This is a genomic window from Duganella sp. 1224 (genome assembly GCF_013408245.1).
Taxonomy (GTDB): domain Bacteria; phylum Pseudomonadota; class Gammaproteobacteria; order Burkholderiales; family Burkholderiaceae_D; genus Rugamonas.
Genome location: NZ_JACBYS010000004.1, coordinates 1 through 112,068, shown reverse-complemented (window position 1 = coordinate 112,068; position 112,068 = coordinate 1). Strand labels below are relative to the sequence as shown.

112 protein-coding genes, 1 tRNA gene and 2 pseudogenes (1 of these 115 only partly in view) are annotated in these 112,068 nt (G+C 64.1%); 81 read left to right on the top strand and 34 right to left on the bottom strand.

What is annotated here, in order from left to right; all coding sequences use genetic code 11:
- The 3 genes in view from FHW58_RS19095 to FHW58_RS19085 are tightly spaced (at most 10 nt apart) and all read left to right on the top strand, a layout consistent with a single transcriptional unit that may run on beyond the window.
- Positions 1-1,903, top strand: the 3' portion of a protein-coding gene (locus FHW58_RS19095; protein ID WP_179674760.1) for an acetyl/propionyl/methylcrotonyl-CoA carboxylase subunit alpha. Its footprint begins 47 nt before the window's first position; 1,903 of the gene's 1,950 nt are visible here — the last part of the coding sequence; its start codon lies off the left edge, out of view; the stop codon is at positions 1,901-1,903.
- A 10-nt stretch (positions 1,904-1,913) separates the two neighbouring features.
- Positions 1,914-2,846: a glyoxylate/hydroxypyruvate reductase A gene (locus FHW58_RS19090; RefSeq protein ID WP_179674759.1), complete on the top strand. Its 933-nt coding sequence runs from the start codon at positions 1,914-1,916 to the stop codon at positions 2,844-2,846.
- A 1-nt stretch (position 2,847) separates the two neighbouring features.
- Positions 2,848-3,759, top strand: a complete 912-nt coding sequence (locus FHW58_RS19085) for a hydroxymethylglutaryl-CoA lyase (RefSeq protein WP_179674758.1) — start codon at positions 2,848-2,850, stop codon at positions 3,757-3,759.
- A gap of 85 nt (positions 3,760-3,844) precedes the next feature.
- On the opposite strand, the gene FHW58_RS19080 is transcribed toward FHW58_RS19085, so the two are convergent.
- The 3 genes from FHW58_RS19080 to FHW58_RS19070 form a co-directional block, all read right to left on the bottom strand.
- On the bottom strand, positions 3,845-4,573 hold the full coding sequence (locus FHW58_RS19080) for a LytTR family DNA-binding domain-containing protein (RefSeq protein WP_179674757.1): 729 nt from the start codon (positions 4,571-4,573) through the stop codon (positions 3,845-3,847).
- A gap of 2 nt (positions 4,574-4,575) precedes the next feature.
- Positions 4,576-5,859 (bottom strand): sensor histidine kinase, encoded by a 1,284-nt coding sequence (locus FHW58_RS19075; protein ID WP_179674756.1) that lies wholly within the window; start codon positions 5,857-5,859, stop codon positions 4,576-4,578.
- Between the two features lie 119 nt (positions 5,860-5,978).
- Positions 5,979-6,055, bottom strand: a tRNA-Pro gene (locus FHW58_RS19070).
- 75 nt (positions 6,056-6,130) lie between these two features.
- Between FHW58_RS19070 and FHW58_RS19065 the strand changes: the two genes are divergently transcribed.
- Complete coding sequence (locus FHW58_RS19065) at positions 6,131-6,778, top strand: hypothetical protein (protein WP_179674755.1); 648 nt, start codon at positions 6,131-6,133, stop codon at positions 6,776-6,778.
- Between the two features lie 30 nt (positions 6,779-6,808).
- On the opposite strand, the gene rsmI is transcribed toward FHW58_RS19065, so the two are convergent.
- A complete protein-coding gene (gene rsmI, locus FHW58_RS19060) occupies positions 6,809-7,717 on the bottom strand; it encodes a 16S rRNA (cytidine(1402)-2'-O)-methyltransferase (protein WP_179674754.1) in 909 nt (302 codons plus the stop codon).
- 10 nt (positions 7,718-7,727) lie between these two features.
- On the opposite strand from rsmI, the gene FHW58_RS19055 reads away from it, so the two are divergent.
- From FHW58_RS19055 to cynS, 11 genes are all read left to right on the top strand, one after another.
- On the top strand, positions 7,728-9,143 hold the full coding sequence (locus FHW58_RS19055; RefSeq protein ID WP_179674753.1) for a penicillin-binding protein activator: 1,416 nt from the start codon (positions 7,728-7,730) through the stop codon (positions 9,141-9,143).
- A 7-nt stretch (positions 9,144-9,150) separates the two neighbouring features.
- Positions 9,151-9,501 (top strand): YraN family protein, encoded by a 351-nt coding sequence (locus FHW58_RS19050; RefSeq protein WP_179674752.1) that lies wholly within the window; start codon positions 9,151-9,153, stop codon positions 9,499-9,501.
- A gap of 57 nt (positions 9,502-9,558) precedes the next feature.
- The gene (locus FHW58_RS19045) at positions 9,559-10,155 is read left to right on the top strand and encodes a phosphoheptose isomerase (protein ID WP_179674751.1); all 597 of its coding nucleotides are present in this window, start codon (positions 9,559-9,561) and stop codon (positions 10,153-10,155) included.
- A complete protein-coding gene (locus FHW58_RS19040) occupies positions 10,148-10,810 on the top strand; it encodes a BON domain-containing protein (RefSeq protein ID WP_179674750.1) in 663 nt (220 codons plus the stop codon). The genes FHW58_RS19045 and FHW58_RS19040 overlap by 8 nt, the downstream gene beginning before the upstream one ends.
- Positions 10,807-11,319 carry a peroxiredoxin gene (locus tag FHW58_RS19035; RefSeq protein ID WP_179674749.1) on the top strand — a complete coding sequence of 171 codons (513 nt, stop codon included), beginning with the start codon at positions 10,807-10,809 and terminating at the stop codon, positions 11,317-11,319. Before FHW58_RS19040 ends, FHW58_RS19035 begins: the two co-directional genes overlap by 4 nt.
- 6 nt (positions 11,320-11,325) lie before the next feature.
- On the top strand, positions 11,326-12,453 hold the full coding sequence (locus FHW58_RS19030; protein ID WP_179674748.1) for a PAS domain-containing sensor histidine kinase: 1,128 nt from the start codon (positions 11,326-11,328) through the stop codon (positions 12,451-12,453).
- Positions 12,450-13,049 (top strand): response regulator transcription factor, encoded by a 600-nt coding sequence (locus FHW58_RS19025; RefSeq protein ID WP_179674747.1) that lies wholly within the window; start codon positions 12,450-12,452, stop codon positions 13,047-13,049. Before FHW58_RS19030 ends, FHW58_RS19025 begins: the two co-directional genes overlap by 4 nt.
- Positions 13,050-13,131: 82 nt before the next feature.
- Entirely contained in the window at positions 13,132-14,508 is a 1,377-nt protein-coding gene (locus FHW58_RS19020; RefSeq protein ID WP_179674746.1) for a CmpA/NrtA family ABC transporter substrate-binding protein, read from the top strand.
- Complete coding sequence (gene ntrB, locus FHW58_RS19015; protein WP_179674745.1) at positions 14,508-15,362, top strand: nitrate ABC transporter permease; 855 nt, start codon at positions 14,508-14,510, stop codon at positions 15,360-15,362. Before FHW58_RS19020 ends, ntrB begins: the two co-directional genes overlap by 1 nt.
- On the top strand, positions 15,352-16,131 hold the full coding sequence (locus FHW58_RS19010; RefSeq protein WP_179674744.1) for an ABC transporter ATP-binding protein: 780 nt from the start codon (positions 15,352-15,354) through the stop codon (positions 16,129-16,131). The genes ntrB and FHW58_RS19010 overlap by 11 nt, the downstream gene beginning before the upstream one ends.
- Positions 16,132-16,143: 12 nt before the next feature.
- On the top strand, positions 16,144-16,587 hold the full coding sequence (gene cynS / locus FHW58_RS19005; protein WP_179674743.1) for a cyanase: 444 nt from the start codon (positions 16,144-16,146) through the stop codon (positions 16,585-16,587).
- Here the strand turns inward: cynS and FHW58_RS19000 are convergent.
- From FHW58_RS19000 to FHW58_RS18980, 5 genes are all read right to left on the bottom strand, one after another.
- Entirely contained in the window at positions 16,584-17,459 is an 876-nt protein-coding gene (locus FHW58_RS19000) for a DUF3034 family protein (RefSeq protein ID WP_179674742.1), read from the bottom strand. The genes cynS and FHW58_RS19000 overlap by 4 nt on opposite strands.
- Before the next feature lie 18 nt (positions 17,460-17,477).
- Positions 17,478-17,951, bottom strand: a complete 474-nt coding sequence (locus FHW58_RS18995; RefSeq protein ID WP_179674741.1) for a group 1 truncated hemoglobin — start codon at positions 17,949-17,951, stop codon at positions 17,478-17,480.
- A gap of 68 nt (positions 17,952-18,019) precedes the next feature.
- Entirely contained in the window at positions 18,020-18,442 is a 423-nt protein-coding gene (locus tag FHW58_RS18990; RefSeq protein ID WP_179674740.1) for a PaaI family thioesterase, read from the bottom strand.
- A 12-nt stretch (positions 18,443-18,454) separates the two neighbouring features.
- Complete coding sequence (locus tag FHW58_RS18985; RefSeq protein WP_179674739.1) at positions 18,455-19,147, bottom strand: anti-sigma factor domain-containing protein; 693 nt, start codon at positions 19,145-19,147, stop codon at positions 18,455-18,457.
- Positions 19,144-19,731, bottom strand: a complete 588-nt coding sequence (locus FHW58_RS18980) for a sigma-70 family RNA polymerase sigma factor (RefSeq protein ID WP_373996704.1) — start codon at positions 19,729-19,731, stop codon at positions 19,144-19,146. Before FHW58_RS18980 ends, FHW58_RS18985 begins: the two co-directional genes overlap by 4 nt.
- A gap of 139 nt (positions 19,732-19,870) precedes the next feature.
- Here FHW58_RS18980 and FHW58_RS18975 point away from each other — a divergent pair, with 139 nt between their 5' ends.
- The 5 genes from FHW58_RS18975 (at position 19,871) to FHW58_RS18955 (ending at position 26,150) form a co-directional block, all read left to right on the top strand.
- Complete coding sequence (locus tag FHW58_RS18975) at positions 19,871-21,880, top strand: TonB-dependent receptor (RefSeq protein ID WP_179674737.1); 2,010 nt, start codon at positions 19,871-19,873, stop codon at positions 21,878-21,880.
- Between the two features lie 95 nt (positions 21,881-21,975).
- Positions 21,976-23,505, top strand: a complete 1,530-nt coding sequence (locus FHW58_RS18970) for a DUF4331 domain-containing protein (protein ID WP_179674736.1) — start codon at positions 21,976-21,978, stop codon at positions 23,503-23,505.
- Entirely contained in the window at positions 23,502-23,753 is a 252-nt protein-coding gene (locus FHW58_RS18965; RefSeq protein ID WP_179674735.1) for a hypothetical protein, read from the top strand. The genes FHW58_RS18970 and FHW58_RS18965 overlap by 4 nt, the downstream gene beginning before the upstream one ends.
- A gap of 118 nt (positions 23,754-23,871) precedes the next feature.
- Positions 23,872-25,038: a hypothetical protein gene (locus FHW58_RS18960; protein ID WP_179674734.1), complete on the top strand. Its 1,167-nt coding sequence runs from the start codon at positions 23,872-23,874 to the stop codon at positions 25,036-25,038.
- Positions 25,038-26,150: a HupE/UreJ family protein gene (locus tag FHW58_RS18955; RefSeq protein WP_179674733.1), complete on the top strand. Its 1,113-nt coding sequence runs from the start codon at positions 25,038-25,040 to the stop codon at positions 26,148-26,150. Before FHW58_RS18960 ends, FHW58_RS18955 begins: the two co-directional genes overlap by 1 nt.
- Here FHW58_RS18955 and FHW58_RS18950 read toward each other — a convergent pair.
- From FHW58_RS18950 to yfcF, 6 genes are all read right to left on the bottom strand, one after another.
- Positions 26,126-26,788, bottom strand: coding sequence for a uracil-DNA glycosylase (locus FHW58_RS18950; RefSeq protein ID WP_179674732.1), 663 nt, complete (start codon positions 26,786-26,788; stop codon positions 26,126-26,128). The two genes, FHW58_RS18955 and FHW58_RS18950, sit on opposite strands and share 25 nt — an antisense overlap.
- A gap of 79 nt (positions 26,789-26,867) precedes the next feature.
- Entirely contained in the window at positions 26,868-27,245 is a 378-nt protein-coding gene (locus tag FHW58_RS18945) for a type II toxin-antitoxin system VapC family toxin (RefSeq protein WP_179674731.1), read from the bottom strand.
- A complete protein-coding gene (locus FHW58_RS18940) occupies positions 27,245-27,478 on the bottom strand; it encodes a type II toxin-antitoxin system Phd/YefM family antitoxin (protein ID WP_179674730.1) in 234 nt (77 codons plus the stop codon). The genes FHW58_RS18945 and FHW58_RS18940 overlap by 1 nt, the downstream gene beginning before the upstream one ends.
- A gap of 86 nt (positions 27,479-27,564) precedes the next feature.
- Positions 27,565-28,539 (bottom strand): lipoyl synthase, encoded by a 975-nt coding sequence (gene lipA, locus FHW58_RS18935; protein ID WP_179674729.1) that lies wholly within the window; start codon positions 28,537-28,539, stop codon positions 27,565-27,567.
- Between the two features lie 7 nt (positions 28,540-28,546).
- Positions 28,547-29,206 (bottom strand): lipoyl(octanoyl) transferase LipB, encoded by a 660-nt coding sequence (lipB, locus tag FHW58_RS18930; protein WP_179674728.1) that lies wholly within the window; start codon positions 29,204-29,206, stop codon positions 28,547-28,549.
- Positions 29,207-29,315: 109 nt separating this feature from the next.
- Positions 29,316-29,942, bottom strand: a complete 627-nt coding sequence (gene yfcF / locus FHW58_RS18925; protein ID WP_179674727.1) for a glutathione transferase — start codon at positions 29,940-29,942, stop codon at positions 29,316-29,318.
- 111 nt (positions 29,943-30,053) lie between these two features.
- Here yfcF and gcvA point away from each other — a divergent pair, with 111 nt between their 5' ends.
- Entirely contained in the window at positions 30,054-30,947 is an 894-nt protein-coding gene (gene gcvA, locus FHW58_RS18920) for a transcriptional regulator GcvA (RefSeq protein ID WP_179674726.1), read from the top strand.
- Here the strand turns inward: gcvA and FHW58_RS18915 are convergent, their stop codons facing one another.
- The 4 genes from FHW58_RS18915 to FHW58_RS18900 form a co-directional block, all read right to left on the bottom strand.
- A complete protein-coding gene (locus FHW58_RS18915) occupies positions 30,948-31,223 on the bottom strand; it encodes a DUF493 family protein (RefSeq protein ID WP_179674725.1) in 276 nt (91 codons plus the stop codon). It abuts the gene before it with no gap.
- Between the two features lie 68 nt (positions 31,224-31,291).
- Positions 31,292-32,080, bottom strand: coding sequence for a hypothetical protein (locus tag FHW58_RS18910; RefSeq protein WP_179674724.1), 789 nt, complete (start codon positions 32,078-32,080; stop codon positions 31,292-31,294).
- A 30-nt stretch (positions 32,081-32,110) separates the two neighbouring features.
- Entirely contained in the window at positions 32,111-32,887 is a 777-nt protein-coding gene (locus tag FHW58_RS18905; protein WP_179674723.1) for a DUF2491 family protein, read from the bottom strand.
- A gap of 2 nt (positions 32,888-32,889) precedes the next feature.
- Positions 32,890-33,762 carry a hypothetical protein gene (locus FHW58_RS18900; protein ID WP_179674722.1) on the bottom strand — a complete coding sequence of 291 codons (873 nt, stop codon included), beginning with the start codon at positions 33,760-33,762 and terminating at the stop codon, positions 32,890-32,892.
- Positions 33,763-33,847: 85 nt separating this feature from the next.
- Between FHW58_RS18900 and FHW58_RS18895 the strand changes: the two genes are divergently transcribed.
- The gene (locus tag FHW58_RS18895; RefSeq protein WP_179674721.1) at positions 33,848-34,330 is read left to right on the top strand and encodes a phage regulatory CII family protein; all 483 of its coding nucleotides are present in this window, start codon (positions 33,848-33,850) and stop codon (positions 34,328-34,330) included.
- Positions 34,331-34,378: 48 nt separating this feature from the next.
- On the opposite strand, the gene FHW58_RS18890 is transcribed toward FHW58_RS18895, so the two are convergent.
- The gene (locus FHW58_RS18890) at positions 34,379-36,325 is read right to left on the bottom strand and encodes a FecR family protein (RefSeq protein ID WP_179674720.1); all 1,947 of its coding nucleotides are present in this window, start codon (positions 36,323-36,325) and stop codon (positions 34,379-34,381) included.
- Between the two features lie 83 nt (positions 36,326-36,408).
- A complete protein-coding gene (locus FHW58_RS18885) occupies positions 36,409-37,047 on the bottom strand; it encodes a LysE family transporter (RefSeq protein ID WP_179674719.1) in 639 nt (212 codons plus the stop codon).
- A gap of 101 nt (positions 37,048-37,148) precedes the next feature.
- Between FHW58_RS18885 and FHW58_RS18880 the strand changes: the two genes are divergently transcribed.
- From FHW58_RS18880 to FHW58_RS18820, 13 genes and pseudogenes are all read left to right on the top strand, one after another.
- Positions 37,149-38,084, top strand: a complete 936-nt coding sequence (locus tag FHW58_RS18880) for a DUF808 domain-containing protein (protein ID WP_179674718.1) — start codon at positions 37,149-37,151, stop codon at positions 38,082-38,084.
- A gap of 66 nt (positions 38,085-38,150) precedes the next feature.
- Positions 38,151-38,345: pseudogene (locus FHW58_RS18875) on the top strand (YiaA/YiaB family inner membrane protein); the annotation flags it as partial.
- Between the two features lie 151 nt (positions 38,346-38,496).
- A complete protein-coding gene (locus FHW58_RS18870) occupies positions 38,497-40,131 on the top strand; it encodes a PAS domain-containing methyl-accepting chemotaxis protein (RefSeq protein WP_179674717.1) in 1,635 nt (544 codons plus the stop codon).
- A 3-nt stretch (positions 40,132-40,134) separates the two neighbouring features.
- The gene (gene hemN, locus FHW58_RS18865) at positions 40,135-41,532 is read left to right on the top strand and encodes an oxygen-independent coproporphyrinogen III oxidase (RefSeq protein WP_179674716.1); all 1,398 of its coding nucleotides are present in this window, start codon (positions 40,135-40,137) and stop codon (positions 41,530-41,532) included.
- Positions 41,533-41,539: 7 nt separating this feature from the next.
- A complete protein-coding gene (locus tag FHW58_RS18860; protein WP_179674715.1) occupies positions 41,540-42,355 on the top strand; it encodes a sulfite exporter TauE/SafE family protein in 816 nt (271 codons plus the stop codon).
- Positions 42,334-44,796: a heavy metal translocating P-type ATPase gene (locus FHW58_RS18855; RefSeq protein ID WP_179674714.1), complete on the top strand. Its 2,463-nt coding sequence runs from the start codon at positions 42,334-42,336 to the stop codon at positions 44,794-44,796. The genes FHW58_RS18860 and FHW58_RS18855 overlap by 22 nt, the downstream gene beginning before the upstream one ends.
- Entirely contained in the window at positions 44,796-44,957 is a 162-nt protein-coding gene (gene ccoS, locus FHW58_RS18850; RefSeq protein ID WP_179674713.1) for a cbb3-type cytochrome oxidase assembly protein CcoS, read from the top strand. The genes FHW58_RS18855 and ccoS overlap by 1 nt, the downstream gene beginning before the upstream one ends.
- A gap of 187 nt (positions 44,958-45,144) precedes the next feature.
- Positions 45,145-46,566 carry a cytochrome-c oxidase, cbb3-type subunit I gene (gene ccoN / locus FHW58_RS18845; RefSeq protein WP_179674712.1) on the top strand — a complete coding sequence of 474 codons (1,422 nt, stop codon included), beginning with the start codon at positions 45,145-45,147 and terminating at the stop codon, positions 46,564-46,566.
- 14 nt (positions 46,567-46,580) lie between these two features.
- Positions 46,581-47,195, top strand: a complete 615-nt coding sequence (gene ccoO, locus FHW58_RS18840) for a cytochrome-c oxidase, cbb3-type subunit II (protein WP_179674711.1) — start codon at positions 46,581-46,583, stop codon at positions 47,193-47,195.
- 1 nt (position 47,196) lies between these two features.
- Entirely contained in the window at positions 47,197-47,358 is a 162-nt protein-coding gene (locus tag FHW58_RS18835; RefSeq protein ID WP_179674710.1) for a CcoQ/FixQ family Cbb3-type cytochrome c oxidase assembly chaperone, read from the top strand.
- Positions 47,351-48,313 carry a cytochrome-c oxidase, cbb3-type subunit III gene (gene ccoP / locus FHW58_RS18830; protein WP_179674709.1) on the top strand — a complete coding sequence of 321 codons (963 nt, stop codon included), beginning with the start codon at positions 47,351-47,353 and terminating at the stop codon, positions 48,311-48,313. Before FHW58_RS18835 ends, ccoP begins: the two co-directional genes overlap by 8 nt.
- A complete protein-coding gene (gene ccoG, locus FHW58_RS18825) occupies positions 48,310-49,695 on the top strand; it encodes a cytochrome c oxidase accessory protein CcoG (protein ID WP_179674708.1) in 1,386 nt (461 codons plus the stop codon). Before ccoP ends, ccoG begins: the two co-directional genes overlap by 4 nt.
- A gap of 10 nt (positions 49,696-49,705) precedes the next feature.
- Positions 49,706-50,203: a FixH family protein gene (locus FHW58_RS18820; RefSeq protein WP_179674707.1), complete on the top strand. Its 498-nt coding sequence runs from the start codon at positions 49,706-49,708 to the stop codon at positions 50,201-50,203.
- A gap of 76 nt (positions 50,204-50,279) precedes the next feature.
- Here FHW58_RS18820 and fnr read toward each other — a convergent pair whose 3' ends face one another.
- On the bottom strand, positions 50,280-51,038 hold the full coding sequence (fnr, locus tag FHW58_RS18815) for a fumarate/nitrate reduction transcriptional regulator Fnr (protein ID WP_179674706.1): 759 nt from the start codon (positions 51,036-51,038) through the stop codon (positions 50,280-50,282).
- Positions 51,039-51,240: 202 nt separating this feature from the next.
- Here fnr and FHW58_RS18810 point away from each other — a divergent pair, with 202 nt between their 5' ends.
- The 4 genes from FHW58_RS18810 to FHW58_RS18795 all read left to right on the top strand — a co-directional run bounded on the left by FHW58_RS18810 (position 51,241) and on the right by FHW58_RS18795 (position 59,156).
- Positions 51,241-51,987 carry an alpha/beta fold hydrolase gene (locus FHW58_RS18810; RefSeq protein ID WP_179674705.1) on the top strand — a complete coding sequence of 249 codons (747 nt, stop codon included), beginning with the start codon at positions 51,241-51,243 and terminating at the stop codon, positions 51,985-51,987.
- A gap of 120 nt (positions 51,988-52,107) precedes the next feature.
- On the top strand, positions 52,108-55,770 hold the full coding sequence (locus FHW58_RS18805; protein ID WP_179674704.1) for a response regulator: 3,663 nt from the start codon (positions 52,108-52,110) through the stop codon (positions 55,768-55,770).
- A 248-nt stretch (positions 55,771-56,018) separates the two neighbouring features.
- The gene (locus tag FHW58_RS18800) at positions 56,019-58,394 is read left to right on the top strand and encodes a catecholate siderophore receptor Fiu (RefSeq protein ID WP_179674703.1); all 2,376 of its coding nucleotides are present in this window, start codon (positions 56,019-56,021) and stop codon (positions 58,392-58,394) included.
- A gap of 81 nt (positions 58,395-58,475) precedes the next feature.
- Positions 58,476-59,156: a Fe2+-dependent dioxygenase gene (locus FHW58_RS18795; RefSeq protein ID WP_179674702.1), complete on the top strand. Its 681-nt coding sequence runs from the start codon at positions 58,476-58,478 to the stop codon at positions 59,154-59,156.
- A gap of 1 nt (position 59,157) precedes the next feature.
- Here FHW58_RS18795 and FHW58_RS18790 read toward each other — a convergent pair whose 3' ends face one another.
- Both FHW58_RS18790 and FHW58_RS18785 read right to left on the bottom strand, forming a co-directional pair.
- Positions 59,158-59,571, bottom strand: a complete 414-nt coding sequence (locus FHW58_RS18790) for a VOC family protein (protein ID WP_179674701.1) — start codon at positions 59,569-59,571, stop codon at positions 59,158-59,160.
- An 86-nt stretch (positions 59,572-59,657) separates the two neighbouring features.
- Positions 59,658-60,626 carry an SLAC1 anion channel family protein gene (locus FHW58_RS18785; RefSeq protein WP_179674700.1) on the bottom strand — a complete coding sequence of 323 codons (969 nt, stop codon included), beginning with the start codon at positions 60,624-60,626 and terminating at the stop codon, positions 59,658-59,660.
- 224 nt (positions 60,627-60,850) lie between these two features.
- Between FHW58_RS18785 and FHW58_RS18780 the strand changes: the two genes are divergently transcribed.
- The 3 genes from FHW58_RS18780 to map are packed head-to-tail and all read left to right on the top strand — an operon-like array spanning position 60,851 to position 62,318.
- Positions 60,851-61,294, top strand: a complete 444-nt coding sequence (locus FHW58_RS18780) for a nuclear transport factor 2 family protein (RefSeq protein WP_179674699.1) — start codon at positions 60,851-60,853, stop codon at positions 61,292-61,294.
- A 44-nt stretch (positions 61,295-61,338) separates the two neighbouring features.
- Positions 61,339-61,551, top strand: a complete 213-nt coding sequence (locus FHW58_RS18775; RefSeq protein WP_179674698.1) for a ParD-like family protein — start codon at positions 61,339-61,341, stop codon at positions 61,549-61,551.
- Complete coding sequence (gene map / locus FHW58_RS18770) at positions 61,548-62,318, top strand: type I methionyl aminopeptidase (RefSeq protein ID WP_179674697.1); 771 nt, start codon at positions 61,548-61,550, stop codon at positions 62,316-62,318. The genes FHW58_RS18775 and map overlap by 4 nt, the downstream gene beginning before the upstream one ends.
- On the opposite strand, the gene FHW58_RS18765 is transcribed toward map, so the two are convergent.
- Positions 62,319-63,083, bottom strand: coding sequence for an SDR family oxidoreductase (locus FHW58_RS18765; protein ID WP_179674696.1), 765 nt, complete (start codon positions 63,081-63,083; stop codon positions 62,319-62,321). It lies immediately after the preceding gene.
- A 131-nt stretch (positions 63,084-63,214) separates the two neighbouring features.
- Between FHW58_RS18765 and FHW58_RS18760 the strand changes: the two genes are divergently transcribed.
- Both FHW58_RS18760 and FHW58_RS18755 read left to right on the top strand, forming a co-directional pair.
- The gene (locus FHW58_RS18760) at positions 63,215-64,108 is read left to right on the top strand and encodes a LysR family transcriptional regulator (protein WP_179674695.1); all 894 of its coding nucleotides are present in this window, start codon (positions 63,215-63,217) and stop codon (positions 64,106-64,108) included.
- 4 nt (positions 64,109-64,112) lie between these two features.
- A complete protein-coding gene (locus FHW58_RS18755; RefSeq protein ID WP_179674694.1) occupies positions 64,113-64,505 on the top strand; it encodes a thioesterase family protein in 393 nt (130 codons plus the stop codon).
- A gap of 12 nt (positions 64,506-64,517) precedes the next feature.
- Here the strand turns inward: FHW58_RS18755 and FHW58_RS18750 are convergent, their stop codons facing one another.
- Positions 64,518-65,471 carry a LuxR C-terminal-related transcriptional regulator gene (locus FHW58_RS18750; protein ID WP_179674693.1) on the bottom strand — a complete coding sequence of 318 codons (954 nt, stop codon included), beginning with the start codon at positions 65,469-65,471 and terminating at the stop codon, positions 64,518-64,520.
- Between the two features lie 125 nt (positions 65,472-65,596).
- Here FHW58_RS18750 and FHW58_RS18745 point away from each other — a divergent pair, with 125 nt between their 5' ends.
- From FHW58_RS18745 to FHW58_RS18720, 6 genes and pseudogenes are all read left to right on the top strand, one after another.
- Positions 65,597-67,060, top strand: coding sequence for a hypothetical protein (locus FHW58_RS18745; protein ID WP_179674692.1), 1,464 nt, complete (start codon positions 65,597-65,599; stop codon positions 67,058-67,060).
- A gap of 13 nt (positions 67,061-67,073) precedes the next feature.
- Positions 67,074-67,598: a hypothetical protein gene (locus FHW58_RS18740; RefSeq protein WP_179674691.1), complete on the top strand. Its 525-nt coding sequence runs from the start codon at positions 67,074-67,076 to the stop codon at positions 67,596-67,598.
- A 443-nt stretch (positions 67,599-68,041) separates the two neighbouring features.
- Positions 68,042-68,185, top strand: a pseudogene (locus tag FHW58_RS18735) (transposase domain-containing protein); the annotation flags it as partial.
- 424 nt (positions 68,186-68,609) lie between these two features.
- Positions 68,610-69,101: a type VI secretion system tube protein Hcp gene (locus tag FHW58_RS18730; protein ID WP_179674690.1), complete on the top strand. Its 492-nt coding sequence runs from the start codon at positions 68,610-68,612 to the stop codon at positions 69,099-69,101.
- A gap of 15 nt (positions 69,102-69,116) precedes the next feature.
- Entirely contained in the window at positions 69,117-69,533 is a 417-nt protein-coding gene (locus tag FHW58_RS18725; protein ID WP_179674689.1) for a BPSL0067 family protein, read from the top strand.
- Between the two features lie 4 nt (positions 69,534-69,537).
- Positions 69,538-69,996, top strand: coding sequence for an STY0301 family protein (locus FHW58_RS18720; protein ID WP_179674688.1), 459 nt, complete (start codon positions 69,538-69,540; stop codon positions 69,994-69,996).
- A gap of 166 nt (positions 69,997-70,162) precedes the next feature.
- Here the strand turns inward: FHW58_RS18720 and glmS are convergent, their stop codons facing one another.
- Positions 70,163-71,992 carry a glutamine--fructose-6-phosphate transaminase (isomerizing) gene (gene glmS, locus FHW58_RS18715; protein ID WP_179674687.1) on the bottom strand — a complete coding sequence of 610 codons (1,830 nt, stop codon included), beginning with the start codon at positions 71,990-71,992 and terminating at the stop codon, positions 70,163-70,165.
- A gap of 132 nt (positions 71,993-72,124) precedes the next feature.
- Between glmS and FHW58_RS18710 the strand changes: the two genes are divergently transcribed.
- On the top strand, positions 72,125-72,577 hold the full coding sequence (locus FHW58_RS18710; RefSeq protein ID WP_179674686.1) for an Lrp/AsnC family transcriptional regulator: 453 nt from the start codon (positions 72,125-72,127) through the stop codon (positions 72,575-72,577).
- Positions 72,578-73,050: 473 nt separating this feature from the next.
- Here FHW58_RS18710 and glmU read toward each other — a convergent pair whose 3' ends face one another.
- A complete protein-coding gene (gene glmU, locus FHW58_RS18705) occupies positions 73,051-74,415 on the bottom strand; it encodes a bifunctional UDP-N-acetylglucosamine diphosphorylase/glucosamine-1-phosphate N-acetyltransferase GlmU (RefSeq protein ID WP_179674685.1) in 1,365 nt (454 codons plus the stop codon).
- Between the two features lie 42 nt (positions 74,416-74,457).
- On the opposite strand from glmU, the gene FHW58_RS18700 reads away from it, so the two are divergent.
- From FHW58_RS18700 to FHW58_RS18680, 5 genes are all read left to right on the top strand, one after another.
- Positions 74,458-75,339: a DUF6279 family lipoprotein gene (locus FHW58_RS18700; protein ID WP_179674684.1), complete on the top strand. Its 882-nt coding sequence runs from the start codon at positions 74,458-74,460 to the stop codon at positions 75,337-75,339.
- A gap of 52 nt (positions 75,340-75,391) precedes the next feature.
- A complete protein-coding gene (rsmD, locus tag FHW58_RS18695) occupies positions 75,392-76,039 on the top strand; it encodes a 16S rRNA (guanine(966)-N(2))-methyltransferase RsmD (protein WP_179674683.1) in 648 nt (215 codons plus the stop codon).
- A 108-nt stretch (positions 76,040-76,147) separates the two neighbouring features.
- A complete protein-coding gene (coaD, locus tag FHW58_RS18690) occupies positions 76,148-76,648 on the top strand; it encodes a pantetheine-phosphate adenylyltransferase (RefSeq protein WP_179674682.1) in 501 nt (166 codons plus the stop codon).
- Positions 76,649-76,660: 12 nt separating this feature from the next.
- A complete protein-coding gene (locus FHW58_RS18685) occupies positions 76,661-76,915 on the top strand; it encodes a YfhL family 4Fe-4S dicluster ferredoxin (RefSeq protein WP_179674681.1) in 255 nt (84 codons plus the stop codon).
- Between the two features lie 128 nt (positions 76,916-77,043).
- Entirely contained in the window at positions 77,044-77,634 is a 591-nt protein-coding gene (locus FHW58_RS18680; protein ID WP_179674680.1) for a chalcone isomerase family protein, read from the top strand.
- Between the two features lie 15 nt (positions 77,635-77,649).
- Here the strand turns inward: FHW58_RS18680 and FHW58_RS18675 are convergent, their stop codons facing one another.
- A complete protein-coding gene (locus tag FHW58_RS18675) occupies positions 77,650-77,844 on the bottom strand; it encodes a hypothetical protein (RefSeq protein ID WP_179674679.1) in 195 nt (64 codons plus the stop codon).
- Between the two features lie 152 nt (positions 77,845-77,996).
- On the opposite strand from FHW58_RS18675, the gene FHW58_RS18670 reads away from it, so the two are divergent.
- A complete protein-coding gene (locus tag FHW58_RS18670) occupies positions 77,997-78,983 on the top strand; it encodes a LysR family transcriptional regulator (protein WP_179674678.1) in 987 nt (328 codons plus the stop codon).
- A 48-nt stretch (positions 78,984-79,031) separates the two neighbouring features.
- On the opposite strand, the gene FHW58_RS18665 is transcribed toward FHW58_RS18670, so the two are convergent.
- Entirely contained in the window at positions 79,032-80,585 is a 1,554-nt protein-coding gene (locus tag FHW58_RS18665) for a methyl-accepting chemotaxis protein (protein WP_179674677.1), read from the bottom strand.
- Positions 80,586-80,643: 58 nt separating this feature from the next.
- Positions 80,644-81,099: an Lrp/AsnC ligand binding domain-containing protein gene (locus tag FHW58_RS18660; RefSeq protein ID WP_008443393.1), complete on the bottom strand. Its 456-nt coding sequence runs from the start codon at positions 81,097-81,099 to the stop codon at positions 80,644-80,646.
- A 212-nt stretch (positions 81,100-81,311) separates the two neighbouring features.
- Between FHW58_RS18660 and putA the strand changes: the two genes are divergently transcribed.
- The gene (gene putA, locus FHW58_RS18655; protein ID WP_179674676.1) at positions 81,312-84,962 is read left to right on the top strand and encodes a trifunctional transcriptional regulator/proline dehydrogenase/L-glutamate gamma-semialdehyde dehydrogenase; all 3,651 of its coding nucleotides are present in this window, start codon (positions 81,312-81,314) and stop codon (positions 84,960-84,962) included.
- A gap of 190 nt (positions 84,963-85,152) precedes the next feature.
- Here putA and FHW58_RS18650 read toward each other — a convergent pair whose 3' ends face one another.
- Both FHW58_RS18650 and FHW58_RS18645 read right to left on the bottom strand, forming a co-directional pair.
- A complete protein-coding gene (locus FHW58_RS18650) occupies positions 85,153-85,839 on the bottom strand; it encodes a 5'-methylthioadenosine/adenosylhomocysteine nucleosidase (RefSeq protein ID WP_179674675.1) in 687 nt (228 codons plus the stop codon).
- 376 nt (positions 85,840-86,215) lie between these two features.
- Positions 86,216-88,090 (bottom strand): diguanylate cyclase domain-containing protein, encoded by a 1,875-nt coding sequence (locus FHW58_RS18645; protein ID WP_179674674.1) that lies wholly within the window; start codon positions 88,088-88,090, stop codon positions 86,216-86,218.
- On the opposite strand from FHW58_RS18645, the gene FHW58_RS18640 reads away from it, so the two are divergent.
- From FHW58_RS18640 to FHW58_RS18600, 9 genes are all read left to right on the top strand, one after another.
- Positions 88,083-88,469: a hypothetical protein gene (locus FHW58_RS18640; protein ID WP_179674673.1), complete on the top strand. Its 387-nt coding sequence runs from the start codon at positions 88,083-88,085 to the stop codon at positions 88,467-88,469. The two genes, FHW58_RS18645 and FHW58_RS18640, sit on opposite strands and share 8 nt — an antisense overlap.
- Entirely contained in the window at positions 88,469-89,506 is a 1,038-nt protein-coding gene (locus FHW58_RS18635) for a nitronate monooxygenase family protein (RefSeq protein ID WP_179674672.1), read from the top strand. Before FHW58_RS18640 ends, FHW58_RS18635 begins: the two co-directional genes overlap by 1 nt.
- Before the next feature lie 14 nt (positions 89,507-89,520).
- Positions 89,521-91,131, top strand: coding sequence for a GMC family oxidoreductase (locus tag FHW58_RS18630; RefSeq protein ID WP_179674671.1), 1,611 nt, complete (start codon positions 89,521-89,523; stop codon positions 91,129-91,131).
- Between the two features lie 106 nt (positions 91,132-91,237).
- The gene (locus tag FHW58_RS18625) at positions 91,238-92,008 is read left to right on the top strand and encodes an ABC transporter ATP-binding protein (protein WP_179674670.1); all 771 of its coding nucleotides are present in this window, start codon (positions 91,238-91,240) and stop codon (positions 92,006-92,008) included.
- Positions 92,008-92,715 carry an ABC transporter ATP-binding protein gene (locus FHW58_RS18620; RefSeq protein WP_179674669.1) on the top strand — a complete coding sequence of 236 codons (708 nt, stop codon included), beginning with the start codon at positions 92,008-92,010 and terminating at the stop codon, positions 92,713-92,715. Before FHW58_RS18625 ends, FHW58_RS18620 begins: the two co-directional genes overlap by 1 nt.
- A gap of 28 nt (positions 92,716-92,743) precedes the next feature.
- Entirely contained in the window at positions 92,744-93,940 is a 1,197-nt protein-coding gene (locus FHW58_RS18615) for an ABC transporter substrate-binding protein (protein WP_179674668.1), read from the top strand.
- Positions 93,941-94,066: 126 nt separating this feature from the next.
- A complete protein-coding gene (locus tag FHW58_RS18610; protein WP_179674667.1) occupies positions 94,067-94,951 on the top strand; it encodes a branched-chain amino acid ABC transporter permease in 885 nt (294 codons plus the stop codon).
- Complete coding sequence (locus tag FHW58_RS18605) at positions 94,951-95,925, top strand: branched-chain amino acid ABC transporter permease (RefSeq protein WP_179674666.1); 975 nt, start codon at positions 94,951-94,953, stop codon at positions 95,923-95,925. Before FHW58_RS18610 ends, FHW58_RS18605 begins: the two co-directional genes overlap by 1 nt.
- Before the next feature lie 7 nt (positions 95,926-95,932).
- On the top strand, positions 95,933-97,987 hold the full coding sequence (locus tag FHW58_RS18600; protein WP_179674665.1) for a 3-hydroxybutyrate oligomer hydrolase family protein: 2,055 nt from the start codon (positions 95,933-95,935) through the stop codon (positions 97,985-97,987).
- A 79-nt stretch (positions 97,988-98,066) separates the two neighbouring features.
- On the opposite strand, the gene FHW58_RS18595 is transcribed toward FHW58_RS18600, so the two are convergent.
- Positions 98,067-99,233 carry an iron-containing alcohol dehydrogenase gene (locus tag FHW58_RS18595; RefSeq protein WP_179674664.1) on the bottom strand — a complete coding sequence of 389 codons (1,167 nt, stop codon included), beginning with the start codon at positions 99,231-99,233 and terminating at the stop codon, positions 98,067-98,069.
- Between the two features lie 122 nt (positions 99,234-99,355).
- On the opposite strand from FHW58_RS18595, the gene FHW58_RS18590 reads away from it, so the two are divergent.
- From FHW58_RS18590 to FHW58_RS18525, 14 genes are all read left to right on the top strand, one after another.
- Positions 99,356-100,120, top strand: coding sequence for a TSUP family transporter (locus FHW58_RS18590; protein ID WP_179674663.1), 765 nt, complete (start codon positions 99,356-99,358; stop codon positions 100,118-100,120).
- A gap of 191 nt (positions 100,121-100,311) precedes the next feature.
- On the top strand, positions 100,312-102,237 hold the full coding sequence (gene mnmG, locus FHW58_RS18585; protein WP_179674662.1) for a tRNA uridine-5-carboxymethylaminomethyl(34) synthesis enzyme MnmG: 1,926 nt from the start codon (positions 100,312-100,314) through the stop codon (positions 102,235-102,237).
- Positions 102,234-102,884, top strand: a complete 651-nt coding sequence (gene rsmG, locus FHW58_RS18580) for a 16S rRNA (guanine(527)-N(7))-methyltransferase RsmG (protein WP_179674661.1) — start codon at positions 102,234-102,236, stop codon at positions 102,882-102,884. Before mnmG ends, rsmG begins: the two co-directional genes overlap by 4 nt.
- 102 nt (positions 102,885-102,986) lie before the next feature.
- Complete coding sequence (locus tag FHW58_RS18575; RefSeq protein WP_179674660.1) at positions 102,987-103,757, top strand: ParA family protein; 771 nt, start codon at positions 102,987-102,989, stop codon at positions 103,755-103,757.
- 9 nt (positions 103,758-103,766) lie between these two features.
- Positions 103,767-104,636, top strand: a complete 870-nt coding sequence (locus tag FHW58_RS18570; RefSeq protein ID WP_179674659.1) for a ParB/RepB/Spo0J family partition protein — start codon at positions 103,767-103,769, stop codon at positions 104,634-104,636.
- A gap of 258 nt (positions 104,637-104,894) precedes the next feature.
- Positions 104,895-105,260, top strand: coding sequence for an ATP synthase subunit I (locus FHW58_RS18565; RefSeq protein ID WP_373996703.1), 366 nt, complete (start codon positions 104,895-104,897; stop codon positions 105,258-105,260).
- Positions 105,261-105,281: 21 nt separating this feature from the next.
- Complete coding sequence (atpB, locus tag FHW58_RS18560) at positions 105,282-106,076, top strand: F0F1 ATP synthase subunit A (RefSeq protein WP_179674658.1); 795 nt, start codon at positions 105,282-105,284, stop codon at positions 106,074-106,076.
- Between the two features lie 59 nt (positions 106,077-106,135).
- The gene (atpE, locus tag FHW58_RS18555) at positions 106,136-106,414 is read left to right on the top strand and encodes a F0F1 ATP synthase subunit C (RefSeq protein WP_072782978.1); all 279 of its coding nucleotides are present in this window, start codon (positions 106,136-106,138) and stop codon (positions 106,412-106,414) included.
- Between the two features lie 42 nt (positions 106,415-106,456).
- Positions 106,457-106,927, top strand: coding sequence for a F0F1 ATP synthase subunit B (locus FHW58_RS18550; RefSeq protein WP_179674657.1), 471 nt, complete (start codon positions 106,457-106,459; stop codon positions 106,925-106,927).
- Positions 106,928-106,929: 2 nt separating this feature from the next.
- Complete coding sequence (locus tag FHW58_RS18545; protein WP_179674656.1) at positions 106,930-107,475, top strand: F0F1 ATP synthase subunit delta; 546 nt, start codon at positions 106,930-106,932, stop codon at positions 107,473-107,475.
- 77 nt (positions 107,476-107,552) lie between these two features.
- Complete coding sequence (gene atpA / locus FHW58_RS18540) at positions 107,553-109,094, top strand: F0F1 ATP synthase subunit alpha (protein WP_179674655.1); 1,542 nt, start codon at positions 107,553-107,555, stop codon at positions 109,092-109,094.
- Between the two features lie 52 nt (positions 109,095-109,146).
- Positions 109,147-110,022, top strand: a complete 876-nt coding sequence (atpG, locus tag FHW58_RS18535) for a F0F1 ATP synthase subunit gamma (protein ID WP_179674654.1) — start codon at positions 109,147-109,149, stop codon at positions 110,020-110,022.
- 30 nt (positions 110,023-110,052) lie between these two features.
- Positions 110,053-111,453: a F0F1 ATP synthase subunit beta gene (gene atpD, locus FHW58_RS18530; protein WP_179674653.1), complete on the top strand. Its 1,401-nt coding sequence runs from the start codon at positions 110,053-110,055 to the stop codon at positions 111,451-111,453.
- 58 nt (positions 111,454-111,511) lie between these two features.
- Complete coding sequence (locus FHW58_RS18525) at positions 111,512-111,934, top strand: F0F1 ATP synthase subunit epsilon (protein WP_179674652.1); 423 nt, start codon at positions 111,512-111,514, stop codon at positions 111,932-111,934.
- Positions 111,935-112,068: the final 134 nt, after the last annotated feature.

Sequence of the window (112,068 nt, the reverse complement as noted above, 5' to 3'; positions counted from 1 at the left end):
TGTGGCCGCTACCGCGCGCCGCATGGGCATTAAAACGGTCGCCGTGTACTCGGAGGCCGACGCCAACGCCAAGCACGTCGCCGTATGCGACGAGGCGGTGGCCATTGGTCCCGCCGCCGCCAAGGACAGCTACCTGCGCGGCGACAAGATCATCGCGGCCGCCAAGGCCACCGGCGCGCAAGCCATCCATCCGGGCTACGGCTTCCTGTCGGAGAACGCGGAGTTTGCCGAGGCCTGCGCCGAAGCGGGCCTGGTGTTCATTGGCCCGCCGGCATCGGCCATGCGCGCGATGGGCTCCAAGTCGGCCGCCAAGCAGCTGATGGAAAAAGCCAATGTACCGCTGGTGCCGGGTTACCACGGCGAACAGCAGGACGCCGACTTCCTGCACGGCGAAGCCGATCGCATCGGCTACCCGGTGCTGCTGAAGGCGTCGGCCGGCGGTGGCGGCAAGGGCATGCGCGTGGTCGAGAACTCGGCGCAGTTCAAGGACGCGCTGGCCTCGTGCAAGCGCGAGGCGATCAGTTCTTTTGGCGACGACAAGGTGCTGGCGGAGAAATACCTGCAGCGCCCGCGTCACATTGAAATCCAGGTGTTTGCCGATACGCTCGGCAATTGCATCTATCTTTTTGAACGCGACTGCTCGGTGCAGCGCCGCCACCAGAAAGTGCTGGAGGAAGCACCGGCGCCGGGCATGACGGACGAACGCCGCGCCGCCATGGGCGAGGCGGCGGTGGCTGCGGCGCGCGCCGTCGGCTACGTCGGCGCCGGCACGGTGGAGTTCATCGCCAACCAGGACGGCTCGTTCTACTTCATGGAGATGAACACCCGCCTGCAGGTCGAACATCCGGTGACCGAAATGATCACCGGCACCGACCTGGTGGAGTGGCAGCTGCGCGTTGCCGCCGGCGAGCCGCTGCCGAAGCAGCAACATGAGTTGGCGATCAACGGCCACGCCATCGAGGCGCGCATTTACGCCGAGAATCCGGAGAAGGGCTTCCTGCCGTCGATCGGCACGCTACGCCATCTCGGCACGCCGGATGCGGTGACTTTCCAGCTCGGCGGAGCAGCTGCGGGCGGCGCAGAGCCGGCGGCGATCCGCATCGACTCCGGCGTCCGCCAGGGCGACGCCATCTCGCCATTCTACGACCCGATGATCGCGAAACTGATCGTCTGGGGCGCGGACCGCAAGCAGGCGCTGGCCCGCATGGCGCAAGCGCTGGCGCAATACCAGATCGTCGGCTTGTCCACCAACGTCGCCTTCCTCAAGCGCCTGGTGGAAGGCCAGGCCTTCTCCAGCGCGGACCTGGACACCGGTCTGATCGAGCGCAATCACGATACGCTGTTCCCGGCCGCGCAACCCGCGCCGGCCGGCGCACTTGCCCTGGCGGCGCAAGCGCTACTGAAGGCGGAACAAACCCAAGGCACCGATCCATGGAGCCAGACCAACGGCTGGCGCATGAACCAGACCTGCACCCGCAAGCTGTCCTTCACCGACGAGCACGCGGCCTACGACATCAACGTCACCTATGGCCCCGACGGTTGGCAGTTCAGCACCGGCGGCCAGGGCGCGCGCGGCAACGTGCTGCGCGACGGCGACACCTTCCACGTCTTCACCAACGGCGGCCATCACGCGCTGGTGTGGAACGACCCGATGGCCCATGCCGGCGAGGCCGAAGCGGAAGGCGGCCGCCTGACCGCGCCGATGCCGGGCAAGGTGGTCGCCGTCCTCGCCGCCAAGGGCCAGGAAGTGAAGAAGGGCGCCGCGCTGGTCATCATGGAAGCCATGAAAATGGAACACACCATCGCCGCGCCGCACGATGGCGTGGTGGACGACATCCTCTACAACGTCGGCGACCAGGTCGCGGACGGCGCACCGCTGCTGGCCTTCAAGGCGGCGGCATAAAGGAGAACCCATGCGCATCCTGCTACACCGCGCCGACGGCAAGACCGAACCGTGGATCAAGGACTTCGCCAAATACCTGCCGGATGCCGACATCGAGATCTGGCACGCCGGCGAGAAGTGCCAGGCCTGCGACTACGCCGTCGTGTGGTCGCCGCCGGAAGCCATGCTGGCGGAACTGGCCACCGTCAAGGCCATCTTCGTCACCGGCGCCGGCGTCGACGCGCTGCTGAAGTTCGGCGACGCGCTGCCGCGCCACATCCCCATCATCCGCCTGGAAGACGCCGGCATGGCGGTGCAGATGGCGGAATACGTCACGCACGCGGTGCTGCGCTACTTCCGCCGCTTCGACGAATACGAAGCGCAGGCGCGCGCCGGCCAGTGGGCGCCGCTGCCGCAGCATCACAAGGAAGACTTCTCCGTCGGCGTGCTGGGTATGGGCGTGCTGGGCACCCGCGTGCTGGAAGCGCTGGCGCCGTTCGGCTTCCCGCTGCGCGGCTGGAGCCGCACCGGGAAGAGTCTCAACGGCGTGCAGACCTTCCACGGCGCCGATGGCCTGGACACCTTCCTGCGCGGCACGCGCGTGCTGGTCTGCCTGCTGCCGCTGACGCCGGACACCAGCAACATCATGGACCGCGCCAATATGCACAAGCTGCCGGAGGGCGCGTACATCATCAACGTGGCGCGCGGCGCGCACTTCGCGGAACCGGACCTGCTGGCGTTGGTCAAGTCCGGCCACATCGCCGCCGCCACGCTGGACGTGTTCCGCAACGAGCCGTTGCCGGCGCAGCATCCGTTCTGGCAGGAGCAGCGCATCACCATCACGCCGCACATCTCGGCGCTGACCTTGCGCCGAGAAAGCGTGCAGCAGATCGCCGATAACATCCGCAAGACCGAGGCCGGCGAACCCGTCGCCGGCCTGGTCGACCGCACACTGGGGTACTGAAATGAGCAGCTTACCGAAGCAAGTCAACATCGTTGAAGTGGGTCCGCGCGACGGCCTGCAAAATGAAAAGGAAAACGTTCCGGCCGAGGTCAAGATCGAGCTGGTGAACCGTCTCACCAGCGCCGGCTTCCGCAACATTGAGGCGGCGGCCTTCGTGTCGCCGAAGTGGGTGCCGCAGATGGCCACCAGCGCCGAGGTGATGGCGGCCATCACGCGCAAACCGGGCGTGATCTACTCCGCGCTGACGCCGAACATGCAGGGCTTTGAAGCGGCGCGGGCGGCGCGCGCGGACGAAGTGGTGATTTTCGGCTCGGCGTCGGAAGCGTTCTCGCAAAAGAACATCAATTGCTCGATCGCCGAGTCGATCGCGCGCTTCGAGGGTGTGGCCAGGGCGGCCAAGGACAACGGCATTCGTCTGCGCGGCAGCATCAGCTGCGCCTTCGGCTGCCCGTATCAGGGCGAGGTGCCGCTGGACGCGGTGGCGGACGTGGTGGGCCGCATGCGCGACCTGGGCTGCGACGAAATCGACATCGCCGATACCATCGGCGTGGCCACGCCGCGCAAGACGCAGGCGGTGATGGAGCGCGCCATCCGCGAGTTCCGCGTGGATGCTTTGTCCGGCCACTTCCATGACACCTATGGCCAGGCACTGGCCAACATCTACGCCAGCCTGGAGCTGGGCATCGCGATTTACCACTCGTCGGTGTCGGGACTGGGCGGCTGCCCGTACGCCAAGGGCGCGACCGGCAATGTCGCCACCGAGGATGTGCTGTACATGATGCAGGGGCTGGGCATCGAGACCGGCGTCGATCTCGACATCGTGGTGGATGCGGGCCAGTTCATCTCGCAATTCCTCGGCCGCAAAGGCGCCAGCCGCGCCGGCAACGCCATCGCCGCCAAACGCGCCGGCTAGTCGTCCCGGAAAACCGGGGTCAGTGCCGACATTCGGACATTTCGTCAGCGAAATGTCCGAATGTCGGCACTGACCCCGGTTGTTTTTACATCTGGCGGAACTGGCGGGTGTAGGCGTCGCTGACGGCGAGCTTGTCGTTGCGGCCTTTGATGCGGATTTCCATGCCGGTGCCATCGCGCTCGATGCGGTCGATCGCTTCCAGGTTGACGATGGCGCCGCGGTGCACTTGCGTGAACTGCGCCGGGTCCAGCTGTTCGATCAGGGTTTTCAGCGGCAGCCGTATCAGCGCTTCGCCTTCCTGCGTCACCACGCGCGTGTATTTGCCGTCCGACTGGAAGAACTGCACGTCGCGCACCATCACCAGCCGCACCGTGTTGCCGGCCGACGCCTTGATCCACTTCAGATGCTGCACCGGCGCCGGCGCCACTTGCTGCCACACGCCTGGCGGCACCGGCGCCGCGCTGCGCGTTTTCAGCCGCTTCACCGTTTGCAGCAGCCGCGCCGCCGTCACCGGCTTGACGATGTAGTCCACCGCATCCGCCTCGAAGGCCTGCACCGCATGCTCGGCATACGCGGTGACGAACACGATCCGCGTCTGCTCGCTCACGTGGCGCGCGACGTCGATACCGGTCAGGCCGGGGATCTGGATGTCAAGGAAAACCACGTCCGGCTTCAGCGCTTCCAGCAGCGAGACCGCTTCCACGCCGTTTTCCGCATGGCCGGCAATGTCCAGTTCCGGCCACAACGCGGCTAGCTGGTCGCGCAGTTCCGCCATCAGCAGCGGTTCGTCTTCCACGATCAATGCGATCGGCATGCTTACTCCTTGATGATCAGCGTGGCCAGCACGCCGCCTTGTTCCGACGCCGCCACCGACAGCGACGCGCGCTCGCCATACAGCAATTGCAGACGCTCATGGATGTTGGCCAGCCCGAAGCCCTGGCCCATCTGCTCGGTGAGTCCGACGCCATCATCGCACACCTGCACCCGCAGTTCGCCGTCGCGCAGCGCGGCGGTGATGGTGATGTCGCCCGGCCGGCTGGCGCGTTCCAGTCCGTGCTTGACGGCGTTTTCCACCAGCGAGATCAGCATCGCCGGCGGGAAGGTATGGGCGCGCGCGGCGGCGTCGGCATCGATGCGGAAGCGCAGACGCTGGCCCATGCGGATCTGCATGATGGACAGGTAGCTGCGTGCCAGCGCCAGCTCGCGTTCCAGCGTCGACGACACAGAGCGCATGTCGGGTAGCGCGTTTTGCAGGTAGCCGACCAGGTGGTCCAGCATCTGCTGCGCGGTGTCGGCGTCGGTGCGCACCAGGTATTTGAGGTTGGCCAGCGTGTTGAATAAAAAGTGCGGCTCGACCTGGGCCTGCAGAGCGGTCAGGCGCGCTTGCAGCGCGGCGCGTTCCAGTTCCTGTTCGCGCTTGACGGCGCGCAGCGCGCGGTCGCGCTGTTCCAGTTGCGATTGCAGGTGCGTGGCGATGGTGTCCACCGCATGCAGCGCCTCGCCACGCTGCACGCAGAAGAAGTTGACGCCGAAGCGGCGGCGGATGCGCACCTCAACCTGCTGGCCCGGTTCGCCGGCCACCACCACTTCGGTGCTGCGGCCCAGCCACAGCGGACGCCATGGTCCCAGCACGATCTTGCCGCTGAACGGCGAGTGACGGAACACGGCCGGGCCGCCGTAGCCGAGCGCCATGCCGACCGCGAGGCCGGACAGCGTTTCCGCGCACAGGTGGTAGGTGCTGAGCGGATCAAGCGGCGACAGCACCACGCGGCGTGGACGGGAGCTGATCATCTCGGCGGTGAGCGGCGTGCCAGCCTCGGACAGTTCGTTCAGGCGGCGGCGCACGTTGCTGGCGACGCCAATCGAAGGAATCAGCGCCGGCCAGACGACGGTGAACAGCGCCATCCAGTTCCAGCCGAAATGCATGCCCGTGCGCGCGCTCGCCGACGAATACAGCGCCGTCACCAGCGCCATGAAGCACAGGACGAAGATCGCGATGGCGGACCAGATGCGCAGCAGCGACTGCCAGTAATAGCGTCGCACCAGCGCCGGGTCGTGCTCGACGGTTGGAGGATGGCGGTAGAAGGGTGTCGTATTCATCACATCCATTCTAGCGGCGGTGGGGCGGCGCGACGGCCCATGCGACGAAGGGGCCAAAATCGGGCACGAATAGGAAAAAACCCTGTTTGACGTTGCCATCAAACAGGGTTTTTAGATTTTGGTCGGAGTACAAGGATTCGAACCTTGGACCCTCTGGTCCCAAACCAGATGCGCTACCGGGCTGCGCTACACTCCGAAGAAGCAAGATAATACAGGCTGGCGGGGAGGCCGTCAAGTGCCCGCCAAATTTTGGTGCTATGATTTCCCGACCATGAGTGCAACTTTTTCATTTGATCAATCCGACCGGCGCCGGCGCCCGGGCATTGCGGCCGGCGTCGCGGTGTCGCTGGTACTGCACGCGGTGCTGTTGTTCGGTTACCGCTTGTCCAGGCCGCCCGAGCACCAGCAGCCGGCGCGGACGATGACGGTGTGGCTGCAGCCGGCCAAGCCGCCGCAGATCGTTGCCAAAGTGGAACCGCCACCGCCGCAGCGCGAGAAGCCGGACGTCGCCAAGGCAGCCCCGCGCGCGCGCAACGCGCCGGCGCAGACGATGCCAGCCACGCCGCGCGCCGCCGAGCCGCCGCCGGACGCTGTCGCGGTACAGGCCAGGCCGGCGGAAGCGCAGGCGATCACGCTGCCGCCCGCGCCCGATCCGCTCCATCCGGAGCTGCAGCCCAGGCAGTTCGACATGAACGCGGCGCTGAAGACCGCCCGCAAGGTGGCCAGCGAGAAGGATCCGGCGCGCGCCGGCCTGCCGGTGGCGCAGCTCGACGATCATCCGCTGTATCCGGAGGACAACCAGACGCAGCTGCAAAAAGGCATCGCCAGTGCCAAGAAGGGCGATTGCCTGCAAAAGGGCGCCGGCATGGGCTTGCTGGCGCCGCTGGTGTGGGCGTTCGACAAGCACTGCAAGTTTTAGCCACCCCGTCGTTCCGGCGCGGGCGCGGCGTTAATCGTCGTTTTTCAGCGCCAGCGCGCGGTCGTACAGCGCGTTTTTCTTGCGGCCGGTGATCTGTGCGGCCAGTCCCGCTGCCTGTTTGACAGGCAGTTCCGCCAGCAAAATCTGCAGGATGCGGTCCGCCTCGGCGTCGTTTTCGTCATCGGCCGGGGCCGCGCCCTCCAGCAGCACGACGAATTCTCCCTTCTCCCGGTGGCCATCGGCCTTGATCCACGCTTCCGCCTCGGACAGCGGGCAACGGTGGATTTCCTCGAACATCTTGGTCAGCTCGCGCGCAAACACCACCTGCCGGGTCGGCTCAAATACCGACGCCAGCGCGCTGGCGCAGTCGAGAATCCGGTGCGGCGCCTCGTAGAACACCATGGTGGCCGTCACCGCCCGCAGGGTGCCGAGGAAATTCTCGCGCTGCTTGGCCTTGGCCGGCAGAAAGCCGACAAAGTAAAACTGGTCGTTCACCAGCCCGCTGGCCGACAGGGCCGTCACCGCCGCCGACGCCCCCGGCAACGGCAGCACCCGCAGCCCGGCCGCCCGCACCGCGTCGACAATCCGTGCGCCCGGATCGGACACCGCCGGCGTGCCGGCGTCCGACACCAGCGCGATCCGCTCGCCGGCCTGCAGGCGGGCGATCAGCGTCTCGGCCGCCTCGCGCTCGTTGTGCTGATGCGCGGCAATCAGCGGCTTGTGCAGGCCGAAGCGGCCCATCAGCGTGGCGGTGTTGCGCGTGTCCTCGCATGCCACAGCATTGACCAGGCTCAAAACGTGCAGCGCGCGCAGGCTAATATCCGTCACATTCCCTATGGGGGTCGCCACAACGTACAAGGTTGCGCTAGGATAGGTCTGGTGCGCCGTTTCGCCCATGACGGGCAGGCTGGCGATGGAACTGGATACGATGTCGCTCATTGGGGGTAGGATGAATAGTGTGAGGTTGACGCTGCTGTGCATGGCCGCCGCGGCGCTGAGTGCATGCAGCACGCCGTTTTGCGACGCGCCGGGTGGATTGTGCGCGCCCCAGACCGCAAAAACAAGTGCGCCGCCGCCCGTGCCGGTGCCGCCGCCTCCGCTGCCCAAGCCGCCGCCCGAGCCTACCCCGCCGCCGGCCGAGGTCTTTGCCATCAGCCTGCCGGGCGCGGCCGGCGTCACGGACGAGGACCGCGCCCAGTTGCCGCCCAAGGCCGAGCCGCCGGCCGCCGTGCGCGACGTCGACTACAACGCCCTGCCGCCCGACACGCCGGTCCGCATCGGCCTGCTGCTGCCGCTGCGCTCGGAAACGCTGGGCGCCGCCGCCGATTCGGTGCGCGCCGGCTTCATGGCCGCGTGGGAGCGCGACCGCGCCAACATCACCGTCAACGTCATCGACACCGGCGACGTGCCGCAGGACATCCTGTCCGCCTACGCCCACGCGCTGCAAGACCACGACATCGTGGTCGGCCCGCTGTCGCGCGCGGCCGTGGCCACGGTCGCGTCCAGCGCGCTGGTCAGCAAGCCGACCATCGCCCTCAACACGCCGGAGGGCTACGGCCAGCCGGGCGCCGCGCCGCTGCCGCAGAACATGGTGGCAATCGGCCTGTCGATCGAGGAAGAGGCGCGCCAGGCCGCGCAATGGGCCAACGCCGACCAGCCGGACGGCGCCGCGCTGGTGCTGACCACCAACTCCGCCTGGCAGCGCCGGGTGGCGGCTGCCTTCGCCGGCCAGTGGCAGCGGCTGGGCCGCCCGGTCCGCACCATCGAGCTGAGCGCGCCGGACGGCTACCTCAGCGATCCGGAACTGGTGCAGCTGCGCGCCACCTTGCGCCAGAGCCTGCCGGCGCTGCTGTTCTCGGCCATGGGCGCCGACCAGACCCGCCAACTGCGCCTGGCCCTGGCCAGCGCCGCCAGCACCGAGCCGACCAACCCCACCTTCAGCACCGCCGACGCGCTGCCGGCGCCGCCGCCATCGGCGCCCGACGGCCAGTTCGCCAGTCTGCCGATCTACGGCACCTCGGCACTCAATCCGGGCAGCGGCGCCAACTTCCCGGCGCAGGACCTGGATGGCGTGCGCCTGCTGGACCTGCCGTGGCAAGTGCAGCGCGACCATCCGGCGGTGATGGTCTACCCGCGTCCGCTGCAGAGCGGCGTCGGCAGCGCCGACATGACGCGCCTGTACGCGCTCGGCATCGACGCCTTCCGCGTCGCCCGCGAAATCGGCCGCCACCCGGCCGGCCGCTTCCAGCTCGACGGCGTGACCGGCAAGCTGACCGTCGATTTCGGCCAGGGCCCGGCCAGCTTCGAGCGGGTGGAACAGTCGGCCATCTACCAGAACGGCGCGCCGCAGCCGGTGCGTCCATGAGGATGTCATGCCGCGCACCCCACAGCAGCGGCTGGGCCGGCAGGGCGAGGACCGGGCGCTGGCCCACCTCCAGGCCCACGGCCTGACGCTGCTGGAGCGCAATTTCCTCTGCAAATCCGGGGAAATCGACCTGATCATGCAGGACGGGCCGCTGCTGGTGTTCGTGGAAGTGCGCCAGCGCGCCAGCAGCCACTTCGGCGGCGCGGTCTACAGCGTCACCCCGGCCAAGCAGCAGCGCCTGCTGCGCGCCGCGCAATATTATCTGTTGCGCCACAAAATCCCGCCGCCGTGCCGCTTCGACGTGGTCGCCATCGACCAGGAAAAGTTATCCTGGATGCAAAATGCGCTGGAGATGTAAGCATTTTTAACAGCGCTTGTCCGGTCCGCAGGACGACTGCACTATAATCAGCACACTATGACTAATCAACGCATCCTGGCGCACTTCCACGAAAGTGCCGAAACTAAAATCCAGTCCGCGACCGTCCTCGCGCCGCACATTGCGCAAGCGATCGAGATGATGTTCACGGCCCTGTCCAATGGCAACAAGATTCTGGTCTGCGGCAATGGCGGTTCGGCGGCCGACTCGCAGCACTTCGCGGCCGAGCTGGTGGGGCGCTTCGAACGCGAGCGCTTCCCGCTGCCGGCCATCGCGCTGACCACCGACACCTCGATCCTGACGGCGGTGGCCAACGATTACAGCTACCGCGAGATTTTCTCGAAGCAGGTGCAGGCCTACGGCCAGGCCGGCGACATCCTGATGGCGTTCTCCACCTCGGGCAACTCGGCCAACGTCATGGCCGCGATCGAGGCGGCGCTGGAGCGCGAGATGCGCGTGGTGGCGCTGACCGGCAAGGGCGGCGGCGCCATCGGCAAGATGCTGACCGACGCCGACGTCCATATCTGCGTGCCGCACGACCGTACCGCCCGTATCCAGGAAGTCCACCTGGTGTCCATCCATGCTATTTGCGACGGCATCGACGTCGCGCTGTTCGGAGGAGATGTGAATGAGTAAATCCAGCGCTATCTGGAAACAGGTACAACGTCCGCTGGCGATGAGCGTGCTGTGCGGCGCCATGCTGGCCTCGCTGTCGGGCTGCGTCGCGCTGGTCGCGGGCGGAGCGATTTCCGGAACGCTGGCGGCCTCCGACCGCCGCACCTTCGGCGCCCAGACGGAAGACCGCGCGATCGAGGTCAAGGGCGCCATCAAGATCAACAACGTCACCGGCGACGCCGGCCACGTCAACATCAACAGCTTCAACCGCCGCGCCCTGCTGACCGGCGAGGTGCGCGACGAGGCCATGAAGGCCGCCGTCGAGCGCGAAGTACGCGGCATCGAGGGCGTGATCGACGTCATCAACGAACTGGAAATCGCCGGCCCGTCGAGCTACACCTCGCGCTCCAGCGACACGCTGATCACCACCAAGGTCAAGGCCAGCCTGGTCGACGCCAAGGACATTTCCGCCAACTCCTTCCAGGTCGTCACCGAGCGCGGCGTGGTCTACCTGCAGGGCCGCGTGACCCAGCGCGAAGGGCAGCAGGCGGCCGACATCGCGCGCGGCGTCAGCGGCGTGATGAAGGTGGTCAAGGTGTTCGAATACATCACCGAGGAAGAGTGGAAGCAGTACCAGCCCAAACCCGCCAACACCAACACGCAGAGCACACCATGAGTACTTCATCGCGCGCCTGGATCAAGCCGGTGATCGCCGCCGTGGCGATTGCCGCCATCGGCCTGGCCGCCTACACCGCGCTGGGCCAGCGCGAGGTGGCGCCGCAAGTCGCCTTCATCAGTCTCAAGGGCGAGAAGATCACGCCGGAAAGCCTGAAGGGCAAGGTCGTCATGGTCAACTTCTGGGCCACCTCGTGCACCACCTGCGTGGGCGAGATGCCGAAGATGGTCGACACCTACAACAAGTTCAAGGGCCAGGGCCTGGAATTCGTGGCCGTGGCCATGAGCTACGACCCGGCCAACTACGTGGCCAACTACGCCGAAACGCGCCAGCTGCCGTTCAAGGTGGCGCTGGACGTCGACGGCTCGGCCGCCAAGGCCTATGGCAACGTGGCGATGACGCCGACCACCTTCGTCATCGGCAAGGACGGCAAGATCCTCAAGCGCTACCTGGGCGAGCCGGACTTCGCGGCGCTGCACAAGCTGCTGGCGGAATCGCTGAAGAGCTGAGCGGCCATGCAGGCGGCATGGCACGACAAGCTGACGCTGCTGCTTGAATCCACCGGCGACGGCATGTTCGGCGTCGATCTGGACGGCCGCTGCACCTTCATCAACCGCGCCGGCGCCGACATCCTCGGCTACAGCACCGACCAGGTGCTGGGCCGGAACATGCATGACCTGATCCACCACTCCCATCCCGACGGCAGCCACTACGAAGAGACGCAATGTCCGATCTTCCTGGCCTTCCGCACCGGCCGCCCGTGCCGCAACGACCAGGAAGTGTTCTGGCGCGCCGATGGCAGCCGCTTCAACGCCGAATACTCGTCGCACCCGGTGATCGACCAGGGCGCGGTGCGCGGCGCCGTCATCACCTTCACCGACATCACCCAGCGCAAACAGACCGAGGACGCGCTGCAACGCGCCCGCCTGGAGCTGGAACAGCGCGTGGCCGAGCGCACCGCCGAACTGTCGCAGGCGCTGCTGCAACTGCGCCAGCTGTCGGCCCACACCGAGGCGGTGCGCGAGCAGGAACGCAAGCGCATCGCGCGCGAAATCCACGATGAACTGGGCAGCCTGCTGGTGGCGCTGAAGTTCGACGTCAACTGGATCGCCCGCCGCGTCAGCGACCGCGAGCCGGTGGCCGACAAGTGCCAGACCATGAACCGCCTGATCGAACGCGCGGTGGAGGACGTCGGCCGCATCATCACCGACCTGCGTCCCTCCATCCTCGACCACCAGGGCCTGGTGGCGGCGCTGGAATGGCAGTTGCAGGAATTTGCCGACGCCACCGAAATCGTCTGCGACGCCGACATCGTCGCCGCGCCCGACGCGCCGGCGCCGGAGGCGCAGCAGGCCACCGCCGTGTTCCGCATCTTCCAGGAGATGCTGAGCAACGTGGCGCGCCATTCCGGCGCCAGCGCGGCGCGCATCCGCATCCACTTGCTGCCGCACGAGCTGCGGATGGAAGTGGCGGACAACGGCGTGGGCGCGCCCGCCGCCCAGCTGAACGATCACGGCGCCTACGGCGTGATGGGCATGCGCGAGCGCGCGCTGCACTTCGGCGGCGCGCTGGACATCACGCGCGGCGACGACGGCGCCGGCACGCTGGTGCGGTTGACGATGCCGCTGCGGAGCGCGGCATGATCCGCGTGCTGCTGTGCGACGACCACCGCGTGGTGCGCGCGGGCCTGAAGCAGATCATCGCCGACAGCGGCGATATCGAAGTGGCCGGCGAATGCGCCGACGGCCCGGAGGCCTTGCGCCAGGCCGGCATCCTGGCCATCGACATGGTGCTGCTGGATATCGCGCTGCCGGTGCAGGACGGCCTGGAGGTGCTGGCGGAACTGAAGCGCCGCGCGCCGCGCCTGCCGGTGCTGATGCTGTCCACCTATCCGGAAAAGCAGTACGCGCTGCGCTGCTACAAGCTGGGCGCCGCCGGCTACCTGAATAAAAGCGCCGACGCCGACGAGCTGCTGGACGCCATCCGCCGCGTCGCCGACGGCGGCTCGCTGGCGCCGGGCGACAGCCCCAAGCTGCCGCACGAGACGCTGTCGCAGCGCGAATACCAGGTGTTCGAGGCCATCGCCGCCGGCCGCAGCGTCGGCCAGATTGCACTGGAATTGGGCGTCAGCTCCAACACCGTGAGCACTTATCGTGCACGCATCCTGGAAAAGACCGGCACCAGCAACGACGTCGGCATCGCCCTGTACGCCGTGCAGCACCAGCTGATCAAAGTGTAATGTAGGGGAAGCACTACAACCGCCGGCCGGTGGCCCGGCGCTTGCGAGCAGAGATCGACATAACCACTACAGGGAGTAGTCCATGTCGATCTTTCGTTCCTATGACGCCGACCGCCCGGCCCTGGCCTGCGGCTGCGGGCGTCACGCCAGCGCCGCCGAACACGCGGCCGATGAACCAGCCGCCTCCGTCGAACAACTGAGCAACGAGGTGGTCGAGGAATCGCTGCTGCGCGCCATGTTCCCCAGCGCGCGGCAGCGCCGCGACTTCCTGCGCGCGGTCGGCGCCAACACCGCCCGCGCCGCCATCGCCAGCGTGCTGCCGCTGGGCGCCCTGCAGGCCATGGCGCAGGAAACCAGTGGCGCCAATGGCGCGCTGGAGAAAAAGGACCTGAAGATCGGCTTCATCGCCATCACCTGCGCGGCGCCACTGATCATGGCCGATCCGCTGGGCTTCTACCGCAAGCAGGGCCTCAACGTCACGCTCAACAAGACCGCCGGCTGGGCTCTCATCCGCGACAAGATCATCAACAAGGAACATGACGCCTCGCACTTCCTGTCGCCGATGCCGCTGGCGATGTCGCTTGGCCTGGGCGGCGCCACGCCGCAGCCGATGCGCATCGCCACCATCCAGAACATCAACGGCCAGGCCATCACGCTGCACGTGAAGCACAAGGACAAGCGCGATCCGAAGCAGTGGAAGGGCTTCAAACTGGCGATTCCGTTCGAGTACTCGATGCACAACTACCTGCTGCGCTACTACCTGGCGGAGCATGGCCTCGACCCCGACCGCGACGTGCAGCTGCGCGTGACGCCGCCGCCGGAGATGGTGGCCAATCTGCGCGCCGGGAACATCGATGGCTTCCTCGGCCCAGACCCGTTCAACCAGCGCGCCGTGTATGACGAAGTGGGCTTCATCCACATCCTGTCGAAAGAGATCTGGGACGGCCACCCGTGCTGCGCCTTCGGTGCGCCGGACGACTTCGTGCGCCAGAATCCCAACACCTTCGCCGCGCTGTTCCGCGCGGTGCTGACCGCCGCCGCCATGGCCAACGACCCGCAGCACCGCGCGCTGGTGGCCAAGGTGATTTCGCCGGCGGCCTACCTGAACCAGCCGGAGACGGTGGTCACGCAGGTCCTCACCGGCAAATTCGCCGATGGCCTGGGCAACGTGCGCAACGTGCCGGACCGCGCCGGCTTCGACCCGGTGCCATGGCAGTCGATGGGGGTGTGGATACTGACGCAGATGAAGCGCTGGGGCTACATCAAGGACGACGTCGACTACAAGGGCATCACCGAGAAAGTGCTGCTGCTGACCGACGCCAAGAAGCACATGAAGGAACTCGGCCAGCCGGTGCCGCAGGGCGTCAACAAGCCGATCACGGTGATGGGCAAGGTGTTCGATCCGGCCAAGCCGGCGGCCTACGCCGACAGCTTCGCCATCAAGCGGAGCAGCCGTTGATGCGCACCTCCCTCACCCTGCGCGCGGCGCTGGTGTCGCTGCTGCTGTTGCTGCTGATCGTCGGCGCCTGGCATCTGGCCACGCTGCCGGCGGCGCCCGCCGCCACCATCTCAGCCGCCGATGCGGAGTACGCCGCGCTGATGGGCAAAAGCGTCGAGGCGCCGAAGAGCGGCGGCGGCTTCCCCACGCCGCTGGAATTCGCCCGCGCCGCCGCCGGCCACCTCGCCCATCCGTTCTATGACAACGGCCCAAACGACAAGGGCATCGGCATCCAGCTCGGCTACTCGCTGGCGCGGGTCGGCATCGGCTTCCTGTGCGCGGCGCTGGTGGCGATACCGGTCGGCTTTGTGCTCGGCATGTCGCCGCTGATGCAGCGCGCGCTCAATCCCTACGTGCAGATCATCAAGCCGATTTCGCCGCTGGCGTGGATGCCGCTGGCGCTGTACACCATCAAGGACTCGTCGCTATCCGGCATGTTCGTCATCTTCATCTGCGCGCTGTGGCCAATGCTGATGAACACCGCCTTTGGCGTGGCCTCGGTGCGGCGCGACTGGCTCAACGTCGCGCGCACGCTGGAAGTCGGCCCGCTGCGTACCGCGCGCCGCGTGATCCTGCCGGCCGCCGCGCCGACCATCCTCACCGGCATGCGCATCTCGATGGGCATCGCCTGGCTGGTCATCGTGGCCGCTGAAATGCTGGTGGGCGGCACCGGCATTGGCTACTTCGTCTGGAATGAATGGAACAACCTGTCGCTGACCAGCGTGCTGTTCGCCATCGTGCTGATCGGCGTGGTGGGCATGCTGCTGGACCTGGCGCTGGGCCGACTGCAAAAACTGGTGACCTATGTCGAATAACATCCCCTTCCTGCGCGTGCAGGGCCTGGCCAAGCGCTACGTGCCATCGGCGCCGCCGGTGTTTGAAAACGTCTCCTTCGACATCGAGCAGGGCGAATTCGTCTGCGTCATCGGCCATTCCGGCTGCGGCAAATCGACCATCCTGAATGTACTGGCCGGGCTGGAGTCGGCCTCCGAGGGCCACGCCTTCATGAATAACCGCGCCATCAGCGGCCCCGGGCTGGAACGCGGCGTGGTATTCCAGGGGCACGCGCTGATGCCGTGGCTGACGGTGCTGGAGAACGTGCTGTTCGCCGTGCAGTCGCGTTACCCGCAGTGGAGCAAGGCCGAGATGACCGACCATGCGAAACGCTTCATCGCCATGGTCGGCCTGGCGCACGCGGAGCACAAGAAGCCGGCCGAACTCTCGGGCGGCATGAAGCAGCGCGTCGGCATCGCCCGCGCGTTTTCCATCGAGCCGAAAATGCTGTTGCTGGACGAACCCTTTGGCGCGCTGGACGCGCTGACGCGCGGTGTGATCCAGGACGAACTGCTGAAGATCTGCGCCGCCACCCATCAAACCGTGTTCATGATCACGCACGATGTGGACGAAGCGATTCTGCTGTCGGACAAGATCATGCTGATGTCGAACGGTCCGCGCGCGCGCATCGCGGAAGTCGTCGCCAACCCGCTGCCGAAGGACCGCACGCGCGCCGGCATGCACCACGATCCCCAGTTCTACCCCTTACGCAATCACCTGGTGGACTTCCTCGTCCACCGTTCCAACTAAAGGAGAAACCCCATGGACCGCAACCAAGTCACGCAAAAAATAATCTCGGCCAAAGTGGCCAAGGGCCTGCGCTGGGCCGACCTGGCCAAGGAGTTCGGCCAGAGCAAGGAGTGGACCACCGCCGCGCTGCTCGGCCAGATGACCTTCAGCCGCGTGCAGGCCGACAAGGCGCAGGAACTGTTCGACCTCACCGACGAGGAAGCTGCCTGGTTGCAGATCGTGCCGTACAAGGGCTCGCTGCCGAGCGCCGTGCCGACCGACCCGCTGATCTACCGCTGGTACGAAATCGTCAGCGTGTACGGCACCACCATCAAGGAATTGATCCACGAGGAATTCGGCGACGGCATCATGAGCGCGATCGACTTCTCGATGGATATCCAGCGCGAAGCCGATCCGAAAGGCGACCGGGTGCAGGTGGTCCTGAGCGGCAAATTCCTGCCGTACAAAACCTACTAGAAGCCCGCCTGCACCGACAGGTACAAGCCCTTCTGCTTCTTCGGATTGAAGACAGTGATGTCGCCCAGGTTGGCGTAGGCCGCCGTCACCGACACGTTCTTGGTCGGGAACCAGGCGAGGAAGGCGTCGTAATACGCCTTCTCGTTGTCCACGCCGAGATTGTGCGGCTTGCGGCGGTACTCGGCGCCCAGCGCCAGCTTGCGGTTGATGAGGTACGCGGCCGAGAACTCTGGCATCAGCCGCGTATCGTCATTGCGGTCGCCGCCGAAGCCGAGGAGGCCCATCTGGTTGGCGCGCGTGGCGCGCAGCGTGGCGTTCAGCAGCAGGCTGTATTCCAGGTAGATCTTGGTGGCGGAGACGTAGTAGTCATAGCCGTGATCGTCCTTGGCGCCCAGCTGCTTGACGTTGGTGACGCCCAGCGCCTCCAGCCCGCGCACGCCCTTGTTCTTCTTGTACATGACGCCGACCGCCACCTGCGGCACCCAGCTGTCCTGCTCATACACCGCGTCGCCCAGCACTTTGAGCTTGAGGCCGACGATATCCTGCTTGATGTTCAGCTTATCCAGCGGCGCCAGGCTGCCCTTGAATTCCTGGTTGGCGAACGACACCTCCAGCCGGTCCGCCAGGCCGACCGCCACGCCGTAGCTGCCCAGCTTATAGTCCTGCGTATCGATGTAGGTGTAGTGGGCGTTGGCGCCCCAGCTGTCGCGCGTGCCGTAGCTGGTGATCAGCGCCCACGGCGTAATGCCGCCGCCGCCCGCGCCCTCCACCTGCGACACGCCGCCGGTGGCCAGCAGCTTGCCCATGTCCTGCGCCTGCGCCGCGCCCGCGCACACGCATGCCGCCATCAAGGCTGGTATCCATTTTTTCATTGTTATGCTCCCGGCGGATTATTGGGTGACAATATCGCGCTGCATCGGCGCCAGCTTGGCCACCAGCTTGAGCGCCACGTGGCTCGGCACGTTGTGCTGTTCCATCGCCATCTGCAGGTCCTCGGTCAGGGCGTTGAACATGGCGTTGGTGATCTTCAGGTCCTGGTGCACGGTCTTCATGTCGCGCACCGGGCCCACGCCCTCCATCGCCTTGTCATGGTATTTGCCGGTGTACTTGCACGGGCCGCCGGAGAATTCGCAGAACTGCTCCTGCAGGCGCACGTTTAGCTGCGGGATGTCGAAATCGGTGAAGTTATCCTTGATGCGCGGGTCGGCCAGCACCAGCGTCAGGAAGCTATCGACGATCTTCTTGATACCTTCCTTGCCGCCCAGGCCGCGGTAGGTCGAGTCTTCGGTGTAGGGTGTTTGCGCCGTCGCCAGCGCCGAGGCCAGCAGCAGGCCACAGCCAACCAGCTTGATGAATTTTTTCATATCAGTCCTTGAACAAAAAACGATAAAGAGAATTCAGCGGGGGCTAGGCTTTACTGCAATTTATCAGATTATTTTGGGTACAAGATCATTTGCGTGCATCGGAACAACGCTATTGTCTTGCCAGTGGCCTTGTTGACCACTGTTGCATCCCACACCTGCGTGGTGCGGCCCAGATGCACCGCCGTGGCGGTTGCCACCACCGTGCCATCGCGCGCGGTGCCGAGGTGATTGGATTTCAACTCGATGGTGGTGAAGTTCTGCGCGCCCTCCGGCAAATGCGCGAAGCACGCATAGCCGCAGGCCGTGTCGGCCAGCGTGACCACGCTGCCCGCGTGCAGAAAACCGTTCGGCGCCAGATGATAGCCGCTGACGGCAAATTCCGCCACAATCTCGCCCTCCTTGACGGAGGTGATGACGATGCCCAGATGGTCCGGCAAGGTGCCCTTGCCGAAGGTGTTGAAGTACTCGGTGTTGAATTTTTCAGCGTCCATGGTGCTCCTTGTTTACATCACGCGTACCCACGCGCCCTTATACAGTATAGGGCCGGTCGGGCCATTCGGGTCCGGCGAGCCGCCCTTCGGCTCCAGCGACACGGCCAGCAGCGCGACGTCGTCGCCGATGGCGTTGCTGCCCAGCGCCAGCCTGACCTCACCCTTGTCGGCCAGCAGGCCGAGCGAGCGTGGATTGCCCTGCTTGGGTACGGCCCACAACTGCAGCGTCTTGTCGCTGGCCACCGGCGCGTTGCCGACCAGGCGCACGGTCAGCGCCTTGTGCTGGGTATCGCCGGTTAGCACCAGCGCGGTCTGCGCCTTGTCGTCGGTCAGCGTGGCGACGTAATCGAGCTGCGGCTGATCGAGCACGCGGGTGCCGATGACGATCACCAGCAGGGCCGCCACCGCCGTCGAGGCGGCGCCCAGCCAGCGCCAGAAGTTGAGCGACTCCAGCCAGCCGGCACGCGCCGGCCGCAAATTCAGGCGCCGCTCGATGCCGGTCCACACCTGCTTGCGCGGCTGCACGGCGGGCGCGAACTCGCCCATCGGCACCAGCCGATCCTGCCATTCCGTGATCAGGCGGCGTAGCGCGGCGTCATTGTGCAGATAGCCCTCGAAGCGGCGCCGGGCGCCGCCCTTCAGCGTGCCGAGTACGTATTCGGCCGCCAGTTTTTCGCGCAAGGGCGCGTTGTCACGCAGGTTCATGGGCGCGCTCCCTTGGTCAGGCAGGCCTTCAGCTTTTCCAGGCTGCGGCGTATCCAGGTCTTGACGGTGCCGATCGGCAGCGCCATCTGCTGCGCCACTTCGCTGTGCGACAGGTCGTGGAAGAACGCCAGCCCCAGCACCTGGCGCTGCGCGCCTTCCAGCACCGACATGCAATACGCCAGCGCGGTGGCGTCGCGGCTCAGTTCCAGCGCCTCGATTGGCGTGGCGGCGGGGTCGTGCAAGGCATCCATGATTGCGGCGTCAAAAGGGTCTCCATCGATTTCGGCGGCGACATCGCTGCGGCGCAGCAGATCGAAAGCCTTGTTGCGCACGATGGTGGTCATCCACGTCATCGGCGCAGCCAGATGGCTCTGATAGCTGCCGGCGTTGTGCCAGATCGCGACGAAACTCTCCTGCATCACTTCTTCGGCCAGTTCGCGCTTGCCTAATATACGCAGCGCGAAGCCAAACAGTTTCGCCGACGTGGCGTCATACAGGGAGCGGAACGCGGCGGCGTCGCGCTGGGCGGCGCCATTCAGCCAGGCGCGCAGCTGTTGCGGATCGAGGGTAGGAGCGTCGGACACGGCTTGCCTTGAGGGGAAGATGACGAAAATTACCATATTCCCAACCCAATACGAAACAAAATCGTGAATCCAGTTGCAGTCCGCCCGCGTACAAGGCTTACAACATGACGGATTCAACAACGCGGGGCAAGGGGACGAGATGACGATCAGATGCGGGACGACGGCGCTGGCGGCAGCAATCTGGCACGGCGCGGCGCTGGCCACCGATGACAGCGGCGGCGCGCTGGCCAGCGTGACCGTATTGGGTCATTACGACAACGCGCTGGGCAGCGCCGACGCCGCCAGCCAGGGCACGGTCACCGCCAACCTGATCGCCAACCGGCCGGCGCTGCGCACCGGCGAGCTGCTGGAGTTCGTGCCCGGCATGATCGTCACCCAGCACAGCGGCGACGGCAAGGCCAACCAGTACTTCCTGCGCGGCTTCAACCTCGACCACGGCACCGACTTCGCCACCTGGGTCGACGGCGTGCCGGTCAATATGCGCAGCCACGCGCACGGCCAGGGCTATTCCGACCTCAACTTCCTGATTCCCGAACTGGTGCAGCGCATCGACTATAAAAAAGGCAGTTACTTTGCCGACGAGGGCGATTTTTCGTCCGCCGGCGCCGCCCATATCCGCCTCAGCGACCAGCTGAAGCAGGGCATCGCCAGCCTGACGGCGGGCAGCTACGGCTACCAGCGCGGCGTGCTGGCCGACTCGCTGGCCGCCGCCGGCGGCACGCTGCTGTACGGCCTGGAACTGAGCCGCAACAACGGCCCGTGGCAGACGCCGGAACAGGTGCGCAAGCTCAGCGCCACCCTGCGCTACAGCCACGGCGACGCCCAGGACGGCTACAGCGTCACCGCCATGGCCTACCGCAACCGCTGGCACGCCACCGACCAGGTGCCGCTGCGCGCCGTGCAGGAAGGCCTGATCGGCCGCTTCGGCAGCCTCGATCCGAGCGACGGCGGCGACACCACGCGCACCAGCCTGGCGTGGAATCTGCACCGCCGCGACGGCGAGCGCGTCACGCAGGCCTCGGCCTACCTGCTGCATTCCAGCCTCGACCTGTACAGCAACTTCACCTACCTGCTGAACGACCCGGTCAACGGCGACCAGTTCCAGCAAAGCGAGCGCCGCACGCTGGGCGGCGCCAGCCTGAGCCAGGCCTGGCTGAGCACCATCGGCGGCATCGACATGCGCAACCAGCTGGGCGTACAGGCGCGCTACGACCATATCGCGCCGATCGGCCTATATGCGACGAAGGCGCGCCAGCGGCTCGCCACCGTGCGCGAGGACCGCGTGGACGAGGCCAGTATCGGGCTGTACGCGGAAAACACCAGCTACTGGACGCCGACGCTGCGCAGCATCGCCGGCCTGCGCTACGACGCCTACCGCTTCAAGGTCAACGACGCGCGCGCCGGCGCCCACAAGGTCTCGCCCAAGCTGTCGCTGATCTTCGGGCCGTGGGCCAACACCGAATACTTCATCAACTACGGCGCCGGCTTCCACAGCAACGACGCGCGCGGCGTCACCGGTGCCGGGCGCGCGCCGCCGCTGGTGGGCACGCGCGGCGCCGAGCTGGGCCTGCGCGGCGAGTGGCTGCCCGGCCTGCAAAGTTCGCTGGCGTTGTGGGGACTGGATATCGATTCGGAACTGGTCTACGCCGGCGACAGCGGCCAGACCGAGGCCAGCCGCGCCAGCCGCCGCACCGGCGTCGAGTGGAGCAACCACTATATCGTCGCGCCTTGGCTGCTGTTCGACCTCGACCTGGCCGTCTCGCACGCGCGCTACCGCCAGAGCGACCCGGCCGGCAACCACGTGCCGGAGGCGCTCGACAGGGTGGCCTCGTTCGGCGTCACCGTCAAGGACCTGGGCCGCTGGTTCGGCGGCTTCGAGCTGCGCTACTTCGGCCCGCGGCCGCTGGTCGAGGACAACAGCGTGCGCTCGGCCGCCACCACGCTGGCCTACGGCCGCATCGGCTATCAACTGAGCCGCCGCACCCGGCTGACGCTGGACGGCTTCAACCTGTTCAACCGCCGCGCCAGCGACATCGACTATTACTACGCCTCGCGCCTGGCGGGCGAACCGGCCGGCGGTGTCGACGACGTGCATTTCCACCCGGTCGAGCCGCGCACCCTGCGCCTGACGCTGACACACAATTTCTAAAAATTAATCTTACGAAATCTGAATCTGGCGCGCGGCGACCCGCGTATACCAGCCTGCAGTACCCACAGAAGGTTCACTCATTCGGAGGAAGCGAGATGCAAACTATCATCAATCAAGCAGTGCGGCTGGCGGTGATTGGCGCACTGGCCGGTGTCTGCGTGCCGGCGGCGCTGGCGTCCAGCCACCGCGAAGCGCCGTTCATTACGCAAAGCCCCAAGGTCGACGGCACCGACTTTTACATGTTCCGCAGCTACGAAGCCGGCCGCGCCAACTTCATCACCCTGATCGCCGACTACGTGCCGCTGCAGGACCCCGGCGCCGGTCCCAACTACTTCGCGATGGACCCCAACGCGCTGTATGAAATCCACATCGACAACAACGGCGACGCCAAGGAAGACCTGACCTTCCAGTTCCGCTTCAACAACACCAACAAGGACACCAAGCTGACCGTGGGCGGCAAGCAGGTGTCGATACCGCTGGTGATCAACGGCGGCGCCATCGCCGCGCCCAACGCGGCCGGCGCCAACGTGCGCGAAACCTACACCATCAGCGTGGTGCGCGGCGACCGCCGCACCGGCACCCGCGCCAGCGTGACCAACGCCGCCGACGGCAGCACCACCTTCGACAAGCCGCTCGACAACATCGGCAACAAGTCGATCCCGAACTACGCCGCCTACGCGGCAGCGCATGTGTACAACGTCAACATCCCCGGCTGCAGCACGCCGGCGCGGGTGTTCGTCGGCCAGCGCAAGGACCCGTTCGTGGTCAACCTGGGCGAGACCTTCGACCTGGTCAACATCAAGGCGCCGGCCACCGAGTTCGCCGCCAACGCGGAGAGCGCCGCCAAGGATGACCTGGCCGGCAAGAACGTCACCGCCATCGAACTGGAAGTGGCGGCCTCGTGCCTGACCGCGTCCGGCAGCAGCGATCCGGTGATCGGCGGCTGGACCACCGCCAGCGTGCGCCAGGGCCGCCTGCTGAACCCGACGCCAAACACCAGCACGCCGTCCAAGGAGGGCGGCGCCTGGACCCAGGTGTCGCGCCTTGGCATGCCGCTGGTGAACGAGGTGGTGATCGGCCTGAAGGACAAGGACACCTTCAACGCCAGCAAGCCGTCCGGCGACGCGCAGTTTGCCACCTACGTGACCAATCCGACGCTGCCGGCGCTGATTGAAATCCTGTACGGCAGCGCCGGCGCCAAGGCGCCGACCAACTTCCCGCGCAACGACCTGGTGGCCGCCTTCCTGACCGGCGTCAAGGGCCTGAACCAGCCGGCCACGGTGACCGCGTCCGAAATGCTGCGCCTGAACACCAGCACGCCAGCGGTCGCCATGGGCAAGCAGAACCGCCTGGGCGTGATCGGCGGCGACAACGCCGGCTTCCCGAACGGCCGCCGTCCGGGTGACGACGTGGTGGACATCGCGCTGCGCGTGGTGATGGGCAATCTGTGCACGCTGAACCTGGGGTGCGCGCCGGCCGATGCGCCGGCCGGCGGCCTGCACTTCACCGATGGCGCCTATCTGGATGACAGCTTCTTCACCGCCGCCTTCCCGTACCTGAAGAACCCGCTGCCGGGTTCGCCGCAGACCGGGGCGGTGGTGCAAGCTGCACGGAGGGCGCCATGAGGGCGGCCGGCCTGGCGCTGGGCCTGAGCGCCTTGCTGGTGCTGAGCGCGTGCGGCGGCAGCAGCAGCCACTACGAGTCGCCACCGCCGACCACCACGCCGCCGCCACCGGTATCGATGGTGGACAAATTTGTCACCGCGGTGCTGGCGGTCATCGGCGACGGCAGCGAGACGACCACCGAGCCGCAGTCGATCGACAGCGTGGCCGTGACCACGCCGGAAGACAGCGAGCCGGTGGCGGTGAAATAAACCCGCAACCGAAAGGGTCAGACCCCGTACGGGGTCTGACCCTGGCCTCAGCGGTGTGCGGGGTAAACAGTGCCGCAAGCCGCCAAAGCAACCACAACGTCAAACCCGCTACAACATCATGCACAAACTGATACTGGGGTGCATCTGCTGCGCCGCCGCCGCCCAAGCCGCCCCCTACCTCCCCGCCAGCGGCCAGCAGGTGATCGAAACCGTGCCGCGCCGCGGCGATCCGGCGCAGCAGGAATTGCGCCGCCTGCGCAGCCAGCTCAACGCCCATCCGGACGACGCCACGCTGGCCGCCAGCCTGGCGCGCCGCTACATCACGCTGGCCCGCAGCGAAACCGAACCGCGCTACCTCGGCTACGCCCAGGCCGCGCTGCAACCGTGGTGGCGCCAGCCCGCCCCGCCCACCGACATCCGCCTGCTGCGCGCCACGCTGCTGCAAAGCACCCACCAGTTCGCGCCGGCGCTGGCGGACCTGCGCGGCGTGCTGGCGGCCGATCCCGGCAACCCGCAAGCCTGGCTGACCCAGGCCACCGTGCAAACCGTGCAGGGCGACTACGCCGGCGCCACCGCCAGCTGCGCGCGCGTGGCCGCCTTGTCGATCGATCTGGCGGCCATCACCTGTGTGGCCAACGTCGGCGCCGTGACCGGCAAGGCGGCCACCAGCGAACGCCTGCTGGACCTGACGCTGGAGCGCAGCGCCAACGCGCCGGAGGAACTCAAGCTGTGGGCGCTGACGTTATTGGCCGAGATGGCGCAACGGCGCGGCGACACGGCGCTCGCCGAACGACGCTTCCGCCAGGCGCTGACCATGCGTCCGCGCGACAGCTATCTGCAAGGCGCCTACGCCGACCTGCTGCTCGACCAGGGCCGCGCCGACGACGTGCTGGCGCTGCTGCAAGGCGAGGAGCGCATCGACGCGCTGCTGCTGCGGCGCGCGCTGGCGCTGCAGCAGAGCGGCCAGCACAACGCGCTGCAAGCCGACATCCGCGAACTGGCGGCACGCTTCGACGCGGCCGGCCAGCGCGGCGACACCGTGCACCAGCGCGAACAGGCGCGCTTCGAACTGTGGCTGCGGCGCGATGTCCCCGCCGCCCTGGCGCTGGCGCGCAAGAACTGGGCGGTGCAGAAAGAACCGGCCGACATGCGCATCTACCTCGAAGCCGCCGCCCAGGCGCGCGATGCCGCCGCCGCCAAAGCCGTCAGCGACTGGATCGCCACCCACGGTACCGAGGACGTGACCGCCGCGCGCCTGCTGCGCCAGTTGAAAGCGGGGTCGTGATGAAACGGCTGCTCCTGCTATTGCTGCTGTGCTGCGCGCTGACGCCAGCCGCCGCGCACAAGCCGAGCGACAGCTACCTGTCGCTGACGGTGCAAGGCGACCGCGTCATTGGCCAGTGGGACATCGCCTTGCGCGATCTCGACTACGCCATCGGCCTGGATGCGGACGACGACGGCCGGCTGACCTGGGACGAGATCCGCGCGCGCCACGCCGCCATGGCCGCTTACGCGCTGGAACGCCTGCACCTGACCACCGACGACGGCGTCTGCCGCATCGTGCCGGGCGAGCAATTGATCGACGACCATACCGACGGCGCCTACAGCGTGCTGCGCTTCCAGGCCAGTTGCGCCGGGCCGGTGAACACGCTGACGATTGATTACCGCCTGTTCGCCGATCTCGATCCGCAACACAAAGGCCTGCTGCGGCTGACGCGCGATGGTGCCACCACTACCGCAATATTCGACCCGGCGCATGCGCAACAGCGCCTGTCGCTGTCGGCGCCGGACACGCTGCGGCAGTTCAGCGCCTACGTGCGCGACGGCGTGTGGCACATCTGGATCGGCTATGACCACATCCTGTTCCTGCTGTCGCTGCTGCTGCCAGCGGTGCTGCTGGCGGCACCGGCCGACAACCTGCGCGGCGCCTTCATCGACGTGCTGAAAGTGGTCACCGCCTTCACGCTGGCGCACTCGCTGACGCTGACGCTGGCCAGCCTGTCGCTGATCTCGCTGCCATCGCGGCTGGTGGAGTCGGCCATCGCCGCGTCGGTCATTTTGGCGGCGCTGAACAATGTCTATCCGCTGTTTCGCGGACGGCGGCCGGTGGCGGCGTTTGGCTTTGGCCTGATCCACGGCTTTGGTTTCGCCAGCGTGCTGGTCGACCTTGGGCTGCCGAAAGGCGCGCTGCTGGCCAGCCTGTTCGGTTTCAACCTCGGCGTCGAGATCGGCCAGCTATGCATCGTCGCCGCGTTTTTGCCGCTGGCGTTTCTGCTGCGGCATACGTGGCTCTACCGGCGCCTGCTTAGTGGCGGCTCGGTGCTGATCGCGCTGGTGGCGCTGGTGTGGTTCATCGAGCGCGCCTTCGATGTTCAAGCCCAGTGGATCGGCGGCTGACCGTTGGCCACCAGGTAATCGTTGGCGCGCGAGAACGGCTTGCTGCCGAAGAAGCCCTTGTGCGCCGAGAACGGCGACGGGTGCGGCGAAGTGATCACCAGATGCTTGCGGCTGTCGATCAACGCGCGCTTGGCGATGGCATAGCTGCCCCACAAGATGAAGACGATGTGTTCGCGCTGCTGCGACAGCGCGCGGATGGCGCTGTCGGTGAACATCTCCCAGCCCTGGTTGGCATGGGAGCCGGCCTCCCTCGCGCGCACCGTCAGCACGCTGTTCAGCAGGAACACGCCTTGCTGGGCCCAGTCGGTGAGATCGGTCTGGCGGCGCTCCACGCCAAGATCGTTATGCAGTTCCTGGAAGATGTTTTGCAGGCTGGGCTGCGGACGATTGCCGTCCGGGACCGAGAAGCAGAAGCCCATGGCGGCGCCGGGCGTGTGATATGGGTCTTGCCCGAGGATGACGACCTTGACGTCGTCGAACGGCGTCAGGTCGAAGGCGCGGAAGATGTTCTTGCCGGCCGGGCAGCACTGCGTGGCCGCATATTCCGCGCGCACAAAGGAGGTCAGGGCTTCCCAGTAGGGCTGTTCAAATTCTCCCTGCAGGCGCTGCTTCCATGACGCCTCTATGCGTACACTCATTCTCGATCCCGGATGATGCCAACCAAACGATTATACGGCTGTCCCGTCATGCGCGGGCACGGCTTGATGATGTGTAACATCAAATCAGTACGACCAGAGGCGAATAGGCAAGCAAAAGCCGATCAGCCGTCAACAGGGTCATCGATTCACAGGTGGCTTGCGCGATCAACATCCTGTCAAACGGATCAAGATGAATACGCGGTAGATTTTTTACCTGAACAGCGTGGGGATATGAAATACTGAGTTCCAGCATGCCGATATCTGCGATCTGTAATATCAGCTCACTCAAATCGAGCTGCAGCTTGCCGGCGTTGATTTTGATCGCCAGTTCCCAGATCGATGCGCTACTAATATAGAGCGCCGATGCCGAAAGAAGCTTGCTACGCGCTGCCTTCGATAATCTACGATTACCTTGCAAGCACCAAAGAAGTACGTGAGTGTCCAGCAGCAGACGCACTATTTGCCCTCAAAGGCTGCTTGTATTTCGTCAGGTAAAGGTGCGTCAAAATCTTCGGCAATCCAGATTTTGCCTTTCATGGTGCCAAATTTAAGCGGCCTGTGAGCGGGCATGGCTGTCAGTCTGGCGACCGGCATGCCATTTTGGGACAACATGACTTCCTCCCCCCGGCGTGCCACTTCAAGCAGGCTAAGGAATTCATGTTGGGCTGCGGAGATGTCGAAAGTGGGCATAGGTTTATTCTAGCCCGGACATCTGCCAGCACAAGCTGGCTGTGCTGATACAGATCAAAAAGGCTCCTTGCGGAGCCCTTTGTTTATCAGCCGGCGGCCAGCACGTTGTGGGCCTGCTCGTCCGCGTGGTACGAGGAGCGCACCATGGCGCCGACGGCGGCGTGCTTGAAGCCCATCTTGTAGGCTTCTTCTTCGAACATCTTGAACACGTCCGGGTGCACGTAGCGGCGCACCGGCAGGTGGCTGTTGGACGGCGCCAGGTATTGGCCGATGGTCAGCATGTCGATATCGTGCTCGCGCATGTCGCGCATCACTTGCAGGATTTCCTCGTCGGTCTCGCCCAGGCCGACCATGATGCCCGACTTGGTTTTGACGTTCGGGTACATGGCCTTGAAGTCCTTCAGCAGCTTCAGCGAGTGCAGGTAGTCCGAACCCGGACGCGCTTCCTTGTACAGGCGCGGCACGGTTTCCAGGTTGTGGTTCATCACGTCTGGCAGGCCGTCGGCGAAGATGGCCAGCGCTTTTTCCAGGCGGCCGCGGAAGTCCGGCACCAGCACTTCGATCTGCGTCTTCGGCGACAGCGCGCGGGTGTTGGAGATGCACTCGACGAAGTGGGCGGCGCCGCCGTCGCGCAGGTCGTCGCGGTCCACCGAGGTGATGACCACGTAGCTCAGGCGCAGCTTGGCGATGGTGTGCGACAGGTTGGTCGGCTCATCCTTGTCCAGCGGGTCGGGGCGGCCGTGGCCGACGTCGCAGAACGGGCAGCGGCGGGTGCACTTGTCGCCCATGATCATGAAGGTGGCCGTGCCCTTGCCGAAGCATTCGCCGATGTTCGGGCAGCTGGCTTCCTCGCACACGGTGACCAGCTTGTTCTCGCGCAGCGTTTCCTTGATTTCGTAGAAGCGCGTGTTTGGCGAACCGGCCTTGACGCGGATCCAGTCCGGCTTCTTCAGGCGCTCGACCTGTTCGACCGGCACGATCTTGATCGGGATGCGCGAGGTCTTGCTGGCGCCTTTTTGCTTTTCGCTCGGGTTGTAAGCTAGGGTGGTTTCAGTGGTCATAATGGTTTCATTCGTTTGCCGCCAGGACGCGGACTAATTCCTCGGCCAGCTGCTGTTGCACATCCGACAGCATTGCCTGCGCGCCAACGGTGCGCATATCGGTCGTTTCCAACCCGGCATAGCCGCAAGGATTAATCCAGGAAAACGGGGCCAGGTCCATCGCCACATTCAGCGACAGCCCGTGGTAGGTGCAGCCATTGCCGCGTACCTTCAAGCCCAGCGCGGCGATCTTGGCGCCTTGGTGGTCGCCGCCGGCCATGTAGATGCCCGGGGCGCCTGCAACGCGCTCACCGTCGAGATTATACGCCTGCAAGACATTGATGATCGCCTGCTCGATTTTATGCACGAACTGGCGCGCGTACAGCTTGCCGCCCGGCTTGTTGCGGCGCAGGTCCATCAGCAGGTAAATCACCACCTGGCCGGGGCCGTGGTAGGTGACTTCGCCGCCGCGGTCGGTCTGTACCACCGGGATCGACGACGCCCCCGCCAGCAGGTGGCCGCGATCGGCGCCCAGGCCCAGCGTGTAGACCGGCGGATGCTCGACGATCCACAGTTCATCGCGCGTGTCCGGCGTGCGGGCGTCGGTAAAGGCCCGCATGGCGGCGAAGGTGCTGTCGTAATCGGCTAGTCCGAGATGCTTGATCTCGGGGGAAGTTGGAGACGTCATGCCGACATTATAAAGCACACCACCAAGTCATTCCGGCGCAGGCCGGAATCCATGCTGCGCAGGCTTTCACGCGGCCTATGGATCCCGGCCCGCGCCGGAATGACGTTGGTCAGCCGGGCTGGTGGCGGGCCAGCCAGGCTTGCACCGACGGGCGCTGCCACTGGAAATCGACGTAGTCGCGCAGCCTGGCCGGCACCGGGTCACCATTGCGCACCAGCCGGCTCAGCATGATGGCGAGGTCGGTGTCGGCAATCGACCAGTCGCCGAACAGGTGTTGCGGCCCCTGCACGAAGCGCTCGGCCACATGGACCAGCCTGGCGGCGGCATCCTGCGCGCGCTCGGTCAACGGCGCGCATGGCTTCCTGAAAAACACCGTTTCGGTATCGCGCTCGGTGCGCACCGGCACCAGGTCGCTGCGCACCCAGGCCTGGATCTGCCGCGCCTGCGCGCGCTGGCGGCGGTCGCGCGGATACAGCGCGATGTATGCCGGCGGCGGGAAGCTCTCGTCCAGGTATTCGGTGATGGCGCTGGACTCGGTCAGCACGAAATCGCCCTCCACCAGCGCCGGCACGCGCGCGGTGAGCGCCCTGTCCGCGTAGGGTGAACGTTTCTGCGCGCCGCTGCCCAGATCCACGGTCTGCACGCTGAAGGGCAGGCCCTTCTCGGTCAGCGCCACAAAGGCGGACAGGGCATAAGGACTGGTGAACAGGCTGTCGACGTACAGTTGAAACGGCATGGCGGCTCCGGCTTGGGTAAATTTATTCACATGGTAAACCTTGTGTAAGTGCCTGTATAACGGTATATTTTCGCAATTCTTGTTAGTTTTACTCACATAGTTATCCACAGGATGGCGCGTCGCCTGCCCAATTTTTCCGCCTTGCGCGCCTTCGAGGCGGCGGCCCGCCACGAGAATTTCTCGCGCGCGGCGGAGGAGTTGCACCTGACGCATGGCGCCATCAGCCACCAGGTGCGCGGCCTGGAAGAGGAACTGGGCCGGGCCTTGTTCGTGCGCCACGGCCGACAGGTGAAAATAACTCACGACGGCCTGAAGTTCGCCCAGTTCCTCGGCAAGGCCTTCGCCGACATCGCCGCCGCCACCGACGCCATGCGCGCGGCCAGCATCAATCAGCGGCTGACCATCACCTCGATACCGTCGTTTGCCGCGCGCTGGCTGGCGCCGCGGCTGGGGCGTTTCATCGAGCTGCATCCGGATATCGAGGTGGTGCTGCAATCGAGCGGCCACATGCAGGATCTGGCGCGCGAGGGGGTGGACGTGGGCATCCGCTTCGGGCGCGGCCACTATCCGGGCATGGTGGTGCTGAGGCTGATGGGGGATGTGTATTACCCGGTAGTGAGTCCACACTATCGCGGTGGGCAGCTGCCGGCCACGCCGGCTGATCTGGCGCGGCATACGCTGCTGCGCTCGGTGGAGCACTGGACGCCGTGGCTGCGGGCGGCCGGCGTCAACCTGCCGGAACCGTCCGGCGGGCTGCTGTTCGAGGATTTATCGATGCTGATCCGTTCCGCCGCCGACGGCAACGGGGTGGCGCTGGTGCGCCATGTGGTGGCGATGCAGGAGATCGCCTCCGGGCAACTGCTGCGGCTGTTCAACATCGCCACGCCCAGTCCGGACGAGTACTACTTCGTCACGCCGCCCGGCGCGGCCGGCAAGCCGCAGGTGCTGGCGTTCCGCCGCTGGCTGCTGGAAGAGATCGAAGCCTTCCAGCGCCAGCACACGTGATTACATGACGATTTTCACCATCGGGTGGCCCGACAGCTCGGTGTACAGCGCGTCCAGCTGCGCGCGGCTGGTGGCGCGCACGGTGCAGGTCAGGCCGGTGTAGTTGCCCTTGGCCGAAGGACGGACTTCCATTTTGCCTTCGTGAAAATCGGCGTCATGCTTTTGCACGACCAGAATAATGGTCGGGGCGAAATCTTCGTGAGTCGGCCCCATGACCTTGATCGGGAAGTCGCTCGGGTATTCGATGAGGGACTCTGATGGTGGGATGGCGCGCATATTCTTTCCAATCTAATAATAGGTGACTGCCGCCACGATGGCGGCAATCCCCCTATATTGTAGCCGGATCAGGACTTTGCAAGCGCCAGCGGCTCCTGCGCCGGCTGGCCCGACAGGCGTTGCAGGCGGGCCAGCGCCGACTCGCCGCCCAGCGCCGGCTGGCTCACCGATTTGCGGATCGCCTCCAGTTCGGCGGCCTGGTCCAGCGGCTTCTGGCCGATGTCGGTGACGATGCGCAGGCCCTCGGCGTCGTTGCGGATGGCCTCGGCGCGGCGGGTCAGGGCGCTCAGCGCGCTCGACTGGCCGCGCATGCCCTGCAGGCCGTTGAGCTGGGCCTGGCGCTCGGCGCGCAGCTGTTGCAAATCCTGCTGGGCGCGCGCCGAGGCCAGCGCCTGCATCGCCTTCTTCGCCTGCGCGTCGAACTCGGCCAGCTGCTTCGACAGCGCGTCGACGATGGTTTGCAGCTCGTTCATGTACTGTCTGGCGTCGGCTTCCTCCTGCAGTTCCTGCGGCAGGCGCGCCTTGTTGCTTTCCAGTTCGTCGCAGAACAGCGTGATGGTGGACTCGGAAATCTTGCCGCTGGCCAGGCGCTCGGCCAGCGTGCCGGCGGCCTGCTCGTCGGTGGCGATCAGCTGGCGCAGCTGGACCACGTCGGCCGCTTCCTTGTCGAAGGCGGCGCGGGCGGCGGCCAGCTTCTGGGCGGCGCTGCGCAGGTTGTCGGCCAGACGGTCGCGGTCGGCCTCGGTGGCGGTTTCCGGATCAAAATTGGCGATCGCTTCGGACACGCGATTGCCCAGCGCACCGAAATGTTTGGAAATCAGGCGCGCGGTCAAACCCCAGCCATTCAAGTTGCTCATGTCAGTCTTCCTTCGTTTCAAAGTTGCGCATCATTGGATAACGATGCGTTGCTGCTCCACCGGGATGCCGATCACAAAGTCCACATGGATCCCGCGTTTGCTTGCATCGCCGTTCACGCTGTGGATGATTTCCGTCGTGATCAGCAGATATTCGTGGCCGCCGCCGCGCAGTTCGCGCACGTAGGGCATGAAATACAGGTCCTGGCGCAGGCCGGTGCCGCCGCTGGCGTCGTCCAGCCGCACCTCGGTGCCGGTGAATGGCGGCATGAACGGCGTTTCCGGGTCACCGGCATCGCGCCAGTAGTCGACGCCGTCGCTGTCGCCGAAAATCAGGTCCAGGTCGAGATCCAGCCCGGTCAGCTGCTCGCGCCACAACGTATAGCTGCGGTCGCCCAGGCCGGCGCCCGACTGGCCGGTATAGGCGTCCTGGTCGGCGGCGGTCTCCGGGATCACGCGCGCCAGCTGGGTGCAGTACAGGATCTCGCTGACCTCGCCACGGGCATTCTGGTAGACCTGCAGGAACTTTTCCTTGTCGTCGTTGTCGCCGGTGTCCAGGTAGTAGCGGTACAGGCCGCCCGATTGCTTGAGGCGCAACTGCGACACGGCCACGACGCGGGTGTCGTTGGCGTCCGGCAGCGTGATCAGCGAACCGGCGCCAGCGGCGCGCAGCAGCGGCGACTGCTGTAGGCCGACCACGCTGCCGATGCGCGCGCCCAGCGGCAGATCGCCATCGGTGCGCGGCGCCTCGTTGCCGGCCAGCCTGGCCGCGCCATTGCGCAGATAGTTGTATCCATCCGACCAGCCCATCTTCAATTCCTTTCAAACGAATAATTCGGCGCGGCGCGCAGGCGGCGGAACTTGCGTACCGAATACACGGCCGTCCACGCCAGCAAACTCAGCAAGCACAGCCAGGCAAACCAGCGCAGCACGCTCATGAAGAACGAGGGCTGCGGCGCGACCGCCGGCACTGCGGCGGACGGCGCGACCGCTGGCGACGGCGCGGCCAGGCCGGGCATGCCAGTCACCACGGCCCCATCGGCTGGCGCCGCGTTGCCAGCCGCGCCGGCGGTGGACGGCATGGTCGGCCCGGCCGGTGTGGTGGCGGCCGCTGCCGGCTGCGGCGAGGGTTGCTGGCCGCTGGTGGTCGGGTAGGCCACCGGCTGATGGCTCTGGCTCATCGCGCGGCCCAGCATGAAGCCCATCACGCCCGCCATCAGGCCGTTACCGCCGCCGGACGACTGCTGCTGGTAGCCCGGCCCCGGCGCCGGATAGGCCGGCGCGCGGTACACGGGAGACGGTGGCTGCGCCGACGACGGCTGGCGCAGGGTATCGTTCAACGGCGGCAGCGGCTGGTTGTTGGCGGCGGCGCGGCGCTGGTCCAGCGTCTTCAGCGCGTTGGCGCGGGCGGCGCTCTGGTCGACATCGCGCGACAGGGCCGAGGTATTGCGCGGCGGCTGCGCCGGCGAACCCGCCTGCTGGCCAAACGCGCCGGGGCCGCTCTGGCGGTTGGCGGGCGGCGCCGATGGCTTGCTGTGCCGCGCCGAGTTGCTCTTTTGTGAAGAAAATCCACTTTTAAACGACGACGATGTGCCAGAATGTGCAGTTGAGCGCGCATACGCGGGCACATTGCCGGCCAAGGCCAGGCAAACCGCCAACAGCAGCGCAGATGGAAATGGCTTCATGATGTCTTTTCACAAAGAGTTGAATGAAAAACAGCATAGCGCCGCGCGTCGGCGGTTGCATCGGTAATAAAAGGCACGCTTCACCATGACACGCAAATACCTGGACATGAATCAGCACGACGCGCTCTACAAGGTGGCGCGCGCCTATCCCGGCGGCATCGACGCCCTGGCGCAGGCCATGGGGATCTCGGTCAACGTCTTGCGCAACAAGCTGGCGCCGACGATCGCGTCGCACTACCCGTCGTTCGAGGAGGTGTCGACGGTGGTGGACTTGTGCCACAAGGCGGGCGTGGCGGACGCCCACCTGCCGCTGCACGCGCTGCTGGTGCGGCACGGCATGGCGGCTTTCGTGGTGCCGACGCCGCACAGCATCGGCGACGACGATTTGTCGCAGACCGTATGCAAGGTGATGAGCCAGGTGGGCGCGGTGGCGGAAGCCGTCTCCAGCGCGCTGATGGACGGCAAGGTGACGACGGCCGAGGCCGATCTGATCGAGCGCGAATTCCAGGGCGCGCTATCGGCCTTGGGCGAGTGGCGCGCGCGCCTGCGCCTGAAAGCCCAGCAATAGTTCCAAAAACGTGGTCTGTCCCCCAGTTTGGGGACAGACCACGTTTTTTTATTGCCGGTTGTCGCGGCGGTCGCGATTGGGGTCGCGTTTTTCTTCGCGCGGCTTTTCCGGCTCGCGGCGCGGTTCGGCACGCTGTTGCGGTTGTTGTTGCTGTTGCGGCGGCTGTTGCGGCGGCGGCGTGAACTGGCGTGGCGGCTGCGGCGCCGGTTGCGCTTGTTGCGGTTGAGGTTGCGGTTGCGCCGGCTGTGGGCGCTGTTCGTCACGCGGACGGAAACGGCGCTGGTCGTCGCCACGGTCAAACCGTTCGCGGTCGGCGCGATCGCGGTCGCGCGGCGGCTGCCACTGCGGTGGCTGCTGCGCCGGCTGCTGCGGCTGTTGCAGCTGCGGCGGTGCGACTGGCGCTTGCCAGTGCGGCGGCTGTCCCTGTCCGGGCAGGTTCGGCTGCCCCGGCTGGTTGAAGCGTGGCCGCAATTCGATCCGCACATCATTCGGATTGATCGTCTGCGGCGGCGAGTCGGGATGGCCGAACTGGTTCGGCGCCAGCGTGCTGATCTGACCGCGCGGCTGCTGCGCCGGCACCGGCACCGGCTGCGACGGCGCCGTGATCACCCGGCCCGGACGGTCGTTGCGGCCGTCGTTGCGGCCCTCGTTACGTCCGTCGTTACGTCCGTCGTTACGTCCATCGTTGCGGTCGAAGCGGTCAGGAATGCCGTCATGGTCGCGGTCGCCCCAGCCGCCGCGCCGGGTGGTCAGCGACAGGCCGGGCGGCTGCGGCGGCGCCACCGGCGCCACGTTCTTCACCACATTCGCCGGCGGAATCACCTGCTGGCCACGTCCCACCACCACATTGCGGCGGCCCTCGAACTGGTCGCGCGGCAGCATGGTCAGGCCATCGCGGTGGCCATTCCAGTCGTTGCGCGGCGTGAACGGCTTGCCGTTGTGCGTCCACGTCACGCGGCGCTCATAGTCGTTGGACACCCGGTACGTCGGCACAAAGCGGTCGCGCGGCGACAGCGGATACCAGCCCAGCCCCGGTCCCGGACGCAGGCCGCCGTCATGACCGCCGACCCAGCCGACCAGCGCCGGCGCCCACACCGGCCGCCCGGCCGGACGTCCCGGCGCCCAGCACCAGCGGCGCCCCACCATCACCCAGCGCCCGTAGTGCGACGGCGCATACCCCCACGGCGCGTTGTCGACCCAGGTCCAGCCCCATGGCGCCAGCCAGATCCAGCGGCCATCACGGTACGGCGCCCAGTCCAGCGCCACGTTGCGCGGGGTCCACAGCGGGCCGTACTCGACGCTCTCGGTCCAGGTGCCGTTGCGGTCCAGTTCCTCGTAGCCGGTCATGCCGCTCGAGACGAAGCGGGTGGTGACAGTGGCGCTGTTGTCGTAACGGTCGCGCTCCTCGGCCCAGATGTCGAAGCCGTCGCGGCGCGCCACGCTGGTCCGCACGTCCTCGCCGGTCACGTCCACGTGGCGGCCGTTGTAGACCACCACCGACGAGCCGGCACCCTCCACGCGCGCGCTGCCAGCCAGCAGGCTGACCTGGCTGGTGTCCGGCTGGCGATCCACGTCCACCCGCAGCACGCCCAGCTCCAGCATGGTGATGCGGGCTTGCGGCGTGGTCAGTTCAAAGTCGCGCAGCAGATCGGGATTGTGCACACGGATGCTGACGCTGCCGTAGTTGAGGCGCAGGCGCAGCAGGTCGTCGTCCATGCCGGTGATTTGCAGGTCGGAGTCGCCATCCACGCGCACGGCGGTCGAGCCGACGCGGAATTCGGCGCGGGCGCCGTTGGCGGTGTTGATGTGGTTGTCCGCCGTGACCGGCCAGTTCAGCGCGGCGCCGACCGGCTCGCCGCCATCGCCCACCAGCGTGACCTGGCCCTCGACGCTGGAAATACGGCCGACAATCGCCGGCGGGTCTTCCGCCTGCGCCAACGCGGAAAAGCCGGCCAATGCGGCCAGCACGATGGTGTGGATGATCTTGCGGCTCATGGCAGCGTCTCCTGTGGGTTATCCCTGATTTAACGCCGCACGCTGGAATCCGACGACAGCGGTTACAAATCCTTGCAAACTTTTTAAGCCGCAGCCCCGCCGCGCTTGACGAAGAACAGCGCCGCGCCGACCGCCATCAGCAAGCCGCCGAACACGCGGTTCTGCTTCTTGACCGCGCGGGCGTCGCGGAAGAAGCGCTGCATGGACGAGGCCAGGAAGGCGTAGCTGTGCATCACCACCAGGTCAATGCAGCACATGGTCACCGCCAGGATCAGCAGTTGCGGCAGCAGCGGCGCCTTGTGCGTGATGAACTGCGGCAGCACCGCCACCATGAAAATGATCCCTTTCGGATTGGTGGCGTTGGTCAGGAAACCGGTCAGGAAGCGCCTGCGGGCAGGTGGCACCGCCACGGCGGCCTGCTGCGCTTCGCTGATGTGGACCTTGGCGCGCCACTGGCTAAAGCCGAGGTAGATCAGGTACAGCGCGCCCACCGTCTTGACGATGTTGAACGCCACCTCGGACGCCATCAGCAGCGAGCCGACGCCGGCGCCGGCGATGAAGAACACCAGCAGCAAGCCGGTCTGCAGGCCGAAAATGGTGGCGCTGGCGCGCCGCACGCCATACGACAGGCCGTGCGACATCGACAACACCGCGCCCGAGCCGGGCGACACGGCAATGATGCAGGCGGCGACAAAGAAGGCGATCCAGGTGGCGAAGCTCATGGTGGTTCCGTTTAATGTAGGCAATCATCATTGTAGCGGTATCGTGCCGCCGCTGGCTTGGGTTAATATTGCCTGTCCAACCACAGTTAGGAGTACTCTCCATGGCCGGTTCCAGCCTGCTCGCCCTGATCGACGATATCGCCACCATCCTCGACGACGTCGCCCTGATGAGCAAGATGGCGGCCAAGAAAACCGCCGGCGTGCTGGGCGACGACCTGGCGCTGAACGCGCAACAGGTGGCCGGCGTGCGCGCCGAGCGCGAGCTGCCGGTGGTGTGGGCGGTGGGCGTCGGCTCGCTGAAGAACAAGGCCATCCTGGTGCCGGCGGCGCTGGCGATCAGCGCATTCGCGCCGTGGGCCATCACGCCGTTGCTGATGGTGGGCGGCCTGTATTTGTGCTTCGAGGGCTTCGAGAAAATCGCCCACAGCCTGTTCCACGGCGGCGAGGACGAGCACAAGGCCGAGCTGCGCCAGGCGCTCAGCCAGCCGGACGTCGACCTGGTGGCGCTGGAACAGGAAAAGATCAAGGGCGCGGTGCGCACCGACTTCATCCTGTCGGCGGAGATCATCGTCATCGCGCTGGGCACGGTGGCGACGGCGCCGTTCGCGCAGCAGGTGACGGTGGTGATCGGCATCGCGCTGCTGATGACGGTGGGCGTGTATGGCCTGGTGGCCGCCATCGTCAAGATGGATGACGCCGGCCTCTACGTGAGCCAGCGCGGCGGCGCGGCCGTGCGCGCGCTGGGCCGGGTGCTGCTGTCGGCGGCGCCGGTGCTGATGAAGCTGCTGGGCATCGTCGGCACGGTGGCCATGTTCATGGTCGGCGGCGGCATCCTGACCCACGGCCTGCTGTTCGCCCACGACCTGATCCACCACGCCACCGAGGCGGTGGCCGCCACGCCGGCGGTCGGCGGCCTGCTGGCCGTGATCGTCCCCAGCCTGCTGGACGCCGTGGCCGGCGTCATCGCCGGCGGCCTGGCGCTGGTGGTGGTGTCGGCGGTCGGCAAAGTTCTGCGGCTGGTCAAAAAGCAACCCTGAGTCTTCTGGTCTGATACGGGAGCGCGCGCCGTCCGGCCTCGCTTTCCCTATCGACAAGGAGCACCCATGCATTCTCCCTCCAACGCCTTCGTCGGCGCCTCCTGGCTGGCCCTGCTGGCCGGCGCCCTGACCTACATGATCGGCTTGTGGAACGCCGCCATGCAGCTCAACGAGAAAGGCTACTACTTCGTGATCCTGATGTACGGCCTGTTCGCCGCCGTCTCGCTGCAGAAATCGGTGCGCGACCTCGCCAGCGTCCCTCACCGCTGACCAGCAGGGATTTCTCCCCGGTGGCCATGGCACGCTCCAATCCGGGGAAATTTGATCTAAATCAATAAATTTGACCGGCGGACTCCGTAAACTGGCCATATCTATTGCGATAAAGCAATAAAACCGCCCCCGGAGAGCCGCTATGCGCAACAATCAACCCGTGACCAATCGTGAAGTGGACGTGCTGGACGACCAGGCCATTGTGTCGAAGACTGACCTGAACGGCAACATCACCTATGTGAACCCGTATTTCACCCACATCAGCGGCTTCACCGAAGAGGAATTGTTGGGCGCGCCGCAGAACATCGTGCGCCATCCGGACATGCCGTCCGAAGCCTTCGCCGACCTGTGGGCCTCGATCAAGGCCGGCACGCCGTGGACCGGCATCGTCAAGAACCGCTGCAAGAACGGCGACCACTACTGGGTGCGCGCCAACATCACGCCCATCCGCGAACAGGGCAAGACCATCGGCTACATGTCGGTGCGCGTCAAGGCCGAGCGCCACCAGATCGCCCGCGCCGAGCAGGCCTACCGCGCCATCCGCACCGAATCCAACCACGGCATCCGCATCAAGAACGGCCAGGTGATCGAGCCGGGCGTCGGCACGCTGCTGTCGCGCCTGAGCCACACCTCGCTCGGCTTCCGCATCTGGGCCGCCACCAGCGTGGTCAACGTGCTGCAGGTGCTGGTCTGCGCCGCCGCGCTGATGAACGGCCACGGCGCCAACAGCTACGGCATCTTCGCCGCCACCTTCCTCGGCCTGCTGATCAACGTGTTCCTGTGGTACACGCTGCGGGTGTCGGTGCTGCAGCCGCTCGACCGCGCGCTGCAGGGCGCGCGCGCCATCGCCGCCGGCGACCTGTCCGGCTCGTTCGACACCGAGGCCACCGACGAGGTCGGCCAGCTGCTGCGCGCGCTGCAGCAGATGAACAGCAATTTGATCGCCACCATCCGCGACGTCCGCGTCAACGTCGAGACCATGGCGGTGGCCACGCGCCAGATCGCCGCCGGCAACGCCGACCTGTCCGGCCGCACCGAGGCGCAGGCGGCCAGCCTGGAGGAGACCGCATCCAGCGTCGAGCAGTTCTCGTCCACCGTCAAGCAGAACGCCGACAACTCCGCCCAGGCCAACAAGCTGGCGCAGAACGCCTCGGACGTGGCGGTGCAGGGCGGCGAGATCGTCGCCGACGTCATCGCCACCATGGACGAGATCAACAACTCCTCGCGCAAGATCGTCGACATCATCGGCCTGATCGAGGGCATCGCCTTCCAGACCAATATCCTGGCGCTGAACGCCGCCGTCGAGGCGGCGCGCGCCGGCGAACAGGGCCGCGGCTTCGCGGTGGTGGCCGGCGAGGTGCGCAACCTGGCGCAACGCAGCGCCACCGCCGCCAAGGACATCAAGAACCTGATCGACGTCTCGGTCGGCAAGGTCAGCGCCGGCATGGCGCAGGTCGACCGCGCCGGCGCCACCATGAAGGAAGTGGTGGCCTCGGTGCAGCAGGTCACCGCCATCATGAAGGAAATCTCGGTCGCCTCGCACGAGCAAAGCATCGGCGTCGATCAGGTGAATTCGGCCATCGCCCACATGGACCAGGTGACACAGCAGAACGCCCAGCTGGTCGAGGAGGCGGCCGCCGCCACCGCCAGCCTGGCGCAGGAAGCCGGCGGCCTGACGCAGGCGGTCAGCCTGTTCAAGTTTGGTCCGGTACGCAGCGCGCGTGTCGCCCGTGCCGCCGCACAGCAGCCCTCTTCAGTAAAACGCCTCGCCGCATAAATCATGAATACGCCTTTCCCACCCGTTGAATTCGACGCCGAGATCATCGGCAAGCTGAGTCAATCGGGCCCACGCTACACCTCCTATCCCACCGCGGATCGCTTCCAGGGCGACTTTGGCTACGGCCAGTTCCTGGAAGCCGTGGCCGGCCTGCGCATGCGTCGCAGTCGCCGGCCCCTGTCGTTGTATATCCACATCCCGTTCTGCGACACGGTGTGCTACTACTGCGGCTGCAACAAGATCGTCACCAAGGACCACGGCAAGGCCGCCGTCTACCTGGGCTACCTGAAGCAGGAGATCGACATGCAGGGCCGCCTGTTCGACGGCATGGGCCAGATCGAGCAGCTGCACTTCGGCGGCGGCACGCCGACCTACCTGAGCGACAAGCAGATGGGCGACCTGATGACGCACCTGCACGCCAACTTCGACTTCGCCGACGATGCCCACGGCGAGTACTCGATCGAGATCGATCCGCGCACGGTCAGCGTGGAGCGCGTGCACAGCCTGCGCGCGCAGGGCTTCAACCGCATCAGCCTGGGCGTGCAGGACTTCGATCCCGAGGTGCAGAAGGCGGTCAACCGCATCCAGCCCGAAGCCGAGACGCGCGCGGTGATGGACGCCGCGCGCGCCGCCGGCTTCCGCTCGATCAGCATCGACCTGATCTACGGCCTGCCCAAGCAGACCATCGCCAGCATGACGCAAACGCTGGACAAGGTAATCGCCGCCTCGCCCGACCGCATCGCGCTGTACAACTACGCGCACCTGCCGCACATCTTCAAGCCGCAGCGCCGCATTGCGGATGCCGACATGCCGTCGCCGGCGGTCAAGCTGGAGCTGCTGAAGATGAGCATCCAGCGCCTGTGCGACGCCGGCTACATCTACATCGGCATGGACCATTTCGCCAAGCCGGACGACGAGCTGGCGGTGGCGCAGCGCCAGGGGCGGTTGCAGCGCAACTTCCAGGGCTATTCCACGCGCGCGGAGTCGGAGCTGATTTCGTGCGGCGTGTCGGCCATCAGCGCGGTGGGCGCGACCTACAGCCAGAACGAGAAGACGCTGGACGCGTATTACGAAAAACTGGATGGCGGCGTGCTGCCGATCACGCGCGGCATCAAGCTGGATAACGATGACCTGCTGCGCCGTATCGTGATCGCCAAACTGATGTGCAATTTCGAGTTGTCGATGTCGTCGATCGAGCAGGGCTTTCCGATCAAGTTCCGTCAATACTTTGCGACGGAGCTGGAGAAGCTGAAGGCTTTCGAGGAGGACGGCCTGCTGATCGTCGATGACGAATGGATGTCGGTGACGCCGAAAGGGCGTCTGCTGATCCGCAATATCTGCATGGTGTTCGATCGTTATCTCGGCGCGGGGCAGCCACTGCGCTACTCGAAGACGATTTGAGGATGCCATGAACGCCGCACAGTTACTGCCAGTGTTTGTGGTCGGCCTGGCCGGCAGCATCCACTGCGCCGGGATGTGCGGCGGAATCGTCGCGGCGATCTCGACCACCGCCCCCCGCGTCGTCATTCCGGCGAACGACGGACGGTCCGCCGCTGCGGTCCATGCTGAGTATCCGCTCAGGCGTTCTATGGGTTCCGGCTTGCGCCGGAACGACGGCGGGGTGGGGCATGTGCTGGCGTATAACGCCGGCCGTATCTCCAGCTACATGGTGGCCGGCGCATTGGCCGGCGGCCTCGCCGGCGGCGCACGCAACATGGCAGCCGTGGCCGGCCTGCAAATGAACTTTTACTGGCTGGCCAACCTGATGCTGATCGCCCTCGGCCTGTACCTGATGAACGCCTGGCGCGGCCTGGCCGTGCTGGAGCAGGGCGGCCGCGTGCTGTGGCAGCGCGCCCAACCCGCCATCGCCTCCGCCATGAAAACCCTGATGCCAGCCGACACCGCCGCCAAAGCCTATGCCCTCGGCGCCCTGTGGGGCTGGCTCCCTTGCGGCATGGTCTACAGCGCCCTCACCACCGCCCTGCTGAGCGGCTCGGCCGCCAACGGCGCCGCCATGATGCTGGCCTTCGGCCTCGGCACGCTGCCGATGCTGACCACCCTTGGCCTGCTCGGCACGCGCCTGACGCACGCCATGCAACGCCGCCACGTGCGCATCGCCTGCGGCCTGCTGGTGCTGGCGTTCGGCCTCCTCGGGCTTGCCCGCGCAGCGGGTGGCGTCACGCCCGAATGGATGGACATGTTATGCCTCACACCACACCCGTAATCGACACGGCGCCGGCGCCTTGCTACCACTGCGGCCAGCCGCTGCCCGACGCGGTCGACCACGCGGCGTGGACCGTCACCATCGCCGGCCAGGCGCACACCATGTGCTGCCCCGGCTGCGCCGCCGTGGCGCAAACCATCGTCGACCTCGGCCAGGAAAACTACTACCGCGACCGCACCGCCTACGCCGCCAGCGCCGACGGCGCGCAGCAACTGCCGCCGGAACTGCACCTGTACGACAACGCCGATCCGCGCTTCGCGCTCGATGAGGACAGCCGCGAATCGACCTTCACTGTGGAAGGCATCCGCTGCGCCGCCTGCGTGTGGCTGATCGAACACCGGCTGGTGCGCCTGCCCGGCGTCGACTGCGCGCAGCTCAACGTCGCCACCGAACGCCTGTATGTGCGCTGGCGCAGCGCCGCGTGCCAGCCCGGCGACATCCTGGCCGCGCTGCACACCATCGGCTACGCCGCCTATCCCTACGACGCCGGCCGCCACGCCGACCAGCAGCGGCGCGCATCGAAAACACTGGGCCGCCAGCTGTTCGTGGCCGGCCTGTCGATGATGCAGGTGATGATGTACGTCGCGCCATCGTACCTCGCGCGCGGCGACGGCACGCTGGACGACAGCATGGCCTCGCTGATGCGCTGGGCCAGCCTGCTACTGACGCTGCCCGCCATCTGTTACTCGGCCTTGCCGTTCTGGCGCGGCGCCTGGACCAGCCTGCGCGCGCGCTCCCTCGGCATGGACGTGCCGGTGGCACTGGGCATCGCCGCCGCGTTTGGTGCCAGCGTGGCCGCCACCGTCAGCGGCAAGGGCGAGGTGTGGTTCGACTCGGTGACGATGTTCATCTTCCTGCTGCTGTGCAGCCGCTACCTGGAACTGCGCGCGCGCCGCAAGGCCGGTGCCGCGCTGGAACGCTTGCAGCACGCGCTGCCGGCATCGGCCTCGCTGCTGGAAAATTATCCGGCCAGCCGCGCCGCCACCATCGTGCGCGCCGCCGCGCTGGCTGTGGATAACGTCATAGTGATCAAACCCGGCGAAGCGGTGCCCGCCGACAGTGTCATCATCGAAGGCCGCACCTCGCTTGATCTGTCGCTACTGAGCGGCGAAAGCGCGCCGGTGCCGAAGAATACCGGCGACGCCATTCCCGGCGGCGCCATCAACGCCGGTGCCGTGGTGCTGGCGCGCGTAACGCGCAAGGCGCAGGACAGCACCTTGTCCGACCTGGTCAAACTGATTAACCGCGCCGGTGGCGAAAAGCCGCGCATCGCGCTGTGGGCGGACCGCGTGGCCGGGTATTTCGTCGCCGGGCTGCTAATGTTTGCGCTGGCCGCATTCGGCTTCTGGTGCTGGCACGACGGCAACGCCGCGCGCGCGTGGCCGATTGCGATCGCGGTGCTGGTGGTGTCCTGCCCATGCGCGCTGTCGCTGGCCACGCCTACCGCGCTGGCCGCCGCCACCGACAGCCTGCTGCGTCAGGGTGTCCTTGTAACCGGCGCGCAGACGCTGGAAACGCTGCACCGCGCCACCCACATCGTGCTGGACAAAACCGGCACGCTGACCTGGGGCCGTCCGGTGCTGCAAGGGATACAGCAACTGGGCGCGATGCGCGCAGACTTTTGCCTGCAGGTGGCGGCCGCGCTGGAAGCCGGCAGCGCCCATCCGCTGGCGCGCGCCATCACGACGGCCGCCGACGAAGCGGGGTGGCAGCACTGGACCGCCACGGCGCTGAGCGAAACCGCCGGTCGCGGCCTGGAGGGCATGGTGCACAACCGTCGCTACCGGCTGGGCAGCGCGCAGTTTGTGGCCGACATCGCCGGGCTGGCACCGGAGCGCGCGGTGGCGGATGGCGTGACGCCGGTTTACCTTGGCGTGGAAGGTCAGTGGCTGGCGTGCTTCCAGTTGCACGACGGCCTGCGGCCCGATGCGCAGGAGACGGTCAACTACTTCCGCCGACGCGGCAAGACCGTGGTGCTGGTCAGCGGCGATGATGACGTGTTGGCACGGCGCGTCGGCGATCAGCTGGGCATCGAGACCACCGTTGGCGGCTACCTGCCGGCGGACAAGCTCAACTTCGTGCAGCAGATGCAGCGCCGCGGTTGCGTGGTGGCGATGATCGGCGATGGCATCAACGACGCCGCCGTGCTGGGCGCGGCCGATGTGTCGTTTGCCATGGGCGGCGGGGCAGCGCTGGCGCAGGCGCATGCGGATGCGGTGCTGCTCAACGGCCGGCTCAGCGCGGTGGCGGACAGCGCGCGCGTGGCCGAGCGGACCATGCGCATCATTCGGCAGAATCTGGGCTGGGCGACGGTGTATAACGTCACCGCGATTCCGGCCGCCGCGCTGGGCTGGCTCAATCCGTGGCTGTCGGGCGTGGGCATGGCGCTCAGTTCGGCGGTGGTGGTGCTCAACGCGCTGCGGCTCAGGAAGGTGCGCTGATGGAGGCGCTTTACCTGTTGATTCCGCTCAGCGTGCTGCTGGTGTTCGTGGCGTTGTGGATCTTCTTCCGCGCCTCCGACGACGGCCAGTTCGACGACCTGGTCGGCCCGGCCCTGCGCATTCTTCAGGACGACGACAAGCCGCCCGCGCCGCCGGCTTGAACGCCGTCGCGCCCCGTCATTCCGGCGTACGCCGGAATCCATGCTGACTCCGCGCGGACGTTCCATGGATTCCGGCCTGCGCCGGAATGACGGGGATCCGGCGGATTTTGACTTACATCAAAGTTTTTTAAGTCTCCCCTAAGTAACCTTTGACCTACATCATCAAAGTGTTCCGGGGAGAACTCAATTGGATCAACACTACAACTACAAGGTCGTCAAGCAATTCACGATTGCGACCGTAGTCTGGGGCGTCGTCGGCATGCTGGTCGGCGTCATCATCGCCGCCCAGCTGGCCTGGCCGGCGCTGAATCTGGACATTCCATGGCTGACTTATGGCCGTCTGCGTCCGCTGCACACCAACGCGGTGATTTTCGCGTTTGGCATCTGCGGCCTGTTTGCCACCTCCTACTACGTGGTACAGCGTACCTGCCAGGTGCGCCTGTTCTCGGATAAATTGGCCGCCTTCACCTTCTGGGGCTGGCAAGCCGTGATTCTCAGCGCGGTGGTCACGCTGCCGATGGGCCTCACGCGCGGCAAGGAATACGCCGAACTGGAATGGCCGATCTCGATTCTGATCGCGCTGGTGTGGGTGTCCTACGCGGTGGTGTTCTTCGGCACCATCATCAAGCGCAAGGTCAAGCACATCTACGTGGCCAACTGGTTCTTTGCCGCCTACATCATCGCCGTGACCATCCTGCACGTGGTCAACGGCATGTCGATGCCGGCCTCGCTGTTCAAATCGTACTCGGTCTACGCCGGCGTGCAGGACGCGATGATTCAATGGTGGTACGGCCACAATGCGGTCGGCTTCATCCTCACCGCCGGCTACCTCGGCATGGTCTACTACTTCATTCCCAAGCAGGCCGAACGCCCGGTGTACTCGTACCGCCTGTCGATCGTCCACTTCTGGGCGCTGATCTTCACCTACATGTGGGCCGGCCCGCACCACCTGCACTACACCGCGCTGCCGGACTGGACGCAATCGGTCGGCATGGTGTTCTCGCTGGTGCTGCTGGCGCCGAGCTGGGGCGGCATGATCAACGGCATGATGACGCTGTCCGGCGCCTGGCACAAGCTGCGCACCGACCCGATCCTGAAGTTCATGATCGTCTCGCTGTCGTTCTACGGCATCGCCACCTTCGAAGGCCCGATGATGTCGATCAAGACCATCAACTCGCTATCGCACTACACCGACTGGACCATCGCCCACGTGCACGGCGGCGCGCTGGGTTGGGTCGGCTTCATCACGATGGGCTCGATCTACTACATCATCCCGCGCATGGCCGGCCAGCAGAAGATGCACTCGACCCGGCTGATCGACCTGCACTTCTGGGTCGCGACGATTGGCGTGGTGCTGTACATCGCCGCCATGTGGATCGCCGGCGTGATGCAGGGCCTGATGTGGCGCGCGGTCAATCCAGACGGCACCCTGACCTACACCTTCGCCGAAAGCGTCAAGGCCACCTACCCGTACTACGTGGTGCGCTTCACCGGCGGCCTGCTGTACCTGGGCGGCATGCTGATCATGGCCTACAACACCTGGATGACGCTGCGTGACACCAAGACCGCCGTCGCGCCTATCCCGGCCGTCAACGCGGCCCACGCCTGATATCGGAGCACAGTATGAAATTTTCACATGAATGGATCGAGAAAAATCCTTGGCTGCTGATCGCGCTGGTGACGCTGGTGGTCAGCGTCGGCGGCGCCGTCGAGATCGTGCCGCTGTTCTTCCAGAAGTCGACCACCGAGCCGGTGGCGGGCCTCAAGCCGTACTCGCCGTTGCGCCTGACCGGCCGCGACATCTACGTGCGCGAGGGCTGCTACAACTGCCACTCGCAGATGGTGCGTCCACTGCGCGCCGAGACCGAGCGCTACGGCCACTACTCGGTGGCCGGCGAGTTCGTCTATGACCACCCGTTCCAGTGGGGCTCCAAGCGCACCGGTCCCGACCTGGCGCGCGTGGGCGGCCGCTACTCGGACGAATGGCACCGCACCCACCTGAACAATCCGCGCGACGTGGTGCCGGAATCGAACATGCCGAACTACCCGTGGCTGGCCAAAACCACGCTGGTGCCGGCCGACGTGCAGCCGAAGATGCGCGCGCTGCGCCGCATCGGCGTGCCGTACACCGACGCCGAGATCGCCGCCGCGCCGGACGAGCTCAAGGACAAGACCGAAGAAGACGCCCTGATCGCCTACCTGCAAGGCCTGGGCACCCTGATCAAAACGAGGAACTAGCATGGATATCCTGTTTGACCACGCCAGCAGCGTGATGACGGTGGTGTCGTTCATCACCTTCGCCGGCATCCTGTGGTGGACCTATGTGCACCACAAGGACGCCGATTTCGCCGCCGCAGCCGCGCTACCGTTCGACGACGACGAGGAGGCCCGCCATGGCTGATTTCACCAACGGCTTCTGGGACTTGTACATTGCCGCGCTGACGCTGCTGGGCATCATCGGCTGCGGCATCCTGCTGTACTCGCAATCGAAAGTGCGCGTCGTGAAAACCGGCGACGGCAAGGTCGACACCACCGGCCACGTGTGGGACGAAGACCTGACCGAGCTGAACACGCCGATGCCGCGCTGGTGGATGTGGCTGTTCTACATCACCATCGTGTTCGCGCTGGCCTACCTGTTCCTGTACCCCGGCCTGGGCAGCTATGCCGGCAAACTGGGCTGGAAATCCAGCGGCCAGTACCAGGCCGAGCTGGCGAAAGCGGATGCCGAGTTCGGCCCGCTGTTCGCCAGGTACCAGCAGCAGGACCTGAAGGCGGTGGCGGCCGATCCGCAGGCCCACGCCATCGGCGAGCGCCTGTTCCTGACCTACTGCGCGCAATGCCACGGTTCGGACGCGCGCGGCAACAAGGGTTTCCCCAACCTGACCGACAAGGACTGGCTGTTCGGTGGCGCGCCGGAAACCATCAAGGAAACCATCCTGCATGGCCGCACCGGCGTCATGCCGCCGATGGGCGCGGCGCTCGGCGGCGACAAGGACGTGGAGGCGGTCGCCAACTACGTGCTGAGCCTGTCCGGCTCGACCCACGATCCGATCAAGGCGGTGTTTGGCAAGGGCAAGTTTGGCGCCTGCATGGCCTGCCACGGCGCGGATACGAAAGGCAACCAGACGCTGGGCGCGCCGAATCTGACCGACAAGATCTGGCTGTTCGGCGGCAGCGTGGAGACCATCAAGGAAACCATCAACAAGGGCCGTACCACCACCATGCCGGCGTTTGCCGACTTCCTCGGCGACGCCAAGGTGCACGTGCTGGCGGCCTATGTGTGGAGCCTGTCGAACAACCCGGCCGAAGCCGCCGCAGCGGCGCCCGCCGACCCACCCGTGGCAGCTGAAAAATGAACGCACCAAGGGAACAAGTCATCAAGATGTACGCGGCGCGCGAGGAGATCTATCCGCGCGAGATCAACGGCCGCTACGCCCGCCTGCGCTGGCTGTTCGTGTGGCTGACGCAACTGGCCTTCTACTGCACGCCGTGGCTGCAGTGGAACGGTCGCCAGGCGCTGCTGTTCGACCTGGGCGCGCGCAAGTTCTATATCTTCGGCTTGGTCCTTTGGCCGCAGGACTTCATTTACCTCGCGGTGCTGCTGATCATCAGCGCCTACCTGCTGTTTTTGGCGACCGCGATCGCCGGGCGGGTGTGGTGCGGTTTCGCCTGCCCGCAAACGGTGTACACCGAGATTTTTCTCTGGCTGGAACGCAAGATCGAAGGCAAGCGCAGCGCCCGCATCGCGCTGGACCGCCAGCCGCTGTCGGCCCGCAAGCTGGGCAAGAAGACCGCCAAGCACCTGGCCTGGGGCGCGGTGGCGCTGTGGACCGGCTTCACCTTCGTCGGCTACTTCACGCCGATCCGGTCGCTGCTGGGCGAGGTGATGACGCTGAGCTTTGGTCCGTGGGAATGGTTCTGGGTGCTGTTCTACAGCGTCGCCACCTACGGCAACGCCGGCTGGATGCGCGAGCAGGTGTGCAAATACATGTGCCCGTATGCCCGCTTCCAGAGCTCGATGTTCGACCGCGACACCCTGATCATCACCTACGACGCGCGGCGCGGCGAACCGCGCGCGCCGCTGTCGAGGAATGGCAACGGCAACGGCGGCTCGTGCATCGACTGCTCGCTGTGCGTGCAGGTGTGCCCGGCCGGCATCGACATCCGCAATGGCCTGCAGTACGAGTGCATCGGCTGCGCCTCGTGCGTGGACGCCTGCAACACGGTAATGGACAAGACCGGCCAGGCGCGCGGCCTGGTCCGCTATAGCACCGAACGCGCCATGGACGAGCATCTGACGCCGACCGAAATTCGCCGCCGCGCGCTGCGTCCGCGCGTGAAGATTTATACCGCCGTGCTGGGGCTGATCGTGCTGGCGGCCTGTACCTCGCTGTACCTGCGCATGCCGCTCAAGCTGGACGTGATCCGCGATCGTGGCTCGATGGGCCGCGAGGTGGAGGACGGCATGATCGAAAATGTCTACCGTCTGCAGATCATGAACACGTCTGAACAGGCACACGTGTACAAGATCGCCGTCAGCGGCATCGACACGCTGCGCGTGGCGGATGCGGATACGGTGCGGGTGGAGGCCACCGAAACGCGCGCCCATCCGGTGCGGCTGCGCGCGGCACATGGGGCCGGGCATGCCGGCTCGAACAAAATTGCAGTCACCCTGACCGCAGTCGACGATCCGTCGCTGCATGTGCAAGAATCCGCGGTCTTCATCGTGCCGCGTTAAGGAGAAGAAGATGTCCGTTCTCAATCTGCCGGTCACGCCGTGGTGGAAACAGCGCTGGCCGTGGCTGCTGATGCTGGGCCCGGCGACCGTGATGGTGGCCACCAGCTATACCGCCTGGCTGGCGATCAGGACGCCCGATGCGGAGGTGGTCGGCGATTACTACAAGCAGGGCAAGGCCATCAACCAGGACTTGCGGCGCGACCGTGTGGCGGCGCAGATGGGGCTGGCGATGACGCTGGGCTACGACGCGGCCAGCGGCGCGCTGAGCGGGCGTATCAATCGCGCTGATACCGGGCCGTTGATGCTGCATTTGTCGCACGCCACGCAGCCGGAGAAGGACATCAAGCTGCTGCTGGTGCCGGACGCCGAAGGCCATTTCAGCGTGCCGCTGCCGATGCTGGAGCGCAGCCGCTGGGTGGTGTTGGTGGAGGGCGGCAAACGCGAGTGGCGCCTGGCCGGCGCCTGGGTGTGGCCGGCCAACCGCGGCATTACGCTATCGCCTGATTGAACCCCCAAACGAAAGGGTCTGACCCCAAGGGGTCAGACCCTGGCCGCAGCGGTGTGCGGGTTGCGCGGGTGCCGCGCTAGCCGCAGGTTTCCGTGCCGGCCGTGATCGCCTTCAACATGCGCGGATCAAGCAACTCAATTTCGCGATTGCTCACCCGCACCAACCCTTCCTTCTTGAACCTGGACAGCAGCCGCGAGATGCTCTCAATCGTCAGCCCCAGGTAATTGCCTATCTCCTCGCGCGACATGCGCAGCTGGAAAGTAGTCGGCGAATACCCCCGCGCCTCATAGCGCGACGACAAATTCACCAGAAACGCCGCAAAGCGCTGGGTCGCCTGCATATTCCCCAACAACAGCATCACACTCTGCTCGCGCGTGATTTCCTGGCTCATCATGCGGTGGAAATGGCGCAACAGTGTCGGCATCTCGCCCAGCAGCGATTGCAGCGTGTTGAACGGAATCTCGCACACCTCGCTGTCCTCCAGCGCGATGGCGGTGCAATGGTGCTGGTCGGCGCTGATGGCGTCCATGCCCAGCAGCTCGCCGGCCATCTGGAAACCGGTGATCTGCTCCGCGCCCTCGCGATTGACCTGATAGGTCTTGAAGTGCCCCAGCCGGATCGCATACAGATTCTGGAACGTGTCGCCGATGCGGAACAGCGTGGCGCCGCGCGCCACCTTCTTGCGGCGGCCAATGATCTGGTCCAGCCGCTCCATGTCGTTGTTGTCCAGCCCCATGGGCAAGCACAGCTGATGCATGCTGCATGACGCGCAGCTCGCCTTCAGCACCTCTATCGTCGCGCCGGGAATCACCAGCGAAGGAAGTTCTCGTATCATGCGGCTAGTGTAGCCCATCAACCGCCGTTCGGGCGGCAATTCCGCAGTTGGCCGTTCAGGTATTCACGTCGGCGGCGGACCACGCGGGGCGCTGAAAATATTTTTTCAAAAACCACTTGCATGCGATTGAATTGCTCGCTATAGTTCAACCATCAACACATCGCAACCGATCTAATCGCTAACTAATTTAAGGAGATTGACCATGAAACGTACCCTCATCGCTGCCGCCCTGCTGGCCGCCACCGCTTTCGCCCACGCCGCCACGCCCGCCAACGACACCACCATCGTGCTGGTGCACGGCGCCTTCGCCGACGGGTCCAGCTGGAGCAAAGTGATCCCCATCCTGGAAGCCAAAGGCTACAAGGTGGTGGCCGTGCAAAACCCGCTGAGCTCGCTGGCCGACGACGTCGCCGCCACCCAGCGCGTGGTGGACGCGCAAACCGGCAAGGTGGTGCTGGTGGGCCACTCGTGGGGCGGCACCGTGATCACCGAGGCCGGCACCAGCGACAAGATCAAGGCGCTGGTCTACGTGGCCGCGTTCGCCCCGTCGGAAGGCGAGGCCACCGCCAATCTGGGCAAGGACTACGCCGTGCCGCCTGGCATCGCCACGCTGAAGGCCGACGCCGGCGGCTACCTGTGGCTGCCCGCCGACTCGGTGGCACAGAACTTCGCCCAGGACGTGACCGCGGCCGAGAAAAAAATGATTGCCGCCACCCAGGGCCCGATTGCCGCCAAGGCCTTCGGCGACACCACCACCGTGGCCGCCTGGAAAAACAAGGCCAACTACTACATCGTTGCCAGCAAGGACCGCATGATCGCGCCGGAACTGGAGCAGGCCTTCGCCAAGAAGATCAACGCCACCGTCACCACGCTGCCGACCAGCCACGTGCCGATGGTGTCGCAGCCGGCCAAGGTGGCCGAGGTGATCATCGCCGCCGCCCAGCGCTAAGCGCACTTTCAGCTTAAAAGCCAAGCAGGCATGCCCCTGGGCACGCCTGCTTTTTCGTTCTTGCCAACGCCAGTCTTTGATAGGAGAATCAAGCCAGCCCCTGCATACGTCAAGGATGATATGAAGCCACTCGGCATCAAGGCTAAAGTCGCGCTCGTCACCAGCATTACTTCGGTCTTGATGATCGGCCTGGTCACGCTGGTGCAGACCCAGCGCATGAAGGCGGACTACACCCGCGTGCTGTTCACGCAACAGACGACGCTGATCAACCGCACCGCGCAAGAGCTGGACGACAAGCTGACCATGCTGCTGGACATCATCGCGCTGTCGGCCCGCAACCAGCCGCCGGCGCTGGCCAGTTCCGAGGAGCAGTTGCGCGAGTATTACCAGAACCGCGCCGTGCTGGCCCTGTTCGACGACCTGCTGGTGATCAGCCCGCAAGGCAAGGTGATTTCCGACCTGCCGCTGGTGCCGGGCCGGGTTGGCATCGACGCCTCCGACCGCGCCTACTTTAAGGCGGTGATGCGCACCCACAAGCCACTGATCACCGAGCCCATCATCGGCCGCGCCAACAAGCAGCCGGTGGTGCAGATGGTGGCGCCGGTGCTCAACGACAAAGGCGAGGTGGTGTGCGTGCTGGTGGGCGTGCTGCGGCTGTACAAGGACAATGTGCTGGGCCATCTGCGCACCGCCAAGGTCGGCAACCACGGCTATTACTTCGCGCTGACCCGCGGCGAGCAGCCGGTGTACGTGCTGCATCCCGACATCACGCGGCTGCTCAAGCCGCGCGATGCCAACGCCAATCCGGCCACCACGCGCGCGCTGCGCGACGGCTTCGAGGGCACGGCGCTGGGCATGGGCGAGGGCCAGCCCACGCTCAACAGCTACAAGCAGCTGAAGTCGGTCGACTGGCTGCTGGCCACGTCGATGCCGATCGAGGAAGCGTTCGAGCCGTTCGAGGGCGTGATCAAGCGCTTGCTGATCTGGAGCAGCGTGGCGGCGGTGCTGACCGCCGTGATGATCAGCATCCTGACAGTGCGCCTGCTGGCGCCATTGGCGCGCTTGCGCAACGCCATCGTCGGCCTGCGCGCCGAGCCCGGCCGCTTCACGCCGCTGCCGGTGCACGCGCGCGACGAGGTCGGCCAGCTGACCGCCGCCTTCAACGACCTGATGCACGAACGGCTGGCGGCCGACGCCCGCCTGCAAAGCTTGGTGGAATTCGCGCCCAACGCCATCGTGGTGGTGGGCGTGGAGGGCCGCATCGAGACCTTCAACCGCGAGGGCGAGCGCTGCTTCGGCTACCCGCGCGACGAGGTGCTGGGCCAGCCGCTGGAAATCCTGGTGCCGGAGCGCCTGCGCAAGCAGCACGTGGGCCACCGCCACCGCTTCTTCGCCGACCGCCTCAGCGCCGAGCCGGTGCGCATGGGCGACGGCAGCGCCACCTATGGCCGGCGCCGCGACGGCAGCGAGTTTCCGGTCGAGGTCAACCTGAGCGCGGTGCGCACCGACCAGGGCACCAAGGTGCTGGCGGTGATTTCCGACATCACCGAGCGCCACCGCCTGCAACAGGAAATCGAGACGCGCGCGCTGGAGCTGGAGCGCGAGCGCGACCGCGCCCAGGCCGCCAACCGCGCCAAGAGCGATTTCGTTGCCAACATGAGCCACGAGATCCGCACGCCGATGAACGCGGTGCTGGGCATGGTCTACCTGCTCGGCAACACGCAGCTGACGCCGCAGCAGCGCAAGTACCTGAACATGGTGCGCGTGTCCGGCCAGTCGCTGCTGGGCATCCTCAACGACGTGCTGGACTTTTCCAAGATCGAGGCGCGCAAGCTGGAACTGTCACCGGTCGACTTCACGCTGGACGAGACCATGAATTCGCTGGCGACGATGATGACCATGAGCGCCGGCGACAAGGAACTGGAGCTGGCCATCAGCGTCGACGCGGCCATTCCCAACCGCCTGTACGGCGACGCCATGCGGTTGCAGCAGATCCTGGTCAACCTGGCCGGCAACGCCATCAAGTTCACCGAGCAGGGCGAGGTGGTGGTCAGCGTGCAGCTGACCGCGCGCGACGACCAGAGCGCGCTGCTGCGTTTCGAGGTGCGCGATACCGGCATGGGCATGACCGACAGCCAGCTGGGCCAGCTGTTCAACGCTTTTTCGCAGGGCGACCAGAGCATCACGCGACGCTTTGGCGGCACCGGCCTGGGACTGGCCATCACCAAGCGTTTGATCGAGCTGATGGGCGGGCAGATCGCCGTCAACAGCAAGCCGGGGCAGGGCTCGACCTTCTGGTTCAGTCTGCCGTTCGGCATCCAGGCCGACCAGACCGACGAGCGGCGCCGGCCGGCGCTCGGCCAGCGCCGCCTGCTGGTGGCGGACGACAACCGCACCAGCCGCGACCTGGTGGCGCGCCTGATCCGCGCCTGGGGCTGGCAGGCGGACGAGGTGGATTCGGGCGAGGCCGCGCTGCGCCGCTACCGCCAGAGCATCGATCACCAGCAGCCGTATGACGTGGTGCTGGCCGACTGGCACATGCCGGGCATGGACGGGCTGGCGACGGCCAAGGAAATCCGCGCCGCCGCCAACGGCAAGCCGCAACCGATCGTGGTGATGCTGAACGCCTTCGCGCGCGACCGCATCGAGGAGATCTCGCACGCGCCGGAGGCGGATGTGGTGCTGGTCAAGCCGATCACCAGCTCCAACCTGTTCGACGCGCTGCACCAGGCGCTGGCCACGCAGGGCGAGGCCGATCAGCAGGCGGTGCCGGACACCGGCATCGTCGGCACGCTGGCCGATATACACTTCCTGCTGGTGGAGGACAATCTGCTGAACCAGGCGGTGGCGCGCGGCATCCTGGAACACGCCGGCGCCACGCTGGACATCGCCGGTGATGGCCGCCAGGCGGTCGACATCATGCGCGAGCGCGCGGCCGACTACGACCTGGTGCTGATGGACATGCAGATGCCGGTGATGGACGGCTTTACCGCCACCCGCATCCTGCGCCAGGAACTGCAACTGGACTTGCCGATCATCGCGATGACGGCCGGCGTGCTGGAGTCCGAACGCGATCGCAGCCGCGAGGCCGGCATCACCGATTTCATCCCCAAGCCGATCGAGGTGGACGAGATGCTGGCGGTGCTGAAACGCCATCTGCCGAAGCACGCCCCGCCGCCGCCACCATCCGCGCCCGCCCCGGCCCCGGCGCCCGCCGAGGCGGCAGCGCCGCCCGTGCCGCCGATGTCCTCGCCAGCGCCCGCGCCGACGCCGGCCGCCATTGAAGACGAATTGCTAGCCTCCATGGCCGCCGCCGCCCAGGCCCCGGTGTTCGCCCCCTCCGTGGCGGTCCCGCTGGCCGGCGCACCGCAACAGCAACCCGCACCGCCGCCCAAGCTGGTCAGCCCGCCAGCGCCAGCCGGCGATCTCCCCGTCTTCAATATGGACGGCCTGATGCGCGTGATGGGCAAGGACGCCAAGGGCCGCGCCGCCCTGTACAAGATGGTGCGCGGCGCGCTGGACGCCGGCATGGCGCCGGTCGAACAAGCCGGCGAGGCGCTGCGCGAAGGCCGGCTGCGCGACGCCGCCAAGCTGTTCCACGGCCTGCGCGGCGCCGTCGGCGTACTGGGCGCCAAACGGCTGATCCAGGCCACCATCGACGCCGAAGACGCCATCCAGGACCAGCGTGAAGACGCCATCACCGAGCGCTACCAGCAAGTGCGCAGCGAACTGGAACGCGCGCTGGCCGAAGCCCGCGCCTGGCTCGACCGTCAACAACCCTGATTCCACACAGATGTAAGCGTTTGTGCGCCGGGCAACATGCCCGGCTGCACAACTTTTAGGCGTTTACGCAACAGTTTCCCCCCGCCCGCGCACATCCATAAATCATATTGATAATAATTCGCATTTACGTTTCGGTATTTTATTGTTACAATATTTCCCACTAATTTACTAATGAACCGGCAAGCCAGACGCGGCATGAACACTGTTTCACAGCGCAGCCAGCCTTCTCTTTTGGACGAAAGAAGCACATGGCAATGATCAAGAGTCGCAAACATGCGCAGACGCGCTTCCACCAACACATGAGCGCCGCGCTGGCCGCGATGCTGCTGCCGGTGGCCGCCCACGCCGCCGACACCCCCAACGACGCCGCCGACCAGGCCAAGCCGCAGACCATGCAGGAAGTGCAGGTCAACGGCTCGCGCGAGAATGATTTCAAGGCCGAACGCGCGTCGTCCGCCAAGTACACCGAAAAACTGGTCGACACCGCCCAGACCCTGACCGTCATCAAGAAAGAACTGATCGAGCAGCAGGGCGCCACCACGCTGACCGAGGCGCTGCGCAACACCCCGGGCGTGGGCGCCTTCTTCCTCGGCGAAAACGGCTCGACCAACACCGGCGACGCCATCTACATGCGCGGCTTCGACGCCTCCAGCAGCATCTACGTGGACGGTGTGCGCGACATCGGCTCGATCTCGCGCGACACCTTCAACATCGAACAGATCGACGTGCTGAAAGGCCCGGCCGGCACCGACAACGGCCGCTCCTCGCCAACCGGCTCGATCAACCTGGTCAGCAAGCAGCCGCAACTGGAAAACGCCTACCTCGGCTCGGCCACCTACGGCAGCGGCAAGCAGCGCCGCGCCACCGCCGACATCAACACCGTGATCGACGCCGACAGCGGCACCGCCTTCCGCCTCAACCTGCTGGACCAGGACAGCGAGAACCCGGGCCGTGACTTCGTCAAGGCCAAGCGCTGGGGCGTGGCGCCGTCGGTCGCCTTCGGCCTGAACTCGCCGACCCGCGTCTACCTGAACTACTTCCACGTCAAGCAGGACAACATCCCGGACGGCGGCGTGCTGACCATCGGCCTGCCGGGCTGGACCCCGCCGCCGGACATCGCCGCCGTGCCGGCCACCGCCACCTCGCCGGCCAAGCCGGCCAAGAGCTTCGCCTTCATGGCCGGCGCCGCGCCGGTCGATCCAAAGAACTTCTACGGCTCGGTGCTGGACCACGACAACGTCAAGGCCGACATGGCCACCGTCAAGGTCGAGCATGACTTCGCCAATGGCGCCAAGCTGGTCAACACCAGCCGCTGGGGCAAGACCAAGCAGGACTACCTGCTGACCTCGTTCATGGCCACCAACGCCAACCTGGCTGCCAACGTCGCCGGCAGCGATCCGTCGACCTGGACCATGCTGCGCACCAACCTGACCACCAAGGACCAGCAGAACGAGATCCTGACCAACCAGACCACCGTCACCGCCGACTTCGTCACCGGCGCGCTGAAGCACACGGTGGTGGGCGGCGTCGAGCTGACCAACGAAAAGCAGATCAACTACACCTACGCCAACACCGCGCCGGCGGCCACCGCCGGCCTGCCGCCGACCAGCATCTACCACCCGAACCCGAACACGCCGATCAGCAGCGCCCAGGTCAACCTGCAGCGCAACGGCGGCCGCACCGAGGGCACCACCAACACCCAGAGCGTGTACGCGTTCGACACCGTCAAGTTCGGCGAGCAGTGGATCTTCAACGGCGGCGTGCGCGTCGACCACTACAACACCAGCTACAACGCCATCACCGTGCAGGCCGTCACAACGCCGCAGACGATCCCGGTCGGCACGCTGGTGGGCAGCAGCATCGAGGCTGGCGACAACCTGGTCAACGGCAAGCTGTCGGCGCTGTACAAGCCGACCCAGAACAGCAGCGTCTACGCGCTGGTGGCGTCGTCGAAAGCGCCGCCGGGCAGCGCCAACTTCGCGCTGAGCACCGCCGCCAACAGCGCCGCCAATCCGAAATTCGACCCGCAGGAAACCACCAACTATGAAGTGGGCAGCAAGTGGGACCTGCTGGGCCAGAAGCTGTCGTTCGCCGGCGCCTTGTTCCGCACCGAGGTGAAAAACGAGGTGGAGCAAGACCCGGTGGACGCCAAGTACTACCAGACCGGCAAGAAGCGCGTGCAGGGCGTGGAGCTGAGCGTGACCGGCGAGATCCTGCCGAAGTGGCTGATCAGCGCCGGCTATGTGCACCAGTCGACCAGCGTCGAGTCGGGCAAGGTGGTGACCGCCAGCGGCGAGAACCAGCTGAGCTACACGCCGAAGCAGTCGTTCACCGCGTGGACCTCGTACACGCTGCCGTTCGGCCTGCAGATCGGCGGCGGCGCCCGCTTCAGCGACAAGCTGGCGCGCGGCACCGACGGCGCCGTCGGCACCCCGGCCTACGCCGATTCGTACTGGGTGTTCGACGCCATGGCGGCCTACCCGATCAACAAGCACGTCGACCTGCGCCTGAACGTCTACAATCTGGGCGACAAGGATTACGTGCAGGCGATTAACAAGTCGGGCTACCGTTACACCCCGGGCACGCCGCGCTCGGCCAGCCTGACGGCCAACTTCAAGTTCTAAGCGCGCGGTTCCCGCTTCCGTGTTGCTGGCCCCGTCGTTCCTGGTAGCGGCGGGGTTTTTGCTTTGTAGAGGAGCTTCATCATGATGTTGCATATCCCCGGTGTGCTGAGCCGCGAGCAGGTGGCCGCCATGCGCCGCCAGCTGGACGCGTCCGACTGGATCGACGGCCGCGCCACCGTCGGCGAGCAGGGCGCCAAGGTCAAGCAGAACCGCCAGTTGCCGGAGACCGCGCCGCTGGCGCAGCAGCTGGGCCAGACCATCCTGACGGCGCTGGCCAACCACCCGCTGTACTTCTCGGCTGTGCTGCCGCTGCGCACCATCCCACCGCTGTTCAACAGCTACGCCGGCGGCGAGCACTACGGCGCGCACGTGGACGGGTCGATGCGCCGCATTCCCGGCAGCGGCGAATGGGTGCGCACCGACGTCTCGACCACGGTGTTCCTGTGCGACCCGGAGGAGTACGACGGCGGCGAGCTGATCGTCACCGACGCCTACGGCGAGCACGAGGTCAAGCTGCCGGCCGGCGACGCCATCATCTACCCGTCGACCAGCATCCACCGGGTGGAGCCGGTGACGCGCGGCGCCCGTGTCTGCTCATTCTTCTGGACCCAGAGCATGGTGCGCGACGACATGCGCCGCGGCATGCTGCTGGAGCTGGACCAGAACATCCAGAGCCTGCGCGCGCGGCTGGGCGATTGCCCGGAACTGGTCGGCATCACCGGCCACTACCACAACCTGCTGCGCCAGTGGAGCGAGGTCTGAGTCAGGCGACGGCCACGTCCACCACCCAGACCACGCCAAAGCGGTCCTTCAGCATGCCGTACAGCGGCGTCCACGGCGCCGGCGCCAGCGCCTGCAGCGCCGTGCCGCCCTCGCTCAGCTTGCGCCACAGCGCGGCGATCTCGTCGACGTGATCGCCGCGCAGCGACACGTAGTAGGCGTTTTCGCCCGCGCTCCACGGCGTCGCCGACGCCACATCGCAGGCCATGATGCGGAAACCGTTGGCGGCCACCACCTGGCCCCAGATGATGCGCTCGGCATCGGCGGGATGCGCGACCTGGCCCATCTGGGCATAGGTCACCTGCGTCAGCGCGCCATCGAAGACCGCCTGATAAAACGCCAGCGCCGCGCGCGCCTCGCCGCGCAGGTTGATGTGGGTAACGGCAGTAACGGACATAAGAACTCGCTTTCTGAAAGGTGAGCAACATTGCTGGCGCTACTATAGCCAGCCCTCCTGTCACCTTTTGTCAGCAGCGTGCCTCCTCACGCCAGCGCTTTGAGCTGCCCCTTGAACACGCCCGCCAGCGTCTGCAACAGGAACAGCGCGATGGTCACGCTGGCGATGGCCAGCACCAGCAGGGCGATGCCGTCGGTGACCACGCTGTTGGCGTAGCCGGCATAGCGGATTGCCGCGCCGGCCGAGGCCGCCAACGGGAAGCTGGCCGCCCACCACGACACGCGGAACGGCGAGCAGTGCGGCAGGTGGCGCAAGCGGCCCAGCAGCACCGCCAGCACGAACAGCGTCAGCATGTACAGCGCCTGGGCGAACAGGTCGATGCCGCCGGTGGTGGTGACGTAGGCGGTGAAGCCGACCGCGAACGGCGCCACCAGGATCAGCAGCGACGGCTGCAGCGGCGCCGCCAGCGGTTCCTCCAGCACCAGCCGCTGGAAGATCAGCGTGAACAGCGGCAGCGCGAAGAACAGGCCGACCGCCAGGCCAAACACCATCACGCCGTGCAGGCCGTCCCATTGCAGCAGCGGCACGGCCAGCGGCACGTCCAGCATGCCGACCACCGGCACGATCCAGGCCGGCGCCACGTGCGGCGCCTCCAGCCGCACCGTCATCCAGCGCATGACGATGACCCAGGCCAGCGCCGTCATACCGACCGCGCCCAGCAGCCACGACAGGCGCGCCAGCGCCAGGCTGTAGTCGGCCAGCACGAAGGGCAGCAACAGCAGGCTGATCATCGGCGTGCCGAACAGGTTGGAGGCGATCGGATGCGTGAACTCGGCGCGCACCGCGTCCCAACCGGACCAGGCCTTGACGCCGTAAGCGGCCACCAGCGCCGCAAAGGCCGCCAGCGCCGCCAGGCCGATCGCCTGGCTGATCCACAACGGCGCGCCGAAGTGCTGGTGCGCCAGTTTCCAGGCGACCGACAGGCCGGTCAGGCCCATGACGCCGCCAAATATGCCAACCGGCAGATAAGAGAGGGGGGTGGATTCGTTTTGCATGATGGTCAACCGGTGAAATACGATGTTGCCATTTTCCAGCCGTCCGCCGGCACTGGCGATGCTCCGAAGGGCAGATTTTTTGCTCGTTCGTCTCAACCGCTACTTCTGGCAGAGGCAGCCGGTTGTTTATCCACACCGATGGATGATGCTACGCCGTTCGTCCGATGACAGCCGGGCGGCCCCGGCGCAGACTTGCCGCCTTACCCACCACCCGAGGAGCAGGCATGACCGACAACGAAAAAATCATCCGTGAACTGTATCAACGCGCCGAGGTGCAGGACAGCACCGGCTTCGTCGAACTGTTCTCGGCCGACGGCTATTTCCACGACGTCTCGGCCGGCCAGAAATACTACGGCGCCGACATCGGCAAAACCGTCGACATCTACGCCACCGCCTTCCCCGACATGCACCGCGCGCTGGAAGAGGTGATGGTGATGGGCGACGTGGTGGTGGTGCAATTGTCGCTGAACGGCACCCACCAGGGCCCGCTGGTGCTGCCGGCCGGCACCATCGCGCCAACCCGGCAGACCATCCACGCGCCATGCTGCGACGTCTTCCGCCTGAGGGACGGCAAGGTGATCTCGTTCGACTGCTACACCGCCGCCACCATCCTGTTCGCCCAGCTCGGCGTGCTGGCCAATCTGTCGGCCGCCTTGCACAGCGCGTAAAAAGAGATATATACTTCGTATACGTTTCGTATATGGAGTATCGCATGGGCATTGTGAACATCGACGAGGATCTGCACGACCAGATCCGCAAGGCCAGCGCGGTCAGCTGCCGCTCGATCAACGCGCAGGCGGCGTTCTGGATCAAGATCGGCATGCTGGCCGAAACCAATCCCACGCTGTCGTTCAACGAACTGGTGGCGCGCGAGCTGCGCGCCGCCGGCGTCGACGCCCGGCATCTGAAGGCGGTGGCCACATGACCAAGCGGCCGGAAGAACTCGCCCTGATGGCGGAGTCCGGCCGGCTGCTGGCCAGCGTGTTCAGCCACCTGGACCAGCTGGACCTGATCGGCATGTCGACCATGCAGGTCAACGACCTGGTCGAGCGCTTCATCGTCGACGATCTGCAGGCGCGTCCGGCCAGCAAGGGCCAGTACGGCTACGCCTACGCGCTGAACGCCTCGCGCAACAGCGTGGTCTGCCACGGCGTGCCGTCCGCCAGCGACATCCTGCGCGACGGCGACATCGTCAACTTCGACATCACGCTGGAAAAAAACGGCTACATCGCCGATTCCAGCAAAACCTACCTGGTCGGCGCCGTGTCGTCGGCCGCGCGCAAGCTGGTGCAGGTGACCTACGATGCGCTGTGGATGGGCATCAACACCGTCCGCCCCGGCGCGCGGCTGGGCGACATCGGCCACGCCATCGCCCGCCACGCCAGCCGCCACGGCTACAGCGTGGTGCGCGAATACTGCGGCCACGGCATCGGCCGCGAGATGCACGAGGCACCGCAGGTGCTGCACTGGGGCAAGCCACACACCGGCCTGGTGCTGCGCGAAGGCATGTGTTTCACCATCGAACCCATGCTCAACCAGGGCGGCCGCGCCGTCCACACCGAGGACGACGGCTGGACCGTGGTCACCGACGACGGCAAGCTCTCCGCCCAGTTCGAGCACACGGTGGCCGTCACCCGCGGCGGCGTGCGGGTGCTGACGCTGCGCCCCGGCGAAAGGACGCCGCACCACTGATCAGATGCCCTCGCGGGTCGGCATGATCACCATCTGCTGCATGTTGACGCGCTTCGGCAGCGAGACGATGAACTCGACCGCGGTGGCGATGTCCTCCGCCTTCAGGAACTCGATCGACTGCGCGGCGTTTTGCAGCCAGTCGATGGCGCCCTGGAAAGTGAAGTGGCTCTGCAGCTCAGTCTCGGTGATGCCCGGCTCGATGACCGAAACGCGGATGTTCTTCGGTCCCAGCTCCAGCCGCAAATGGCGCGTCAGGTGGCTGACGAAGGCCTTGGTGGCCGAGTACACCGCGAAATAGCCATACACGTACTGGCCGGCGATCGACGAGGTGTTGATCAGGTCGACCGCCTTGCCCTCGGCGGCGGCGGCTTCCAGTTGCGGCACGAAGGCCTGGATCACGCGCATGGCGCCGGTCACGTTGAGGTCGATCTGCGATTCCCATTCGCGCTGCGGCTGGTTGCCGATGGCGCCCGGCAGCATCAACCCGGCGTTGTTAAACACCAGATCGGCATTGCCGTAGTGGGCCAGCACGGCGGCCGCCGCCGCCTGCACCGACGCCTGGTCGGTGACATCGGTGACCAGCGCCAGCGCGTCGCCGCCCCGGGCGTGGATTTCCGCCGCCAGCGCCTCCAGCGCATCCTTGCGGCGCGCCAGCAACGCCACCTTGGCGCCACGGGAAGCCAGCAACAGCGCGGTGGCGCGGCCCATGCCGCTGGACGCGCCGGTGATCACGGCAACACGGCCGCTCAGATTGGTAGTGGTCATCTTGGTTCTCCTTGGGTTGGATATGGTGTCGGTTGACGGGAACCACTTTACGGAGCGGCGGGCAATGCCGGTAGTCAGGGCGCGGCGATATCAATCACAACTAACGGTTGTTAATCGGCTATACTGCCCGCATGGACGAACTGCGCGCGATTTCCACCTTCATACGGGCTGCCGAGCTGGGCAGCTTCAACCGCGCCGCCACCGCCCAGGGCACGACACCGCAGGCCGTCAGCAAGACGGTGCGGCAGCTGGAGCAGCACCTGGGCGTGCGCCTGTTCCACCGCACCACCCGCAAAAGCGCGCTGACCGAGGACGGCCAGTTGCTGCTGGACTCGGTGCGCGCCAGCATGGAAGGCTTTACCAGCGCCCTCAACCGCGTCAAGCACGCCGCCCGCGAGGACGTCGGCCTGATCCGCATCAGCGCCGGCGGCGCGGTCGGGCGCAAGGTGCTGATGCCGCTGGTGGCCGAGTTCAGCCGGCTGCATCCGGGCGTCAGCTTCGACCTGGTACTGGAAGACGGCAGCACCGACACGGTCGGCGAACGGATCGACCTCGGCTTCAAGGCCGGCAACGCGCCGACCGCGCAAGTGGTGTCGCGCCGCCTGTTCCCGATCCGGCTGGTGGTGTGCGCCACGCCAGCCTACCTGGCCCAGCATGGCGCGCCCGACACCATCGACAGCCTGGCCCGCCACCACTGCATCGGTTACCGCCAGCCCGGCACCGGGCGGCCGGTGCCGTGGGAATTCAACGTCAACGGCGAAACGCAGTACCAGACCATGCCCTACGTGGTCTGCTGCAGCGACCCCGAGGCCGAAATGCAGGCGGTGCTGAACGGCATCGGCATCGGCCAGATCGACAGCATCAACGCCACCGCGCCGTTGCAGTCGGGCGAACTGGTGCCGCTGCTGACGCACACCACCAGCGACCGCATGGGCCTGTATCTCTACTATGCGCAGCGCACCGACATGCCCAGCCGCGTGCGCCGCTTCATCGACTTTGCCGTCTCTCATCTCATCAAAGGTTAAAGCCATGTTCACCAAGCATTACGAAGTCAATCCCGCCCACATCGATTTTCAGGGCGTCGTCGACGGGCTGTACTACCCGTTCTACATGGAATGGACGCGCCACGCGTTCATGAAAGAAGCGCTCGGCATCGACATCGAGGAGGAATTCAAGCAGGGCAAGATGTACATGGTGCTGGAATACTCGCTGCGTTTCCGCAAGAGCCTGACCAAGGACGACCAGGTCGAAGTGACCTGCGAATTGCAGAAACACGAGAAGCGCAACCGCGTCAACTTCTTCCAGCAGATCAAGGTGGGCGGCGAGGTGTACGCGGACGCCACCTTCGTCGCCACCTGCTTCGTCAACGGCCGCCCGTCGGTGCCGGAGGCGGTGGCAGAGGCGCTGGCGAAACTCGCCTGATCAGCCCGGCGCTCAGGCGTCGGCCGGGCCGATGCGCAAGGCCAGCGCGGCCTTGTCGCGCACCTCCAGTTTGTCGTAAATCTTCTGGATAAAATTGCGCGCGGTGGCCGGCGCGATCTGCAAGGCGCGCGCCACCTCCTTGTGCGAATAACCCTGGCTGAACAGGCGCGCCACCATCAGTTCGCGCTCCGACAGCCGCGCCAGCGGCTGGTCGGTCATGGCGTAGACAAACAGCAGGCCCCGGTGACGCCGCACCCTCATCTTGACCCGCGCGCCACGAAACGCCATCACGCCGACCCGCGACAGCGCCGCCATCACCCGGTCCGGCAAGCGCTGCCCGCGCCATGACGGACATTCCAGATTCACCAGCCGCACAAATTGCGGCGTGCAATATTCCAGATCGCCGGACGGCGTGACCACCGCCATCGCGCACGCGCCGCCCCCGGCGCTGGTGTCGCGCGAGCGGCTGATCGCCAGCGCCTGGCGAAAGTGGGGCGCCAGCGCCTGCAACAGGCGCTCGTCGGCGGCGGAAAACAGACTGGCTTCGCGCGCGCGAAACAGCGACAAGCCTTCCCAGTAACCGGACTGCGGCTCTTGCGCCGCCAGCACCAGGCCGTTGGCGTGGCGATAGCGGTCCGCATAGTCGCGCACCACCGCGTAGCCACTACCGGCAAACAGGTCGCGGGCGGTGTAGGCATAGGCCTGGTGCGGACGCGCCATGGCCGACTGCAACACCGTGTCCAGACTGCTGATGGCCTCCCAGTCCAGATGCAGCGAGTCCGGTTCGTTATGGGTGAGCGAGGCATGCACGACGGCGTTGGCGTCGCCGGTTTCCAGCGACATGATGCGCGCCGAATCAAAGGTCAGCACCTGGGCGGTGGCCGCGAAGGCGAAGGCGGGAAATTCATCGACCGGCACTTCCCGCGTGCCGCGGTAAAGCTGCAACAGGTAGTCGTTGTAGTCCATTGTTCGCCTCAACTCGTAATGCAATTGCACCATTCCCACCCAGGCAGCATGCGCGCACACTGCATCGCAGCGCAGGCAATTCGCAGCGCCATATGTGACTTTTCTCAACCACAACAGGAGGCACTATGTCGGACCTCGAAAAAGTGAGTCTCACGGTGGCCGAATCCGGCCTGCCGCACGCAACCGATCAATTCTTCTCGGCCCTCATGCATCTGGTCGGCATCAAATCGCCGCACAAGCTGGCGCTGCTCGGCAGCATCACGTCATATGAAATCGTGCCGGACGCGCCGATGTTCAATCAGTATATTTTCCGCTCCTGGGTCGACCGTTCGATCTACAACTCGCCATCCGATCCCGGCTCGCCAAGCTTTTACGCGCGCCATTCCAACGTCTACAGGGAACTGCTGACGCGCAGCACCGCCAAGATCGAAGCCACCATTCCGGCGGCGGTACAGGCGGAGATCGACACCAAGATGCAGGTCATTGGAACCTATCAGGAAAAAATCGAGGACGAACGGATGCGCGTCAACGAGGCGTGGAAAAAATACGCGGCCAGCGCCGGCCTGACCGATCCAAAATCGCACGAATATGTCATTGCCAGCATCGGCTTCCGCTCAGCGGAGCTGGCGTTTGAAAAACTGTCGCAGTGGCGCAAGACCATCTCGCGCCTGTCCAACAGCGTGGAGCTGTTGCGTGCCACGGTGCTGTCGCCGGAGGACCGTACGCTGCTGGCCGCTTACGAGTACACTACGCTCGAAGAGTTTAAGATGAAGCGGCCAAAGACAGCGGGCATCGAATCCGCTTACAAGCTGGACGAGGTGATGCTGGGAGATTTCGACCGTTACGGCATCCCCTCGTCTTTCGAGGATGGCCAGGACATCCTGCCGTCCATCGATCTGGAAGAATTCCTCAAGCGCAAAGGCGCGCGCTCGATCATCATCGAAAGGAACAGCCAGTTCGACTACCGCCATGAGGACTCGTGGTCCGGCTCCGGCGGCGGCAGCTTCGGCTTCCTGAGCCTGAACGTCAACGCCGGATCGAGCTCCACATTTACCGAGACGGTCAAGCGCATCGGCAAGCTGGAATTGAATTTTGAAAACATCGCCGAAGTGTTCGCCATTCGCGGCCCGTGGTTCTCGCTGGCCGGCCTCACCCATCCGGTATCGCGCAAGGAACTGGCGCGCGATCCCAAGGGCCTGGCGGTGCCGCTGACCTACCTGGTGCAGTCGGCCATCATCGCGCGCGGCCTGACGCTGACCGTCCATTTCGACAATTCCGATGACTGGGACAAGTTCACCCAATCCAGCGGCGGCGGCGGCGGCGGCGGCGGCGGCAGCATCTTCGGCATTTCGATCGGCGGCGGCGGTGGCGGAGGTGGCGAAAGCACGGAAAAAAGCCGTGACCGGGCCAGCTCGACCATTACCTTCGGCGACGATTCGAACCAATGCCGCATCCTCGGCTTCCGGCTGCAACCGATGCTGGAGCCGGCGCAGCACCAGGCGCCGGTGAGCATGCTGCGGCCGTGGATGAACGTGATGGCCACGAAGGAACTGGATGCGCTGATGAGCCTGCCAGCGGTGCGGCTGTGAGACAGAGGCTGCCGTGAACATCCAACCTGTCCGCGTCGGCCTGCTGGCGGTCGTCCTCGGCGGCTGCGCCGCGCCGCAAGCCGATGTCTTCATCGAGGCGGTCAACATCACCTACCTGCCGCCGGCCGACGCACGCGTGGCCACCGACCCCACGCCCAGCGCGACAGCGGTGCCGGTGGTGGCGGTGCCCCACCAGAGCAGAAGCTACCCGGTCTGCTTTTACGACGACCACTTCAGCGGCGACAAGAAGGCGGCCGAGCTGGAACGGCTGCGCAAGGAAATCGCCGCCGCCGTTAAGCCGCGCGTGTTAGTCAAGTCCGTCGGCAGCCGCCAGATGGTGGCCGAAGGGCCGGCCAGCGGACTGCGCGCGCTGGCCGCGCTGTGGCCGCAACTGGGCTGCATCGGCCAGCCGGCCACACCGGCCGACGTGTTCAAGCGCGAAGCCTGCCAGGAGGACATGAGAAAACGCCTGGCCAGCGCCAGCATCGACGTCGAGCAGAGCGGAGAAGGGCGCTACTACCTGTGCGCCGGCTCCTGACATATGGTGCCGGCAAGCCGCATAGCACGAGCGGCAAAGCCGCGTGCACTGCCGACTCGGATCATCAAGGCTGGATCGAAATATCCAGCGCCTATTTCGGGGTCATGCAACCTCGCATTGCTACGGCTTCGACCGGAGATGGCCACACCGCCGAGCGCTGCGAGCAGCGCACCATTTCGCTGGCGGGAACACGGCTGGCGGCTGGCGCCTCGCCAGTAACAAATGAAGGGCATCGAGCTGGACTGCCGGCCGGTCCGCAAGGACTACATAACCGGCCAAGCCGCGCGCTGCAGCTACAGGCAGAGGGAGTACGACCTTGAGGCCACGGTCAAGCTGATCTGCCTCTTTATGAGCACCCGAGGATCAAGATCGTGTACTTCAACGACGAGCGGGTGCAAAGGGTGCTGGGTGGGGGGCGCGTCAAGTCCCTCGCCGGCTATAACTACTCGTTGATCGGCACGGCCAAGCTGAATGGTGTCGACCCCTCAGCCTGGTTGCTTCACGTGCTGACGCATATCGCCGATCATCCCGTCAACCGGGTTGATGAATTCTTGCCTTGGGACTGTAATCTGTCAGCAGCTCTCTGAGATAATGCCGCCTCCCAGCGGTGTGACGCCATCATCGATCAAATTACCAAACAACTCAAGACGTCACTGGGCAGACGCTTACGAACGATTGGCGAGCTGGCACTGCAGCAACAGGTCAAATTTGATCCCCGGTGCTGGATGCCACTCAACCAGTCCGCTCAGTTTTCCGCTGGATCGGTTACCTGATCAAAAGCCTGCTGCAGGGCAAACACCTCTCGATGATGTTAATATTGTGGCTCTCAAATAGGCTCCTCGCCGCCTCTCCTGGAAGACGGAACCTCCGGGAAAAATACCGGTTTCAAGTAGCAACTTCAAAAAAATCCCAAAACCAACAATTATGACCGTGCTTTGATTGGCAGCAGATTAGGCGAGCAGACTCAGGGTAACAATAAAGCCATGCGCACACATCGCGACTGGAGCAATCATGGCTATCGATGTCTACCTTCAAATTGACGGCATTAAAGGCGAATCCTCCGACGACGAACATCAAGGTTGGATCGAGTGCACCTCCGTGAGCTGGCTCATGTCGCAACCCAAATCCGCCACTGCTTCCACCGGTGCCGGTCACACGGCAGAACGCTGCGAACTCAGCGACATTAGCCTCACCAAGCTTGTCGACCTGGCCTCACCAATGTTGGCCCAGCACTGCGCGTGCGGCAATGTCTTTCGCAAAGCCAACATTGAGTTTTTGCGCGCAGACGGCGATGGGCAACGCGTCAAGTATTATGAGATCGAAATGGAGAATGTGCTGATCGCCCATCTGGCACCCAGCATATCGCCTGGCGACGTATTGACCGAACAGGTTAGCCTGAAGTTTGGGAAGATTAAATGGCGCTACACCCGGCAAAAAATAAGCGGCGGTGTTGGCGGCAATACAAGCGGAGGCTGGTGCGCATCCAGTAATCGGCCTATCTGACCTTAGCTATCTGACATGCCTTACATTTATCCGCAGGCTGCAACGCTAGAGCGTCAACCCAAGGTTGGAACGGGCGACTGTGTCGAGTTGGTTCGCTATTATGCTGATGTCCCCGACCACCGAATCTGGACAGCGGGAGCGCGCGTGCTGGACAACAAGAACGTAGCGCCGGGCACTGCCATTGCGACTTTCGTTCATGGGCGTTACCCAAACAATGACAAAGGTAACCATGCGGCTTTTTTTCTTCGTCACGGAGCGCCTGGCGATGGCTTCTGGGTAATCGACCAATGGAAGGACGGCAACGGCCGGGGCAAAAAGCCCAGAATCTCGGCACGCTATATCAAATCGCTGCACATGAAACTGCGCCCTGATGGCTCCTTCCCCCGAGCAAGCGATAATGCTGACGCCTTCTACGTAATCGAACACAGGTAAGGTCATGACGAACTATGCCATTCCTCTGCTTGCTGCAGCTACCACGATCTTGATGGGAGTAGGTCCCGCTGCCGGGGCAGATCACCGCATTGAATGTCCAACTGAGATACCGCGCAGTTCCATCGCGATTACCCGGGTACCTGCAGGCTGGACAGCGTTCGTGCCGTTTGAGTTCCAGCCGGGCCTGCCCTTGGTCTCGGCCGGGCTCATGTGGGGGCCGCCTTCCACCATGACGATTTCGAAGCCGAGCTTCGTCGGTAAGCTTCATGGCCAGGACATTGAAAAATGGACCCAGCTACGCGAGATGACCGGGTCTGAAAAATGGATGGCTTGCTTCTATGGAGAGGATGGGCGCCACGACGCGATCCTGTCAAAACGAATAGATGACAATGCCACCGAGTGCTCAGTTACTTACGCCACAGAAAAGCGTAGGACGATATTGAATATCCGCTGCAAATGGTAGCCTGTTCTACGCTGATTGCAGCGCAGAACAGGCGACTAAAGCGAAAAGGTCGGAAGTTTAGTCGAAAAATCCATTACCTGAATTTTTTTTGTCGTTTCCCTTGGAAGCCCTGTAAAAACACCACTACTTTAGTTAATTTAAATCACGGCAAAGCGACCGGCCAACGTTACTCCACCGTAACCGATTTGGCCAGGTTGCGCGGCTTGTCCACGTCGGTGCCGCGGGCGACGGCGGCGTGGTAGGCCAGCAGTTGCAGCGAGACCACGTGCAGGATTGGGGACAGCAGGCCGTAGTGTTCCGGCAGGCGGATCACGTGTACGCCTTCGCCCGAGGTGATGCGCGAGTCGACGTCGGCAAAGACGTACAGTTGGCCGCCGCGCGCGCGCACTTCCTGCATGTTGGATTTCAGCTTTTCGATCAGCGCGTCGTTCGGCGCCACCGTGACCACCGGCATTTCTTCCGTCACCAGCGCCAGCGGGCCATGCTTCAGTTCGCCCGCCGGGTAGGCTTCGGCGTGGATGTAGGAAATCTCTTTGAGCTTGAGCGCGCCTTCGAGCGCAATCGGGTAGTGCATGCCGCGGCCGAGGAACAGGGCGTTTTCCTTGCGGGCGAAATCTTCGGCCCAGGCGATGATCTGCGGTTCCAGCGCCAGCACGGCGGCGATGGCGACCGGCAGGTGGCGCATGGCTTTCAGGTGTTCGGCTTCTTCGGCGTCGCTCAGGCAGCCGTTGACTTGCGCCAGCGCCAGCGTCAGCAGGAACAGGCCGGCCAGTTGGGTGGTGAAGGCCTTGGTCGAGGCCACACCCACTTCGACGCCGGCGCGGGTGATGTAGGCCAGCTTGCATTCGCGCACCATGGCGCTGGTGGCGACGTTGCAGATGGTCAGCGTGTGTTCCATGCCAAGGCTGCGCGCATGCTTGAGCGCGGCCAGCGTGTCGGCCGTTTCGCCGCTTTGCGAGATGGTGACGACCAGCGTATTGGGGTGCGGCACGCTGTCGCGGTAGCGGTATTCGCTGGCAATTTCGACGTTGACCGGGATCTTGGCCACCGATTCGATCCAGTACTTGGCGGTCAGGCCAGAGTAGTAGCTGGTGCCGCAGGCCAGGATCAGCAGGCGGTCGATCTGCTTGAAGACGTTGTAGGCGCCGTCGCCGAACAGTTCGGGCATGATGCCGGTGACGCCTTCCAGCGTATCGCCGATGACGCGCGGTTGTTCGAAGATTTCTTTCTGCATGTAGTGGCGGTAGGGGCCGAGTTCGGCCGCGCCGGTGTGCGCCTGCACGGTTTTGACGTCGCGCTGCACTTGCTTGCCGTGGCTGTCGACGATCCACACGCGCCCCAGTTGCAGGTCGACCACGTCGCCTTCTTCGAGGTAGATGATCTGGTCGGTGGTGCCGGCCAGCGCCATGGCGTCCGAGGCAACGAAGTTTTCGCCCTGGCCGAGGCCGACGATCAGCGGCGAGCCCTGGCGCGCGGCCACCACGCGGTGCGGTTCTTCGCGGTGGAACACGGCGATGGCGTAGGCGCCGGTCAGGCGCTTGACGGCTTGCTGCACGGTGTCGAACAGGTCGCCGTTGTACATGTGGTCGACCAGGTGGGCGATGACTTCGGTGTCGGTCTGGCTCTGGAAGACGTAGCCGAGCGCGGTCAGTTCGGCGCGCAATTCGTCGTGGTTTTCAATGATGCCATTGTGGACCAGCGCCACGCGCGCGGCGTCGGCCGACGGCGAGAAGTGCGGGTGGGCGTTGTGCGAGGCCGGCGCGCCGTGCGTGGCCCAGCGGGTGTGGGCGATGCCGGTGAAGCCTTTGAGGTGCGCTTCGTCGATCTGGTGTTCCAGGTCGGCCACGCGCGAGGTGCTGCGCGAGCGTTGCAACTGGCCATCCACGTGCAGGGCGACGCCGCAGGAGTCGTAGCCGCGGTATTCCAGGCGTTTCAGGCCTTCCAGCAGGATGGGGGTGATATTGCGTTGCGCTACCGCGCCGACGATGCCGCACATGGGAAACCTCTTCAATTAAGTCAGGAAGCCATCGTAGAGCAGCGATGGTGAAATATGCTTTCTAATTCTTTCCATATTTGGCATAAAATTTCATTACACTAATCGCGTGAAATATTATTTCGTGGAAGTCGTATGGATGAAATAGATCGTCGTATCTTAAATGCGTTGCAGATGGATGCTGCGCAAACCAACGCCGAGCTGGCGGCGGCCGTGCACGTGTCGCCGCCCACTTGTTTGCGACGGGTCAAGCAATTGCGCGAGTCTGGCGTGATCCAGCGGGAAGTGGCCATTGTGGCGCCGGAGAAAGTGGGTCCCAGCCTGACGGCGCTTGTGGAAATCTCGCTGGATATCCAGGCGGCCGAGCGCATGGTGGAGTTTGAAGCGCTGGTGGCCAACGAGGCGGCGGTGTTGCAGTGCTATCGCGTGGCGCCGGGGCCGGACTTTGTGCTGGTGGTGCAGGTGGCGGATATGCCGGCCTATCACGCGCTGGCGCACCGGGTATTCACCAGCCATGCCAATGTGCGGAATGTGAAGGCTTACTTCTCGACTTTCCGCAGTAAATTCGAGACCCGCATCGCGGTGTGAGCGAAGTTATACACGCTTATCCAGCCGCTGCACACAGCTTGTACAGGGCTTTTCCATGGACTATGCACATGGTTAGTCACAAGTTTGTTCACAGTGTGGCGGCTGACCTGCCGATGGCATCTGAACAACGCGATGAGCCGTGCAGTTATCCAAGGCTTGTCAGACGGATATTCATTAGCTTTTCCCCAGCTTTATGCACAGGCTTAATGGCGGCAAAAAAGTTATCCGTCACTTTTCCGCAGCTTATCCAGCAGTTGCTCAGGTGCTTACCCACAAAGTTATGCACATTTAGCTGGAAAACGGGCGCGTCAGCAGTGTTTCGGCCAGGGCCAAGCCTTGTATACCTCGCTTGCAAGTAAATGGTGTACTTGCCCACCTGTTTTCCCGCGCTTAATCAGGCCTTACTCACATCTTTATCCACAAATAAAAACGGCGCCCGCAGGCGCCGTTGGCTGAGGCAGGCCTGGGCCCGCTTATTTTTTGATCTTGACCGGGCGGGTCCAGTTTTCGATGGTGACCTGGCGCGGACGCGATACCGTCAGCTTGCCGGCCGGCGCATCCTTGGTCAGCGTGGTGCCGGCGCCCAGCGTGGCGCCTTTGCCGACAGTGACCGGCGCCACCAGCTGGCTGTCGCTGCCGATGAAGGCGTCGTCTTCGATCACGGTGCGGAACTTGTTGGCGCCGTCGTAGTTGCAGGTGATGACGCCAGCGCCGATGTTGACGCGCGAACCGATGGTGGCGTCGCCGATGTAGGCCAGGTGGTTGGCCTTGCTGTGCGCGGCCACCTGGCCGTTTTTGATTTCGACGAAGTTACCCACATGCACATCCTCGGCCAGCACGGTACCGGGCCGCAGGCGCGCATACGGGCCAATAAGCGAGGCCTCGCCGACCACGGCCTCCTCGATGTGGCAGAACGGCTTGATCTGCGCGCCAGCCAGGATGCGGGCGTTGACGATGACATTGTGGGCGGCGATGTGTACGCCGTCGCCAATTTCGACCTTGCCTTCAAACACGCAACCGACGTCGATGGTGACGTCGCGGCCGCAGATCAGTTCGCCACGGACGTCGATGCGCGAGGGGTCCAGCAGCGTTACGCCTTGTTCCAGCAGCTGGTTGGCGATGTTGCGCTGGTGGATGCGCTCCAGCTCGGCCAGCTGGACCTTGCTGTTGACGCCGGCCACTTCCCACTGCGCCGACGGCTGCGCCGACACCACCGGCACGCCATCGGCCACGGCCAGCGCGACGATGTCGGTCAGGTAGTACTCGCCCTGGGCGTTGTTGTTCTTGATGTTGCCCAGCCATTTTTTCAGCAGGCGGGTGGGCGCGACCATGATGCCGCTGTTGATTTCCTTGATGGCGCGTTCGCTGTCGTTGGCGTCTTTTTGCTCGACGATGCGCACAATGTGGCCATTCTCACGGACGATTCTGCCCAAACCGGTAGGATCGTCTTGTTCGACCGTCAAAATGCCGAGCTTGTCGTTGCCGGCAACCTGCAGCAATCCGCGCAGCGAGGCGGCGGTGGTCAGCGGCACGTCGCCGTACAGGATCAGGGTCGGGACGTTGTCGTCCAGCTCTGGCAACGCCTGGATGACGGCGTGGCCGGTGCCCAGCTGTTGCGCCTGTTGCGCGGTGGCGACCGGCGTCGGCTGCTTGTCCAGCAAGGCCTGAACGGCTGCGCCGCCGTGGCCGACAATCACGCATAATCGGCTGGCGGACAGGCTGCGCGCGGTGTCCAGCACGTGCTGCAGCAGCGGCTTGCCCGCCAGGGGATGCAAAACTTTCGGCAGCGCGGATTGCATGCGCTTGCCCATGCCGGCGGCGAGGATAACGACGTTCATAGAGGTGCCAAATCGAGAGAGTGTCAAATGCAAAAGTCTAACATGCCCCTGCCAGCCCGCCGGACGCTACACGGCCTGTTCCTGATTGCCGTCATGGCCGTGCTGGCCGCCTGCAGTTCGCTGCGGCTGGCCTACAATAATGGCGACACGCTGCTGTACTGGTGGATCGACGGCTACGTCGACCTGACGTCCGACCAGAAGGAATGGGTCAAGGACGATATCGACCGCTTGTTCCAGTGGCACCGCAAGACGCAGTTGCAGGATTACGTGCAGATCCTGCAAACCGCCCAGCGCCAGCTGGCCGCCGGCCCCACGCAGGCCGACTTGCAGAACGATTTCGACGAGATCAAGAAGCGCACCGAGGCGCTGCTGCTGAAGGCGACGCCGGAACTGGCGGAACTGGCGCGCTCGCTGCAGCCGGACCAGATCGCCACGCTGGAGCGCAAGTTCGCCGCCAACAATGCCGATTTCCGCAAAAAGAATATGCGCGGCGACCGCGACGCGCAGCAACGTTTCCGCTTCAAGAAGTCGATGGAGCAGTTCGAGCTGTGGTTTGGCGATTTCACCAGCGAGCAGGAGGCGGCGATCCGCAAGGCGTCCGACGCGCGGCCGCTGAACAATGAAATCTGGCTGGACGAACGCATCCGCCGGCAGAACAACATCCTGGCCGCGGTGCGCAAGGTGCAGAGCGAAAAACTGGGCAAGGAGGCCACGCAGACGGTAATCCAGGGCCTGATCAAGGATGGCTTCCAGCGGCTGGAAACCTCCGACCGCAAGCCGTTCTTCGACAGCTACGAGGAAGCCAATCTGCAATTTGTGCTGACGGTGATCAACCTGACCACGCAGCAGCAGAAGGCGCACGCGCAGCGCCGCATGCAGGGCTGGATCGACGACTTCCGGGCGCTGGCGGCCAACCAGCGATAGGCGGCGCTGTGGTATGATGGCCTGTTGAATCAATGACTTAGAACAGCGTCACATGCCAAAGAAGCCTTCCAGCAAGTCCGCCAAACCCGCCCGGGTGCCGGTCCACGGTCCGCAACACGCCAACCAGGTACGCATCATCGGCGGCCAGTGGAAGCGCACGCCGCTGCCGGTGCTGAGCGCCTTGGGCCTGCGGCCGACGCCGGACCGCGTGCGTGAAACCGTCTTCAACTGGATCAACCACCAGCGCGACGGCTACTGGGCCGACGCGCAAGTGCTGGACCTGTTTGCCGGCAGCGGCGCGCTGGGCTTCGAGGCGGCCAGCCGGGGCGCGCAATCGGTGACCATGATCGACAGCAACGCGCAAGTCACGCGCCAGCTGGACGACATCAAGACCAAGCTCAAGGCCGAGAATGTGCAGATCATGCGCGGCGACGCGGTGTCGGTGGCGCAGTCGGCCGCCACGCGCGGCCAGCGCTACGACCTGATCTTCCTCGATCCGCCGTACCAGCAAAACTTTCTGGAAAAAACCCTGCCGTTGTGCGCCAAGCTGTTGAAAGAGGGCGGCCTGGTGTACGCCGAGTCCGGGCTGGCGCTGGAATTCGCCGAGGGCGAGGCGCCGGAGTGGATGGCGAACTGGGACATCATCCGCGCTGACAAAGCCGGGATGGTGTTCTATCATTTATTAAAATACAAACCGTAACCGGCTGTATTTGCTGCTAAAACCGCCCCAAATTAAGGCAATTTTAAGCAAAAGCCGATTTTCAGGCATAATGCGCGTTCTATATTGGTGCATCTGCAGGGAGCCGCAATGGTAGTAGCTGTTTATCCGGGAACTTTCGATCCGCTGACCCGCGGTCACGAGGATCTGGTGCGTCGCGCATCGGGCCTGTTCGACACGCTGGTGGTGGGTGTCGCCGACAGTCAAAACAAGAAGCCGTTCTTCTCGCTGGCGGAGCGCCTGGAAATTGCCAACGAAGTGCTGGGGCATTATCCCAATGTGAAGGTCGAGAGTTTCTCCGGCCTGCTGAAGGACTTCGTGCGCGACCACGATGCGCGCGTCATCGTGCGCGGCCTGCGCGCGGTGTCCGATTTCGAGTACGAGTTCCAGATGGCGGGCATGAACCGCTACCTGCTGCCGGATGTCGAAACCATGTTCCTGACGCCGTCCGACCAGTATCAATTCATCTCCGGCACCATCGTGCGCGAAATCGCCATGCTGGGCGGGGATGTGTCCAAGTTTGTGTTCCCCTCGGTGGACCGTTGGCTGCAGAAGAAAATCGCCGCCAACAACGCCGGCCAGGCAAAGTAAGCGAGTTACATCATGGCCTTAATGATTACCGACGACTGCATCAATTGCGACGTGTGCGAGCCCGAATGCCCGAACGACGCGATTTACATGGGCGCGGAAATTTACGAAATCAATCCGGACAAGTGCACCGAGTGCGTGGGGCATTTCGACGAGCCGCAGTGCCAGCAGGTGTGCCCGGTGAGTTGCATTCCGTTTAATCCCGAGTTCCGGGAGACCAAGGAACAGTTGTTCGTCAAGTTTGAGAAGTTGCAGGCCGCCAAGGCCTGAGCGCTGCCGGCACCCGCGCGACCCGCACACCGCTGCGGCCAGGGTCGGACCCCGTACGGGTCCGACCCTTTCGTTTGGGGGTGCAAGAGATGATATAGTCCGCTCATACCATCTCGGAGACAACATTCATGAACCGCAGAACCACTTTGCACATCCTGACGGCCGCCGCGCTGGCGATGGCCATGCCTTCCCTTGCCTTGGCCGCCGTCGACGTGGCCGGCGTCAAGTTCGACGATACCATTACCCTGGCCGGCCAGCAGCTCAAGCTGAACGGCGCCGGCCTGCGCACCAAGGTCATCTTCAAGGTCTACGCCGCCGGTTTGTACCTGACGGAAAAGAAATCCACCGTGCCGGAAGTGCTGGCGGTCGGCGGCCCGCGCCGCGTGGCCATCACCATGCTGCGCGAAGTCAGCTCGGAAGACTTCGGCAAGGCCTTCACGGATGGCCTCAACGCCAACACCGCCAAGGAAGAACGCAACAAGATCCTGCCGCAAATCATGAAGTTCGGCGAGGTGTTCGCGCAGACGCCCACGCTGAAAAAGGGCGACCAGCTGTCGCTGGACTGGATTCCCAACGAAGGCACCCAGTGCTATTTGAATGGCAAGAAAATCGGGGAGTTGATGCCGGACGTGGCGTTCTACAACGCCGTGCTGCGCATCTGGCTGGGTGAGCACCCGGCCGACAGTTCACTCAAGCCGGCGCTGCTCGGCGAAAAATAATGCTGCGACGCAGTATCAGGCACGCGTCGCCAGCTGGCGGCGCTGCAGGCGCTGTTCACGCGTCATTTTCGGTTTGACCACCAGCACGGCCGCGCGGGCGCACCCCAGCAGCAGCGGCTTGAACAGCACCACCAGACCGCCACTCACAGCGATCAGCAGCGCCAGCTTGATGGCGGCGAACAGCGAAAAATCTTGTATTGCGGAAATCATGATGGACACGGTGTGACGGTAGCTTTAGAATCTGCTGTAACTATAGTGCGCCGCAACATAACGATCCAATTTCCTTTCGCGATAACAATTATTCGGTTGGTGAATGGACTGTGCTATCGTTATTTCTCCAACATCTAATCCCCTGAGCCGCCATGAGCTTTTTGACGCTGGACCTGAACCTGCTGCGCGTTTTCGACGCGGTGATGACAGAGCAAAATCTGACACGCGCCGCCGGCCATCTGGCCATGACCCAGCCGGCGGTATCCAACGCCATCAAGCGCCTGCGCGAAAGCCTGGGCGATGAATTACTGATCCGCACCGCTTACGGCGTCAAGCCGACGCCGCGCGCCGAGGCACTGTGGCCGTCCGTGCGCAGCGCGCTGGCCAGCCTGGAGGCGGCGGTGGCGCCGGAAACCTTTGACGTCTCGGCCGCCCACGCCACTTTCCGCATGGCGATGGCCGACGCCACCGCCGCCATGTGGCTGCCGTCGCTGATGCGCTCGATCGAAAGCGAGGCGCCGGGCATCAATGTGCGCATGGTGCCGCTGACCACGCGCGAACCGCGGCCGATGCTGCTGCGCGGCGATATCGACCTGGCGGTGGGCTTTTTCCCGGGCGTGGCGGCGCAACTGTCGTATGAAACCGGTTCGCCGATCCGTCACGAACGTTTGTATTCGGGTAAATATGTGTGCGTGATGCGGCGCGATCATCCGCTGGCCAAGGTGGAGCTGAACCTGGACAACTACTGCGCCGCCAACCACCTGCTGGTGAGCTTCTCCGGCCGTGCCCACGGCCTGGTGGACGAGGCGCTGGCGCAGTTGCAGCGCGAGCGGCGCATTCTGCTGACAGTGAACCAGTTCTTCACGGCTGGCCGGGTGGTGGCCAACTCGGACCTGGTGACGGTGCTGCCGCGCCACCTGATCGCCGCCACCGGCATGACCGATGCGCTGGTGCACAAGGAACTGCCGTTCCCGCTGCCGGCGGTGCACCTGGACATGCTGTGGCACGAGCGCGACGCGCGCAGCCCGGCGCACAAGTGGCTGCGCACCCATCTGGAAAAGATGAATACGCAGACGCAACGCGCGGTGAACATTCCCGCATCGCCGCCGCCGACGCAGGCGCCCGCCTCCAGCCGCTAGCCCGTCATTTCGCCCAGTGGGCGGAATGACGGGCGCGCGCGGCGGGCTTTAATGGCTGGAGCGGTAACCGATGCGGAAACCGCCCCAATGCTTCCCATCCACATAAATCGGCGCCGACAGGTCGTGCATGACCTCGCCGGTATCGCGCTTGTACGTCTGTAGCAAAAACGGCTTGGTGTTCGAACCGCAGCGCTTGCCGGTGCGGTCGCTGAAAATCCGCTTGGTGCGGTTGTTGACGATGTCGATATCGTAGTTCCCCGTCAACGGCTGCGAAAACTTCTTGTTATGGGTGGGGAAATAGCCGTTGTTATCCACAGCGCCGGCATAGGCCAGCTGCGGCATCGCTTGCAGCAAGCCTTCCTGCAACGGCGGCAGCACGCGGTCGGTGAAATCGTCGAACCTGGTCTTGTGCTTGGGCGGATCGGTATTCGGAATCGGCGTGTAGTGGCGGTCCCACAGCGCCTCGCGCGTGATCTGGCCGCTGCCGATGGCGCGCTCGAAGATGCGGCCCACCTCCGCCGCCGCCCGCTGCGCCGCCTCGCGGATGGCGTCGTGCGAGGTGGCAATCGCCGACTCGCCCAGCGCGCCGGTGATGATTTCCGCCCGTTCCGCCAGCGCCATGGCCGAGCTGGCCGCGCGCGGCAGCTCCTTCTCGGTGGACAGCAGGCTGTCGCGGATGCTGGCGATGGCCTGGGCGATTTCCTCGGTGGTGGCGACGTGCTCGCGCGAGGCCCGCGCGATCTGGCCGATCTCGTCCTCCGACACGCCCGACGACTGCTCGATATTGCCCAGCAGCCCGTGCACCGTCTCCACATTGCCGGCCGCCTCGCTGACCTTGGCCGACAGCGCGTTCATGCCGGTGGCGGCCTTTTCCGCCTGCTGGTTGATCTCGCGCACCATGGCGCTGATCTCGTCGGTGGCTTCCTTGGTGCGCAGCGCCAGCTGGCGCACCTCGCTGGCGACGACCGCAAAGCCGCGGCCCTGTTCGCCGGCGCGCGCGGCCTCGATGGCGGCGTTCAGCGCCAGCAGGTTGGTGCGGGCGGAGATTTCGCTGATGGCCTCGGTAAAGCCGTAAATTTTGCGGGAATTGCTTTGCAGCGCCGTCATGACGGCGGCGGCGGTCTGCGCGTCTTCGCGCGCGGTGCGGATGCGCTGCAGGCCGTGATCGGCCTCGGCGCGGCCGGCCACCGTTTCGCCGCGCACCTGGGCGGCGATCTTCGCGGCGCGCTCGGCGTTGGCGGCGATGCGCTCGGTGGTGTCGGCGTTCTGGCTGGAGCTGTGCACGATGCCGCCGGCGGTGCTGACGTCCAGCTCGATCTTCTTCTTGACCGAATCGACGAAATACGAGGTTTCCGCCGCGCCGATCATGATGGCGTCGATCTCGTCGCCGACCGTGTGCGCGAACTGGCGGATGCCGCCCTCGTCGCTGTTCTGGCGCGCCGCCCACCAGGCGATGCCGGCGCCCGCCAGCGCGGCTGGCACGGCCGCTGTCACCGGGCCGGCGCCCGCCAGGTTGAACAGATACGCGAGGCAGGTACCCCCTGCCGTCGCCCCCAACATCCACAATCCACGTTGCACCAACTTATGCTGCAAAAGCTTCATCTGTCCCCCGTTATGACAACAGGCGCCTTGGGCGGCTCCAAATTTTATTTCTGTGATGCTATTTTATGGGCAACTTGGTGGTATTCTTCACTTCTTCCATGACGGCGTAGGTGTGGGTTTCACGGACGCCTTTCTGGAGCAGGGTTTTACCGAGGAATTCGCGGTAGGCGGCCATGTCCTTGACGCGGGCTTTGACCAGATAGTCGAAGCCGCCGGCGACCATGTGGCATTCCAGCACTTCCGGAATCACCTGGACGCTGTGCTTGAAGGCATCGAACACCTCGGGCGTGGTGCGGTCCAGCACCACCTCGATAAAGACCAGCAGGGACACGTCGAGCAGCTGCGGATTCAGTTGCGCGGTGTAACCCATGATATACCCGGATTCGTGCAGCTTGCGCACACGTTCCAGACAGGCGGCGGGCGACAGATTCACCCGCGCGGCCAGCTCCACGTTGGAGATACGGCCGTCGCTCTGCAATTCCATCAAGATTTTCTTGCTGATCTTGTCTAACATTTCCGGGAACCCCCACATAAATATTATTTGGTTAAATTGTCTCACCAAAAACAATCTATTGCTAGCCCCCCGCATTACCAGAATTAATCCAGAAGAAATCCCACTACAATCAAATCATCAAGCAGTTCACTTCAGATCACGCTCGCCAGCCCCGCTGACGGGCGTGTTTTTGTACGTAGGCCAGCGCCTTTTTTCTTCTTCTGAGAGTACCCATGCAAGCAGCAGTTTCCTCCGGTTTCACCCCGTTCGCCGCCCTGCAGGCCGAGATCCTGCGCGACCCGATTTCCCTGCGCGCAGCAGTGACGGCGGCCTATCGCAAAGACGAAGTCAGCGCCGTTGAATGGCTGCTCGGCCAGCTCAACAAGCACGACGACGTCAGCCTCCAGCAGGCGCAGCAACTGGCCCATAAACTGGTCAGCCAAGTGCGCGCGCAGCGCACCCGCGCCTCCGGCGTGGACGCGCTGATGCACGAGTTTTCGCTGTCGTCGGACGAGGGTGTGGCATTGATGTGTCTGGCTGAAGCACTGTTGCGTATTCCCGACAGCGCCACCGCCGACCGCCTGATTGCCGACAAAATCAGCAAGGGTGACTGGCGCAAGCACCTGGGAGAATCGCCGTCGCTGTTCGTCAACGCCGCCACCTGGGGCCTGCTGATCACCGGCAAGCTGGTGTCGACCAATAGCGAAAACGGCCTGGGCTCGGCGCTGACCAAGCTGATCGCCAAGGGCGGCGAGCCGCTGATCCGCAAGGGCGTCGACCTGGCAATGCGCATGCTGGGCAACCAGTTTGTCACCGGCCAGACCATCGACGAGGCGATCAAGAACGGCCAGGCCAACGAGGCGCGCGGCTACCGCTATTCCTACGACATGCTGGGCGAGGCCGCGCTGACCGAGGCCGATGCCCGCAACTACTACGCCTCGTACGAAACCGCGATCCACGCGATTGGCAAGGCCTCGAACGGCCGCGGCATCCGCAATGGTCCGGGCATCTCGGTCAAACTGTCGGCGCTGCACCCGCGCTACAGCCGCGCCCAGCGCGGCCGCGTGATGGACGAGCTGCTGCCGCGCGTGCGCGCGCTGGTGCTGCTGGCCAAGCACTACAACATCGGCCTGAACATCGACGCCGAGGAGGCCGACCGCCTGGAACTGTCGCTGGACCTGATGGAAGCGCTGGCGCACGATCCCGAGCTGGCCGGTTTCGAGGGCATCGGCTTCGTGGTGCAGGCGTACCAGAAGCGCTGCCCGTTCGTCATCGACTACCTGGTCGACCTGGCCAAGCGCAGCGGCCGCAAGTTCATGGTGCGGCTGGTCAAGGGCGCCTACTGGGATGCCGAAATCAAGCGCGCCCAGGTGGACGGCATGAGCGGCTATCCGGTCTACACGCGCAAGGTCTACACCGACGTGTCCTACCTGGTGTGCGCGCAGCGCCTGCTGGCCGCGCAGGGCCTGATTTATCCGCAGTTTGCCACCCACAACGCGCAAACGCTGTCGACCATCTACACCTGGGCCAAGCGCGACGGCATCACCGACTACGAATTCCAGTGCCTGCACGGCATGGGCGAATCGCTGTACGACCAGGTGGTGGGCAAGGACAACCTGGACAAGGCCTGCCGCATCTACGCGCCGGTCGGCACCCACGAAACGCTGCTGGCCTACCTGGTGCGCCGCCTGCTGGAAAACGGCGCCAACTCGTCGTTCGTCAACCAGATCGTCGACGAGGCGATTCCGATCGAATCGCTGCTGCGCGACCCGGTCGCGGCCGCGCGCGAGCAGGGCGGCCTGCCGCATCCGGGCATTCCGCTGCCGCTGGCCATGTTCCACGACCGCAGGAACTCGGCCGGCCTGGACCTGGCCAATGAAGACGTGCTGCGCGAGCTGTCGGCCGCGCTGGCCGCGCCGCGCAGCTGGCATGCCGCGCCGCTGATCGCCGGCGGCGTCAGCGCCGGGCAGCCGGTGCAAAACGTCACCAATCCGGCGCAACGCGGCGACATCGTCGGCCAACTGGTGGAAGCCAGCGCCGCCGACGTCGAAGTCGCGCTGACCAGCGCCAGCAACTTCGCCATGGACTGGCAGACCACCGAGCCATCGGTGCGCGCCGCCGCGCTGCTGCAAGCGGCCGACCTGTTCGAGGCCAACGCCACCGAACTGATGACGCTGGCGATCCGCGAAGCCGGCAAATCGCTGCCGAACGCCATCGCTGAAATCCGCGAGGCGGTCGACTTCCTGCGCTACTACGCCGGCGAAGTCAGCGGCGCGACCAACACGCTGGCGCTGGGCCCGGTCACCTGCATCAGCCCGTGGAACTTCCCGCTGGCGATCTTCACCGGCCAGGTAGCGGCCGCACTGGCGGCCGGCAACGTGGTGCTGGCCAAGCCGGCCGAGCAGACGCCGCTGATCGCCCACCGCGCGGTCGAGCTGCTGCACGAGGCCGGCATTCCGCGCGCCGCGCTGCAATTCCTGCCGGGCCGCGGCGAAGTGGTGGGCGCCGCGCTGACCGCCGACAGCCGCGTCAAGGGCGTGATCTTCACCGGCTCGACCGAAGTGGCGCAGCTGATCAACCGCACGCTGGCCAAGCGCGCCACCGCCGAAAACGCCGACATTCCGCTGATTGCTGAAACCGGCGGCCAGAACGCCATGATCGTCGATTCGTCGGCGCTGCCGGAGCAGGTGGTGCAGGACGCGATGTCGTCAGCCTTCGACAGCGCCGGCCAGCGCTGCTCGGCGCTGCGCGTGCTGTTCCTGCAGGAAGATATCGCCGACAAGACCATCAAAATGCTCAAGGGCGCGATGCAGGAGCTGAAAGTCGGCTCGCCGGACCGCCTGGTGACCGACATCGGCCCGGTGATCGACGCCGAGGCGCAGCAAAACCTGCTGGCCCACATCAACAAGCTGAAGGCGACGGCGGTGGATTACTACTCGCTGGACCTGCCGGCCGACGTGACCTCGGCCGGCACCTTCGTGCCGCCGACCGTGCTGGAAATCCGTTCGCTGGCCGAGCTGACGCAGGAAGTGTTCGGCCCGGTCATGCACGTGATCCGCTACAAGCGCGCCGACCTGCCGAAAGTGGTGGAGCAGATCAACGCCAGCGGCTTTGGCCTGACGCTGGGCGTGCATTCGCGCATCGATGAAACCATCGACTACATCACCAGCCGCGCGCACGTCGGCAATATCTACGTCAACCGCAACATCGTCGGCGCGGTGGTGGGCGTGCAGCCGTTTGGCGGCGAAGGCAAATCCGGCACCGGCCCCAAAGCTGGCGGCCCGCTGTACCTGAAACGCCTGCAGCGCGGCGCCATCACGGCGCCGGTACACCAGCGCCACGCCACGCCGTCGCTGGACGCGCTGATCGGCTGGGCCAAGAAGAATGGCCACGACCGCGCCGCCGGCCTGGCCGAGCAATACAGCCGTTCGACCATGCTGGGCAGCCAGACCACGCTGCCGGGCCCGACCGGCGAACGCAACACGCTGGCGCTGGTGGCCCGTGGCGCCGTGGCCTGCGTCGCCGGCACGCTGGACGGCTTGCTGAACCAGCTGGCGGCGGTATTGGCGACCGGCAACGTGGCGCTGGTAACCGGTCCCGGCACCGGCCTGCTGCCAGCCGACCTGCCAGCGGCGGTGCAAGACCGCGTCCAGGCCGTGTCCAGCCTGGATGACTGCGATTTCCAGATCGCGCTGGTGGAAGACATGCTGGCCAAGAGCCAGTATGGCACGCTGGCGGCCCGTAACGGGGCGCTGGTGGGCCTGATCAGCACGAACGAGGAGGGCAGCATCCCCTTGTGGCGTTTGCTCGCTGAGCGAGCCCTGTGCGTGAATACGACGGCCGCCGGCGGCAACGCCAGCCTGATGACGCTGGAAATCGCGTAATTCGGCGTACTGTCAGCGTCATTCCGGGGCCCTGACCCCAATACCGTTCAGTTAAGCCCGTCGCTCCGGCGAAAGCCGGAGCCCATAGAACGCTAGCGTGTCATGACGCAGCTTGTCTATGGATTCCGGCCTGCGCCGGAATGACTCATCAAACGCTAACTGAACGTTTTAGGGCCCTGGCCCCGGTTTTTTATGCCCTGCAGAAGTTTTGAATGATGTCGAACGCGTAGCGCGACGCTACTGTTTTGATGAAATGCATGAAGTCGACGGCGGCATCGTCGTTGGCGTTGTCCGAGATCGTTCTGATCACCGCAAAGGGGATTCCTAGCTCAAAACACACTTGGGCGACTGCGGCGCCCTCCATTTCCACCGCTAACAGGTCCGGCAACGCCGCTTTCAGGGCCTGGATTTGCGTTAATTTGCCGATAAATTGATCGCCACTGGCAATCAAACCGCGGTGGACGCGCGTGACCGGCGCTGCTGCGATCGCCAATCGCTCCGTCAACGCGAGGTCCGTGGCAAAGCTGGAAAGCCCAGTCAGCGGAATTTCAAATCTTGGAAACAGCGGGCTGGCATCCACGTCGTGCTGGAGCAGCGTATCGGCCACCACGACATCACCAACACGGACGCTTTTATCCCCACTGCCGGCCACGCCGGTAACGACAATGTGGGTAACTCCGAACTTCTCCACAAGAATTGTGGCGGTCATAGCCGCTGCAACCTTGCCTATACGCGATAAAACGCACACAGCGTCGATTTCCCAGAGTTTCCCGGTCGTGTACTCCCTCATGCCGTGAACGTGCCTGGAGGGGCTCTGAAGGGCTTCTATCAGCCCCTGCTGTTCTTCAGCCAACGCGCTGATGATGCCTAAACGCATACTTTTCCTTCAATTGTTGAGTTGTCGCTGTGGAGATCCAGCGCTTTTTCCACAACGCGTAGCGAAAAAAAGTGAATTTTAAGGCGTTTTTAGCTGGGTGGAGGGCTTTCAAACGCAAAGCAGGCGCGCTATTCCGCCAGCGGCTTTTTCGAAGTTGCGGTTTTAGTTGTTTACAAGAGTTTTATATAAACATAGTGGTAGTAGTAAACGTATAAGTGGCTGTGGATAAGTCGTGTATACGTTTACAAATCATTTGTTTACGGCGTAAACAACCGGCTGAATAAGCGCTGTATCAGTTCGGGAACAATTTTTGGATAAAATTCGGGCCTGTGGTCAAAAGCGGCGCTTAGCCACATCTCGTCCTGTGGATATCCAATCACTTATTCACAGTCTCCGTCGATTTTTGGTCTGCATTGGCGTAATTGAAGCGATTTCTGCCGTTTTGCTTGGCCGCGTACATCGCTTTGTCGGCGCTTTTCATCAAACTATCGGCGTCCGCGCCATCATCCGGGTACATGGCGATGCCGATGCTGCTCGAAATGTGGGCAACATCGTCGCCCAACTGGAACGGCGCGCTCATCTGGCGGAGAATTTCCTGCGCCGTGCGGGTCACGTCGGCCGGTTTGCGCAGCTGGCTGAGGATGACGGTGAATTCGTCTCCGCCCAGCCTGGCCACAATATCGCTGTTGCGCACACAACCGAGCAGCCGGCTTGCCACTTGTTTGAGCAGCATATCGCCTTTGTCGTGGCCCAGCGTGTCGTTGATTTCCTTGAAGTAGTCCAGGTCGATAAACACCAGCGCCATTGGCAGTTGTGAACGGTCGGTTTTCTTCATTTCCTGGCGCAGATGTTCGTGGAACATGTTGCGGTTAGGCAGGCCGGTGAGGGTGTCGAAGTTGGCCTGGCGCCAGATCAGTTCTTCGGACGCTTTTTTCTGCGTGATGTCGCTCAGCAAAGCGACATAGCGGACGGGATTTCCCTGTTCATCGTAGGCGGCATTGACCGTCATCGCGGCCAGATACTCGTCGCCGTCCTTGTTCCGCTGCCAGATTTCGCCTTTCCAGTGGCCGGAAGCGCTCACGCAGCCAAAAATATGCGCGAAAAACGCTTGGTCGTTGCGCGGTGACGCCAGTTCTTCGGCCCGGTGGCCGATCAATTCCTTTTCCATGTAGCCACTGAGCAGGGAAAACGCCGGATTTACGGTCAGAATCAGGCCTTGGGCATCCATCACCATCATGCTTTCGCCGCTGTTTTCGAAAATCAGCGATGACAATTTCAGCGATTCTTCGTTGGCCAGCAGCTGACGCTCCATTTCCCGGCTGGCGCTATACAGCGCGCGGTAACGCAGCTCGCGTTCTTCCTGGCGACGGTAGGTGCGGAGCGAAAAGTGACCGGCGCTGATCATCAGCAACAACAAGATCGCCAGACCGGCGCCGGCGATCAGGTAGTTTTGCTGCAGCAGACGGTTACTTTCCGCGTCATTGCTGCCCACGACCATGATCAACGGCAAGCCATCTATCACGTGGTAGCTGAAAATCCGGCGCAGGTTGTCGATCACGCTGACGGCTTTGTAGTTGCCGGCACTGGCCTGGCGCACATGGTCAAACAGGGCAGTGGTGCTGAGGTCACGGCCGAAGGCTTGTTCAAAATTGGGTACGCGGGCAATCACTTTGCCCTGGGCGTGGACCAGGGAAATCGAAATGTCGGTATTGAAGCGGGAATTTTCAAAGAATTTGGCGTAACGCTCGACATTTACAGGCGCGGCGATCACGCCGAGAAACTCGCCGTTGGCCGTTTCCACGCGTCGGCTCAGAAACAGCAGCTTTTTTTTGCTGACTTTGCCGATGGCCGGTTCGCCGATGAAGAGTTTGTCCTTGTAGGCGCCGTCGAGATGAATCCTGAAGTAGTCGCGGTCGGCCAGCGAGGCGCCGATGACGCTGTTGCCTATCGAAGTGGCAATGGCATTGCCTTTGGGGTCGATAAAGGTAATCCAGTAGTCGTTGTCGCCAGTCGCGCCGCGCGAAGACAGCAGGTCCGACATGGTTTCGGGAGAACGACTTTGCTTGGAAGACAGCACTTTGATAGCGTTGGCGAAACCCACCAGCGACAAGTCCACCGTTTGTATCGAGTAAATCACGTGCGCTTCCATCGCTTTCACGTAATGCTCGGTTTGTGTGCGAACGGCGAGTTCGCGTTCCAGGTAAGAAGTTCGAAACTGGCTGATCACCACCGCGATGGCCAGCGTGGCCATCGACAACAGGCCCGTGATCAAACGTCGCCGAAACCGCAGATATGCAGGCGACCGGGGTTTCTTGTGTGATGAGAACAAAACATCTCCGGTTGAGGCTGTTTGTTTGGCAAGTCCAGTATATCGGAGGTTTATGGTTTACCCTAAAGATGTAGATATAAAAATAGTGGTAGTTGTTAACACCGACACTTTTCTGTGGATAACTGGGCATTTTGAATTAGAATCAGGCGTTTACGAGGTTTATAAAGCGGCGCGTAAACCTTGTATGAGCGAAGAACTGTTTTGGGATAAAAAAAGTCGTCCCAACCATTCGTTTGTTTACTCACATTTGGCACCTGTGGATATCCATAAGCTTATCCACAGCCCTGAGCAGGAGAATTGATGACCTTAGCATCTGTTTTTCCGCATCCCATCATCCAGGGGCCGACAGCTGGCGGTTTCAATTCGCCGGCTCAGGTGGCCGCCGTGTCCAACGCCGGCGCGCTCGGTTCGCTGGCTTGTTCCTTGTTGTCGCCGGACGTGATCCGCGAGCAAACCGCGCAGATTCGCGCCCTGACCGACTGTCCTTTTTGCCTGAATTTCTTCGTGCAGGAGACACCGACACCGTCCGCCGCCGAGGTGGAACGGGCCAAAGAATGGCTGAAGCCGGTCTGGTCATCGCTGGGATGGACAGAGTTGCCGACGCCGGCCAAATGGTGTGAAGATTTCGCCGCGCAGTTTGAGGCGCTGATCGCGTTGCGGCCAGCCGTGGCCAGTTTTACGTTTGGCATCCTGACGGTGGAGCAGATCCGCCGGCTCCATGAGGCCGGTATTTTTGTGATCGGCACGATTACCCACGTTGACGAAGCGTTAGCCTGGGAAAGCAGGGGCGCCGATGCAGTGATTGCTTCCGGCGTGGAGTCGGGCGGCCATCGCGGCACCTTCATCGGCGCGCAGGAAGATGCGAAGCTGGGCACATTTGAATTGCTGCCGGCGGTGGTGGCGGCCGTGAATATTCCGGTCATCGCGGCCGGCGGCATCATGGATGGCGCCGATATCCGCCGCGCGCTGGCCGCCGGTGCCCAGGCGGTGCAGATGGGCACGGCGTTCCTGGTGTGTGACGAATCGTCGATTGGCGCGGCGTACAAGCAGCGCTTGCTGACGGCCGGCGACCATCCCACCCGCCTGACGCGCACTTTTTCCGGCCGTTACGCACGCGGGCTGGAGAATCGCTTCATGCAGCTGATGGCCGCCAACGAGCGACAATTGCCGCCATATCCCATTCAAAATGCATTAACGTCACCCATCCGGGCGGAAGCGGCCAGGCGGGGCGAAACCGAGCTGATGTCGCTGTGGTGCGGCACCGGCGTGGCCCGCGCCCGCGCCATGCCGGCAGCGAAACTGGTGGAGACCTTGCTGGCGGAGATCGGCAAGCCATAACGAGGAGACTGTTTTTGGAATCAGCAGGCAGCTACGATTACATCATCATCGGCGCCGGCTCGGCCGGTTGCGTCCTGGCCAACCGCCTCAGCGCCGATGCGGACAAGGAAGTCTTGCTGATCGAGGCGGGCGGCCGTGACGATTACGTGTGGATCCACATCCCGGTCGGCTATTTGCACTGCATCGACAATCCCCGCACCGACTGGAAATTCCGCACCGAAGCCGATCCCGGCCTTGGCGGCCGCAGCCTGCTCTACCCGCGCGGCAAAGTGCTGGGCGGCAGTTCGTCGATCAACGGCATGATCTACATGCGCGGCCAGGACGGCGACTACGACCGCTGGGCCGAGGTCACCGGCGACGACAGCTGGCGCTGGGAGGCTGTGCTGCCACTGTTCAAAAAAAGCGAGGACTACCACGGCGGCGCATCGGCATTCCACGGCACCGGCGGCTTGTGGCGCGTGGAAAAACAGCGCTTATCCTGGCAGATACTGGACGCGTTTCGCGACGCCGCCGCGCAGTGCGGCATCCAGAAAGTGGATGATTTCAACCGCGGCGACAACGCCGGCTGCGGCTATTTCGAGGTCAATCAGAAACGCGGCATCCGCTGGAACACCGCCAAGGCGTTTTTAAAACCGGCGGCGCGGCGGCCCAATCTGACCATCATGACCGGGTGTCACGTGGAACGGTTGACGATTGAAAATGGCGTCTGCACCGGCGTGCTGTTCACTGGCGGCGGCACCCGTTTCACCGCCACCGCGAACAAGGAAACCCTGCTGGCGGCAGGCGCCGTTGGCAGCCCGCAGATTTTGCAGTGCTCCGGCATTGGCCCGGCGGCGCGCTTGCATGCGCTCGGCATCACGCCGGTGGTTGACCTGCCGGGCGTGGGCGAAAACCTGCAGGACCATCTGCAACTGCGCATGATTTACAAGGTGGGCCAAGGCGCGCGCACCCTGAATACGATGGCGTCCAACTGGTTCGGCAAGATGCGCATCGGCCTCGAGTACGCGATGTTCCAGAGCGGACCGATGTCAATGGCGCCGTCGCAACTGGGCGCGTTCGCGCGTTCCAGCGCCAGCGAAACAACGCCGAATCTGCAGTACCACGTGCAGCCGCTGTCGCTGGAAAAATTTGGCGACCCCTTGCACACTTTTCCCGCCTTCACCGCCAGCGTGTGCAATCTGCGGCCGACCTCGCGCGGTCACGTGCGCATCGCCAGCGCCGACCCGTATGCGCCGCCGAAAATCTCGCCGCTGTATCTGAGCACGCCGGAAGACCGCAAGGTGGCCGCGCAGGCGCTGACGCTGACGCGCACCATCGTCGCCGCGCCGGCGCTGCAACAGTACGCGCCCGAGGAGTACAAACCCGGCATCCACTACCGCACCGACGAGGAATTGGCCGAGGCCGCCGGTGCGATCGGCACCACGATTTTCCACCCGGTCGGCACCTGCAAGATGGGCCGCGCCGACGATCCCGCCGCCGTGGTGGACAGCCAGTTGCGCGTGAAAGGGGTGCGCAATGTGCGCGTGGTGGATGCGTCCGTGATGCCGTTTATCACGTCCGGAAACACCAACTCTCCCACCATCATGATCGCCGAAAAAGCTGCTCAGCTAATCCGTGGCACTTGAATGTAGATCAAAAATTCATCGTATTTATACTGTATTGTTAGCCAATTTGTTACTGTGTATGATCTAGAAAAAATTGGTACTTTGAAAAGAATAACAGGGAGACAGGATGTCCGACGTTATCTTGGAAACAAAGCGTTTGACCAAGGAATTCAAGGGTTTTACCGCGGTCAACGACGTGAATCTCAAAGTGCAGCGCGGCCACATCCACGCGCTGATCGGCCCCAACGGGGCAGGCAAAACCACATGCTTCAATCTGCTGACCAAGTTCCTGGTGCCGACCTCGGGCCAGATCCTGTTCAACGGCAATGACATCACCGCCGCCCGCCCGGCACAGATCGCCCGCATGGGCGTGATCCGGTCGTTTCAGATTTCCGCTGTCTTTCCGCACCTGACGGTGTTGCAGAATGTGCGCATCGGCTTGCAGCGCCAGCTCGGCACCAGCTTCTTTTTCTGGCAGAGCGAACGCGCGCTGGACCGCCTCAACGACCGCGCCATGCAGTTGCTGGCGGAAGTCGACCTGACCGGCTTCGCCGATACCATCACGGTCGACATGCCTTACGGCCGCAAGCGCGCGCTGGAAATCGCCACCACGCTGGCGATGGAACCGGAGCTGATGCTGCTGGATGAACCGACGCAGGGCATGGGCCACGAGGATGTGCACCGTGTCACCGAGCTGATCAAAAAAGTGTCGGCCGGCCGCACCATCCTGATGGTCGAGCACAACATGAAGGTGGTGTCCGGCATCTGCGACAAGATCTCGGTGCTGCAGCGCGGCGCCATGCTGGCGGAGGGCTCGTACGCCGAGGTGTCGCGCAACGCGCAGGTGATGGAAGCGTACATGGGCACGGAAGCCAGCGTGCTGGAAGGAGCGCACTGATGGCGGCCGCGCTGGACATCTCGAACCTGCAAGCCTGGTACGGCGAGTCGCACATCCTGCACAACGTCAACATGACGGTGCAGCCGGGCGAGGTGGTGACGCTGCTGGGCCGCAACGGCGCCGGCCGCACCACCACGCTGCGCGCCATCATGGGCCTGACCGGCGCGCGCAAGGGCTCGATCAAGGTCAACGGCAAGGAGGCGATCGGCCTGCAGACGCACAAGATCGCCCACCTCGGCATCGGTTATTGCCCGGAGGAGCGCGGCATATTCTCGTCGCTGTCGACCGAGGAAAACCTGATGCTGCCGCCGCAGCTGAACGGCGTGGACAAGGGCATGTCGGTGGCGGAAATCTACGCGATGTTTCCCAACCTGGAGGAGCGCAAGCACAGCCAGGGCACGCGCCTGTCCGGCGGCGAGCAGCAGATGCTGGCGGTGGCGCGCATCCTGCGCACCGGCGCGCGCCTGCTGCTGCTGGATGAAATCTCGGAAGGGCTGGCGCCGGTCATCGTGCAGGGGCTGGCGCGCATGATCACCACGCTCAAAGCCAAGGGCTACACCATCGTGATGGTGGAACAGAATTTCCGGTTTGCCGCGCCGCTGGCCGACCGGTTTTATGTGATGGAACACGGGCAGATAGTCGAGACCTTTGTTGCATCGGAGTTGGACGCCAAGATGCCGGTGTTGAACGAGCTTCTCGGTGTTTGAAAATAAAAACCACGGTAGGAGACGAACAATGAAAATCAAAGCCATAACCCTCGCCGTCGCCGCTTGCGCGACCTTCTCCGCCCAGGCACAGATTTCGGGCGACACCATCAAGATCGGCTTCATCACCGACATGTCCGGCCTGTACACCGACATCGACGGCGCCGGCGGCGCCGAGGCCATCAAGATGGCGATCGCCGACGCGGGCGGCAACATCAACGGCAAGAAGATCGAATTCATTTCCGCCGACCACCAGAACAAGGCCGACATCGCCGCCTCCAAGGCGCGCGAGTGGTTCGACCAGCAGGGCGTGGACATGCTGATCGGCGGCACCAATTCCGGCGCCAACCTGGCCATGGCCAAGGTGGCGGCCGAGAAGAAAAAAATCTTCGTCTCGATCGGCGCCGGCTCGGCCCGCCTGACCAACGAGGAATGCACGCCCTACACCGTGCATTACGCCTACGACACCATCGCGCTGGCGCGCGGCACCGGCGGCGCCATCGTCAAGCAGGGCGGCAAGAACTGGTATTTCCTGACCGCCGACTATGCGTTTGGCCAGTCGCTGGAAAAAGACACGTCGGACCTGGTCAAGTCGGCCGGCGGCAAGGTGATGGGCTCGGTCAAGCATCCGCTGTCGGCGTCGGACTTCTCGTCCTTCCTGCTGCAGGCGCAGTCGTCCGGGGCGCAGATCCTGGGCCTGGCCAACGCCGGCGGCGACGCCATCAACTCGATCAAGGCCGCCAACGAGTTCGGCATCACCAAGAAGATGAAGCTGGCCGGCCTGCTGATCTTCATCAACGACGTGCACTCGCTGGGGCTGAACCTGACCCAGGGCATGTACCTGACCGACGGCTGGTATTGGGACATGAGCCCGGAGTCGCGCGCCTGGTCCAAGCGCTATTTCGAGAAGATGAAGAAGGAGCCGTCGATGCTGCAGGCCGCCGACTATTCGGCCGCCGGCAATTACCTGAAGGCGGTGAAGGCGGTCGGCACCGACGATTCCGACAAGGTGATGGCCTACCTGAAGGCGAACAAGATCAACGACGTGTTCACCAAGAACGGCACGATCCGGCCCGACGGCCGCATGGTCCACGATATGTATCTGATGGAAGTGAAGAAGCCGTCGGAGTCGAAATATCCGTGGGATTACTACAAGGTCGTGGCCACGATTCCGGGCGAGCAGGCATACGCCACCAAGGCGGAAACCAAGTGCAGCCTGTGGAAATAATCTAAGTTATCCCCGCGTCATTCCAGCGAACGCTGGAATCCATGCTGAGCGTCATGGCCAGCGTTCTATGGATTCCGGCGTGCGCCGGAATGACGGTTCGTCTGATCTCTCAATGTACGGATTCCCATGGAAATCTTCGGCTATCCCTTGCCCATGATTATGAGCCAGCTGCTGCTGGGGCTGGTCAACGGCTCGTTCTACGCGATGCTGTCGCTGGGCCTGGCGGTGATCTTTGGCCTGCTCAATGTGATTAACTTTGCCCACGGCGCGCTGTACATGATGGGCGCGTTCCTGGCGTGGATGGGCATCGAGTACTGGGGCCTGAATTACTGGGTGATGCTGGTGCTGGCGCCGCTGTTGGTCGGCGTGTTCGGCATCGTCATCGAGAAGACCATGCTGCGCCATCTGTACAAGCTGGACCACCTGTACGGGCTGCTGCTGACCTTCGGCATCACGCTGCTGCTGGAGGGCGTGTTCCGCTCGTTCTACGGCGTCTCCGGCCAGCCGTTTCAGACGCCCGAGGCGCTGGCCGGTTCCACCGACCTCGGCTTCATGCTGCTGCCGAATTATCGCGCCTGGGTGGTGGTGGCCTCGCTGGTGGTATGCCTGTCGACCTGGTTTGTCATCGAAAAGACCAAGCTCGGCGCCTACCTGCGCGCCGGCACCGAGAATCCCAAGCTGGTGGAAGCGTTCGGCATCAACGTGCCGCTGATGGTGACGCTGACCTACGGCTTCGGCGTCGCTTTGGCGGGCTTTGCAGGCGTTTTGGCGGCCCCCATCATCCAGGTGCAACCCCTGATGGGGCAGAACCTGATTATCGTCGTCTTCGCCGTTGTGGTGATCGGCGGCATGGGGTCGATCATGGGCTCGATCCTGACCGGGCTGGCGCTGGGCGTCATCGAGGGCCTGACCAAGGTGTTCTATCCGGAGTTTTCGTCCACCGTGGTGTTCCTGGTGATGGTGGTGGTGCTGTTGCTGCGTCCGGCCGGCCTGTTCGGGAAGGAAAAATGATGAACAAGAAAATCGGCTATCTGCTCGCCTTGGCCGTCGCGGTCGCCGCGCCGTTTGTCGGCTATCCGGTGTTCCTGTCCAAGCTGCTGTGCTTTGCGCTGTTCGCCTGCGCGTTCAACCTGCTGATCGGCTTTACCGGGCTGCTGTCCTTCGGCCATGCGGCCTTCTTTGGCGCCGCCGGTTACGTGGCCGGCAACGCGCTGAGGAACTGGGGACTGCCGTTCGAGCTTGGGATTCTGGCCGGCGTCGCCGCTGGCGCGCTGATCGGGCTGGTGATGGGCGCGCTGGCGATCCGCCGCCAGGGCATCTACTTTTCGATGATTACGCTGGCGCTGGCGCAGATGGTGTACTTCGGCGCGCTGCGGGCAGGGAACTTCACCGGCGGCGAGGACGGCCTGCAAGGCGTTCCACGTGGAAGGCTGCTTGGCGTGGTCGACCTCAGCAACGACACCGTCCTGTACTTCGTCGTGCTCGGCATTTGCGTGCTGGCGTTTGCGCTGATCGTGCGCACCGTGCATTCGCCGTTCGGCCAGGTGCTGAAGGCGATCAAGGAGAACGAGCCGCGCGCCGTCTCGCTCGGCTATGACGTCGACAAGTACAAGCTGCTGGCCTTCGTGCTGTCGGCCGCGCTGGCGGCGCTGGCCGGCGCCACCAAGACCGTGGTGCTGGGCTTTGAAACCTTGACCGACGTCCACTGGACGATGTCCGGCCTGGTAATCCTGATGACGCTGGTGGGCGGCATGGGCACGCTGGCCGGCCCGATGCTCGGCGCCATCATCATTATCGCGCTGGAAAACAAGCTGGGCGACTGGGGCGCGTTGCTGGCCCGGCTCAGCGGGATTGAATGGTTTAACACCATCGGCGAAGCGGTCAACATGGTGGTTGGCCTGATCTTCATTATTTGTGTGCTGTTGTTCCGGCGCGGCATTATCGGTGAGTTCATTGCGCTGGCCGGAAAGAAGAAACCAGTGTGAGGAGCGTATGCAAATCAAAACCATTGTGCTGGCGCTGGCCGGCATCGCAGTCACCGCCTGCGGTTCGGATCATCATGACCCGGACCAGCCGGAAGACCTGAACTTCAAGCCGTCCTATCTCGGCGCGATCAGCAGCAATACCTACGACGGCGTCAGCGACGACCTGCTGACCGCCGGCCTGGGCAAGACCGGACTGGCGGCCGCCGCGCCGCCGGCCTATGCCGACGCCAACAATCCCACCGCCGCCGAGCTGCGCCGCAACGCCATCTACAGCAATTACCGCGCGGTGCTGGATATCGCCGCCAACAGCGGCTACGGCACGCTGTACGGCCCGAATGTGGATGCCAAGGGCGTGGCCGGCACCGGCGAGGGCAAGATCGCCGGCACCGAGTATTTGGCCTATACCGACAACAACGTCACGCTCATGGTGCAGGTGCCGGCCGGGTTCGACGTGAAAAATCCCTGCATCGTCACCGGCACATCGAGCGGCTCGCGCGGCATCTACGGCGCCATCGGCAGCTCCGGCGAGTGGGGCCTGAAGAACAACTGCGCGGTGACCTACGCCGACAAGGGCAGCGGCACCGGCCTGTATGCCTTCGACGACGACAGCGTGAACTTGCAGAACGGCGTGCGCGCCAGCCGGGCGGCGGCCGGCGCCAACGCCACGTTCGCCCCGGCGCTGAGCGACGCCGAGCGCGCCGCGTTTGCCGCGGCCTATCCGGGCCGCATCGCCTTCAAGCACGCGCACTCGCAGCAGAATCCGGAAAAGGACTGGGGCAAGTACACCTTGCAGGCGGTGGAGTTTGCCTTCTATGTACTCAACGAGAAGTACGGCGCGCTGGCGCGGGACAACAAAAGCCACATCGTGGCGTTGACGCCCAAGAACACGATCACCATCGCCTCCAGCATTTCCAACGGTGCCGGCGCGGCGCTGCTGGCGGCCGAGCAGGACACCAAGGGCCTGATCTCCGGTGTGGCCGCCAGCGAACCGCAGATCCAGCCGAAGAGCGGCACCGGCTACTCGGTGCGCCAGGGCGCGGCGGCGGTGACAGGGCAGGGCAAGGCGCTGTTCGATTACTCGACTTATGCCGCCCTCTACCAGCCGTGCATCGCTTCGACGGCGGCGGCGCCGGGACGCTGCACTGCGCTGGTCGCGCGTGGCCTGTTGAGCGGCGCCGACCTGACCGCGCAGCAGAATGATGCCAAGGCGCGCCTCAAGGCCTACGGCTGGCTGCCGGACGCCGATGTGCTGCAAGCGGCCCATGCCGGCACCAACATCCTGGTGGCGGTGACGTATGCCTACGCCTACGGCAAGTTTTCTGTGACGGATAAGGTCTGCGGTTTCACATTTGCGCCGACCGATGCGAGTGGGGTGCCGGTGGCGTTCACGTCCGCGCAGAAGGCCAGCAGCTTCGCCACGCAGAATGGTATCGTTGGCAGCGTGGTGTACGAAGATTCGGTCGGCGGGGCCAGGGCGTATAACGCGGGCGTGTCGCCGGGCAGCGGCATAGCCGACCAGTCGCTGGACGGCTTCCTGTGCCTGCGCTCGCTGGCGACCGGCGTCGATGCCGTCACCGGCGCGCCGTTGAGTGCTGCGCTGGCGGCGCAGAGCGCGCGCGTCCGGGCCGGCATGGCAGAGGTGGCGGCGACGGGTAATCTGAAGGGCAAGCCGGCCATCATCGTACAGGGGCGCAGCGATACGCTGATTCCGGTGAATTTTGCGTCACGGGCGTATGCGGGGCTGAATGCGGCGGTGGAGGGCAGTGCGAGCAAGCTGCGCTACATCGAGGTGACGAATGCCAACCATTTCGATTCGTTCGCGAATGCGCTGCCGGGCAATATCGTACCGTTGCACGTGTATCTGTTCCGGGCGCTGGATGCGATGCTGGCCAGCTTGCGCAACGGCGCCACGCCGCTGCCACCGTCGCAGGTGGTGCGGACGGTGACCCGGGCGGACAATACCACGCCGGTCACGTCCGCCAATGTGCCGCCGTTCGCCGCGACCCCAACGGCGGCGAACTCGATTCTGGTCAGCGGCACCACGATTACAATCCCTGATTGAGCGGCGCAGCGAACCCCCGGCGATGGGGTCTGACCCCGTCCGGGGTCAGACCCCGGTGTGCCGCCGTGCGGGGTAAAAATTAAAGCGCGGCAGCGTAGATGGCGCGTGCGTCGTCCCGGGTTACGAGGCGGGGGTTGTTGCCGAGTAAGCGGGTCTGGAGCATGGCGTCATCCGCCAGCCGGTCCAGATCCGCCTCCGTGATTCCCACTTGCTGCAAGGTCCGCTCAATCCCCGCCACCGTCGCAATTTGCTGCATGGCAACAGCCAACGCCTCGGCCCGTGCCTCGACCGACCCGCTGGCCGCCGGCACCACAATCGCCGCCAACTCCGCGTACAGCGCCGCCGCTTCCGGCGCATTGAACCTCAGCACATGCGGCAGCACCAGCGAATTCGACAACCCATGTGGCACGTGGAAAATCCCGCCGATTGGATACGCCAGCGCATGCACCGCCGCCACCGGCGCGTTGGAAAATGCCTGCCCGGCCAACATCGCCCCCAGCAGCATGGCCTGGCGTGCCGCCAGATTCTTGCCGTCCTCGCAGACCGCGATCAGATTGGCGGACAACAACTGCAGCGCCTTGCGCGCCAGCACGTCGGACAGCGGGTTCTTTTTATACCTGGTCGTGTACGCCTCGATGGCATGCACCATCGCATCAATGCCGGTGGCGGCGGTCACGTGCGGCGGCAGGCCGAGCGTCAACTCCGCGTCCAGCAATGCCAAATCGGCATAGAGTTGTGGTGCCACCACGCCCATCTTCGTGGTAGCGCCGGTGGTGACGATGGCGATATTGGTCACCTCCGAGCCGGTGCCGGCGGTGGTGGGAATCTGCACCAGCGGCAGGCGCGCGCCGCGCACATTGCCGATGCCATAGATGGTGCTGATCGGCTGGTCGCTGTCGGCCAGCACGGCGATCAGCTTGGCCACGTCCATCGAGCTGCCACCGCCAAGGCCGATGACGATGTCAGCCCGGAACGCGCGCGCCGCACCGACCGCTTCCAGCACCACCACCTCGGGCGGGTCCGCCACCACATCCGAGTACACCTCCACCGCCAGGCCGGCGCTGCGCAAGCTGGCCACCGGCGCGTCGACCAGTCCGGTTTTCAGGAAGCCGGGATCGGTGACCAGCAAGGCGCGCTGGGCGGCGGGAAAACGGTCGGCGATGTGCTGGCCCAGCCGGCGGGCGGCGCCCAGCTCGGAAACAATATGGGCCACGGTGCTGAAAGCAAAGGCAGGGAAATCAGTCATGACGGCGTCCGTTCAATAGTGAGTTCTCCGTCTAGCTTACCCCAAGCCATGCCGTATCCGCATCAGCTTCCGCACATTTCTTCCGTACAATGGAGCCTTTGCATGTGAGGGATGGCGGGATCATGGTGGACTTTTGGGTGTTGGGGGCGGCCGCGTTTGGCGCGGGTCTGGTCGATGCGGTGGTGGGCGGAGGAGGGCTGATCCAGCTGCCGACCATGTTCACCGTGTTTCCGAACATGGCGCCGGCCACGCTGATCGGCACCAACAAGCTGGCCAGCATCTTCGGCACCAGCGTGGCGGCGGTCAGCTATGCGCGGCGGGTGACGATCGCCTGGTCGGTGGCGACGCCGGCAGCGATAGCGGCGCTGCTGTTTGCTTTTTTGGGCGCCTACACGGTGACGCATGTGTCGGCCGATTTCATGCGGACCGCGTTGCCGGTGGTGCTGTTACTGGTGGCAATCTACACCTTTGCCAAGAAGGACTTCGGCAGCGTCCACGCGCCGATTCACTCCGGTGCCAGGGAGCAGACGCTGGCGCTGCTGGTCGGCGCCGCCATCGGCTTCTACGACGGTTTCTTTGGGCCGGGCACTGGCAGCTTCCTGGTGTTTCTGTTCGTGCGCGTGTTCGGCTTTGACTTCCTGGGGGCGTCGGCGGTGGCGAAGATCGTCAACGTGGCGTGCAACTTTGCCGGGCTGGTGTGGTTCGGCTATTCCGGCCACTTGATCTGGCAGCTGGGCTTGACGATGGCGGTATGCCAGATCGTCGGTTCGTTGATCGGGTCGCGCATGGCGATGAAGCATGGCAGCAGCTTCGTGCGCAAGTTGTTCCTGGTGGTTGTCTCGGTGCTAATCATCAAGACCGGGCACGATGCGTGGTTGCGTTGGTGACACTGTTTCACGTGGAACACTGCGTCGTCGTTCCGGCAGCAGCCTGAACGACAGCTTGAATTGGACACTACGGTGTCCTTTTTTTATTGTTTCACGTGGAACACATCCAAGAATATTTTTGCCTAAAAAAGTCGCAGCACGAAAAAAACTCTATAATTTGACCTTGATCCCTTCGCTTTCAATTTTCCACCATGTTATTCCCTACCAAATTCGACGTCATCGTTGTCGGCGGTGGTCACGCCGGTACCGAAGCTGCACTCGCTTCCGCCCGCATGGGCCAGAAGACGCTGCTGCTCACCCACAACATTGAGACGCTGGGTCAGATGTCGTGCAACCCTTCCATCGGCGGTATCGGCAAAGGCCACCTGGTCAAGGAGGTCGACGCGCTGGGCGGCGCCATGGCCATCGCCACCGACGAGTCGGGCATCCAGTTCCGCATTCTGAATTCCTCCAAAGGTCCCGCCGTGCGCGCCACCCGCGCCCAGGCCGACCGTATCTTGTACAAGGCCGCGATCCGCTCGCGCCTGGAAAATCAACCCAACCTGTGGCTATTCCAGCAGGCCGTGGACGACCTGATGGTGGAGGGCGACCGCGTGGTCGGCGCCGTCACGCAGATCGGCCTGAAGTTCCTGGCGGACGCCGTGGTGCTGACTGCCGGCACTTTCCTCGACGGTAAAATCCACGTCGGCCTGAACAACTACTCGGGCGGCCGCGCTGGCGATCCACCGGCCGTGTCGCTGTCCGCGCGCCTGAAGGAACTGAAGCTGCCACAGGGCCGCCTGAAGACCGGCACGCCGCCGCGTATTGACGGCCGCAGCATCGACTTCACGCAGATGACCGAACAGCCGGGCGACCTGGATCCGGTGCCGGTGTTCTCGGTGATGGGCAACGCCGCCATGCACCCTGAGCAGATGCCATGCTGGGTCACCCACACCAACAGCAAAACGCACGACATCATCCGTGGCGGTCTGGACCGCAGCCCGATGTACACCGGCGTGATCGAAGGTGTCGGTCCGCGCTATTGCCCGTCGATCGAGGACAAGATCCACCGCTTCTCGTCCAAGGAATCGCACCAGATTTTCCTGGAACCGGAAGGCCTGACGACCCACGAGTTCTACCCGAACGGCATCTCCACCAGCCTGCCATTTGACGTGCAGATCGAGCTGGTGCGCTCGATGAAAGGCCTGGAAAACGCCCATATCCTGCGTCCCGGCTACGCCATCGAGTACGACTATTTCGACCCACGCGGCCTGAAAGCGTCGCTGGAAACCAAGGCCATCAACGGCCTGTTCTTCGCCGGCCAGATCAACGGCACCACCGGTTACGAGGAAGCGGCGGCGCAAGGCCTGCTGGCCGGCATCAACGCCGCGCTGCAAACCCAGGGCAAGGAGGCGTGGACGCCAGCGCGCTCGGAAGCTTATCTGGGCGTGATGGTGGACGACCTCGTCACGCAGGGCGTGATGGAACCGTACCGCATGTTCACCAGCCGCGCCGAATACCGCCTGAGCCTGCGCGAAGACAATGCCGACATGCGCCTGACCGAGATCGGCCGCAAGCTGGGCGTGATCGGCGACGTCCAGTGGGCAGCGTTCGACCGCAAACGCGAGGCGGTCGCCAAGGAACTGGAGCGCCTGCGTTCCACGTGGGTGAACCCGCGCATCCTGGAGGCGGCGGAGTCCGAGCGCGTGATTGGCCAGGCCATCGAGCGCGAATATTCGCTGGCCGACCTGCTGCGCCGTCCGGGCGTGGAGTACGAAAAGCTGATGACGCTGAAAGGCATGGACGGCCGCGAGCTGGCCGGCCCGGGCGAAACCGACGAGGCCGTCAAGGAGCAGATCGAAATCCAGCTCAAGTATTCGGGCTATATCGACCGCCAGACGCGGGAAGTGGAGCGCCACGAGCACTACGAAAACCTGAAGCTGCCGGAGAACTATAACTACCTGGACATCACCGCGCTGTCGGTGGAGGTGCGCCAGAAGTTGCACGCGCAGCGTCCCGAGACGCTGGGCCAGGCATCGCGTATTTCAGGTGTGACGCCGGCGGCGATTTCGCTGTTGCTGGTGCACCTGAAGAAGGCCGGTTTCGGTGGTTTCGTTCAGAAAGATGAGGCAGCATGAAGGTGTTTGACCGCAGTGTCGTCGCGGATGTTTTGAAACAAGGCATCAACCAGCTACCGCTGGCGCTGAGCGAGGAACAGGTGGAGAAGCTGCTGGACTACCTGACCCTGCTGAACAAGTGGAATTCGGTCTATAACCTGACCTCGGTGCGCGATCCATTGGAGATGGTGAAGCTGCACCTGCTGGACTCGCTGACGGCAGTGCCGGCCTTCGCCGGCGCCGTCAACGTGCTGGACGTGGGGGCCGGGGGCGGACTGCCGGGCATGGTGCTGGCGATCAGCCGCCCGGACATGAAGGTGTCGATGATCGACACGGTGCACAAGAAAACCGCCTTCCTCAACCAGGTGAAGGCAGAGCTGGAGCTGAGCAACGTGACGGTGTACACGAAGAAGGTGCAGGAGCTGGCAGTGAAGACGCAATTCGACGTCATTACCTCCAGGGCGTTTGCCGACCTGTCGGACTTCGTCAACTGGTCCGGGCACTTGCTGGCGGAGGGCGGCCAGTTCATCGCCTTGAAAGGCACGGCACCAGCGGAGGAGCGCGAGCGACTGCCAGCGCCATGGAAAGTGCAGAAACTGGAGCCTTTGGCGGTTCCCGGGCTGGACGCGGAACGGCATCTGGTTTTCATCAAGGCAGAAACAGTATAAACGGTTTATACGGTATAAATGGTTTATATCATTTAAATAGTATAAATCGTTTATATCGTTTATACCGTATAAATCAAAAGCATCAATACTCATAAGAAATACATGGCAAAAATTTTTTGCGTAGCAAATCAAAAGGGCGGCGTAGGCAAGACCACCACCACCGTTAACCTCGCCGCCGGTCTGGCAAAACTGGACCAGCGCGTGCTGCTGGTCGACCTGGACCCGCAGGGTAACGCCACCATGGGGGCTGGCATCAACAAGGCAGGGCTGGCGGCGTCCACGTATGAAGTCATGCTGGGCACCAGCGACGTCGCCACCGCGCGCCAGCGTTCCGAGCCCGGCCACTTCGACGTGCTGCCGTCCAACCGCGAACTGGCCGGCGCCGAAGTGGAGATGGTGGAGCTGGACAACCGCGAACGCCGCCTGAAGGAAGCGCTGGCGCTGGTCGATAAAGAATATGACTTTATCCTGATCGACTGCCCGCCTGCGCTGTCGATGCTGACGCTGAACGGGCTGTGCGCCGCGCACGGCGTCATCATTCCGATGCAGTGCGAGTACTATGCGCTGGAAGGGCTGTCCGATCTGGTCAACACCATCAAGAAGGTGCACGCCAACCTGAACCCGGATTTGAAAATCATCGGCCTGCTGCGCGTGATGTTCGATCCGCGCATGACGCTGTCGCAGCAGGTGTCGGCGCAACTGGAGCAGCACTTCGGCGACAAGGTCTTCAAGACCATCATCCCGCGCAACGTGCGCCTGGCCGAAGCGCCGTCGTACGGCGTGCCGGGCGTCACCTTCGATCCGACCTCCAAGGGCGCGCAGGCGTACATCGCCTTCGGCGCCGAGATGGTCAAGCGCATCAAGAAAATGTAAGGCACAGACATGGCAACCAAAAAATTCAAGGGCCTGGGTCGCGGCCTGGACGCGCTGCTCGGCGGCGATAGCGACATCACCACGCCGGACGCCAATACGCCGTCCGAACTGCCGGTGGCAAAAATGCAAGCCGGTAAATACCAGCCGCGCACCCGCATGGACGAAGGCGGCCTGCAGGAGCTGGCCGCGTCGATCAAATCGCAGGGCATCATGCAGCCGATCCTGGTGCGGCCGGTCGGCAAGGATAAATACGAGATCATCGCCGGCGAACGCCGTTTCCGCGCCGCGCAACTGGCGGGATTGGAAGTGCTCCCTGTTTTGGTGCGGGATGTGGACGACCAGGCCGCCGCTGCCATGGCGCTGATCGAGAACATGCAGCGCGAGGATCTGAATCCGCTGGAAGAGGCGCAGGGCATCCATCGCCTGATCACCGATTTCGCTTTCACGCATGAGCAGGCGGCCAACGCGGTCGGCCGGTCGCGCAGCGCCGTGTCCAACCTGCTGCGCCTGATGAATCTGGCGGCGCCGGTGCAGACCATGCTGATGGCCGGCGATATCGACATGGGCCACGCGCGCGCGCTGCTGGCGGTGGACGCCGCCACGCAGATCAATCTGGCCAACATGGTGGTTGCCAAAAGGCTATCGGTGCGAGAAACCGAGAAACTGGTGACCAAAACGCTGGAAGAATTGAAATCGTCGCCGAAAGAGGCGCGATTGAGAGAAAAGTCCGGCGACATCGTGCGTCTGGAAGAAGAACTGTCGGACAAGCTGGCGACACCGGTGGTGTTCAAGATGGGCGCCAAGGGGCGCGGCCAGATGATTATTGATTTTGCGGATCTCGATATTCTTGACGGCGTGTTGGCCCGCTTGCGCGCCTGACCCCGGTAAGGCGGGGTCTGACCCCGTACGGGGTCAGACCCCAGAACGCGAGCCTCGGGGTGCGCGGGGTCCATTTCACCATTTGGAAAATGGTTAACTGATCCCAACTTGGTGCAAAGACGGCGGAAATGTTTCTAAAAGCGTCTCATTCGTGCACCAAATGCTCTGCTGCGGTGCAGCATGTTTGACGTGATACATCAAAGACACATATAATCACGCGTCTTTGGGGTTTTAATCGGTTTTTAAGGAGGCTCGGCAGTGAGTAGTTCGACGAGCATTTCCAAACCGGTGTTCCGAGTCGTCGCCCTCCAGTTGGCCATCGCCACTGGATTCGCCTTGCTCACCTGGAACGTAGGTGGAGTAATCAAAGCTTGGTCGGCCGCCTATGGCGGAGCAATCGCAGTCATCGGGAGCCTGATGTACGCGATGATTGTTGCGGGCGGAACAAATGACGCCAAAAAAGCTTTCCGCGCGCATGTGCGCGCCGAAGTGACAAAGATTTTTATCACGGTAGTGCTGTTTGTGGCGGCACTCGTGTTGTTTCAGTCGGCCTCATGGTTATGGCTGATCTTGGGTTTCGCGGTGTCAACTTTCGCTTACTGGCTGGCATTGCTCGCAATTTAATCACCAAAATCTTATATTTTTATGACCACTGAACACGTCGGGCACGAAGCGCCCACCAATATTGAGTACATTCAGCACCACCTTAGCCACCTGAAATCGGCCGACGGCATGTTTAACCTGGACACGTTCTGGGTTTCGGCCATTCTGGGCCTGGTTTTCCTCGGTGTGTTCTACCTGGCCAGCCGCCGCGCCACCGCTGGCGTGCCGGGCAAGCTGCAGAACTTCGTCGAAGCCGTGATGGAACTGGTCAACGACGTCGTCAACTCGGCCTTCCACGCCAAGAGCAAGGTCATCGCCCCGCTGGCGATCACCATTTTCTGCTGGGTTTGGCTGATGAACGCCATGGACTTCCTGCCGGTCGACCTGCTGCCGAAGATCCTGGGCTTCTTTGGCGTCCACAAGCTGCGCGTCGTGCCTACCGCCGACGTCAACCACACTTTCGGCATGTCGTTCGGCGTCATGCTGTGCATTATCGGTTTCTCGATCAAAGCCAAAGGTCTCGGCGGCTGGGGTAAAGAGCTGCTGACCGCGCCGTTCCACGCGCATGGCTTCATGGCCATCGTGCTGGCGCCGGTCAACTTTGTCTTCCAGATGATCGAGCTGCTGGCTAAACCACTGTCGCTGTCGCTGCGTTTGTTCGGCAATATGTACGCCGGCGAACTGCTGTTCATCCTGATCGCTCTGCTGCCATGGTGGGCACAGTGGCTGCTCGGTGGTCCGTGGGTGATCTTCCACATCCTGGTGGTGACCCTGCAAGCGTTTGTGTTCATGGCGCTGACGGTTGTGTATCTGGCCATTGCGGTTGAGAAGCACTAAATTTTCGTTTTTCACTTTTTAGTATCTGTAGTCTTTTTTAAATCTTAGGAGAAATTTCAATGCAAGCTCTGATCGCACAAGTACAAAGCATGACCGTTCTGGCAGCCGCTATCATCATCGGCCTGGCCGCTATCGGCACCGCTCTGGGTTTCGCCATTCTGGGCGGTAAATTCCTGGAAGCTTCGGCTCGTCAACCAGAACTGATGCCACAACTGCAAACCAAGCTGTTCGTTATCGCTGGTCTGCTGGACGCGATCTCGATGATCGGCGTTGGTGTTGCTCTGCTGTACACCTTCAGCAACCCATTCCTGGCTGCCCTGCAAACCGTCGCTCAGTAATCTGCTCCACCCTAGGAGAAACTTTTAGTTAGGAGCAAAGGTATGGACATCAATATGTCTCTCATCGGCCAGATGATCACCTTCGCGGTGCTGGTCTGGGTGTCGATGAAGTTCGTATTTCCATCGCTGAATGCAGCGCTGGATGAGCGTGCCAAGCGCATCGCTGATGGTCTGGCCGCTGCCGACCAGGGTCAGCAAGCTATGGTCGTCGCGGAAAAGCGCGCCGCCGAAGCTCTGGCCGGTGCACGCGAAGAAGCTTCGCAACGCGTTGCCGACGCTGAAAAGCGCGCGCAACTGGTGGCCGAAGAAATCAAGGCGAATGCACAAGCTGAAGCGAACCGCATCATTGCGCAAGCCAAGGCCGAAGCCGAGCAGCAACTGGCCACGGCGCGCGAAGCGTTGCGCGCTCAGGTGGCTGACCTGGCTGTGAAGGGCGCCGAGCAAATCCTCAAGCGCGAAGTCAACGCCTCGGCCCACGCCGAACTGTTGTCGCGCCTGTCTGTCGAGCTGTAATCATGGCAGAAAACGCAACCGTCGCCCGTCCCTACGCGGAAGCTCTGTTCCGCGTAGCCCAAGCAGGTAAGGAATCGTTCAACCTCGCGGCATGGGCCGAACTGGTGGCCGAACTGGCCCAGATCGCCGCCCATCCCGAGGTGCAAGCATTCGCCCGCAACCCGAAAGCGTCGGCCAGCGATATCGTCGCCGCCTTCAAGGCCCTGGTGAAAACCCCGGTCAACCAGGAAGCCGATAACTTCCTGGCCATGCTGGTCGAGAACGGCCGCATCAGTCTGCTGCCGGAAATCGGCGCGCAATTCCAGGCGCTGAAAAACGCCGCGGAAGGCGCCGCAGACGCCGAGATCACCAGCGCCTTTGCGCTGGACGCCGCGCAGGTGACCGCGCTGATCGCGACGCTGGAAAAGAAATTCAGCCGCAAGCTGAACCCGGTGGTGACCGTGGACCCAGCCCTGATCGGTGGCGTGCGCGTGGTGGTCGGCGACGAAGTGCTGGACACTTCGGTCCGCGCCAAGCTCGAGCAAATGCGTGTCGCACTGGTCGCGTAAGGTTAAGCCGCGACCGCTTGGAACAGATTCTTCATCTCGCGCAAGCTGAGAGAAACCCTATTTAGGAGTTAGTTAGTATGCAACTCAACCCATCTGAAATCAGCGAGCTGATCAAGAGCCGTATCCAAGGCCTTGATGGTGGCGCTGAAGTACGTAACCAAGGCACGGTGATTTCCGTGGCCGACGGTATCGTCCGCATCCACGGCCTGTCGGAAGTCATGCAGGGCGAGATGCTGGAATTCCCAGGCAACACCTTCGGTCTGGCGATGAACCTGGAGCGCGACTCGGTTGGCGCCGTGATCCTGGGTGCTTACGAGCACATCTCGGAAGGCGACACCGTCAAGTGCACCGGCCGCATCCTGGAAGTGCCGGTCGGTCCGGAACTGCGTGGCCGCGTGGTCAACGCCCTGGGCCAGCCGATCGACGGCAAAGGCGCCATCGAGACCAAGCTGACCTCGCCAATCGAGAAAATCGCGCCGGGCGTGATCGCCCGTGAGTCCGTGTCGCAGCCGATGCAGACCGGCCTGAAGTCGATCGACGCGATGGTGCCGATCGGCCGTGGCCAGCGTGAGCTGATCATCGGCGACCGCCAGACCGGCAAGTCGGCGGTGGCGGTGGATGCGATCATCAACCAAAAAGGCCAGGGCATGACGTGCATCTACGTTGCCATCGGCCAAAAAGCCTCGACCATCAAGAACATCGTGCGCTCGCTGGAAGAGCACGGCGCGCTGGAGTACACCATTGTGGTGGCCGCGTCGGCGTCGGAATCGGCCGCGATGCAGTACATCTCGGCCTACTCGGGCTGCACCATGGGCGAGTACTTCCGCGACCGCGGCGAAGACGCGCTGATCGTCTACGATGACCTGTCGAAGCAAGCGGTTGCTTACCGCCAGATCTCGCTGCTGCTGCGCCGCCCACCAGGCCGTGAAGCCTACCCAGGCGACGTGTTCTACCTGCACTCGCGTCTGCTGGAGCGCGCCGCGCGCGTCAACGCCGACTACGTCGAAGCGTTCACCAACGGCGAAGTCAAGGGCAAGACCGGTTCGCTGACCGCGCTGCCGATCATCGAAACCCAGGCGGGCGACGTCTCGGCCTTCGTGCCGACCAACGTGATTTCGATTACCGACGGCCAGATCTTCCTGGAAACCTCGCTGTTCAACTCGGGCATCCGTCCGGCGATCAACGCCGGTATCTCGGTGTCGCGCGTCGGTGGCGCCGCTCAGACCAAGGTCATCAAAAACCTGTCCGGCGGTATCCGTACCGACCTGGCGCAGTACCGTGAGCTGGCTGCGTTCGCGCAGTTCGCCTCGGACCTGGACGAGTCGACCCGCAAGCAGCTGGACCGCGGTGCCCGCGTGACCGAACTGCTGAAGCAGAAACAGTACTCGCCACTGTCGATCTCGCTGATGGCCGCCTCGCTGTTCGCCGTGAACAAGGGCTACCTGGACGACGTCGAAGTCAAGAAAGTGCTGCCATTCGAAGCCGGCCTGCATGCTTACCTGAAGACCAAGCAAGCCGACCTGCTGTCGAAGATTGAGTCGTCGAAGCAACTGGACAAGGACGGCGAAGCTGCGCTGGCCGCCGCCATTGCCGACTTCAAGAAATCCGGCGCATTTTAAGGGTAACGGCACCTCGCAAGAGGTGCCTTCTGCGCAGAAGGAGTAAGGACTCATGGCAGTAGGCAAAGAGATACGTGGCAAGATCAAAAGCGTAGAAAATACGAAGAAGATCACCAAGGCGATGGAAATGGTCGCCGCATCGAAAATGCGCAAGGCGCAGGATCGCATGCGCGCCGCCCGTCCCTACAGTGAGAAAGTTCGTAACATCGCGGCGAATCTGGCCAACGCAAACCCAGAATACACGCACCCGTTCCTGGCCGATGAAGCCAAGGACGCGGCCAAGGCGATTGGTTTCATCGTGGTCACGACCGACAAGGGTCTGTGCGGCGGCATGAACACCAATATCCTGCGTCTGGTGACGAATAAATCGCGCGAGCTGGAAGCAGCGGGCAACAAGATTGCCGCCGTCGCGATCGGTAACAAAGGTTTGGGCTTCCTGAACCGCGTTGGTGTGCCGGTGGTTGCGCAAGTGACCCAGATCGGCGACACCCCGCACCTGGAAAAACTGATCGGCCCCGTCAAGGTCATGCTGGAAAAATTCCAGAACGGCGAAGTCGATGCGGTTTACCTGTGCTACACCAAGTTCATCAACACGATGAAGCAGGAGCCAGTGGTTGAACAACTGCTGCCACTGCCGGCTGCGAAGAAGCAGGCTGACGAAGGTAATCACAACTGGGATTACATCTACGAGCCAGACGCGGCCACCGTGATCGACGAACTGCTGGAGCGCTATGTTGAAGCGCTGGTGTACCAGTCGGTGGCGGAAAACCTGGCGTCCGAGCAATCGGCGCGCATGGTGGCGATGAAGGCGGCCAGCGACAACGCGGGCAATGTGATCGGCGAACTGAAGCTGATCTACAACAAAACCCGCCAGGCTGCGATTACCAAAGAACTCTCCGAAATCGTCGCCGGTGCGGCAGCGGTTTAAACGAATTTAACTATATTTGAAGGAACGAACATGGCTGATGGCAAAATCGTTCAGTGTATCGGCGCGGTGGTGGACGTTGAGTTTCCACGTGACGCAATGCCCAAGGTATTTGATGCCTTGAAGATGGAAGGCTCCGAGCTGACGCTGGAAGTACAACAACAACTGGGTGACGGCGTGGTCCGTACTATTGCGCTGGGTTCGTCGGACGGCCTGCGCCGCGGCATGACCATCCAGAACACCGGCAAGCCGATCATGGTGCCAGTGGGTCCCGCGACCCTGGGCCGCATCATGGACGTGCTGGGCAACCCGATCGACGAATGCGGCCCGGTCTCGCACGACCAGATCGCCTCGATCCACCGCACCCCGCCTGCCTACGACGAGCTGTCGCCATCGCAGGACCTGCTGGAAACCGGTATTAAAGTGATCGACCTGGTCTGCCCGTTCGCTAAGGGCGGTAAGGTCGGCCTGTTCGGTGGCGCCGGCGTCGGCAAGACCGTGAACATGATGGAACTGATCAACAACATCGCTAAAGCGCACTCGGGTCTGTCCGTGTTCGCCGGTGTGGGTGAGCGTACCCGTGAAGGTAACGACTTCTACCACGAAATGGCCGATGCCAAGGTGGTGGACCTGGAAAACCCGGCCAACTCGAAAGTGGCCATGGTCTACGGCCAGATGAACGAACCGCCAGGCAACCGTCTGCGCGTGGCGCTGACCGGCCTGACCATCGCGGAATCGTTCCGTGACGAAGGCAAGGACGTGCTGTTCTTCGTGGACAACATCTACCGCTTCACGCTGGCCGGTACCGAAGTGTCGGCACTGCTGGGCCGTATGCCATCGGCGGTGGGCTACCAGCCGACCCTGGCCGAAGAAATGGGCCGTCTGCAGGAGCGCATCACCTCGACCAAGACCGGTTCGATCACCTCGATCCAGGCCGTGTACGTGCCAGCGGATGACTTGACCGACCCATCGCCAGCGACCACCTTCGGCCACCTGGATTCGACCGTGGTGCTGTCGCGTGACATCGCCTCGCTGGGTATCTACCCTGCGGTGGACCCGCTGGACTCGACCTCGCGCCAGCTGGACCCGCTGGTGGTTGGCCAGGAGCACTACGAGACCGCGCGTTCGGTCCAGGGCACCCTGCAGCGCTACAAGGAACTGCGCGACATCATCGCGATTCTGGGCATGGACGAACTGGCGCCGGAAGACAAGCTGACCGTGGCACGCGCCCGTAAGATGCAGCGTTTCCTGTCGCAGCCGTTCCACGTTGCTGAAGTGTTCACCGGCGCACCTGGCAAGTACGTGTCGCTGAAGGACACCATCAAGGGCTTCAAGATGATCGCCTCGGGCGAACTGGATCACCTGCCAGAGCAAGCGTTCTACATGGTCGGCACGATCGAAGAAGCCATCGAAAAAGCCAAGAAACTCAACTAATCAGTTGAGTTGACCGGTCCCGCCGCGAGGCGGGGCCGTTCCACCCGATAGGACACACATGGCAAACACTATTCACGTTGACGTGGTATCCGCCGAGGAGTTGATCTACTCTGGCGACGCCGAATTCGTCGCGTTGCCGGGTGAGCAGGGCGAGCTGGGTATCTACCCGAAGCACACGCCGCTGATTACCCGTATTCGTCCGGGCGCGGTGCGCATCCAGGTTCCGGGCCAGTCGGAAGAAGAGTTCGTCTTCGTCGCCGGCGGCCTGCTGGAAGTGCAGCCGAGCGCGGTGACGGTGCTGGCCGATACCGCGATTCGCGGCAAGGATCTGGACGAGGCCAAAGCAACGGCCGCCAAGAAACGCGCCGAAGAAGCGCTGGCCAACAACAGCTCGGGCATCGACTACGCGAAAGCGCAAGCCGAACTGGCAGCGGCCATCGGCCAGCTGGCAGCCATCGCCAAACTGCGCGCCAAGCACTAAGCAACGCACAGCAGCATCCCAAAAAAGGCAGCCTCGGCTGTAATGCCGTTCAGTTAAGGTCTCGTTTCAAGACCCGAACGGTGTATCGCTGAGGTAGTGCTTTAACGGCCCGGTCGTAATGACGACCGGGCCGT

Bases quoted from the DNA above. Each gene is read 5' to 3' on its own strand.
- FHW58_RS19090 (WP_179674759.1), top strand. From the start codon at position 1,914: ATGCGCATCCTGCTACACCGCGCCGACGGCAAGACCGAACCGTGGATC.
- FHW58_RS19085 (WP_179674758.1), top strand. From the start codon at position 2,848: ATGAGCAGCTTACCGAAGCAAGTCAACATCGTTGAAGTGGGTCCGCGC.
- FHW58_RS19080 (WP_179674757.1), bottom strand. From the start codon at position 4,573: ATGCCGATCGCATTGATCGTGGAAGACGAACCGCTGCTGATGGCGGAA.
- FHW58_RS19075 (WP_179674756.1), bottom strand. From the start codon at position 5,859: ATGAATACGACACCCTTCTACCGCCATCCTCCAACCGTCGAGCACGAC.
- FHW58_RS19065 (WP_179674755.1), top strand. From the start codon at position 6,131: ATGAGTGCAACTTTTTCATTTGATCAATCCGACCGGCGCCGGCGCCCG.
- rsmI (WP_179674754.1), bottom strand. From the start codon at position 7,717: ATGAGCGACATCGTATCCAGTTCCATCGCCAGCCTGCCCGTCATGGGC.
- FHW58_RS19055 (WP_179674753.1), top strand. From the start codon at position 7,728: ATGAATAGTGTGAGGTTGACGCTGCTGTGCATGGCCGCCGCGGCGCTG.
- FHW58_RS19050 (WP_179674752.1), top strand. From the start codon at position 9,151: ATGCCGCGCACCCCACAGCAGCGGCTGGGCCGGCAGGGCGAGGACCGG.
- FHW58_RS19045 (WP_179674751.1), top strand. From the start codon at position 9,559: ATGACTAATCAACGCATCCTGGCGCACTTCCACGAAAGTGCCGAAACT.
- FHW58_RS19040 (WP_179674750.1), top strand. From the start codon at position 10,148: ATGAGTAAATCCAGCGCTATCTGGAAACAGGTACAACGTCCGCTGGCG.
- FHW58_RS19035 (WP_179674749.1), top strand. From the start codon at position 10,807: ATGAGTACTTCATCGCGCGCCTGGATCAAGCCGGTGATCGCCGCCGTG.
- FHW58_RS19030 (WP_179674748.1), top strand. From the start codon at position 11,326: ATGCAGGCGGCATGGCACGACAAGCTGACGCTGCTGCTTGAATCCACC.
- FHW58_RS19025 (WP_179674747.1), top strand. From the start codon at position 12,450: ATGATCCGCGTGCTGCTGTGCGACGACCACCGCGTGGTGCGCGCGGGC.
- FHW58_RS19020 (WP_179674746.1), top strand. From the start codon at position 13,132: ATGTCGATCTTTCGTTCCTATGACGCCGACCGCCCGGCCCTGGCCTGC.
- ntrB (WP_179674745.1), top strand. From the start codon at position 14,508: ATGCGCACCTCCCTCACCCTGCGCGCGGCGCTGGTGTCGCTGCTGCTG.
- FHW58_RS19010 (WP_179674744.1), top strand. From the start codon at position 15,352: ATGTCGAATAACATCCCCTTCCTGCGCGTGCAGGGCCTGGCCAAGCGC.
- cynS (WP_179674743.1), top strand. From the start codon at position 16,144: ATGGACCGCAACCAAGTCACGCAAAAAATAATCTCGGCCAAAGTGGCC.
- FHW58_RS19000 (WP_179674742.1), bottom strand. From the start codon at position 17,459: ATGAAAAAATGGATACCAGCCTTGATGGCGGCATGCGTGTGCGCGGGC.
- FHW58_RS18995 (WP_179674741.1), bottom strand. From the start codon at position 17,951: ATGAAAAAATTCATCAAGCTGGTTGGCTGTGGCCTGCTGCTGGCCTCG.
- FHW58_RS18990 (WP_179674740.1), bottom strand. From the start codon at position 18,442: ATGGACGCTGAAAAATTCAACACCGAGTACTTCAACACCTTCGGCAAG.
- FHW58_RS18985 (WP_179674739.1), bottom strand. From the start codon at position 19,147: ATGAACCTGCGTGACAACGCGCCCTTGCGCGAAAAACTGGCGGCCGAA.
- FHW58_RS18975 (WP_179674737.1), top strand. From the start codon at position 19,871: ATGACGATCAGATGCGGGACGACGGCGCTGGCGGCAGCAATCTGGCAC.
- FHW58_RS18970 (WP_179674736.1), top strand. From the start codon at position 21,976: ATGCAAACTATCATCAATCAAGCAGTGCGGCTGGCGGTGATTGGCGCA.
- FHW58_RS18965 (WP_179674735.1), top strand. From the start codon at position 23,502: ATGAGGGCGGCCGGCCTGGCGCTGGGCCTGAGCGCCTTGCTGGTGCTG.
- FHW58_RS18960 (WP_179674734.1), top strand. From the start codon at position 23,872: ATGCACAAACTGATACTGGGGTGCATCTGCTGCGCCGCCGCCGCCCAA.
- FHW58_RS18955 (WP_179674733.1), top strand. From the start codon at position 25,038: ATGAAACGGCTGCTCCTGCTATTGCTGCTGTGCTGCGCGCTGACGCCA.
- FHW58_RS18950 (WP_179674732.1), bottom strand. From the start codon at position 26,788: ATGAGTGTACGCATAGAGGCGTCATGGAAGCAGCGCCTGCAGGGAGAA.
- FHW58_RS18940 (WP_179674730.1), bottom strand. From the start codon at position 27,478: ATGCCCACTTTCGACATCTCCGCAGCCCAACATGAATTCCTTAGCCTG.
- lipA (WP_179674729.1), bottom strand. From the start codon at position 28,539: ATGACCACTGAAACCACCCTAGCTTACAACCCGAGCGAAAAGCAAAAA.
- lipB (WP_179674728.1), bottom strand. From the start codon at position 29,206: ATGACGTCTCCAACTTCCCCCGAGATCAAGCATCTCGGACTAGCCGAT.
- yfcF (WP_179674727.1), bottom strand. From the start codon at position 29,942: ATGCCGTTTCAACTGTACGTCGACAGCCTGTTCACCAGTCCTTATGCC.
- gcvA (WP_179674726.1), top strand. From the start codon at position 30,054: ATGGCGCGTCGCCTGCCCAATTTTTCCGCCTTGCGCGCCTTCGAGGCG.
- FHW58_RS18915 (WP_179674725.1), bottom strand. From the start codon at position 31,223: ATGCGCGCCATCCCACCATCAGAGTCCCTCATCGAATACCCGAGCGAC.
- FHW58_RS18910 (WP_179674724.1), bottom strand. From the start codon at position 32,080: ATGAGCAACTTGAATGGCTGGGGTTTGACCGCGCGCCTGATTTCCAAA.
- FHW58_RS18905 (WP_179674723.1), bottom strand. From the start codon at position 32,887: ATGGGCTGGTCGGATGGATACAACTATCTGCGCAATGGCGCGGCCAGG.
- FHW58_RS18900 (WP_179674722.1), bottom strand. From the start codon at position 33,762: ATGAAGCCATTTCCATCTGCGCTGCTGTTGGCGGTTTGCCTGGCCTTG.
- FHW58_RS18895 (WP_179674721.1), top strand. From the start codon at position 33,848: ATGACACGCAAATACCTGGACATGAATCAGCACGACGCGCTCTACAAG.
- FHW58_RS18890 (WP_179674720.1), bottom strand. From the start codon at position 36,325: ATGAGCCGCAAGATCATCCACACCATCGTGCTGGCCGCATTGGCCGGC.
- FHW58_RS18885 (WP_179674719.1), bottom strand. From the start codon at position 37,047: ATGAGCTTCGCCACCTGGATCGCCTTCTTTGTCGCCGCCTGCATCATT.
- FHW58_RS18880 (WP_179674718.1), top strand. From the start codon at position 37,149: ATGGCCGGTTCCAGCCTGCTCGCCCTGATCGACGATATCGCCACCATC.
- FHW58_RS18870 (WP_179674717.1), top strand. From the start codon at position 38,497: ATGCGCAACAATCAACCCGTGACCAATCGTGAAGTGGACGTGCTGGAC.
- hemN (WP_179674716.1), top strand. From the start codon at position 40,135: ATGAATACGCCTTTCCCACCCGTTGAATTCGACGCCGAGATCATCGGC.
- FHW58_RS18860 (WP_179674715.1), top strand. From the start codon at position 41,540: ATGAACGCCGCACAGTTACTGCCAGTGTTTGTGGTCGGCCTGGCCGGC.
- FHW58_RS18855 (WP_179674714.1), top strand. From the start codon at position 42,334: ATGCCTCACACCACACCCGTAATCGACACGGCGCCGGCGCCTTGCTAC.
- ccoS (WP_179674713.1), top strand. From the start codon at position 44,796: ATGGAGGCGCTTTACCTGTTGATTCCGCTCAGCGTGCTGCTGGTGTTC.
- ccoO (WP_179674711.1), top strand. From the start codon at position 46,581: ATGAAATTTTCACATGAATGGATCGAGAAAAATCCTTGGCTGCTGATC.
- FHW58_RS18835 (WP_179674710.1), top strand. From the start codon at position 47,197: ATGGATATCCTGTTTGACCACGCCAGCAGCGTGATGACGGTGGTGTCG.
- ccoP (WP_179674709.1), top strand. From the start codon at position 47,351: ATGGCTGATTTCACCAACGGCTTCTGGGACTTGTACATTGCCGCGCTG.
- ccoG (WP_179674708.1), top strand. From the start codon at position 48,310: ATGAACGCACCAAGGGAACAAGTCATCAAGATGTACGCGGCGCGCGAG.
- FHW58_RS18820 (WP_179674707.1), top strand. From the start codon at position 49,706: ATGTCCGTTCTCAATCTGCCGGTCACGCCGTGGTGGAAACAGCGCTGG.
- fnr (WP_179674706.1), bottom strand. From the start codon at position 51,038: ATGATACGAGAACTTCCTTCGCTGGTGATTCCCGGCGCGACGATAGAG.
- FHW58_RS18810 (WP_179674705.1), top strand. From the start codon at position 51,241: ATGAAACGTACCCTCATCGCTGCCGCCCTGCTGGCCGCCACCGCTTTC.
- FHW58_RS18805 (WP_179674704.1), top strand. From the start codon at position 52,108: ATGAAGCCACTCGGCATCAAGGCTAAAGTCGCGCTCGTCACCAGCATT.
- FHW58_RS18800 (WP_179674703.1), top strand. From the start codon at position 56,019: ATGGCAATGATCAAGAGTCGCAAACATGCGCAGACGCGCTTCCACCAA.
- FHW58_RS18795 (WP_179674702.1), top strand. From the start codon at position 58,476: ATGATGTTGCATATCCCCGGTGTGCTGAGCCGCGAGCAGGTGGCCGCC.
- FHW58_RS18790 (WP_179674701.1), bottom strand. From the start codon at position 59,571: ATGTCCGTTACTGCCGTTACCCACATCAACCTGCGCGGCGAGGCGCGC.
- FHW58_RS18785 (WP_179674700.1), bottom strand. From the start codon at position 60,626: ATGCAAAACGAATCCACCCCCCTCTCTTATCTGCCGGTTGGCATATTT.
- FHW58_RS18780 (WP_179674699.1), top strand. From the start codon at position 60,851: ATGACCGACAACGAAAAAATCATCCGTGAACTGTATCAACGCGCCGAG.
- FHW58_RS18775 (WP_179674698.1), top strand. From the start codon at position 61,339: ATGGGCATTGTGAACATCGACGAGGATCTGCACGACCAGATCCGCAAG.
- map (WP_179674697.1), top strand. From the start codon at position 61,548: ATGACCAAGCGGCCGGAAGAACTCGCCCTGATGGCGGAGTCCGGCCGG.
- FHW58_RS18765 (WP_179674696.1), bottom strand. From the start codon at position 63,083: ATGACCACTACCAATCTGAGCGGCCGTGTTGCCGTGATCACCGGCGCG.
- FHW58_RS18760 (WP_179674695.1), top strand. From the start codon at position 63,215: ATGGACGAACTGCGCGCGATTTCCACCTTCATACGGGCTGCCGAGCTG.
- FHW58_RS18755 (WP_179674694.1), top strand. From the start codon at position 64,113: ATGTTCACCAAGCATTACGAAGTCAATCCCGCCCACATCGATTTTCAG.
- FHW58_RS18750 (WP_179674693.1), bottom strand. From the start codon at position 65,471: ATGGACTACAACGACTACCTGTTGCAGCTTTACCGCGGCACGCGGGAA.
- FHW58_RS18745 (WP_179674692.1), top strand. From the start codon at position 65,597: ATGTCGGACCTCGAAAAAGTGAGTCTCACGGTGGCCGAATCCGGCCTG.
- FHW58_RS18730 (WP_179674690.1), top strand. From the start codon at position 68,610: ATGGCTATCGATGTCTACCTTCAAATTGACGGCATTAAAGGCGAATCC.
- FHW58_RS18725 (WP_179674689.1), top strand. From the start codon at position 69,117: ATGCCTTACATTTATCCGCAGGCTGCAACGCTAGAGCGTCAACCCAAG.
- FHW58_RS18720 (WP_179674688.1), top strand. From the start codon at position 69,538: ATGACGAACTATGCCATTCCTCTGCTTGCTGCAGCTACCACGATCTTG.
- glmS (WP_179674687.1), bottom strand. From the start codon at position 71,992: ATGTGCGGCATCGTCGGCGCGGTAGCGCAACGCAATATCACCCCCATC.
- FHW58_RS18710 (WP_179674686.1), top strand. From the start codon at position 72,125: ATGGATGAAATAGATCGTCGTATCTTAAATGCGTTGCAGATGGATGCT.
- glmU (WP_179674685.1), bottom strand. From the start codon at position 74,415: ATGAACGTCGTTATCCTCGCCGCCGGCATGGGCAAGCGCATGCAATCC.
- FHW58_RS18700 (WP_179674684.1), top strand. From the start codon at position 74,458: ATGCCCCTGCCAGCCCGCCGGACGCTACACGGCCTGTTCCTGATTGCC.
- rsmD (WP_179674683.1), top strand. From the start codon at position 75,392: ATGCCAAAGAAGCCTTCCAGCAAGTCCGCCAAACCCGCCCGGGTGCCG.
- coaD (WP_179674682.1), top strand. From the start codon at position 76,148: ATGGTAGTAGCTGTTTATCCGGGAACTTTCGATCCGCTGACCCGCGGT.
- FHW58_RS18685 (WP_179674681.1), top strand. From the start codon at position 76,661: ATGGCCTTAATGATTACCGACGACTGCATCAATTGCGACGTGTGCGAG.
- FHW58_RS18680 (WP_179674680.1), top strand. From the start codon at position 77,044: ATGAACCGCAGAACCACTTTGCACATCCTGACGGCCGCCGCGCTGGCG.
- FHW58_RS18675 (WP_179674679.1), bottom strand. From the start codon at position 77,844: ATGATTTCCGCAATACAAGATTTTTCGCTGTTCGCCGCCATCAAGCTG.
- FHW58_RS18670 (WP_179674678.1), top strand. From the start codon at position 77,997: ATGAGCTTTTTGACGCTGGACCTGAACCTGCTGCGCGTTTTCGACGCG.
- FHW58_RS18665 (WP_179674677.1), bottom strand. From the start codon at position 80,585: ATGAAGCTTTTGCAGCATAAGTTGGTGCAACGTGGATTGTGGATGTTG.
- FHW58_RS18660 (WP_008443393.1), bottom strand. From the start codon at position 81,099: ATGTTAGACAAGATCAGCAAGAAAATCTTGATGGAATTGCAGAGCGAC.
- putA (WP_179674676.1), top strand. From the start codon at position 81,312: ATGCAAGCAGCAGTTTCCTCCGGTTTCACCCCGTTCGCCGCCCTGCAG.
- FHW58_RS18650 (WP_179674675.1), bottom strand. From the start codon at position 85,839: ATGCGTTTAGGCATCATCAGCGCGTTGGCTGAAGAACAGCAGGGGCTG.
- FHW58_RS18645 (WP_179674674.1), bottom strand. From the start codon at position 88,090: ATGGCCACGCTGGCCATCGCGGTGGTGATCAGCCAGTTTCGAACTTCT.
- FHW58_RS18635 (WP_179674672.1), top strand. From the start codon at position 88,469: ATGACCTTAGCATCTGTTTTTCCGCATCCCATCATCCAGGGGCCGACA.
- FHW58_RS18625 (WP_179674670.1), top strand. From the start codon at position 91,238: ATGTCCGACGTTATCTTGGAAACAAAGCGTTTGACCAAGGAATTCAAG.
- FHW58_RS18620 (WP_179674669.1), top strand. From the start codon at position 92,008: ATGGCGGCCGCGCTGGACATCTCGAACCTGCAAGCCTGGTACGGCGAG.
- FHW58_RS18615 (WP_179674668.1), top strand. From the start codon at position 92,744: ATGAAAATCAAAGCCATAACCCTCGCCGTCGCCGCTTGCGCGACCTTC.
- FHW58_RS18610 (WP_179674667.1), top strand. From the start codon at position 94,067: ATGGAAATCTTCGGCTATCCCTTGCCCATGATTATGAGCCAGCTGCTG.
- FHW58_RS18605 (WP_179674666.1), top strand. From the start codon at position 94,951: ATGAACAAGAAAATCGGCTATCTGCTCGCCTTGGCCGTCGCGGTCGCC.
- FHW58_RS18600 (WP_179674665.1), top strand. From the start codon at position 95,933: ATGCAAATCAAAACCATTGTGCTGGCGCTGGCCGGCATCGCAGTCACC.
- FHW58_RS18595 (WP_179674664.1), bottom strand. From the start codon at position 99,233: ATGACTGATTTCCCTGCCTTTGCTTTCAGCACCGTGGCCCATATTGTT.
- FHW58_RS18590 (WP_179674663.1), top strand. From the start codon at position 99,356: ATGGTGGACTTTTGGGTGTTGGGGGCGGCCGCGTTTGGCGCGGGTCTG.
- mnmG (WP_179674662.1), top strand. From the start codon at position 100,312: ATGTTATTCCCTACCAAATTCGACGTCATCGTTGTCGGCGGTGGTCAC.
- rsmG (WP_179674661.1), top strand. From the start codon at position 102,234: ATGAAGGTGTTTGACCGCAGTGTCGTCGCGGATGTTTTGAAACAAGGC.
- FHW58_RS18575 (WP_179674660.1), top strand. From the start codon at position 102,987: ATGGCAAAAATTTTTTGCGTAGCAAATCAAAAGGGCGGCGTAGGCAAG.
- FHW58_RS18570 (WP_179674659.1), top strand. From the start codon at position 103,767: ATGGCAACCAAAAAATTCAAGGGCCTGGGTCGCGGCCTGGACGCGCTG.
- atpB (WP_179674658.1), top strand. From the start codon at position 105,282: ATGACCACTGAACACGTCGGGCACGAAGCGCCCACCAATATTGAGTAC.
- atpE (WP_072782978.1), top strand. From the start codon at position 106,136: ATGCAAGCTCTGATCGCACAAGTACAAAGCATGACCGTTCTGGCAGCC.
- FHW58_RS18550 (WP_179674657.1), top strand. From the start codon at position 106,457: ATGGACATCAATATGTCTCTCATCGGCCAGATGATCACCTTCGCGGTG.
- FHW58_RS18545 (WP_179674656.1), top strand. From the start codon at position 106,930: ATGGCAGAAAACGCAACCGTCGCCCGTCCCTACGCGGAAGCTCTGTTC.
- atpA (WP_179674655.1), top strand. From the start codon at position 107,553: ATGCAACTCAACCCATCTGAAATCAGCGAGCTGATCAAGAGCCGTATC.
- atpG (WP_179674654.1), top strand. From the start codon at position 109,147: ATGGCAGTAGGCAAAGAGATACGTGGCAAGATCAAAAGCGTAGAAAAT.
- atpD (WP_179674653.1), top strand. From the start codon at position 110,053: ATGGCTGATGGCAAAATCGTTCAGTGTATCGGCGCGGTGGTGGACGTT.
- FHW58_RS18525 (WP_179674652.1), top strand. From the start codon at position 111,512: ATGGCAAACACTATTCACGTTGACGTGGTATCCGCCGAGGAGTTGATC.